The sequence below is a fragment of the Nonomuraea solani genome (assembly GCF_900108335.1).
Classification (GTDB): Bacteria; Actinomycetota; Actinomycetes; order Streptosporangiales; family Streptosporangiaceae; genus Nonomuraea; species Nonomuraea solani.
This window is the reverse complement of sequence record NZ_FNVT01000025.1, coordinates 57,672-147,128: the sequence shown is the minus strand read 5'-3', so window position 1 is coordinate 147,128 and position 89,457 is coordinate 57,672. Positions and strand designations below refer to the sequence as shown.

Annotated in this window: 74 protein-coding genes and 1 riboswitch (1 of these 75 cut by a window edge); of the genes, 35 read left to right on the top strand and 39 right to left on the bottom strand. The window is 71.3% G+C overall.

Going from position 1 to position 89,457, the window contains the following annotated elements; translation table 11 throughout:
- Window positions 1–130 precede the first annotated feature (130 nt).
- A complete protein-coding gene (locus C4V41_RS61290; protein ID WP_146104116.1) occupies window positions 131–328 on the bottom strand; it encodes a hypothetical protein in 198 nt (65 codons plus the stop codon).
- Window positions 329–474: 146 nt separating this feature from the next.
- On the opposite strand from C4V41_RS61290, the gene C4V41_RS51390 reads away from it, so the two are divergent.
- Entirely contained in the window at window positions 475–1,968 is a 1,494-nt protein-coding gene (locus tag C4V41_RS51390) for an MFS transporter (RefSeq protein WP_103963386.1), read from the top strand.
- A 236-nt stretch (window positions 1,969–2,204) separates the two neighbouring features.
- Here C4V41_RS51390 and C4V41_RS63585 read toward each other — a convergent pair whose 3' ends face one another.
- Entirely contained in the window at window positions 2,205–3,275 is a 1,071-nt protein-coding gene (locus C4V41_RS63585) for a TetR/AcrR family transcriptional regulator (RefSeq protein ID WP_235030904.1), read from the bottom strand.
- Window positions 3,276–3,349: 74 nt separating this feature from the next.
- Between C4V41_RS63585 and C4V41_RS51375 the strand changes: the two genes are divergently transcribed.
- Window positions 3,350–4,870, top strand: a complete 1,521-nt coding sequence (locus C4V41_RS51375) for an ATP-binding cassette domain-containing protein (protein WP_103963385.1) — start codon at window positions 3,350–3,352, stop codon at window positions 4,868–4,870.
- A gap of 279 nt (window positions 4,871–5,149) precedes the next feature.
- On the opposite strand, the gene C4V41_RS51370 is transcribed toward C4V41_RS51375, so the two are convergent.
- The gene (locus C4V41_RS51370) at window positions 5,150–6,358 is read right to left on the bottom strand and encodes an ROK family transcriptional regulator (protein WP_103963384.1); all 1,209 of its coding nucleotides are present in this window, start codon (window positions 6,356–6,358) and stop codon (window positions 5,150–5,152) included.
- A gap of 143 nt (window positions 6,359–6,501) precedes the next feature.
- Between C4V41_RS51370 and zwf the strand changes: the two genes are divergently transcribed.
- The 4 genes from zwf to eda all read left to right on the top strand — a co-directional run bounded on the left by zwf (window position 6,502) and on the right by eda (window position 11,728).
- Window positions 6,502–7,980, top strand: a complete 1,479-nt coding sequence (gene zwf, locus C4V41_RS51365; RefSeq protein ID WP_103963383.1) for a glucose-6-phosphate dehydrogenase — start codon at window positions 6,502–6,504, stop codon at window positions 7,978–7,980.
- A 67-nt stretch (window positions 7,981–8,047) separates the two neighbouring features.
- Entirely contained in the window at window positions 8,048–9,991 is a 1,944-nt protein-coding gene (edd, locus tag C4V41_RS51360; RefSeq protein ID WP_103963382.1) for a phosphogluconate dehydratase, read from the top strand.
- A gap of 118 nt (window positions 9,992–10,109) precedes the next feature.
- Window positions 10,110–11,066: a glucokinase gene (gene glk, locus C4V41_RS51355; RefSeq protein ID WP_103963381.1), complete on the top strand. Its 957-nt coding sequence runs from the start codon at window positions 10,110–10,112 to the stop codon at window positions 11,064–11,066.
- Window positions 11,063–11,728, top strand: coding sequence for a bifunctional 4-hydroxy-2-oxoglutarate aldolase/2-dehydro-3-deoxy-phosphogluconate aldolase (gene eda / locus C4V41_RS51350; RefSeq protein ID WP_268808884.1), 666 nt, complete (start codon window positions 11,063–11,065; stop codon window positions 11,726–11,728). The genes glk and eda overlap by 4 nt, the downstream gene beginning before the upstream one ends.
- Here eda and C4V41_RS51345 read toward each other — a convergent pair.
- Window positions 11,725–12,633 (bottom strand): LysR family transcriptional regulator, encoded by a 909-nt coding sequence (locus tag C4V41_RS51345; protein WP_103963379.1) that lies wholly within the window; start codon window positions 12,631–12,633, stop codon window positions 11,725–11,727. The genes eda and C4V41_RS51345 overlap by 4 nt on opposite strands.
- 85 nt (window positions 12,634–12,718) lie before the next feature.
- Between C4V41_RS51345 and C4V41_RS51340 the strand changes: the two genes are divergently transcribed.
- The 7 genes from C4V41_RS51340 (at window position 12,719) to C4V41_RS51310 (ending at window position 21,252) form a co-directional block, all read left to right on the top strand.
- Entirely contained in the window at window positions 12,719–13,582 is an 864-nt protein-coding gene (locus tag C4V41_RS51340) for an FAD binding domain-containing protein (RefSeq protein WP_103963378.1), read from the top strand.
- Window position 13,583: 1 nt separating this feature from the next.
- Entirely contained in the window at window positions 13,584–14,051 is a 468-nt protein-coding gene (locus C4V41_RS51335; protein ID WP_103963377.1) for a (2Fe-2S)-binding protein, read from the top strand.
- Window positions 14,048–16,396 carry an aerobic carbon-monoxide dehydrogenase large subunit gene (locus tag C4V41_RS51330; protein ID WP_103963376.1) on the top strand — a complete coding sequence of 783 codons (2,349 nt, stop codon included), beginning with the start codon at window positions 14,048–14,050 and terminating at the stop codon, window positions 16,394–16,396. Before C4V41_RS51335 ends, C4V41_RS51330 begins: the two co-directional genes overlap by 4 nt.
- Window positions 16,393–17,160: an XdhC family protein gene (locus C4V41_RS51325; protein WP_200824826.1), complete on the top strand. Its 768-nt coding sequence runs from the start codon at window positions 16,393–16,395 to the stop codon at window positions 17,158–17,160. The genes C4V41_RS51330 and C4V41_RS51325 overlap by 4 nt, the downstream gene beginning before the upstream one ends.
- A gap of 53 nt (window positions 17,161–17,213) precedes the next feature.
- Complete coding sequence (locus C4V41_RS51320; protein ID WP_103963375.1) at window positions 17,214–18,005, top strand: IclR family transcriptional regulator; 792 nt, start codon at window positions 17,214–17,216, stop codon at window positions 18,003–18,005.
- Between the two features lie 130 nt (window positions 18,006–18,135).
- Window positions 18,136–19,278 carry a cytochrome P450 gene (locus C4V41_RS51315; RefSeq protein ID WP_103963374.1) on the top strand — a complete coding sequence of 381 codons (1,143 nt, stop codon included), beginning with the start codon at window positions 18,136–18,138 and terminating at the stop codon, window positions 19,276–19,278.
- A gap of 150 nt (window positions 19,279–19,428) precedes the next feature.
- Window positions 19,429–21,252 (top strand): serine/threonine-protein kinase, encoded by a 1,824-nt coding sequence (locus tag C4V41_RS51310; protein ID WP_160150683.1) that lies wholly within the window; start codon window positions 19,429–19,431, stop codon window positions 21,250–21,252.
- Here the strand turns inward: C4V41_RS51310 and C4V41_RS51305 are convergent.
- The 3 genes from C4V41_RS51305 to C4V41_RS51295 are packed head-to-tail and all read right to left on the bottom strand — an operon-like array spanning window position 21,249 to window position 23,545.
- On the bottom strand, window positions 21,249–21,980 hold the full coding sequence (locus tag C4V41_RS51305) for a FadR/GntR family transcriptional regulator (RefSeq protein ID WP_200824825.1): 732 nt from the start codon (window positions 21,978–21,980) through the stop codon (window positions 21,249–21,251). The two genes, C4V41_RS51310 and C4V41_RS51305, sit on opposite strands and share 4 nt — an antisense overlap.
- 19 nt (window positions 21,981–21,999) lie before the next feature.
- Window positions 22,000–22,620: a bifunctional 4-hydroxy-2-oxoglutarate aldolase/2-dehydro-3-deoxy-phosphogluconate aldolase gene (locus tag C4V41_RS51300; protein WP_103963371.1), complete on the bottom strand. Its 621-nt coding sequence runs from the start codon at window positions 22,618–22,620 to the stop codon at window positions 22,000–22,002.
- A 10-nt stretch (window positions 22,621–22,630) separates the two neighbouring features.
- Window positions 22,631–23,545, bottom strand: a complete 915-nt coding sequence (locus C4V41_RS51295) for a sugar kinase (protein WP_200824824.1) — start codon at window positions 23,543–23,545, stop codon at window positions 22,631–22,633.
- A 154-nt stretch (window positions 23,546–23,699) separates the two neighbouring features.
- Here C4V41_RS51295 and C4V41_RS51290 point away from each other — a divergent pair, with 154 nt between their 5' ends.
- On the top strand, window positions 23,700–24,908 hold the full coding sequence (locus C4V41_RS51290) for an MFS transporter (RefSeq protein ID WP_160150682.1): 1,209 nt from the start codon (window positions 23,700–23,702) through the stop codon (window positions 24,906–24,908).
- Here the strand turns inward: C4V41_RS51290 and C4V41_RS51285 are convergent.
- From C4V41_RS51285 to C4V41_RS51275, 3 genes are read right to left on the bottom strand one after another with little or no spacing between them, the layout of a single operon-like run.
- Window positions 24,905–25,807, bottom strand: coding sequence for a carbohydrate kinase family protein (locus C4V41_RS51285; RefSeq protein ID WP_235030903.1), 903 nt, complete (start codon window positions 25,805–25,807; stop codon window positions 24,905–24,907). The genes C4V41_RS51290 and C4V41_RS51285 overlap by 4 nt on opposite strands.
- Complete coding sequence (locus C4V41_RS51280; RefSeq protein ID WP_103963368.1) at window positions 25,804–26,829, bottom strand: LacI family DNA-binding transcriptional regulator; 1,026 nt, start codon at window positions 26,827–26,829, stop codon at window positions 25,804–25,806. The genes C4V41_RS51285 and C4V41_RS51280 overlap by 4 nt, the downstream gene beginning before the upstream one ends.
- Window positions 26,826–28,331, bottom strand: a complete 1,506-nt coding sequence (locus C4V41_RS51275; protein WP_103963367.1) for a glycoside hydrolase family 13 protein — start codon at window positions 28,329–28,331, stop codon at window positions 26,826–26,828. The genes C4V41_RS51280 and C4V41_RS51275 overlap by 4 nt, the downstream gene beginning before the upstream one ends.
- A 201-nt stretch (window positions 28,332–28,532) precedes the next feature.
- Here C4V41_RS51275 and C4V41_RS65660 point away from each other — a divergent pair, with 201 nt between their 5' ends.
- Window positions 28,533–29,816, top strand: a complete 1,284-nt coding sequence (locus C4V41_RS65660) for an ABC transporter ATP-binding protein (RefSeq protein ID WP_103963366.1) — start codon at window positions 28,533–28,535, stop codon at window positions 29,814–29,816.
- A 155-nt stretch (window positions 29,817–29,971) separates the two neighbouring features.
- Here C4V41_RS65660 and C4V41_RS51265 read toward each other — a convergent pair whose 3' ends face one another.
- The 7 genes from C4V41_RS51265 to C4V41_RS51240 form a co-directional block, all read right to left on the bottom strand.
- Window positions 29,972–31,183 (bottom strand): hypothetical protein, encoded by a 1,212-nt coding sequence (locus C4V41_RS51265; protein WP_146104115.1) that lies wholly within the window; start codon window positions 31,181–31,183, stop codon window positions 29,972–29,974.
- A 426-nt stretch (window positions 31,184–31,609) separates the two neighbouring features.
- Complete coding sequence (locus C4V41_RS51260; RefSeq protein ID WP_200824823.1) at window positions 31,610–32,884, bottom strand: acyltransferase family protein; 1,275 nt, start codon at window positions 32,882–32,884, stop codon at window positions 31,610–31,612.
- 186 nt (window positions 32,885–33,070) lie between these two features.
- Window positions 33,071–34,057, bottom strand: coding sequence for a cation diffusion facilitator family transporter (locus tag C4V41_RS51255; RefSeq protein WP_200824822.1), 987 nt, complete (start codon window positions 34,055–34,057; stop codon window positions 33,071–33,073).
- The gene (locus tag C4V41_RS63580) at window positions 34,054–34,209 is read right to left on the bottom strand and encodes a hypothetical protein (RefSeq protein ID WP_200824821.1); all 156 of its coding nucleotides are present in this window, start codon (window positions 34,207–34,209) and stop codon (window positions 34,054–34,056) included. Before C4V41_RS63580 ends, C4V41_RS51255 begins: the two co-directional genes overlap by 4 nt.
- A 77-nt stretch (window positions 34,210–34,286) precedes the next feature.
- A complete protein-coding gene (locus C4V41_RS51250) occupies window positions 34,287–35,450 on the bottom strand; it encodes an acyl-CoA dehydrogenase family protein (protein WP_103963363.1) in 1,164 nt (387 codons plus the stop codon).
- A 142-nt stretch (window positions 35,451–35,592) separates the two neighbouring features.
- Window positions 35,593–36,201, bottom strand: coding sequence for an ACT domain-containing protein (locus C4V41_RS51245; RefSeq protein ID WP_103963362.1), 609 nt, complete (start codon window positions 36,199–36,201; stop codon window positions 35,593–35,595).
- A gap of 295 nt (window positions 36,202–36,496) precedes the next feature.
- Entirely contained in the window at window positions 36,497–39,610 is a 3,114-nt protein-coding gene (locus C4V41_RS51240; RefSeq protein ID WP_103963361.1) for a bifunctional cytochrome P450/NADPH--P450 reductase, read from the bottom strand.
- A 54-nt stretch (window positions 39,611–39,664) separates the two neighbouring features.
- Between C4V41_RS51240 and C4V41_RS51235 the strand changes: the two genes are divergently transcribed.
- Entirely contained in the window at window positions 39,665–40,228 is a 564-nt protein-coding gene (locus C4V41_RS51235) for a TetR/AcrR family transcriptional regulator (RefSeq protein WP_160150681.1), read from the top strand.
- On the opposite strand, the gene C4V41_RS51230 is transcribed toward C4V41_RS51235, so the two are convergent.
- From C4V41_RS51230 to C4V41_RS51200, 7 genes are all read right to left on the bottom strand, one after another.
- Complete coding sequence (locus tag C4V41_RS51230) at window positions 40,218–40,619, bottom strand: VOC family protein (RefSeq protein WP_103963359.1); 402 nt, start codon at window positions 40,617–40,619, stop codon at window positions 40,218–40,220. The genes C4V41_RS51235 and C4V41_RS51230 overlap by 11 nt on opposite strands.
- Before the next feature lie 88 nt (window positions 40,620–40,707).
- Window positions 40,708–41,007, bottom strand: coding sequence for a hypothetical protein (locus tag C4V41_RS51225; RefSeq protein ID WP_103963358.1), 300 nt, complete (start codon window positions 41,005–41,007; stop codon window positions 40,708–40,710).
- 27 nt (window positions 41,008–41,034) lie between these two features.
- A complete protein-coding gene (locus C4V41_RS51220) occupies window positions 41,035–42,288 on the bottom strand; it encodes a right-handed parallel beta-helix repeat-containing protein (protein WP_235030902.1) in 1,254 nt (417 codons plus the stop codon).
- Window positions 42,289–42,345: 57 nt separating this feature from the next.
- Complete coding sequence (locus C4V41_RS51215) at window positions 42,346–44,127, bottom strand: glycoside hydrolase family 13 protein (RefSeq protein ID WP_235030901.1); 1,782 nt, start codon at window positions 44,125–44,127, stop codon at window positions 42,346–42,348.
- A 5-nt stretch (window positions 44,128–44,132) separates the two neighbouring features.
- Complete coding sequence (locus C4V41_RS51210; RefSeq protein ID WP_103963396.1) at window positions 44,133–44,936, bottom strand: sugar ABC transporter permease; 804 nt, start codon at window positions 44,934–44,936, stop codon at window positions 44,133–44,135.
- A gap of 32 nt (window positions 44,937–44,968) precedes the next feature.
- On the bottom strand, window positions 44,969–46,537 hold the full coding sequence (locus tag C4V41_RS51205) for an ABC transporter permease subunit (protein WP_103963356.1): 1,569 nt from the start codon (window positions 46,535–46,537) through the stop codon (window positions 44,969–44,971).
- Window positions 46,538–46,541: 4 nt separating this feature from the next.
- Complete coding sequence (locus tag C4V41_RS51200) at window positions 46,542–47,804, bottom strand: sugar ABC transporter substrate-binding protein (RefSeq protein ID WP_103963355.1); 1,263 nt, start codon at window positions 47,802–47,804, stop codon at window positions 46,542–46,544.
- A gap of 262 nt (window positions 47,805–48,066) precedes the next feature.
- On the opposite strand from C4V41_RS51200, the gene C4V41_RS51195 reads away from it, so the two are divergent.
- The 3 genes from C4V41_RS51195 to C4V41_RS51185 all read left to right on the top strand — a co-directional run bounded on the left by C4V41_RS51195 (window position 48,067) and on the right by C4V41_RS51185 (window position 51,838).
- Window positions 48,067–49,560: a glycoside hydrolase family 13 protein gene (locus C4V41_RS51195; RefSeq protein ID WP_103963354.1), complete on the top strand. Its 1,494-nt coding sequence runs from the start codon at window positions 48,067–48,069 to the stop codon at window positions 49,558–49,560.
- Window positions 49,561–49,624: 64 nt separating this feature from the next.
- The gene (locus tag C4V41_RS51190; protein ID WP_103963353.1) at window positions 49,625–50,971 is read left to right on the top strand and encodes a HAMP domain-containing sensor histidine kinase; all 1,347 of its coding nucleotides are present in this window, start codon (window positions 49,625–49,627) and stop codon (window positions 50,969–50,971) included.
- A 48-nt stretch (window positions 50,972–51,019) separates the two neighbouring features.
- Window positions 51,020–51,838, top strand: a complete 819-nt coding sequence (locus C4V41_RS51185) for an SAM-dependent methyltransferase (protein WP_103963352.1) — start codon at window positions 51,020–51,022, stop codon at window positions 51,836–51,838.
- On the opposite strand, the gene C4V41_RS51180 is transcribed toward C4V41_RS51185, so the two are convergent.
- Window positions 51,835–53,160 (bottom strand): cation:dicarboxylate symporter family transporter, encoded by a 1,326-nt coding sequence (locus C4V41_RS51180; RefSeq protein WP_103963351.1) that lies wholly within the window; start codon window positions 53,158–53,160, stop codon window positions 51,835–51,837. The two genes, C4V41_RS51185 and C4V41_RS51180, sit on opposite strands and share 4 nt — an antisense overlap.
- 121 nt (window positions 53,161–53,281) lie before the next feature.
- Between C4V41_RS51180 and C4V41_RS51175 the strand changes: the two genes are divergently transcribed.
- The 5 genes from C4V41_RS51175 (at window position 53,282) to C4V41_RS51155 (ending at window position 59,792) form a co-directional block, all read left to right on the top strand.
- A complete protein-coding gene (locus tag C4V41_RS51175; RefSeq protein WP_103963350.1) occupies window positions 53,282–54,775 on the top strand; it encodes a sensor histidine kinase in 1,494 nt (497 codons plus the stop codon).
- Window positions 54,772–55,437 carry a response regulator gene (locus C4V41_RS51170; protein ID WP_103963349.1) on the top strand — a complete coding sequence of 222 codons (666 nt, stop codon included), beginning with the start codon at window positions 54,772–54,774 and terminating at the stop codon, window positions 55,435–55,437. The genes C4V41_RS51175 and C4V41_RS51170 overlap by 4 nt, the downstream gene beginning before the upstream one ends.
- A gap of 71 nt (window positions 55,438–55,508) precedes the next feature.
- Window positions 55,509–57,548, top strand: a complete 2,040-nt coding sequence (locus tag C4V41_RS51165; RefSeq protein ID WP_103963348.1) for an N-acetylneuraminate synthase family protein — start codon at window positions 55,509–55,511, stop codon at window positions 57,546–57,548.
- Between the two features lie 27 nt (window positions 57,549–57,575).
- Window positions 57,576–58,556 carry a glycosyltransferase family 2 protein gene (locus tag C4V41_RS51160; RefSeq protein WP_103963347.1) on the top strand — a complete coding sequence of 327 codons (981 nt, stop codon included), beginning with the start codon at window positions 57,576–57,578 and terminating at the stop codon, window positions 58,554–58,556.
- Window positions 58,557–59,792 (top strand): polysialyltransferase family glycosyltransferase, encoded by a 1,236-nt coding sequence (locus tag C4V41_RS51155; RefSeq protein ID WP_103963346.1) that lies wholly within the window; start codon window positions 58,557–58,559, stop codon window positions 59,790–59,792.
- Here C4V41_RS51155 and C4V41_RS51150 read toward each other — a convergent pair.
- Entirely contained in the window at window positions 59,776–60,930 is a 1,155-nt protein-coding gene (locus C4V41_RS51150) for a DUF6716 putative glycosyltransferase (protein WP_235030906.1), read from the bottom strand. The genes C4V41_RS51155 and C4V41_RS51150 overlap by 17 nt on opposite strands.
- Before the next feature lie 2 nt (window positions 60,931–60,932).
- Window positions 60,933–61,877: a hypothetical protein gene (locus tag C4V41_RS51145; RefSeq protein ID WP_103963344.1), complete on the bottom strand. Its 945-nt coding sequence runs from the start codon at window positions 61,875–61,877 to the stop codon at window positions 60,933–60,935.
- A 97-nt stretch (window positions 61,878–61,974) separates the two neighbouring features.
- Here C4V41_RS51145 and C4V41_RS51140 point away from each other — a divergent pair, with 97 nt between their 5' ends.
- Complete coding sequence (locus C4V41_RS51140; RefSeq protein ID WP_103963343.1) at window positions 61,975–62,796, top strand: aldo/keto reductase; 822 nt, start codon at window positions 61,975–61,977, stop codon at window positions 62,794–62,796.
- Window positions 62,797–63,185: 389 nt separating this feature from the next.
- Window positions 63,186–63,322, top strand: a riboswitch (cyclic di-AMP (ydaO/yuaA leader).
- Window positions 63,323–63,334: 12 nt separating this feature from the next.
- Window positions 63,335–64,051 carry a CHAP domain-containing protein gene (locus C4V41_RS51135; RefSeq protein ID WP_103963342.1) on the top strand — a complete coding sequence of 239 codons (717 nt, stop codon included), beginning with the start codon at window positions 63,335–63,337 and terminating at the stop codon, window positions 64,049–64,051.
- Between the two features lie 805 nt (window positions 64,052–64,856).
- Here C4V41_RS51135 and C4V41_RS51125 read toward each other — a convergent pair.
- Window positions 64,857–66,119 (bottom strand): FAD-dependent oxidoreductase, encoded by a 1,263-nt coding sequence (locus C4V41_RS51125; RefSeq protein ID WP_103963341.1) that lies wholly within the window; start codon window positions 66,117–66,119, stop codon window positions 64,857–64,859.
- 53 nt (window positions 66,120–66,172) lie between these two features.
- Here C4V41_RS51125 and C4V41_RS51120 point away from each other — a divergent pair, with 53 nt between their 5' ends.
- A complete protein-coding gene (locus C4V41_RS51120; protein ID WP_103963340.1) occupies window positions 66,173–66,865 on the top strand; it encodes a TetR/AcrR family transcriptional regulator in 693 nt (230 codons plus the stop codon).
- Between the two features lie 89 nt (window positions 66,866–66,954).
- On the opposite strand, the gene C4V41_RS51115 is transcribed toward C4V41_RS51120, so the two are convergent.
- Both C4V41_RS51115 and C4V41_RS51110 read right to left on the bottom strand, forming a co-directional pair.
- On the bottom strand, window positions 66,955–68,064 hold the full coding sequence (locus tag C4V41_RS51115) for an NAD(P)/FAD-dependent oxidoreductase (RefSeq protein WP_200824820.1): 1,110 nt from the start codon (window positions 68,062–68,064) through the stop codon (window positions 66,955–66,957).
- 175 nt (window positions 68,065–68,239) lie between these two features.
- Window positions 68,240–69,034 (bottom strand): ArsR/SmtB family transcription factor, encoded by a 795-nt coding sequence (locus C4V41_RS51110; protein WP_103963338.1) that lies wholly within the window; start codon window positions 69,032–69,034, stop codon window positions 68,240–68,242.
- A 176-nt stretch (window positions 69,035–69,210) separates the two neighbouring features.
- On the opposite strand from C4V41_RS51110, the gene C4V41_RS51105 reads away from it, so the two are divergent.
- Window positions 69,211–69,591, top strand: coding sequence for a VOC family protein (locus tag C4V41_RS51105; protein WP_103963337.1), 381 nt, complete (start codon window positions 69,211–69,213; stop codon window positions 69,589–69,591).
- A gap of 11 nt (window positions 69,592–69,602) precedes the next feature.
- Here C4V41_RS51105 and C4V41_RS51100 read toward each other — a convergent pair whose 3' ends face one another.
- Both C4V41_RS51100 and C4V41_RS61280 read right to left on the bottom strand, forming a co-directional pair.
- Window positions 69,603–71,399 (bottom strand): WD40 repeat domain-containing protein, encoded by a 1,797-nt coding sequence (locus C4V41_RS51100; RefSeq protein WP_160150680.1) that lies wholly within the window; start codon window positions 71,397–71,399, stop codon window positions 69,603–69,605.
- A gap of 33 nt (window positions 71,400–71,432) precedes the next feature.
- On the bottom strand, window positions 71,433–71,651 hold the full coding sequence (locus tag C4V41_RS61280; protein ID WP_146104112.1) for a hypothetical protein: 219 nt from the start codon (window positions 71,649–71,651) through the stop codon (window positions 71,433–71,435).
- A 31-nt stretch (window positions 71,652–71,682) separates the two neighbouring features.
- Here C4V41_RS61280 and C4V41_RS51095 point away from each other — a divergent pair, with 31 nt between their 5' ends.
- Entirely contained in the window at window positions 71,683–72,309 is a 627-nt protein-coding gene (locus tag C4V41_RS51095; protein ID WP_146104111.1) for a hypothetical protein, read from the top strand.
- A gap of 144 nt (window positions 72,310–72,453) precedes the next feature.
- Here the strand turns inward: C4V41_RS51095 and C4V41_RS51085 are convergent, their stop codons facing one another.
- On the bottom strand, window positions 72,454–74,682 hold the full coding sequence (locus tag C4V41_RS51085) for a penicillin acylase family protein (RefSeq protein ID WP_103963334.1): 2,229 nt from the start codon (window positions 74,680–74,682) through the stop codon (window positions 72,454–72,456).
- 167 nt (window positions 74,683–74,849) lie between these two features.
- Between C4V41_RS51085 and C4V41_RS51080 the strand changes: the two genes are divergently transcribed.
- Window positions 74,850–76,535 (top strand): OmpL47-type beta-barrel domain-containing protein, encoded by a 1,686-nt coding sequence (locus C4V41_RS51080; RefSeq protein ID WP_103963333.1) that lies wholly within the window; start codon window positions 74,850–74,852, stop codon window positions 76,533–76,535.
- Window positions 76,536–76,541: 6 nt separating this feature from the next.
- Here C4V41_RS51080 and C4V41_RS51075 read toward each other — a convergent pair whose 3' ends face one another.
- Window positions 76,542–77,756 carry a PucR family transcriptional regulator gene (locus C4V41_RS51075; RefSeq protein ID WP_103963332.1) on the bottom strand — a complete coding sequence of 405 codons (1,215 nt, stop codon included), beginning with the start codon at window positions 77,754–77,756 and terminating at the stop codon, window positions 76,542–76,544.
- A gap of 198 nt (window positions 77,757–77,954) precedes the next feature.
- On the opposite strand from C4V41_RS51075, the gene C4V41_RS51070 reads away from it, so the two are divergent.
- Complete coding sequence (locus tag C4V41_RS51070; RefSeq protein ID WP_146104110.1) at window positions 77,955–80,195, top strand: metallopeptidase domain-containing protein; 2,241 nt, start codon at window positions 77,955–77,957, stop codon at window positions 80,193–80,195.
- A 16-nt stretch (window positions 80,196–80,211) separates the two neighbouring features.
- On the opposite strand, the gene C4V41_RS51065 is transcribed toward C4V41_RS51070, so the two are convergent.
- Window positions 80,212–81,945 carry an ABC transporter ATP-binding protein gene (locus C4V41_RS51065; RefSeq protein WP_103963330.1) on the bottom strand — a complete coding sequence of 578 codons (1,734 nt, stop codon included), beginning with the start codon at window positions 81,943–81,945 and terminating at the stop codon, window positions 80,212–80,214.
- A complete protein-coding gene (locus tag C4V41_RS51060) occupies window positions 81,942–83,612 on the bottom strand; it encodes an ATP-binding cassette domain-containing protein (protein ID WP_103963329.1) in 1,671 nt (556 codons plus the stop codon). Before C4V41_RS51060 ends, C4V41_RS51065 begins: the two co-directional genes overlap by 4 nt.
- A gap of 101 nt (window positions 83,613–83,713) precedes the next feature.
- Here C4V41_RS51060 and C4V41_RS51055 point away from each other — a divergent pair, with 101 nt between their 5' ends.
- The 3 genes from C4V41_RS51055 to C4V41_RS51045 are packed head-to-tail and all read left to right on the top strand — an operon-like array spanning window position 83,714 to window position 86,000.
- Window positions 83,714–84,304, top strand: a complete 591-nt coding sequence (locus C4V41_RS51055) for a TetR/AcrR family transcriptional regulator (protein WP_103963328.1) — start codon at window positions 83,714–83,716, stop codon at window positions 84,302–84,304.
- Window positions 84,305–84,312: 8 nt separating this feature from the next.
- A complete protein-coding gene (cseB, locus tag C4V41_RS51050; protein WP_103963327.1) occupies window positions 84,313–84,981 on the top strand; it encodes a two-component system response regulator CseB in 669 nt (222 codons plus the stop codon).
- Window positions 84,982–85,025: 44 nt separating this feature from the next.
- Window positions 85,026–86,000, top strand: a complete 975-nt coding sequence (locus C4V41_RS51045; RefSeq protein WP_160150679.1) for a WD40 repeat domain-containing protein — start codon at window positions 85,026–85,028, stop codon at window positions 85,998–86,000.
- Between the two features lie 54 nt (window positions 86,001–86,054).
- On the opposite strand, the gene C4V41_RS51040 is transcribed toward C4V41_RS51045, so the two are convergent.
- On the bottom strand, window positions 86,055–86,867 hold the full coding sequence (locus C4V41_RS51040; protein WP_103963395.1) for an alpha/beta fold hydrolase: 813 nt from the start codon (window positions 86,865–86,867) through the stop codon (window positions 86,055–86,057).
- Window positions 86,868–86,926: 59 nt separating this feature from the next.
- On the opposite strand from C4V41_RS51040, the gene C4V41_RS51035 reads away from it, so the two are divergent.
- Window positions 86,927–87,793, top strand: coding sequence for a LysR family transcriptional regulator (locus C4V41_RS51035; protein WP_103963325.1), 867 nt, complete (start codon window positions 86,927–86,929; stop codon window positions 87,791–87,793).
- Between the two features lie 68 nt (window positions 87,794–87,861).
- On the opposite strand, the gene C4V41_RS51030 is transcribed toward C4V41_RS51035, so the two are convergent.
- Together C4V41_RS51030 and C4V41_RS51025 are read right to left on the bottom strand one after the other, a co-directional pair.
- Window positions 87,862–89,367, bottom strand: a complete 1,506-nt coding sequence (locus tag C4V41_RS51030) for an MDR family MFS transporter (RefSeq protein WP_200824818.1) — start codon at window positions 89,365–89,367, stop codon at window positions 87,862–87,864.
- Window positions 89,364–89,457 carry the 3' end of an NADPH-dependent FMN reductase gene (locus C4V41_RS51025; protein WP_103963324.1) on the bottom strand. 497 nt of this gene lie beyond the right edge of the window, so the window shows 94 of its 591 coding nt (coding positions 498–591); its start codon lies off the right edge, out of view; it ends in the stop codon at window positions 89,364–89,366. Before C4V41_RS51025 ends, C4V41_RS51030 begins: the two co-directional genes overlap by 4 nt.

Sequence of the window (89,457 nt, the reverse complement as noted above, 5' to 3'; positions counted from 1 at the left end):
GGAGCGGGCGGAGCGGGCGGAGCGGGCGGAGCGGGCGCGGTCGCTGTACCAGTCAGACAGGTGCACCGCAGTGGCCAGGCGAGCCCGCACCGCCCGCCCCATTGCCCGCACCGCCCTTCTTGCCACCGACTCACTTGCTTCCCACCTTGCCCCCCATCCGCTCGCGCCCCTGGCCCGGCCCGCGCACGCCCAGCCCGACCCGCCGCGCACGCCCAGCCCGACCCGCCGCGCACGCCCAGCCCGACCCGCCGCGCACGCCCAGCCTGACCCGCATGCCCGACCCGCCGCGCATCCCCGACCCGCCGCGCATGCCCGACCCGCCGGGCACGCGGATAGGGACCGCAGAGGCCGTCGCCGTGAGTCGTCGGAAATGAGCCGTCATCCCTCCGCGAAAATCTCACCCTCACAGTGGAATGAAGCGTTCCGTTCTGTTATTCTGGAACAGAACAAGCCGTTCCGATACAGGAGGCCGAGATGACCGCTCTCGACACCCGCCCGGTGCAACCGCCGGCAGAGCCCACCGCCATCGCCGAGACGGTGTCCGCGACGTCGACGCCCGTCGGCCCGGCCCCCGCGCCCTCGGCCATCGCCACATCCGCCGCCACCACAGAGGCCACGCCCTACCGGTGGCGCTGGCCGGCGCTCGCTGTGATTCTCGCCGGTTCGGTGATGGAGCTTCTCGACGCCACCGTCACCAACGTCGCGGGCCCCACCATGCGAGCCCACCTCGGCGGCGGTACCTCGCTGATCCAGTGGCTGGGCGCGGCCTACACCCTGGCCATGACCGCGGGCCTGCTGATCGGCGGACGGCTGGGCGACATCGTGGGCCGCAAGCGCATGTTCCTGATCGGTGTGGCCGGGTTCACGGTCGGGTCGCTGCTGTGCGCCCTGGCCTTCTCCCCTGAGACCATCATCGCGGCCCGGATCGTCCAGGGACTGTTCGGGGCGGCGATGATTCCCCAGGGCATGGGGCTGATGAAGGAGATGTTCCCGCCCAAGGAACTGGCGGCCGCGATGGGGCTGTTCGGTCCGGTCATGGGGCTGTCGGCGGTGGGCGGCCCGATTCTGGCAGGTGCGCTGACCAGCATCGACTGGCGCCTGATCTTCCTGATCAACCTGCCCATCGGCGCCGCCGCCGCACTGGCCGCCCTGCGCTTCCTGCCCGCCTCCCGACCGGTCAAGGGCACACGACTGGACCTGACGGGAGCTGTCCTGGCCTCCGCGGGTGTCGTCCTGCTGGTCTTCCCCCTGGTCCAGGGCCGTGAGTACGGCTGGCCGGTATGGTCGTTCGCGATGATGGCCGCGTCCGTCGTCGTGCTCGCGCTCTTCGCCGTACACCAGAGAAGGAAGGCCGCACGCGGCGGCGACCCGCTGGTGGCGCCGAGCCTGTTCGCGAAGCCCGCGTTCGTCTCGGGCATGGCGACCGGCGCGATCTACTTCGCGGCCTTCGCCGGATTCTTCCTGATCGTCGGCCTCTACACCCAGCTCGGCCTGGAGTACTCCCCGCTCAAGGCGGCGCTGACCGGCGTACCGTCCTCGATCGGCATGATCGCGGGCATGGGCCTCGCGCAGGCCGCCAGAAACCACGGACGTAAGGTGCTCCTGGCCGGGACGATCGTCATGATGCTCGGTGTCATGGCCCTGATCGCGGTCACCTCCCCCGAGGTCTCACCGTGGCAGCTCGCCCCCGCCCTCGCGCTCACCGGCCTGGGCAGCGGCCTGATCATGAGCCCGTACTTCGGCATCGTGATGTCCGCGGTCGACCCCGAAGAGACCGGCTCTGCCTCGGGCACCCTGTCAGCGCTCCAGCAGGTCGGCAGCGCCCTCGGACTGGCGCTCCTGGGCACGGTCTACTTCGGTACGGGCAGCGTCGACATCACCCTGTGGGCCGCGGCCGCCATGATCGCCGCGACCTTCCTGGTCGGCCTCCTCCTCCCCAAGCAGCCGACCGGCCACCCTCACCACTGACTCCGGTGACTCCGGACTTCGGTGACTTCGGAATTCGGTGACTTCGGGGCCGAGCTGCCGCAGGGCCGCTCGGTCACCGAGGACACCATCTACGGGCCGGCTCGCTCGAGCCGGCCCGTTCATCAGGTCGGCTCACCAAAGCCAGTCTTTTCACCAGGTCGGCTCACTCGAGCCGCCGTTCCGCCAGGCCGGCTCACGTGAGCCGGCCTTTCGCGTTCCCGGTGCTCTCTGCCGGGCTACTTCTTACGGGCGAGTTCCATGCCGTCCAGGAGGTAGCCGAGGCCGTCGTCGAACGTGGCGTCCCATTCGTGGTCCAGGCCGTGCTCGGCCAGGGCCGGATAGCGGTCCGCTCGGTCGCGCAGGAACGTGCCGGTGTCCGACTCCTCGCGGTCTTCCCACGTCACCTGCATGATGACCGAGCCCATGACGTAGTTGGAGAGGCTGAAGGCGGCGGCCTTCGGGGCGGTGAAACCGGCGGCGGTGAGCGTTTCGTACAGGAACTCGGTGCGTGCCAGTGCGTTCGGGCCCATGAGCGGGCGGTCGAGGATGGTGGCCGACCATGGGTGACGCAACAGGGCCGCCCGCCAGCCGCGCATCAGCCCACGCACCTGCGCCTGCCAGTCGCCGGCTCCCCCATGCACCTGTGCTTGCCGGCCATCGGCCCTCCCGTCAGCGTCTACCTGCCCGCCGCCGTTCACCCCATCAGCGTCTGCCTGCCAATCGGCGGTCGCCCCGTCCACGTGGGTTCGCCAGCCGTCTGTCGGCACGTGCACGTGTCCGCGACCGGCAGCCGCCGACGACGCCAGCGCCGGATAGGAACCGGACTGGGCGCCGAGATGGAGGTTGGGCTGGGAGCCGGGCTGAGAGCCGGGCTGAGGACCGGACGGGGAGCCGGGCTGGGAGCCGGGCTGAGGACCGGGCTGGGAGGGCGGTGTCCGGTGGGGGGCGGGTGCGAAGCGGTGTAGCGCTGTCCCTGCCGAGTCATTAGCTGGAGCCGCGGACCCGGCCGCGCCCTCAGTCTGGCTCATGGCCGACGCCGTCGTTTCGGTTGGCTGCGGGGGCTCGGGTGAGGTGGGGAGGCGGACTTCGCGGAAGACGGCGTCCAGGGCCAGGTCCAGGACGTCGTCTTTGGTTTTGACGTGCCAGTAGAGGGTGGTCGAGCCCGTGTTCAGGCGTTCCGCCAGGCGGCGCATGGTCAGGCGGGAGACGCCTTCCTCGTCCAGAAGGGCCAGGGCCTCTTGGACGATTCGGTCCAGGGTCAGGGTCTGCCTGGGGGCCTTCGGAGGGCGGGACCACACGTTGCTCATTGGGAAATAATACGTTGTACGGGTTACCGGATCGATGGTCTAGTGAATGGAACCTTGGTCCGGAGGAGGCGGTCGTGGGGCATATCGAGGTCAGTGATGTGACTTATCTGCTGCCTGATGGGCGGCCGTTGCTGGTGGAGGCTTCGTTCAAGGTCGGGGATGGGGTCAAGGCGGCGCTCGTCGGGCCCAACGGAGCCGGGAAGAGCACGTTGTTGCGGCTGATCGCCGGCGAGCTTCTTCCTGTTGAGGGGCGTGTCGTGGTCGCGGGTGGCGTGGGGGTGATGCGGCAGTTTCTCGGTGAAGGGAGCGTGCGGGATCTGCTGTTGCATGTGGCGCCCGTACGGGTCAGGGAGGCGGCTCTGGCTGTTGAGAGGGCGGAAGCGGCGATCTTGTTGCGGGATGATGAGCCGCGTCAGCTCGCCTACGCGCAGGCCATCGCCGACTATGCCGACGCCGGGGGTTACGAGCTCGAGGTCGTGTGGGACGTCTGTGCGACCGAGGCGCTGGGGCTGGCGTACGAGGAGGTCAAGGAGCGGAGCCTGGCGACCTTGTCGGGCGGGGAGCAGAAGCGGCTCATGCTGGAGGCGCTGCTGCGGGGGCCCGATGAGGTGTTGCTGCTGGACGAGCCGGACAACTACCTGGACGTACGAGGGAAGCAGTGGCTTGAGCGGGCCATCCGGGGGTCGGGTAAGACCGTGCTGCTCGTTTCGCACGATCGGCGGCTGCTGGCGGAGGCGGCCGATCGGATCGTCACCGTCGAAGGGCGGGGCGTGTGGGTGCACGGGGGTGGGTTCGCCGGGTATGCCGAGGCTCGCCGGAGACGTAAGGAGCGGCTGGAGGAGCTGCGGCAGCGGTCGGCCAACAATGACGCGCTGGCGGGGGCGTACCAGTCGGCGGTGACGCGGCTGGAGCGGTTCGAACGGGCGGGGCCGCCGCAGCGGGCGCCCAAGGAGCAGAACGTACGGATCAGACTGCGCGGAGGGCGTACCGGCAAACGGGCCGTCGTCTGTGAGGGGCTGGAGTTGAGCGGGCTGTTGCGGCCGTTCTCCACCGAGATCTGGTACGGCGAGCGCGTCGGCGTCCTCGGGCTGAACGGGACCGGGAAGTCCCACTTCCTACGGCTGCTGGCCGGTGAGCCGATCGCGCACACCGGGGTGGCCCGGCTGGGCGCCAGGGTCGCGCCCGGCTATTTCGCGCAGACGCATGTGCGGCCCGACCTACTCGGGCGGTCCGCCGCCGAGGTGGTGATGCGCGAGTACGCGATGACCCGCAACGACGCCATGGCGGCGCTGGCCCGGTACGAGCTGGCTCCGGCGGGCGGACAGCCGTTCGAGACCCTTTCGGGTGGGCAGCAGGCCCGGCTGCAGATCCTGTTGCTGGAGTTGTCCGGGGCGACGTTGCTGCTGCTCGATGAGCCGACCGACAACCTGGACCTGGCCAGTGCGGAGGCATTGCAGGTGGGGCTGGGCGAGTTCGAGGGCACGGTGGTGGCCGTCACGCACGATCGGTGGTTCGCCGATGATCTCGATCGGTATCTGGTGTTCGGGGCGGATGGGCGGGTGAGGGAGAGCGATGAGGCTCGCTGGGATGTCTGAACCCCCCGCCGAAGGCGGTGCCCCCGAGTGCACATGGCCAGTTGGGGCGGTGAAGGGGGCCATGCATGGGGGCGCTGGGTGGGCGCTAACCAGGCGCGCGCCGGGTGGGCCGATCAGGGCGGGCCTCGGGGGTAAGGCGGGAAGGGCAAGGCAGGAAGGGGGAGCCGGGAAGGGCGAGCCGGGAAGGGCAAGGCGGGAAGGTGGTGGGGAGTGTCGGGGCAGGTGGTGGGGTCGCCGATGGGGGTGCCTGTGCCGTGACGTGCCAGGTGCGCCGGTGGGTCAGCTTGAGGCGGCGGCGCGGTCACGGCGGAGGACCGAGACCGTCATCGTCTCGTCCACCGCGTCCGGCGACAGCACATGATCGAGCACCATCACCGCACACCCGCTGATCCCCGCCCCCGCCCCCAACCGGCTCGGCTCGATGCGCAGCCGCCGGGTGGCCAGAGCGGTGGAGCGGCGGTAGACGACCTCGCGGATGCTGGACACGAGCGGCCCGAACGCCTCCGCCATGTCCCCGCCGAGCACCACCATCGACGGGTTCAGGATGTTGACCGCCCCGGCCAGCACCTCGCCGATGTGGCGGCCGGCCTCGCGGACCGTGGCCATGGTCTCGGCGTCGCCCGCCCGGACGAGGGCCGTCACGTCGGCGATCGTCTTGACGTCCTTGCCCTTGGCCCGCAGGTCGCGCAGGAGCGCGGTGCCGCTGGCCACGGAGTCGACGCAGTCGTAGTTGCCGCAGCGGCACAGCACGCCACCACCGGCCGGCACCGGGATGTGCCCGATCTCCCCCGCCGCGCCCAGCGCGCCGCGCAGGATGCCGCCGCCGGCGATCACGCCCGCGCCGATCCGGGTGGAGATCTTCACGAACATCAGGTCGTCCAGTTCGGGGTACGCGCCCCGGTGCTCGCCGATGGCCAGCACGTTCACGTCGTTGTCCACGAGGACGGGCACGGGGAAACGCTCCCGGATGATCGGCGGGATCACCACGCCGGTCCACGAGGCCATCACGCGGGCGCTCTCCGTACGGCCCTGCGCGAACTCCACCGTCGCCGGCACGCCCATCCCGACGCCCCGGATCATGGAGGGCGGCCGGTCGGCGAGCAGTTCGTCCCAGGTGTCCATGATGACCGGCAGGACGATGTCGGGCCCCTGCTCCACGTCCATCGTGAACTCGCGCCCGGCCAGCTCCCCCCCGGCCAGGTCGCAGACGGCCACGCGGGTCCGTGAGGCGCCGAGCGCCGCGACCAGCACGACGCCGCCCGCGGCGTTGAACTCCAGCCGCACCGGCGGCCGCCCGCCCGTGGACGGGGCGTCGTCTCGCTCCACGACGAGGCCGCGTTCCAGCAGCTCACCGACGCGCAACTGCACCGCGGGACGCGACAGGCCGGTCACCCGGCCGAGGTCGGCCCGCGTCACGGCCTCACCGGTGCGGATGAGGCGGAGGACCTCGCCACTCGTGGCGAGGGTCGCGGCGGTACGTCGTGGCATCGGTTAAGTGAACCACATGGGGTTGTGTCATGAAAAGTCGCGACTTTTTCATCTCAAATGCCAAAACTCCGCTTGTGTACGAACCGAACTCTCGTTAGTGTCCGTTCTGTCCCTGCTTTGGTAGATCATCGGAGTGCTTCACCGTGTCGACCACCACCCCGGCCCCCAACACCACGTACGCCGCCGACCTCGTCGTCTTCGGCGGCACGGGCGACCTGTCCATGCGCAAGCTGCTCCCCGCGCTGTACCACAGCGACAGGGACGGCCGGCTTGCTCCGGAGACCCGTGTCATCGCCATGTCCAGGGGTGGACTGACCGACGACGACTTCCGCGGCAAGGTGGACGCCGAGGTACGCGACCAGGTCCCGGTGGACGACCCGGCCATGTGGCGGCGCTTCCTCGCCCGCCTGCACCACGTCTCCGTGGACGTCGGCGGCGCGGACAAGTCCGGCTGGAGCGCGCTGACCAGGCTGCTGGCCGGTCACGAGCAGCGCGACCGGGTGTTCTACCTGGCCAGCCCGCCCAGGACGTTCGGCCCCTTCTGCCGTGAGCTGGACGAGGCCGGCCTGGTGACGCCGCGCTCGCGCGTGGTGCTGGAGAAGCCGCTCGGCATCGACCTGCCGAGCGCGCAGCGGATCAACGACGAGGTCGGCGCCATCTTCGAGGAGCGCCAGATCTTCCGCATCGATCACTACCTGGGCAAGGAGACGGTGCAGAACCTGCTGGTCCTGCGCTTCGCCAACGCGTTCCTGGAGCCGATCTGGAACTCCCTGTGGATCGACCACGTCCAGATCACCGCCGCCGAGACCGTCGGCACGCCGGGCCGGCGCGGCTACTACGACGACGCGGGCGCGCTGCGTGACATGGTGCAGAACCACCTGCTCCAGCTCCTCACGCTGACCGCGATGGAGCCGCCGGCCCGCAACGACCGCGAGTCCATCCGCGACGAGAAGGTCAAGGTGCTGCAGGCGCTGCGGCCGATCGCGGGCGGCGAGGCGGCCCGTTTCACGGTGCGCGGCCAGTACACCGAGGCCGGCGACATGCCGGGCTACCTCGACGAGCCCGGCTCCACGCCGCCGACCGAGGCGTCGCGGCGGGTGGAGACGTTCACCGCGATCCGGGCCGAGGTCAAGAACTGGCGGTGGGCGGGGGTGCCGTTCTACCTGCGTACCGGCAAGCGGATGCCGTACCGGCGCTCGGAGATCGTGGTGCAGTTCAAGGACGTGCCGCATTCGATCTTCCCCGGCGGCACGCCGAACCGCCTGGTGCTGCGGCTGCAGCCCGAGGAGGGCATCGAGCTGCACATCATGGCCAAGGAGCCGGGGGCGGGCGAGGTGACGCTGAAGCCGGTGCCGCTGTCGCTGAGCTTCGGCAAGACGTTCACGGCGCGGGTGCCGGAGGCGTACGAGCGGCTGCTGACCGACGTGCTGGCCGGCAACCCGACGCTGTTCATGCGGCGCGACGAGGTGGAGGCGGCCTGGCGCTGGATCGACCCGATCCTGGACGCCTGGCAGGCCGGCGCCGCGCTGCCCGAGCCCTACCCCGCGGGAACCACCGGCCCCGCCGGAGCCCACGAACTGCTCGGCCGTAGCGGTCGCGCTTGGCACGAGGAGGAAGCGTGAACGAGCGCAGCGAGCGAACCATCAGACGCAGCAACCTCGGGTTCGCCGACCCGACGAAGGAGGGCCTGTGAACCCCGTCATCCAGGACGTCACCGATCGGATCGCCGAGCGGAGCCTGGCCAGCCGTACCGCGTACCTGGAGCGGATCCGGCGCGAAGCCGAGGCCGCGCGGGCGAAGGGCCCGGCGCGGGCGCACCTGGGGTGCGCCAACCTGGCGCACGGTTTCGCGGGCGCCTCGGCCGAGGACAAGCCCGCCCTGCGCGGTACGGCCAAGCCCGGCGTCGCCATCGTGACCAGCTACAACGACATGTTGTCCGCCCACCAGCCGTACGAGACGTACCCGCCGGAGCTGAAGGCGGCCGTGCGCGCGGCCGGCGGCGTGGCGCAGGTGGCCGGCGGCGTGCCCGCGATGTGCGACGGCATCACGCAGGGCCGGGCGGGCATGGAGCTGTCGCTGTACAGCCGTGACGTGATCGCCATGTCGGCCGCGATCGCGCTGTCGCACGACATGTTCGACGCCTCGCTGCTGCTGGGCGTGTGCGACAAGATCGTGCCGGGGCTGTTCATCGGGGCGCTGCACTTCGGGCACCTGCCCGCGATCTTCGTGCCGGCCGGGCCGATGACCTCCGGGCTGCCGAACAAGGTCAAGGCGCGTACCCGCCAGCTCTTCGCCGAGGGCAAGGTCGGCAGGGACGAGCTGCTGGACGCCGAGGCGAAGTCGTACCACTCCCCCGGCACCTGCACCTTCTACGGCACCGCGAACTCCAACCAGGCGCTGATGGAGGTCATGGGCCTGCACCTGCCGGGTTCGACGTTCGTCAACCCGCACACCGAGCTGCGGCACGCCCTGACCGCGGCGGCCGGGCGCCGGGCGGTGGAGATCACCGCGCACGGCGACGCGTACACGCCGATCGGCGAGCTGGTCGACGAGAAGTCCATCGTGAACGCCTGCGTCGCGCTGCTGGCGACCGGTGGCTCCACGAACCACACGCTGCACCTGGTGGCCATGGCGGCGGCCGCGGGCATCGTCCTGACCTGGGACGATCTGGCCCGGCTGTCGGAGGTCGTGCCGTCGCTCACCAAGATCTACCCCAACGGCCAGGCGGACGTGAACCACTTCCGCGACGCCGGCGGCATGCAGGTGCTCATCGGCGATCTGATCGACGAGGGGCTGCTGCACGCCGACGTCATGACGGTGGCCGGTCCCGGCCTCGACCGCTACCGCGAGGCCCCCGAGCTGGTGGACGGCGAGCTGGTCTGGTCGCCGGTCACCGGCGGCAGTGCCGACCTGGACGTGCTGCGGCCGGTCGCGAAGCCGTTCTCGGCCGACGGCGGCATCCACATGCTGGCGGGCAACCTGGGCCGCGCGGTCAGCAAGGTCTCGGCGGTCAAGCCGGAGCACCTGGTCATCGAGGCGCCTGCGAAGGTGTTCGACGACCAGCTCGACCTGCTGAAGGCGTTCGAGACGGGCGAGCTGGACGGGCAGGACTTCGTGGCCGTCATCCGCTACCAGGGGCCGAGCGCGAACGGCATGCCGGAGCTGCACAAGCTCACGCCGCCGCTGGCGGTGCTGCTCGACAGGGGGCAGCGGGTGGCGATCGTCACCGACGGCCGCATGTCGGGCGCGTCCGGCAAGGTGCCGGCGGCCATCCACCTGTCGCCCGAGGCGGCCGACGGCGGACCGATCGCGCTGGTGCGCGAGGGTGACGTGATCAGGCTGGACTCGGCGGCGGGCACGCTGGAGCTGCTGGTTCCCGCCGAGGAGCTGGCGCGGCGCACGCCCGAGGGCCGCCCGCTGAGCGACGCGCAGTGGGTCGGCACGGGCCGCGAGCTGTTCGCGGCGTTCCGCCGGATGGCCGGGCACGCCGAGCAGGGCGCGGGGATCTTCGGGGTGAGCGGCGCCGAGTCGCCGCACCACGGCCCCGGCCTGGGCTTCCCGGCCGAGGCGGGCTCCTCGCACCTGGAGACGGGCGCGCCGCTCGGCGCGCGGCCCGCCGGACTGGCGCGGTGACCGGTCATCTGCCTATAACGTGCTTTATGCCCGTTTGGCGTGCGGTACGCGCTCCCAACCTCCTATGGGACACCATGCTCCGGGATCTCGACGCCGCCCTGAATGCCGGAGGTATGCCGTGAGTGCCTTTGACCTTCCGTGGCTCGTCGCCGACATCGGGGGCACCAACGCCCGGTTCGGCCTGGTCACGTCGCTGGGGGCGCGGCCGTCGAACGTCGCGGTCCTGGCCGGGGCCGACTATCCCACCCTGCCGGAGGCCGTGACCGCCTACCTCGCGGAACACGCGGGCGGGGTACGTCCCGGCGCGGCCTGCCTGGCCGTGGCGGGGCCGATCGACGGGGACCACTACCGGCTGACGAACTCGTCGTGGGCGGGGTCCGTGCGGGATCTCGACGTGCCGTACACGATGCTGCTCAACGACTTCGAGGCGCTGGCCGTGTCGCTGCCGCACCTGGAGGGCGACGACCTGGTGTCCCTGGGCGGCCCGCCGCCCGGCCACGGGGTCAAGGCCGTGCTCGGTCCCGGGACGGGGCTGGGCGTGGGCGGGCTGGTGCCGACCGCGGACGGCTGGACCCCCGTCCCCGGCGAGGGCGGGCACGTCACGGTGCCGGTGGTGGAGCCGCGTGAGTTCGAGATCGTCCGGGCGATGGGGCTGCCGCACGTCGTGGCCGAGCACGTGCTGTCGGGGCCGGGCCTGGTCCGGCTGCACCGCGCGCTGGCCCGGGTGAACGGCGTCGCCGCGCCCGATCTGACCGCCTCGGACATCGTGGCCAGGATGGACGACTCGCTGTGCGCGGAGACGGTCGAGGTGTTCTGCGGGATGCTCGGCAACTTCGCCGGCAACGTGGCGCTGACGCTGGGCGCCCGGGGCGGGGTCTATCTGGGCGGCGGAGTGCTGCCCCGTATCGTGGAACGTGTGCGTACCAGTGCCTTCCGTACGCGGTTCGCCGCCAACCCCGACATGCCCGCCTATCTGGAGGCCATCGGGACGGCGCTCATCGTCGCGCCCCAGCCGGCACTGATGGGGGCGGCGGCCTGGCTGAGCCAGCGCGCCCGCAAGGAGCTGGTGGGCTGAACCCCCTTTATCCCGCACGTGTCCGGCACGCCTATTGGAGAAAGAAGCTCATGAGCCTGCTCGATCTCGCCCCTGTGATCCCCGTCGTGGTGATCGAGGACGCCGGGACCGCCGTCCCGCTGGCCCGGGCGCTGGTGGCCGGTGGCCTGCCGGTCATCGAGGTGACCCTGCGCACGCCCGCCGCCCGCGAGGCCATCGCCAGGATCGCCGAGGAGGTGCCCGAGGCGACGGTGGGCGCGGGGACGATCCGGACTTCTGACGATATTTCATCGTCTGTGGCGGCCGGGGCGAAGTTCCTGGTCTCGCCTGGTACGACCCTGTCCCTGGTCGAGGCGCTGGAGGCGAGCGGCGTCCCGTACCTGCCGGGCGCGGCGACCGTCAGCGAGGTGATGGCGCTGGCCGAGCGCGGGATCAAGGAGCTGAAGTTCTTCCCGGCGGAGGCGGCGGGCGGCGTACCGTACCTCAAGGCGATGGGCGGGCCGCTGCCGGACGTGCGCTTCTGCCCGACCGGCGGCATCCGGGTGGACACCGCCGCCTCCTATCTGGCGCTGCCGAACGTGGGCTGCGTCGGCGGCACCTGGCTGACCCCGGCCGACGCGCTCGCGGCCGGCGACTGGGGCCGCGTGGAGAAACTGGCCGCGGAGGCCGCCGCCCTGCGCTAACTCCAGATCGACACGTGCACCGGTGGGCGGAAGCGGCTGCGGGGGATGCCGTCGTCCGGGGTGCGCATGGTCTGGGTGGCCGCCGGGGTGGTGAGGAAGTCGAGGAACGTGCCCGCCGCGGCCGAGCGGGTGGCCGGGTCGAGGGTGGTGGCGTACCAGTAGGCGGCCAGCGGGGTGGCGGGCGTGTCGACGATGACCAGGTCGCCACGCCGGAGCTGGGAGGTCACCAGGTGGGCGGTGGCGGGGGCGACGCCGGCGCCTTCCGAGGCCGCCTTCCAGGCCGCCGTCTGGTTCGCGAACACGCGTACGTGGGACTCCGGCACGCGTAACAACCGTAACAACCGGCTGGTGTCGCTGGCCGGGTCGGTGCCCGAGGGGCCGACCAGCCAGTGGTCCCGGCGGCCGCGCGGCGAGCCGACCACGATGAGGCGGCAGCGCAGCACCGGGCGGCTCACCAGGCCCTCCCCCGCCGCCTGGGCGCCGATCGCGACGTCGGCCAGGCGGCTGGACAGCAGCAGCGGCACCTCGGCGGTGGCGGCCACGCCGGTGGTCGCGTCGACCGGCTTGCGCTGGGTGAACAGGCAGAGCAGGGGGCCGGCCACGTACTCGGCCAGGCCCGCGTCCATGACCACGTGCAGGCGGGCGGGGCGGCCGGGCTGGACGGCGGCGACGGCCTCCGCGCCGAGCGCGACGATTTGGGCGGCGATCCCGAGCAGCCGCCTGCCGCCCTCGGTGAGCACCATCCGGTCGCCCGAGCGGGTCACCAGCGGGTCGCCGAGGTGTTTGCGGAGCTGGGCCAGCGACTGGGAGACCGCGGGCTCGCTGACCCCGAGCGCCCGCGCGGCCGCCTTGACCGAGCCGAGGCGGGCGACGAAGACGAACGCGCCGAGCTGGCTGAGTGTCACCTCCCCTTCATAGTTCTCCGGCGCTCATTAAGGAAAGCCTTATTTGCGGATTGTCGCGACAAATCGGTAACAGCAGGGTGCTGTCATGCAGGTTCCCGCAACGTTCGAATACGAAAGAGCAGAGAGCGTTCCGCACGCGCTCGAACTGCTGGAGCGCTATGGTCCCGAGGCCAGGATCGTGGCGGGCGGCCACAGTCTCATCCCGATGATGAAGTTGCGGCTGGCCCAGCCCGAGGCGCTGATCGACATCAACGGACTGGCCTCTGAGCTGGGGCGGATCGCGGTCGACGGGCATGAGCTGGCCATCGGGGCGCTGGTGCGGCACACGGAGTTGCTGGAGAGCAGCACTGCCACCGACCTTTTCCCGATATTTCGGGATGCGGAGCGTGTTATCGCCGACCCAATTGTACGAAATCGGGGGACCGTAGGCGGATCGTTGTGCCAAGGGGATCCTTCTGAGGATTTGTCGGCGGTGTTCGCGGCATTGCGGGCGACCGCGGTCATCCAGGGCCCCGGCGGCACTCGTACCGTGCCGGTCAGGCAATTCCACGAGGGTCCTTACGAGACCGCCGTCGAACCGAACGAGCTGCTGATCCAGCTCCGCGTGCCCGTCGCGCCCGGCACCGGCAGCGCGTACGAGAAGGTCGAGCGGCGCGTCGGCGACTGGCCGGTGGCGGCGGCCGGGGCGGTCATCAGGATCGAGGACGGCGTGATCGTACAGGCGGGAATCGGCCTGACCGCGGTCGGCGCCGAGCACTTCTGTGCCCCGGAGGCCGAAACGTACCTGGAGGGCAGGCGGCCGGACGGCGAGGCGTTCGCCGAGGCGGGCCGGATCGCCGCCGAGCACTGCGCGCCGCACGCCGACCAGCGCGGGCCTGCCGACTACAAGCGCCACCTGGCCGCCGAGCTCACCCGGCGCGCGCTGGCCACGGCGGCGGGGAGGATCTGACATGCGGATCACGGTCTCCGTGAACGGGCAGCCGTACACCAGGGACGTCGAGCCGAGGCTGCTGCTCGTGCACTTCCTGCGCGACGAGCTGAACCTGACCGGCACCCACTGGGGCTGCGACACCTCCAACTGCGGCGTCTGCACCGTGCGGCTCGACGGCGTGCCGGTCAAGTCGTGCACGGTGCTGGCCGTCATGGCCGACGGGCACGAGGTGAGCACGGTGGAGGGCCTGGAGCGCGACGGCGAGCTGGACACCGTGCAGAAGGGCTTCGTCGAGTGCCACGGGCTGCAGTGCGGCTTCTGCACGCCGGGCATGCTGCTGACGGCCCGCGCGCTGCTGGACCGCCACCCCGACCCCGACGAGGGCCAGATCCGCGAGGCCATCTCGGGACAGCTCTGCCGGTGCACCGGCTACGAGAACATCGTCCGCTCCATCCGGTGGGCGGCCGAGGCGGAGGCGAAGTCATGAGCTTTGGGTCCATGCACCGCAAGGAGGACGCGCGCTTCATCAGGGGACGCGGCAACTACACCGACGATGTCCGGCTGCCCGGCATGCTGTACGGCGCCGTCCTGCGCAGCCCCCACGCCCACGCCCGGATCGTCTCCGTCGACACCAGCGCCGCCGAGGCGCACCCGAAGGTCAAGGCCGTCATCACCGGCCAGACCCTGGAGGGCCTGAACCTGGCCTGGATGCCCACGCTGTCGCAGGACACGCAGGCTGTGCTGGCCACGGACAAGGTGCGCTTCCAGGGTCAGGAGGTCGCGTTCGTGGTGGCCGAGGACCCGTACTCGGCGCGCGACGCGCTGGAGCTGATCGACGTCGACTACGACCCCATCGACGCGGTGATCGACGCCAGGCGGGCGCTGGCCCCGGGCGCCCCGGTCATCAGGGACGACCTCGAAGGGCGTACCGGCAACCACATCTTCGACTGGGAGGCCGGCGACCGGGAGCGCACCGACGCGCTGTTCGAGCAGGCGGAGGTGACGGTCGCGCAGGACATGCTCTATCCGCGCGTGCACCCGGCGCCGCTGGAGACGTGCGGCGCGGTCGCCGACTTCGACAAGGTCACCGGCAAGCTCACGGTGTGGTGCCCGACGCAGGCGCCGCACGCGCACCGCACGCTGTACGCGATGGTGGCGGGGCTGCCGGAGCACAAGATCCGGGTGATCTCGCCGGACATCGGCGGCGGCTTCGGCGGCAAGGTCGGGATTTATCCAGGATATGTCTGCGCGATCGTCGGCTCGATCGTCACCGGCAAGCCGGTCAAGTGGATGGAGGACCGCTCCGAGAATCTCATGAGCACCGCCTTCGCCCGCGACTACCACATGCACGGCGAGATCGCCGCGACCCGCGACGGCCGGATCCAGGCGATCCGGGTCAAGGTGCTGGCCGACCACGGCGCGTTCAACGGCACCGCGCAGCCGACCAAGTTCCCCGCCGGGTTCTTCCACGTCTTCTCCGGCTCGTACGACATCGAGGCCGCCCACTGCGAGGTCACCGGCGTCTACACCAACAAGGCCCCCGGCGGCGTCGCCTACGCCTGCTCCTTCCGCGTCACCGAGGCCGTCTACCTGGTCGAGCGCATGGTGGACGTGCTGGCCGCCGAGCTGAACCTGGACCCGGCCGAGCTGCGGATGCGCAACCTGCTCAAGCCGGAGCAGTTCCCGTACCACTCCCCCACCGGCTGGGAGTACGACTCCGGCGACTACCCCAAGGCCCTGCGCCTGGCCCTGGACATGGCCGGATACGACAAGCTCCGCGCCGAGCAGGCCGACAAGCGGGCCAGGGGCGAGCTGATGGGCATCGGCGTCAGCTTCTTCACCGAGGCCGTCGGCGCGGGCCCGCGCAAGCACATGGACATCCTGGGCCTCGGCATGGCCGACGGCGCCGAGCTGCGCGTGCACCCGACGGGCAAGGCGGTGCTGCGGGTGTCGTGCCAGTCGCAGGGCCAGGGCCACGAGACCACGTTCGCCCAGATCGTCGGGCAGGAGCTGGGCATCCCGGCCGACGACGTGGAGGTCGTGCACGGCGACACCGACCAGACGCCGTTCGGCCTGGGCACGTACGGCTCGCGCTCCACCCCCGTCTCCGGCGCCGCCACGGCCATCGTGGCCAGGAAGGTGCGCGACCGGGCCAAGATCGTGGCGGCGGCCATGCTGGAGGCCGCCCCGGAGGACCTGGAGTGGGCCGACGGCAAGTGGTCGGTCGTGGGCGACCCGGCCACCGGCAGGTCGATGGCGGAGATCGCGCTGGCCGCGCACTCCAACCTGGAGCTGCCCGAGGGCGTCGAGGGCCACCTGGACGCGGTCACCGTCTACAACCCGCCCAACCTGACCTATCCGTTCGGCGCCTACATCTGCGTGGTGGACGTCGACCCGGGCACCGGGCAGGTCAAGGTGCGCAGGTTCGTGGCGGTGGACGACTGCGGGGTGCGGATCAACCCCATGATCGTCGAGGGGCAGATCCACGGCGGGCTGGCCGACGGGGTCGGGATGGCGCTCATGCAGGTGATGGCGTTCGACGAGGACGGCAACCACCTGGGGGCCTCGTTCATGGACTATCTGCTGCCGACCGCGGTGGAGTGCCCGTCGTGGGAGCTGGGCGAGACCGTCACGCCGTCGCCGACGCATCCGATCGGGGCCAAGGGCGTCGGGGAGTCGGCCACCGTCGGCTCGCCGGTGGCCGTGGTCAACGCCGTGGTGGACGCTTTGTCGCCGTACGGGGTGCGGCACGCGGACATGCCGCTGACCCCGGCGAACGTGTGGCGGGTCATCAACGGCGACCCGTTCCGCACGGACCTGGCGATCCCGTGAGCGAATTCCTGGGCATGCCGGCGGCCCGTCCCCGTGGCGGGGCGCCGGACCTGGATGCCCGGGTGGCGTCGCTACGGTCGGGGCGGGAGCCGTACGTGCTGGCCACGGTCGTGCGGGCGCAGCGGCCGACCAGCGCGAAGGCCGGCGACCGCGCGCTGGTGCTGCCCGACGGGACCATCGAGGGGTTCGTCGGCGGGATCTGCGCCACCGACACCGTACGCGCGCAGGGCCTGCGGCTGCTGCGCACCGGCGACTCCACGCTGCTGCGGATCACCCCCGAGGCCGAGGCGCCGCACGAGGAGGAGGGCCTGGTCGCCGTGGGGCAGCCGTGCCTGTCCGGCGGGACGCTGGAGATCTTCCTGGAGGCCGTGCTGCCCCCGGTGCTCGTGCACGTGCACGGCGACGGCCCCATCGCGCGGGCGTTCGCCGAGGTCGGGCGGGCACTGGGCTATCGGATCGAGCCGGGGCCGATCGCCGACGGCACCTCGGTCGTGCTGGTCGCCTCGCACGGTGTGGGCGAGGAGCCGGTGCTGCGGGACGCGCTGGCGAGGGGCGTGCCGTACATCGCGCTGATCGCCAGCCGCAGGCGCGGCGCGGCGGTGCTCGCGGGGGTGGAGGGAGGCGAGCGGGTGCATGTGCCCGCGGGTCTGGACATAGGGGCGAGAACTCCTGGTGAAGTGGCGATTTCCGTGTATGCGGAGATCATCGCCGAGCGCCGATCGGGGGTATCAGCGAGCGGCAGCCGGGTACGCCAGGAAATATAAAACCGCGGCCCCGGGAAGCCCCTTCCGCTCCCAGGAGATCGAAAGGGACATTAATGCCGACGCAAACGGCCAGCCAGCTACAGATGGTGACCGACGACCGCCCCGCGTCACAGCCCGGCAGCCTGGAGCGGGGGATCGACATCCTGCTCGCGCTCGGCGCCGCCACCCGGCCGGTCACGCTGTCGCAGCTCTGCCGGAGCACGGGGCTGCCCAAGTCGACCGCGCACCGGATCCTCGGCGTGCTGTGCTCGCGGGAGCTGGCCAGGCGGGTGGGGAACGCGTACCTGCCGGGCGAGCTGCTGGAGTCGATGACGGGCGTCACCCGCGCGCGTGTCCCGGGCACGCGCAGGGTGGTGCTGCCCTACCTGCTCTATCTGCACGAGACCACCCGGCAGACGGTGAACCTGGCCGTGCCGTCGGGCCTGGAGGCCCGCTACGTCGAGCGCCTCTACGGCCACAACCGGGTCGGCTCGCGTTCCGACGGCATGGACCGGGCGCCGCTGCACTGCACGGCGACCGGAAAGGCGCTGCTGGCCTTCGATCCGCGGCTGCGCCAGGAGCTGCTGGCGCGCGGCACGTTCGAGCGCATGACGCGCCGGACGATCACCACCCTGGCCGGGCTGGAGCGCGAGCTGGCGCAGGTCAGGCGCTATGGCGTGGCCTACTCGCAGGAGGAGTACAACGACGGCGTGGCCTGCGTGGCCGCGCCGGTGTTCGGCCCCGGCGGCCGGATCTGCATGTCGCTGGGGGTGGCGGCGCCCGCCCACGCGGTGCCGCTGGCCAAGCTCGGCATCTCCGTGCGCGGCGCCGCCCAGGCCATCTCGGCCACGCTCCTCAGCGTCTGACCGTTCCGGTCACCGGAACACTCGCCGATCATGAGACCGAAAGTGTTCCATTGACCGAAACCCCGCATTGCGCGGCGATCTCCCCGGCGATCACATCGGGTTATGAACGCCGGAACGCGGCAGGCCCCGCGTGCCTAGGGGCCTGCCCAGGACCACCGCGCTGGAGAGCCTGCGCCTGGCGGCCGCGCTCGTCCCGCCGGGCGCGCCGCACATCACGCCCGGCCACGACCTGCTGCGCTCCCGCGCGCTGCTGGCCACGCTGGAGGCCCGGTACGGCGGCCGCCCCGTCCTGGTCGGCCGCCCCCGCGGCCCGGCTCTGCTCGTCATGTCCAAGCGCGACGCCGTACGCGTGCTGTCGGCGGAGGACGCCGCCTACGCCCCGGCCGTCGAGGAGCGGCCCTTCGCCCTGCCCACCGACGTCCTGCGCCCCGCCTTCATCGCCATCGCCAAGGAGGAGGCCAAGAACCTGACCTCCGGCGTGCTCGACCACGCCCGGCTGAACGCCCGCTGGCAGCGCGTGGCCAGGCGCTGCGTCTACGGCGAGGGCGCGGCCGGGGACGAGGAGCTCACCCGGCTGCTGGAGGGCCTCACGCGGGCCGGCCGGCGGCGGGCGCGGCGGCGCCAGGACCTCCTGTCCGGCCGCTACGACTCCAGGATCATCGACCACCTGCGCCGCGCCGAGCCCGGCAGCCTGGCCGGGCTGATCGCCGAGACGCCCGAGCCGGAGTCGCGCGGGCTCATGCAGGCGGCGTTCTGGCTGATGGGGCTCGGCGCGCTGGCGACCGGGCTGACGCAGACGCTGGCCCTGCTCGCCGCCCACCCCGCCCACCGCAAGTCGGCCCGCGCCGACTGCGAGTATCTGCGCGCGTGCCTCCGAGAGGGGCTGCGCCTGTGGCCGCCGGTGCCGGCCCTGTCGCGGGTCACCACCGCCGACACCGAGTGGTACGGCACCACCCTGCCCGCGGGCACCGCCGTCGTCATCCCGATCGCGGCCCACCAGCGCAGCCCGCGCCTGCCGTACGCGAACACGTTCGTGCCCGAGATCTGGCTGGACGGCACCGCCTCGGGCGAGTGGTGGGCCCGGCCCGGCTGCGCCGGAGTGCACCTCACGCTCGCGGTCGGGACGGCCTTCCTGGCGAGCATCCTGCGCACCGCCCGGCCCAAGCCGATCGGGCGGCTGCTGTCGCCGCACCGCCCGCTGCCGCACACCCTTGATCCGTGGCGCCTGCGCATGACGATGCGCCCGGTGCGTCGCAACCCTGCTCAGGGGTAGTTGGCCAACAGGCGGCCCCGTCCTCCGTTAGAGTCTGGGGTACAAAACGGGATGCCGGGCGGCGAACGGTTCGGGTTGCACACGATGACGAGCCGGCGGGAGGAACGGTTCGGATTGCGACGTGATGACGACGGCGAGAGGACGGCGACGTTGGGGCGCTCCGCGGGCACTCCGCTGAAGCCGGAAGATCCGCCGGCGATCGGCCCCTATGAGCTGATCAGCCGTCTCGGCTCGGGCGGCATGGGGGTCGTCTACTTCGCCAAGGCCGCCGACGGCTCGCGGGTGGCGCTGAAGGCGATCCGGCGCGACTACACCGCCGACCCCGTCTACCGGGCGCGCTTCAACGAAGAGGTGTCCAACGCGCGCAAGGTGGCCTCGTTCTGCACCGCGCGCGTGCTCGACCACGGCGAGGACCGGGGCGTCCTCTACCTCGTCACCGAATACATCGACGGCATCTCCCTGGAGGACCAGCTCATCGAGCACGGCGCGCTGTCGCCGTCGGTGCTGCACGCGGCCGCCGTGGGCGTGGCCGCCGCGCTGACCGCGATCCACGCGGCGGGGCTGGTGCACCGCGACCTCAAGCCGGCCAACGTGATGCTGACACTGGCCGGGCCGCGGGTGATCGACTTCGGGCTGGCGCGGTCGTCGCACGTGAACGCGCGGCACACGAACGCCGGCATGGTCATGGGCACTCCCGGCTGGATCGCTCCCGAGCAGGTCTTCGAGGGGCGCACCAGCCCGGCGGGCGACGTGTTCGCGTGGGGGTCGCTGATCGCGTACGCGGGGCTGGGCGGGCATCCGTTCGGCGAGGGGGACGCCTACGTGATGGCGGCCAGGGCCCGCAGCGCGCCGCCCGACCTGCGGGGGCTGCCCGCGCCGCTGGACCGGCTGGTCGCGGCGGCCATCCACCCCGACCCGGCGCGGCGGCCGGCGGCCAAGCAACTGCTGCTCGAACTCGTGGGCGCGGCCGACGAGCCGGCGGCGCAGCTCGCGGCCTCCAAGCACCTCACCAACTCGTGGAACCCGTCGGAGTTCGGCCCTCTGACGCCGCACCCGATGCCCCCTGACCACCGCCCCGGCCCGCACGGCTCCGCGCCGGTCCCGCCCGCCGAACGCACCGGCCCCCGTGGTCCCGCGCAGGTCCCGCCCGCCGAGCGCACCGGCCCTCGGGGTCCGGCACAGGCGCCGCCGAACGCCTCCCAGGTGCCGCCCGCCGAACGCACCGGGCCTCGGGGTGGTTCGCGCGTGCCGCACCAGCAGCCGCCCCCCGACCGCACCGGTCCCGTGCCGCCCGCCGAACGCACCGGCCCCCGGGGTGGTTCGCGGGTGCCGCACCAGCAGCCGCCGGTCGACCGCACCGGTCCCGTGCCGGGCACCGTGCGGGCGCCGCATCCGGACATGAGCGGGCACATCCCGCCGCCGCACCAGGCCCAGGGGCCGCTGCCCCATCACGCCACCACGGGTCAGGGGCCGCTGCCCGGCTACCAGCCTCCCCGGCCCAAGCGCAGCGTGCTGACAGGCTGCCTGACCGCCCTGGTGATCACGGTCGTGCTGCTGGTGGCGGTGCTGGCGGTGCTGGCCTGGGTGTTCCGCTCCACCGCGCGCAGCGCGGACGGCGGCCCCGTCCAGGACGGGAAGCTGCGTTTCGCCGTGACCAGCACGGAGTGCCCCAAGCCGCCCAAGTCCGCCGACAAGCGCACGTGCCGGATCGGCTTACGCGTCAGCAACGTCGGCCAGGAGGCCAGGGTGCTCTATCCGGGCCAGCAGAAGCTGGTGGCCGAGGACGACGCCCTGCACGGCGGCACCAAGCTGCTCGACAAGGCCGGCAAGGAGATCACGCCGATCCGCATCGAGGCGGGCCAGGAGTTCACCGGCGCGCTGGTCTTCGAGCTGCCGAAGGACGACACGCCGTCGGAGCTCGAGGTGCACGACTCGGGGCTGAGCGACGGAGCCCGGCTCACCCTCGACGGCTAACCGGGCAACCCCAGTAACGCGTTCGTGGCACACCCCTGGAGAAGGCGCTCGACCTCGTCGCGCGCCGCCGCCACGATAGAGCCGGCCGCCTGGGCCGCCTCGGCGCCGCGGCCGGCGGCGACCGCCTCGGCCACGTCGAGGTGGCGGCGCACCCCGTCCGTGTCGAGCCGTTCCGGCAGGAGCAGCAGGTCGTGCCTGGCCACCAGGAGTTCCTCGGTGGCCTCGGCGAGCTGGGCGAACATGCCGTTGCCCGACGCGCCCAGCAGCACCCGGTGGAAGGCGGCGTCGGCGGCCACGAAGCCCTTGACGTCGCCGGCCCGCGCCGCGCTCGTCAGGGCCCGCGCGTGGGCGGTCAGCTCCTGCCGTACGGCCGGAGCGGCGTGCACGGCGGCCAGCGCGGCGGCGGCGGGCTCGACGGCGGCCCGCAGTTCGGCCAGCTCACGCAGTTGCGTCTCGCGGCGGGGCGAGGCGAGCCGCCAGCGGATCACCTGCGGGTCGTAGAGGTTCCACGCGCTCATCGGGCGTACGGTGACGCCGACGCGGGGCCGGCTGCTGACCACCCGCTTGGACTCCAGCACGCGGACGACCTCGCGCGCCACCGTACGGGACACGCCGTAGCGCTCCTGGAGGTCCTCCAGCCGCAGCACCTGGCCGGAGCGGAGTTCCCCGGCCGCGAGCGAGCGGCCGATCGTGTCGACGACCTGCCCGTGCAGGCCTCGCGGTACCACCCCGTCCGCCTTCATGGGGCTACCGGGCCTCGGCGAGCCGGGCGAGCAGCGCGGTGACCCGCTCGCCCGCCGCCCGCGCCCCGCCCGAGGTCAGCGCCGAGCCCATGCCGCAGGCCACGGCGCCGGCCGCGATCCAGTCGGGCGCGTTGTCGATGGTCACGCCGCCGGTGGGGATGGCGGGGATCTGCGGCAGCGCGGCGCGTACGTCGCGCAGCCAGGACGGCGACACGGCCGACGCCGGGAAGAGCTTGACCGCGTCCGCGCCCTCCTCCAGGGCCCGGACGATCTCGGTCGGGGTCGCCACGCCGGGGAAGACCGGCACCCCGTAGCGGTGCCCGGTGCGGATCACCTCGGGGTGCAGATTCGGCGAGACGAGGAAGCGGGCGCCGTTCTCCACGGCGGCGCGGGCGGCGGCGGCGTCGAGCACGGTGCCGGCCCCGACCAGCGCCTCCGGCCGCTGCTCCGTGAGCCGCGCGACGGCGGTGAGGGCGCGCGGCGTGGTGAGCGCCACCTCCACGGCGCGCAGCCCGGCGTCCAGCACGGCCTCGGCCGCGGCCACCGCCTCCTCGGGCCCCGCGCTCCGCACGATCCCGAACACGCGCTGCTCCGTGACGGCCTGGACGATCTCCCAGCGGTACATGAAACCCCTTCTAACGGTGTACGGTCTCGCCGGCCTCGGTGAACGCGGCCAGCGCGCGATCCAGGCCGGCCCGGTCGGGCAGCCCGTCGGTGTCGTTGGGGCACTGCACCACGAGCGCCGCGACGGCCGCCGCCTCGCGCAGGCACACCTCGTACGGCTCACCACGCAGCAGCCCGGACAGGAACCCGGCCGCGAACGCGTCGCCCGCCCCCACCGGGTCCGTCACGGGCACCTGGAACGGCTCCTGCCGCAGCCCCGCGCAGCCGGCCGACTTGTCGCGGTGCTTGACCACGACGAGCCCGCCCAGCGTGGCCGGGTCCACCTGGAGCAGCTCCAGCTCGTCGGCGCCGGCCAGCACCACGTCGGCGCGGCCCAGCAGCGGCGCGACCCGTTCGCGCCACTGCTCGGGCGTGCCCAGCTTGAGCCGGATGTTCGGGTCGAACGAGACTCGCGCGCCCGCCTGCCGGGCCAGGTCGAACAGCCGCAGCGTGGCCTGGTGCGCCGAGTCGGACAACATCGGCGTGATGCCGGTGACGTGGACGAACTTCGCGCCGCCCACCATCTCGGGCACCAGTTCGCCGGGGGTCAGCCGGGAGGCGGCGGAGCCGGCGCGGTAGTACTGGACGTCGATCGCCCTGGACGGGTGGCTGTCGCGCAGCAGCAGCCCGGTCGGGGCGTGCGGGTCGGTGACGGTGTGGCGGGTGCCGATGCCCTCGGCGCGCAGCATGGACAGCACCGACCGGCCCGCCGGGTCGGCGCCGAGCCGGCCGAGCCAGCTCACCTCGTGGCCCAGCCTGGCCAGGCCGGTCGCCACGTTGGTCTCCGCGCCCGCGACGGAACGGCGGAACGCGGTGGCGCGTTCCAGCGGGATCCCGGGCTCGGCCAGCATCAGCAGCATCGCCTCACCGCACACCACGACGCTCACCGGCGCACTCCTTGGACACCCAATCCACACATGAGGCGAAATAGTACTATGAAATGATTTTTTTTCGCGACTTTAGGTCACAAACCGGCCCCCTTGACCACAAGCCGACCATAAGGGACTCTGAAGCCGAGATTCGTTGCCGGGGGCATTGCGCGTGAGGCGTCCATTCATCACCTTGCTGGCCGCCAACGCTCTATCCGTCACGGGCAACGTGCTGTCGATGCTCGCCGTGCCCTGGTTCGTCCTGGACACCACGGAGAGTGCCGTTCTGACGGGGCTGGCCGCGTTCGCCACCACGTTCCCCATCGTGATCTCCGCGGCCTTCGGCGGCACGCTCGTGGACTGGCTCGGCTTCCGCGCGTCCAGCGTGCTGTCCGACCTGGCCAGCGGCCTGATCGTGCTGGCCATGCCGGCGCTGTTCCTGACCACGGGGCTGTCCTACCCGCTTCTCCTGGTGCTGCTCTTCGTCCGCTGGCTGGCGGCCACCCCCGGCGAGACCGCGCGCAAGGCCATGCTGCCCGACCTCGCCGAGCTGGCCGGGGTACGCATCGAGCGGGCGACGGCGGCCTACGACGGCGTCTGTCGCGGGGCGGCGATGGTGGGCGCGCCGCTGGCCGGGGTGCTGCTGCTCTGGATCGGGCCGGGCACGCTGCTGTTCGTGGACGGGGTCACCTTCCTGCTGTCCGCCCTGCTGATCCGTTCCGGGGTGCCGTACCTCGACGGGGACGCGCGGGCCTCCGGCGGCTACCTGAGCGACCTGCGGGACGGGCTGACCTTCCTGTGGCGCGACCGGCTGCAGATGAGCGCCACCGCGATGATCGTGGTCGTCAACATGCTGGACACCGGGGTGACGCAGGTGCTGCTGGCGCTCTACGCCCGCGACGTGGCCGGCGATCCCCGCGCGTTCGGGCTGCTCAGCGGGGCGCTGGGGGCGGGGGCGGTGGCCGGGACGATCGTCTACGGCGCGGCCGGCGACCGATTACCGACGCGGCTCACGTACGGCCTGTGCTTCCTGCTCGCCGGGGTGCCGCGCGTGCTGGTGCTGGCGGCGGGCGCGCCGTTTCCGGTGGCGCTCGCGGTCACGGCGCTGTCCGGGTTCGCGGCGGGGGCGATCAATCCCATTCTCGGGGTGCTGCAGTTCGACCGGATTCCCGCTCCCCTGCGGGCCCGGGTGCTCAGCACCATCATGGCGGCGGCGTACACGGGCATGCCGATCGGCGGGCTGCTGGCCGGCTCGCTCACCGAGCTCACCGATCTGACCACCACCCTGTACGCGTTCACCAGCGTCTATCTGCTGGTCTCCGTGCCGCCGTTCGTCTACCGGCCCTGGCGGGAGCTGGACCGGCAGACGGCCCGGAACTAACCGGCCGCCCTCGCGAGCAGCAGGGACTCGGTGATCGGGGACTCGTGCGTGCCGGGGACCGAGCAGGCGTGCGCGCCGGCGACCGCGCCCAGCCGTACGCACTCCTCCAGCGGCCTGCCGCGCAACGTGCCGTACAGGAAGCCGGAGACGAACGCGTCGCCCGCGCCGTTGCTGTCTTCCACGGGGCCCGGCAGCGGCGCGGCAGGGAAGGCGCGCACGCCTTCATCGCGGGTCATGACGAGGCAGCCGTCGGCGCCGCGCGTGCACACGACCGTGTGGGCGCGGCCGCGCTCCAGGATGTCGCGCATCGTCGCCGCCGGGTCTCCCAGTGCGGCGGCCGACAGGAACACCAGGTCGGAGCGGTAGGCGAAGTCCTTCTGGTAGTCGCCGGCACCGTCCCAGTCGTGCAGGTCGGTGGAGATCGGCACGCCTTCGAGATCGGGGTAGACGTGGCGGCAGAAGTCCATGATCGACACGTGGACGTGGCGGGGGCGTACATCGGTGTAGAGCTCCGCCGGCAGCAGCTCGCCCGGCGTGACCTTCGCGTCGTAGAACGAGGTGCGGCGCCCGTCGGGACCGACGAGCAGGACGCTGCGCCGGGTGCCGGCCTCGGCCGGGCCCCAGCGGCAGTCGACCGCGCGCAGCGCCGAGCGGATCAGCGCCCCCTGCGGGTCGTCGCCGATGAGGTCGGCGAAGGTGACGCCGAGCCCGAGCGCGTGACAGCCGAGCGCCACGCCGGCGCCGGTGTTGCCGATCCGGTCGACGACCGGCGGGACCTGGTAGGTGTCCTTGTACGGCAGCGGCAGCTCGGGCACGTAGACCGTGGTGTCGACCCCGGCGCCACCCAGGACGAGAACGTCGCGCGTCACCGGTTGACCGGCGGGATCTTCGCGCGTCACCGGTTGACCAGGGGGCCGGAGCCGGTGGAGCCGCGGACGACGAGCTCCGGCTGGAAGATCAGCTCGACGTGCTTGGCGGGGGCGCCGTTGACCTCTTCGAGCAGCGTCTGCACGGCCGCCGACGCCATCGCGCCGATCGGCTTGCGCACGGTGGTCAGGGGCGGATCGGTGAACGCGATCAGCGGCGAGTCGTCGAACCCGACCACGGACACCTCTCCCGACACGGCCAGGCCCTTCTCCCTGCAGGCGCGGATCGCGCCCAGCGCCATCAGGTCGCTCGCGCACACGATGCCGGTGCAGCCGCGGGCGAGCAGTTGCGCGGCGGCGGCCTGGCCGCCCTCGACGGAGAACAGCGAGTGCGAGATCAGATCGTCGACGTCGGTCGCGCCGAGCAGTTGCGCCATGGCCTGCCGGTAGCCCTCGATCTTCCTGATCACCGGTACGAACCTGCGCGGCCCCAGCGCGATCCCGATCCGCTCGTGACCGAGGTCGACCAGGTGCTGCACGGCCAGCCGCGCGGCCAGGCGGTCGTCGGGCGAGATGAACGGCGCGTCGATGTGCTCGCTGTAGCCGTCGACCAGCACGATCGGCAGCCCGCGGTCGGTCAGGCGGGTGTAGCGGTCCATGCGCGCGGTCGTGTCGGCGTGCAGGCCGGAGACGAACACGATGCCGCTCACGCCGCGGTCCACCAGCAGTTCGGTGAACTCGTCCTCGGGCGCGCCGCCGGGCAACTGGGTGCACAGCACCGGCGTGTAGCCGTGCTGGGTCAGCGCCTTCTCGATGGCCTGCGCGAACGCGGGGAAGATCGGGTTGTCCAGCTCCGGCGTCACCAGGCCGACCAGCCCGTTGCTGCGCTGCCGCAGCCGGGGCGGGCGCTCGTAGCCCATGAGGTCGAGCGCGGTCATCACCGCTTGGCGGGTGGCGGCCGAGACACCCGGTTTGCCGTTGAGCACCCGGCTGACCGTGGCCTCACTCACCCCGGCCTGGGCGGCAATGTCGGCTAGGCGAGCGTGACCGTTCATGGCACACACTTTACTTTCCACCAGGCCGCCGAATCCGCTGCTCCAGGGACATCGGAGGCGATCAGCAGCTCTCCGTCGACGCCGAAGTCCACGGGGGTTCCGGTCAGGTTGACGGCGCAGACGATCTCGCCCCTGGAGAACATCAGCGTGCCCGCCGGCGAGTCGTGCCAGGTCAGTTCGCCGCGCAGGTCGCGCCGGAGCTTGAGCGCCGTACGGTACAGCTCCAGCGTCGAGTCCGCCACGCCCTGCTGGGCCTCCACGCTGAGCGCGGCCCACTCCGCCGGGATCGGCAGCCAGGGGTCGTCCCAGCCGGACTCGCGGGTCCAGGGCAGCGGGACGCGGCAGCCGTCGCGGCCGCTGTCGGGGTCGCGCAGCCGCTGCGGGTCCTGGCACAGCTCTTCCGGCAGGTCGAGCACCTCGGGCAGGCCCAGCTCCTCGCCCTGGTAGACGTAGGTCGAGCCGGGCAGCGCGAGCGTCAGCAGGGCGGCGGCGCGGGCCCTGGCCAGGCCGCCGTACCGGGTGACGTGCCGCTTGACGTCGTGGTTGGACAGCACCCAGGTGGTCGGCGCGCCGACGGAGCCGGCCGTGGCCAGCGAGGAGTCGATCACGGCGCGCAGCTCGGCGGCGTTCCAGGGGGTGAACAGGTAGTGGAAGTTGAAGGCCTGGTGGAGCTCGTCCGGGCGGACGTACATGGCCAGCCGCTCGGCCGTCGGCGCCCACGCCTCGGCCACGCCGATCCTTTCGCCCGGGTACGAGTCCAGCACGCGCCGCCAGGCCCGGTGGATCTCGTGCACGCCGTCGTTGTCGAAGAACGGCACCGGCTCCCTGCCCACCATCGTGGCCTGGTCGCCGCGGCCGATGTCGGGCAGGTCGCGCGGCTTGACCATGCCGTGCGCCACGTCCACGCGGAAGCCGTCCACGCCCAGGTCGAGCCAGAAGCGCAGGATCGACTCGAACTCCCCGCGCACCTCGTCGTTGTCCCAGTTGAGGTCGGGCTGGCTGGGGTCGAACAGGTGCAGGTACCACTGCCCGTCCTCGACCTGCGTCCACGCCGGGCCGCCGAAGATCGACTCCCAGTCGTTGGGCCGGTCGCGGAAGATGTAGCGGTCACGGTTCTCGCCGCGCAGCGCCTCCTGGAACCAGGCGTGGGCGGAGGAGGTGTGGTTCGGCACGATGTCGACGATCACGCGCAGCCCGTGACCGTGCGCCTCGTCGATGAGGGCCTTGGCGTCGGCCAGCGATCCGAACAGCGGGTCAACATCCCTGTAGTCCGCGACGTCGTACCCGAAGTCGGCCATCGGCGAGGTGTAGAACGGCGTCAGCCAGATGGCGTCCACGCCCAGCCCGGCCAGATACGGGAGGCGATCACGAACGCCGATCAGGTCGCCGACGCCGTCGCCGTTGCCGTCGGCGAAACTGCGCACGTAAACCTGGTAGATCGCAGCGTCGCGCCACCACGCGGTCATCGATACCCCCGACTTGCCCTGAATGTCCCGGACCATGAAAGCCCTTGCGGCAAGTTTACGCAAGCCCTTCCAGGCTTCATCGATCCGGAAATTTGGGGTACGGATGCCCAAAACCCCCGACCGAAACGCCCAAGAGCGAGATTCTTTATGTCAAAGGTGGACACGTGGCGTTAAGCGCGATGTACTACCTCTTCAATCAGCCTCGTCACAGGTGACACGCGTGCAAGGTGTGGGCCCATGAGCTCGGTCGTACTGGACAAAGTGACCAAGGTGTACCCGGGCGACTACCTGGCGGTCGACCGGCTGAGCCTGCGGGCCGACGACGGCGAGTTCCTCGTCCTCCTCGGCCCCTCGGGATGCGGCAAGTCCACGCTCCTCCGGATGATCGCGGGCCTGGAGGAGATCACCGAAGGGGACCTCTGGCTGGACGGGCAGATGGCCAACCACCTGGCCCCACGCGACCGCGACGTGGCCATGGTGTTCCAGAACGGCGCGCTCTACCCCCACCGGACCGTACGCGGCAACATCGCCTTCCCGTTGGAGATCGCCAGGTCGGACCCCTCGCTGGTGCGCGAGCGCGTCACCGAACTGTCCAAGGCGCTGCACATCGACGAGACGCTCGACCGCCGCCCGGGCACCCTTTCCGGCGGCCAGCGGCAGCGGGTGGCGATGGGCCGGGCGATCGTCCGGCAGCCCAAGCTGTTCCTCATGGACGAGCCGCTGTCGAACCTCGACGCGGGCATGCGCACCGAGCTGCGCATGGAGATCTCGGCGCTGGTCAGGTCGCTCGGGGTGACGACCATCTACGTGACGCACGACCAGGTCGAGGCCCTGACGCTGGCGGACCGGATCGCGATCCTGAATCGCGGGGTCCTGCAGGACGTGGGCACACCGGCCCAGATTTACAACGATCCAGCGACGGCGTTCGTGGCGGCCTTTCTCAACTCGCAGCAGTTGAACCTGCTGGCGGCCACGGTCAGGACACCGCAGAACCAGTATGTGATGCTCGACTTCGGCCCGCACCAGCTGACGATCGCCTGGAGCGATCCCAGGGCGTACGCCATTTCGCAGCACACGGGCGGACAGGTGCTGGTGGGGTTACGGCCGGACGGGCTGGCTCCGGTGCCGGAGACGTACGAGGGGCCGGCCTTTTATGGGCGGGTGCGGGCGCTGGAGTATCACGGGCACGAGTGGCTGGCGTACCTGGAGTGCGGGATGCCGGCCGTGCCGGTGCCCGAGCCGCCGGACCCGCGCGGGCGCGTCAACGGCGAGAAGAACGGCACGGGCAAGGTGGCGGGGCTGGTACGGCGGCTGTTCCCGCAGCGCAAGGAGGAGCGGCAGGAGCAGGAGCAGGTGGGCCAGCACCCGAACTCCGGCATCCACCGCCGCTCTGACCTGATCATCCGGCTCGGCAACCGGCCGGTGTGGCGCGCGGGCGACGCCGCCAAGGTGGGCGTGGACCTGTCCCGCATCATGATCTTCACCCTGGACGGCGCCCGCATCGACCCCCCGCGCCGCTGACCGTTTCCAGGCGCTCAGGCCGGCGAGCGTCGCGAGGTCGAACCGTCGGCGCGTCCCCCGCCTCGGCCACCAGCTCATAGCCATGGGCGCCCAGTCGAACACCTCGGCCCGCCGGTGTACGCGCGGGCTTCTCCCTCAGAGCACGATGAGCGACGTTATCCGGCCGGCGCCGCGCCTGTCTGGTGATCGGCGGACCAGCGGGGACCGGACGGCGTGTCCTCGATGGTGACGCCGCCGCGGAGCATCGCCGCGCGCAGGGCGTCCGCCACGTCGTAGCACCCCTTGCCCCGCAGCTCCGCCCGCAGCGCGAGCAGGGGCTCGACCAGGGACGGCAGGCTCTGGGAGCGCTGGCCGGCGGTGGCGGCCAGTTCGCCGAGGCGGGCGATCAGGAGCCGCATCAGCTCCCTGGCCTCCTCGATCCCGCCGGCGTCCTCCTCCGTGTCGGCCGCCCACTTGACGATCTCGGCCTCCAGGTCGAGGACGGCCTGCGCGGCCGCCACCATGTCGGGCCGGGCCGCCGCGGTCTTGAAGAGCTCCTCGCACGAATGGATCGACTCCTCCAGTGTCGCCTCCGCCTGGACCGGCTCGGGCTCGGCCGCGAGCGGCGCCGGGGTGCCCGTGACGCCTTCCGCCAGGCGGCGGAGCTCGCTGAGGTCCGTACGGGTGCCCGCCGGCAGCACCGTCAGCGACCCGGGCCTGCGCACGGTCAGGCCGCCGCGCCCCGCCACCCGTACCGACTCCGTCTCCAGATCGATCACCAGCGCGGTGTGCTCGTCGAGCCCGAGCACCGCCGTCCCGGGCGGCAGCTCGCGCTCCATCCGCGACAGCCGCCGCTCCCCCAGGTAGCAGAAGCGGGTGTCGTGGGTGCCGCCCTCGGCGTTGTCGAAGTGCGGGATCAGCACGACCCGCAGCCCGAGCGGCTCCAGCAGGTCGATGCCCTCGCGCCAGCCGGGCTCGGCCCCGACCTTGTAGATCTCGTACACCGGTACGGTCGCCAGCCCCGCCGTGCAGGCCGCCGCCGAGGCCAGCACCGTCACCCCCTCCCGTGCCCGCACCCTGGCCCGCAGGTCACCGGCCACGCCGGAGTCCGCCCACCGGTCCAGCGCGTAGGTGGGGCTGCCCGGACCCGAGAACACCCAGTCGGCGCCGGTGATCCCGGCCGCCACCTCGACATCCAGGCCGACGCTGTGCGCGAAATACCGGCATGCGCGGGCCGAGATGTCGGCGCGGTTCTCCTGGAAGGCGTAGGGGGTGTCCAGCAGCACGGCCCGCGCGCCGGGGCGCAGCGTCCGCGCCGCGGCACGGTGGATCTCGACCATGGTCGGGCTCGTCTCGCCCGACCCCATCAGCACCAGCAAACCCGGCATGGTCGTCGGCCTCTCTCTCGCACGCCATCGACTACAACCCGGTCCGCCGGTGTGGGACAAGAGGGGAAGACATATGCGTTGGGGACGCACTTGCATATGATTGGCAGTAAGTTGTTGACGGTGACGGGAAGACATGTGGTCTCGGTTGAGACGCTCATGCTACGGGTGGGCGATGACGATCGCTGGGCGTACCGCTATGCCATTACCCAGCCGGGACGTGGCGAAAGCCCGGACGCGGCCGCGCGCCGGCTCAGTGGCGTCGCCGCCGGCGACCAGGACACGGTCGTGCACTCCACGAGCTGGCGTCATGAGGCCGATGGGCGGATCGTCCTGACGTACGCCGTGTGCCCGGATCCCGAGCCGTGGCTGCCCGCCGTCGGGGTGCCCGTGCTGGAGATCGCCCGCGGCGAGGCTCCGGCGACGCCGTCACCGGACCGCGTCGCCCTGGCCAACGTGGTCGCGCACGCGGTCAGGCACCTGGCCTTCCTCATGGCCGAGGACCCGGTCGTCTCCCGCGTCCTGTCCGGCCACCCGCGCCTCGCCGCCGCCCTGGAGCCCGTGGCCGCTCCGGTGTGAGAGGCGGCGGCCCAGAGCTTGGGCGGGCCTTTCGACGTACCGGTAGGTGAGAGCGCTGACGGCCACCACGACGGTGAGGGCCAGGGCCGCCATGCCCAGTTGGTACGGCAGATCGGCCCGCCGCAGGTCGCCGGTGATCTCCACGAAGTATTTCAGCACCGGATGATGCACCAGGTAGAGCGAGTAGCTGATCAGCCCGAACCACACCAGCACCCGGGGCAGCCGTCTGCGGCGCAGCGCCATCCCGCCCGCGAACGTGGCCCCGGCCAGCGCTATCGTCGTCAGCCACACGTCGGCCCGCACCCACCACCAGCCGCTCTCGATGGCCCACAGGGGTGCGATCCCGACCAGCGCCGTGGTGACCGCCACCGGCCACAGCGAGCCGGTGCCGCGTTCCCACCGGTGGATCGCCGTGCCCGCGAACATCACGGCCAGCACCGCCGCCCCCAGCCACGGCACCCGGCTGCTCAGCAGCACCGCCGCCAGCCCCATCAGGCCGAGCGCGCACGCCGCGGCCGTACGGAACCTGCCCCGCACCACGCACGCGAGCCCGGCCACGAACCCCGCGCACGACACGTACGCCGTCCATCCGCCGACCAGCACCGCCCCGGACGCGACCAGCCCGACGACCACGGCCGCCGCGGCGAACAGCATGGACAGCAGCCCGCTGCGGTCGTGCCCGCGCGTCACGAACAGCGCCGTGACCAGCAGGTAGAACACCATCTCGTACGACAGCGTCCACATCGTGTCGGCCACCCCGCCGACGCTGACGACGTCGAGCAGCATGGTCGCGTGCGCCGCCACCGCGCTCCCGTCGCGCGGGACCGCCTCGCGCACCGGCACCCACCAGGCCAGCGCCAGCACGAGAACGATCACGGCCACGTAGAGGGGGTACAGGCGGAAGAACCGGCTGATCCAGAACGCGCGGACGTCGCCGTGGCGCTCCAGGGAGGTGGGGATGATGTAGCCGCTGACCAGGAAGAACACCAGAATGCCGTAGACACCCAGATTGAACCAGTATGGGCGCAGGGCGGGCAGGAACCAGGGCAGCAGATGCTCGGCCACCACGGCCATGGCGCCGATGCCCCGCAGGGCGTCCAGCCACGCGAGCCTGGGGACGGGCACGGCTGTCACGACAGCGGGCGGGGCGGCGGCTGACACCCGCCCCAACCTACCCGGTCGGGGGCAGGTGATGCAGCGGCTGACACAACCGGTGGTACGACCGGCGCTATGACCGGAGGGTACGGCCGGTGGTACGACCGGTGGCTCGTCTGGGTGTACGACTGGAGATGCGGCCCGGGGTGTGGTGGGTCAGTGGGTGCGGTGGGTGGCCAGGGTCGTGTGGTGGTCGGCGCCGGCCGGGCCGTGGGGGTCGGTGTGGACGGTGGCGGCGCGCAGGCGGGGTAGTTCGTGGATGAGCCGGTGCTCGGCCTCGACCGCTACCTTGTGCGCGGCCACCACTGACATGTCGTGATTTACCAGGATCTCCACCTCGGCGTGCAGCGCATGACCGATCCACCGCAGCCGTACGGAGCCCACCCGCCGCACCCCGTCGACCGCACTCAGGATGCGTTCCGCCTCGTCCACGAGGGCGGGGTCCACGGCGTCCATGAGCCGGTGGTAGATCTCGCGGGCCGCGTCCCGCAGCACGAAGCAGATCGCGACCGTGATGAGCAGCCCCACGATCGGGTCGGCCAGCGGGAACCCGAGCGCCGCGCCACCCGCGCCCAGGAGCACGGCCAGCGAGGTGAAGCCGTCGGTCCTGGCGTGCAACCCGTCGGCGACCAGCGCGGCCGAGCCGATCTCCCGGCCCACCTTGATCCGGTAACGGGCCACCCACTCGTTGCCCGCGAACCCGATCAGCGCCGCACCGGCCACCCACCCGACGGCCCGCATCTCCTGCGGATCCAGCAGGCGCACGACGGCCTCGTACCCGGCCAGGGCCGCCGAGACGGCGATGAGCAGGACGATGACGATGCCCGCGAGGTCCTCCGCGCGGCCGTAGCCGTAGGTGAAGCGGCGGGTGGCGGGCCGGCGGCCGACGGAGAACGCGATCGCCAGCGGTACGGCGGTCAGCGCGTCGGCCAGGTTGTGCAGCGTGTCGCCGAGCAGCGCGACCGAGCCCGAGGCCACGACGATCACCGCCTGGATCGCGGCGGTGGCCATCAGGACGGTGAACGAGATGGCCAGCACCCGCATACCCCGGCTGCTGGACTCCAGGGCGCTGTCGGTCTTGTCGTTGGTGTCGTGACTGTGCGGCGCGAGCGCATGCGTGATCCGCCCCAAAAGGGGCTTCACCCCACGACGATGCTCCCCATGCCCATGCCCATGCCCGTGGCCGTGGCCGTGGCCGTGGCCGTGGCCGTCGTGATGGCCGTCGCCGTGCCCATCGGCCTGCCCATGCTCGTCCCCGTCGCCATGCCCGTCCCCGTGACCGTGGCCACCTCCATGCCCGTCGCTGTGGCCGGGCTTTCGCTCGTCGGACATGGTGTTCCTCCGCTCCTCACGATCGCTGCCGCAGTACGCCCTACCAGCCGACCTTCCCCTTCCCCGAGATGAGCGCCCGGGCGATCACCATGCGCTGGACGTCGTTGGTGCCCTCCCCGATCGCCATCAGCGGCGCGTCCCGGTAGAGCCGTTCGACCACGAACTCCTGCGAGTACCCGTACCCGCCATGAATCCGCATCGACTCCAGCGACGCCTTCAGCGCCACCTCCGAGGCGAAGTACTTGGCCATGCCCGCCTCCATGTCCACCCGCGCGCCCCCGTCGGCCCGCGCCGCCGCCCAGTACGTGAGCAGCCGGGCGGCCTGGATCTCGGTGGCCAGGTCGGCGAGCTTGAGCTGGATGGCCTGGAACTCGGCGATCGGCTGCCCGAAGGCCGTACGCTCGCGCGAGTAGCTCAGCGCCGCGTCATAGGCGGCCTGGGCGACGCCGACCGCGCGGGCCGCGATGTTGATGCGGCCGATCTCCAGCCCGCCGAGCACCTGCTGCATCCCCCGTCCCTCGACGCCGCCGAGCAGGCAGGACACCGGCACGCGTACCTCGTCCAGCACCACCTCGCACGTCTCAGTGCCCTTGTAGCCGAGCTTGGGCAGGTCGCGGCTGACGCTGAAACCGGGCGAGGACGGGTCCACGAGCAGCACCGACATGCCCTTGTGCGCCGGCTCGGCCACGGACGTCTTGACGAGCACGGGCAGCGGGTCGGCGTGGCGGGCGTTGGTGATCCAGGTCTTGGTGCCGGTGACGACGTAGTGGTCGCCGTCGCGTACCGCGCGGGTCTGGATGCCCTGCAGGTCGGTGCCCGCGCCGGGCTCGGTCAACGCGATCGCGGTACGCCGTGCGCCCGTGGCCAGGTCCTTCAGGTAGAGGCGGCGCTGCTCCTCGGTGCCGTGGTGGGCGATCATCCAGCAGGCCAGCGAATGGGACCCGATCGTGCCCGCCACGCCCATCCAGCCCCGCGCGATCTCCTCGAAGACCAGCGCGAACGACACCATGTCGGCCCCCATGCCGCCGTACTCCTCCGGCACGGACAGCCCGAACAGCCCCATCTGCTTCATCTTGCCGATGATCTCGGCCGGGTATCTCCCCGAATGCTCCCACTCGGTGGCGACCGGCACGATCTCCTTGTCCACGAACGCGCGCAGAGCCTCGCGGAACGCCTTCTGCTCGTCGGTCAGCTCGAAGTCCATGTGCCTCCAGTCCTCAGAGCGAGCCGATCCTGGCCTGAGGGAGCGGGCGTCCTCGTGGTGGCGGGCTCGTGAACGGCCACGGGCTGCTCCTGTTCACACGATCAGACCGTTCACGTTAGTGACCAGATGATTGTTCGGTCAATCACACCACCGCGCGAGCGGCCAGTTTCGACACGACGTCCACGATGCGGGCGGCGCGCTCCACCTCGGCGCGGTGGAACACCGGCCCCTCCTGACGCGCGACCACCACGTGCAACCCGGCCGCGAGCACGGGCAGCAGCATCAGCCGCAACTCGTCGGCGTCCATCGTGATCGCCCGGGGCGGCGACTGGGGCAGCTCGAACTTCTCGGGGGCGGCCAGCGAGGCATGCCGTACGGCGCCGTCGGCCACAGCCAGGGACCACTCCGCACCGCACAATCCGGGCAGGGCGTCCACGAGCGTGGCGAAACCCCGCGCCGGTTCGGCGGCCACGTGCATGAGCAGGTCGTAGTCGAGCGCGGAGCCGGGCACCTCTTTCGTGGGCCAGACACCCTCAACGCGTACGCCGGGCATGGCGGACAACCGGTCACGCGCCTCTGCCGCGGTCACGGGTCCCGGCCAGGAGACGGTGAAGTCGTCGACGGCGCGCCCGGCCTCGCGTTCGAGCACGATGACCTGCAGGATGTCCGCGCCCAGCGCGCCCAGTGTTTTGGCCACCTGACCCAGGCCGCCCGGCCGGTCCGGCAGCGACACCCTCAGTCGCAGCAGCATAGCCGCCCCCTTTCCAGAGGCTCTCACAGTGCCGTGGAAAAGTTTCTAGCATGTTCCACGGATATGTCGCGCATGCTGCGGTTATATCCCAGAATGAAGGGTTAAGTCCGGAATGTCGATAACGGACTGTCGCGGTTTTCCCCAGGTCATCGTGCGGTCTCACCCAATATGCCGACATAGATCGATATTTCGGGCCTCGCCAAGCCCGAGGCTCAACGCTCAGGGCTGAGCGCCCCAAGCCTGAGCGCTCAGAGCGAGGCTCAGGGCTGGGCGCTCAGGCCTCCGGGATCCCGGGTCAGGCGAACACGTCCTGCTGGTAGCGCCCGTCCGCCTCCAGCCCCGCCAGCCACTCGCCCCCGTCCTCCCCCGTCCTGTCCCGGTACACATCCAGCAACGCCTGCCGCACCGCCGGCGCCATCCGCAGCCCATCGCCGCAGACGTACACATGAGCCCCCTGCGTGAGCAGCTCCCACACCTCATCGCCCCGAGCCGCCACAGCGTCCTGGACGAACCGGTACGGGTGCCCGGCCACAGCCGAGTACGCGTAGTGCACGTTCACCCCATCGGCCGCGCCCCACCCGGCCACCTCGGCGCCGTACAGCAGGTCGTGCTCAGGGTGGCGGCACCCGACGAACACCTCGGCGCGCCCGGTCGCGCCGGACAGCGCGCGCTCCTCCAGGAAGCCGCGCAGCGGCGCGAAGCCGGTGCCGGGGCCGACGAGGATCACCGGGGTGGAGGGGTCGGCCGGCAGCCGGAACGGCGGGGCGGGCACCCGGACGTACCCGTAGAACACCTCGCCCTCCCGCAGGCCGGCCAGGTACGCCGAGCACATGCCCTGGTAGGTGCCCGTGCCGGACCAGGCGGGGCCCTCGACGAGGCCGACGGTGAGCCGGACCAGGCCCGGATCGGCCAGCGGCGAGGAGGAGACGGAGTAGTAGCGCGGCTTGATCGGCCCGGCCATCTCCAGGAACACCGGCAGCGGCAGCTCGATCGCCGGGAAGCGTTCGAGCAGCGCCAGCGGGGAGACGCGCTTGGCGAGGATCTCGTCGGCGTAGTTCGCGGTCAGCTCGGCGAGCTGGCCCGTCGTCCACGGGCAGGCCGTGTGCGCGGCCAGCGCCTCCAGGTCGGACCTGGTGGCCACCTCCTGCAGCTCGGCGAAGTCGGTCAGCAGGAGACCGGCCGTAACCGGCGTGTCCATGGGCAGGTGGGTGGCGCCGGCGGCGCGCAGCCGTACGACCTGGTCGCGAGGGACGCGCAGGCAGCGCAGCGCCCACTCGACCAGCTCGGGGTCGTTCTTGGCGAAGACGGCCACGTGGTCGCCGGCCGTGTACGTGACGCCTTCGGGCAGCCTGGCCACGATCGAGCGCACGCCCGGCCGGGGCGCCTCCATCGAGAAGTCCCAGAGGCCCTCGGGGTCGCCGGTCAGCTCCTCGTTGGCGACGACGGTCAGCGGGACGGCCCGCTCGGAGACGACCGAGGGCCGCACCTCGGACTCGGTGAGCACCTCCATCTCGTAACGCGGCCCGACGCCGTCGGCCGTGGCGCTGTACTCCTCGGCCAGCGCCGCCCACAGGCGCGCCGTCCACGCGGTCACGTCGCCGTCGAAGTCGCCGTCCGTGTCGGCCTCGCCGCGCTCGACCAGCGGCACCGCTCCGGCGGCCGTGAGCTTCTCGTACGCGCGCCGCGGAAACTCCTGGTACGTCGGCCACTGCGTGTTCCCGCAGCCCAGCACGGCCAGCCGTACCCCTGACAGGTCGGGCAGGGCCTCCAGGGCGTCGAAGCGCTGGGCGTTGTCGGGGGCCTTGCCGTTGTAGGAGGAGGCGACCACGACGAGCAGGCCCTCGGCCGGCGGGGTCAGCTCGTCGAGCGTGGTCAGCGTGGTGGCGAAGCCCGACCGGCCGGCCCGCTCGGCCAGCCGCTCGGCGATGTCGGCGCTGGTGCCGAGGTTGGAGCCGTACGCGACCGTGAGCGGGACGCCGGTGACGGCGATCTCCTGCTGCGCGCTCTCCTCGGCCTGCTGCGGCACCACCGCGGCCCGCTCGTGCGCGCGCCGCTCGCGGACCCGGAGCGTGAAGCCGTCCGGCTTGATCGTCAGCATCTGCTTGATCTTCATCCGGTAGACGCTCGGGTCCGACAGCGCGAAGCGCCGCAGGATCATCGCGAGCGCGAGCCTGGCCTCGGTGAGCGCGAACTGGCGGCCGATGCAGGCCCGCTCGCCGTTGCCGAACGGCTTGTACGCGCCGGGGTGGTGGTCCTTCTTGTTCTCCGGCAGCCAGCGATCGATGTCGAACTCCTCCGGCCGCTCCCACGCCTTGGGGCTGAGGTGCAGCCTCGGCAGCAGCACCACAACGGGCTGGTCCTTCGGGATGAGGTATTCGCCGCCGAGCACGGTGTCCTCGATGGCGTTCACGGAGAAGGCCGGGATCGGCGACCAGAGCCGCAGCGTCTCCTCGAGGATGCGCGGGATGACGTCCAGCTTCATGATCTGCTCGTACGTGGGCGGCTCGTCGCCCGGCAGCAGCCGGTCCACCTCCTCGTACGCGCGTGCCAGGGTGTGCGGCTCGCGCAGCAGGTTGTACAGCGCGAAGGAGAGCAGGCCGCTGGTGGTCTCGTGGCCGGCGATGAGGAAGGTGAGGACCTGGTTGCGGATGTTCTCGTCGGACAGGCGGCCGCCGGTCTGCGGGTCGCTGGCCTCCAGCATCAGGCCGAGCAGGTCTTTCGTGCCGCCGCCGCCCTCGGCGCGGCGCCGTTTGATCACGTCGTCGACGAGGTCCTGCATGGTGGCGATGTCGCGCCGGTAGTCCTCCTCCTGCCGGCGCCGCAGCTTCGTGACGAGGGGAAGCTGCTGGTTGCGCAGCATGGCCTCGGTCAGCGCGCCGCCCATGGCCCGCAGGAACGGGTGCAGCTCGGGGTGGTCGAAGGAGTTGAACCGGTAGCCGAAGCCGGTCAGCGAGATCGTGTCCAGGGTCAGCCGGGTCATGTCGTCGGCGACGGGCAGGTCGTCCCCCTGGCGGCCCGCCCACGACTCGACGAGCTGGTCGGCGACCTCCAGGAACTGCGGATAGTACGCCTTCATCGAGCGCTGGCTGAAGGCCGGCATCAGGATGCGGTGCGCCTGGCCCCACACGGGCTCGTCCGGCCGGGCCGTGAACAGGCCGTCGCCGGCGAAGTCGCGCACGATCGCCAGCGGCGGGTTGATCCGCTTGACGAACCGGCTCTCGTCGCAGACCTCGGCGGCCATGTCGGGGTCGTACACCAGCACGACCCGGCGCCCGACGATCTCCAACTGGAAGATGCCGTCCGGGTAACGCGCGGCCACCTCCGCGAAGTGCTCGATCGGCGCGTGCGCCGGGATCTGCAGCGTGTTGCCGAGGATCGGCAGGCCCTGCGGGGCGGGGATCCGTTTCATGGGGTGCTCCCTTCCATAGCCATACACCGTATGGATGACGCTATCATACGGTGTATGGCAGTCAGTGCGCGAAGAGGCTCTCCCCTGAGCCTCGAAGAGATCAGCTCCACGGCGTTGCGCCTGGTGGACACAGGTGGCGTCGAGGCGCTGTCCATGCGCAAGCTGGCGGCGGAGCTCGACGTCAACCCGATGTCGCTCTATCACCACGTGAAGAACAAAGACGCGCTGATCGGGATCATCTGCTCCACGGCGGCCCAGCGCATGACCCTGCCGCCGGACGACGGCGCGCCCTGGCCGGAGCAGGTCAGGGCCTTGGCGCTGGCCTACCACCGGCACGCCGTGGAGCATCCGGCCCTGTGGAGCTACCTCCTCAACCATCCGGAGAGCACGGCGGACCGGAATCTGGTGATCTGGCAGACCCTCTACCGCATCCTGCGCCTGGCGGGGGTGCCGGAGCCGGAGCTGCGGCGGACGAGTGACGTGCTGCACGCGTTCGTCCTGGGCTTCATCATCGCCGAGACGCAGGGGCACCTGCCGAGCGACCCCGAGGAGATCGCCCGGAACTTCGACACGGCCATCCGCCTGATCACCCACGGCCTGGCGGGCCTCACCGGCTAGGGCCCTCCTGCAGGATCCAGCCGTTGCCGTCGAGATCGTTGAAGAAGACGAACGCGTTCCACTCGCCGCCCTTGCCCTCGGCCAGGGTGCCGTCCTTCGCGTAGTGCTTGACGTCGCTCACCTCGACGCCGCGCCCGGCCAGCTCGTCCCGGGCGGCGTCGATGTCGGTCACCACGAGCTGCAGCCCCTGGACGGCGCCGGGGGCGGTGCCGGTGGCCGCGCCGATGACGACCGAGCAGGCGGATCCGCGCGGGGTGAGCTGCACGACGCGTACGCCGGGGCTGATCCGGGTGTCATGGTCCACGACGAAACCGAGCCTCTCGCTGTAGAACTCCTTCGCCTTCTCCACGTCGGCCACCGGTATCGGGACCACTTCGAGCTTCCAGTCCACGATCTGCTCCTCTCACGAGCTCCTGTCACCTACGCGTCGATCGGCCCTCCCCGATGTCGACATGACCGAGCCGTACGGAGCCCGCGGCTCAGTCGGCCGCCTCCCAGACGGCCTCGAACGCCACCTGCGTGATCTCGGTCAGCTCCCAGATCTCCAGCGCCTGGTCGGACAGGAACCCGCGCTCGTCCTGCAGATGCCGCCACCAGTAGCGCCGCGCGGCCCGGTCGGCGCCCACCTCGACCTGCCGGACCGCCCAGTGCTCGCCGTCACCCTCGACACTCTCGAACAACCAGGCCCGGCCGTCCTCGTCACCCATGTGCCAGTAGTGCCGGGGGGCGTCGGACTCGGCGAGCTGCCGCACCAGCGGCTTGCGGAGATCTTCAAGCACGCCGTTCACTCTAACGGCGCGGCGGGGTCAGTGCTGGTAAGCGCCCGCGTCAGGGGCGGAGGCGGGCAGGGGCTTGCCGGTGATGTCCTTGCCGAACGCCTTGCCGCCGTACCAGTGGGGTGCCAGGCCCACGCCGCGCCCGAGGGCCGGGGAGCCGGGGCGCAGGCGCAGGTCCGTACGGGAGACGAACTTCGGGTCGGCCATGACGGACTTCGGCCCCAGCTTGAACCTGGCCTTGCGGCCCAAGTAGACGCTGCCGGCCTCGTCGGCGCCCTTGCCGTCCTCCCAGCCGGACTCCCCGCCCACCAGGATCACGTTGTTGCGCAGCTTCAGGATCGACGGCGAGCAGCCGTCATGGCAGGACCAGCCGATGGTGTCGCGGGCCGGCAGGTAGACCGAGTTGTGCACCGCGATCGTGCCCTTGACCGGGCCGACGATGTGGCGGGAGCCGCGGGTGATGAGGAAGGAGCCGCGGCTGCGCGAGGAGGTGACGACGTTGAAGGCGAAGACGTTGCCGGTGGCGGTGGTGCCCTTCTTGGCACCGAGCTCGCTGAACGTCTCGTTGTTCCTGGAGGTGTTGTGGGTGACGCGGTTGCGGTCGCCGCCGAAGATCTCGACGGCGGCCCCGTCGGTGCCGTAGTCCTCGCTCCTGGCGAAGCTGCCGCTGATGGTGTTGCCGGTCACCACGTTGTCGTCGCCGTTGAGGAGCACGCCGAAGGCGCCGGAGTCGTTGTCGCCGCCGTCGTCGTTGACGCTCATCCGGGCGTTGTCGGTCAGGACGCTGTCGCGGATGGTGTTGCGCGAGCCGGACGGCGTGACGTGGACGCCCGCGATGTTGCGGTCGGCCTCCACGCCGATCAGCTCGTTGGAGTCGCCGCCGACCTCGAACCCGGACCAGCGGCAGCCGGAGGCGCGCAGGCCGCCGATGCGCCAGTGGTCGCCGTTGACGACCACGCAGTCGTTCTCGCCGCCGCTGATCTTGGCGAGCGGGCCGGTGCCGTACGCCTGGACGACGATGGGCCGGGCGGCGGTGCCCTTGGCCGCCAGCGTGAGCGGGCCGGTGAAGCCGCTGCCGCGTTTGAAGCTGATGGTGTCGCCCGGCTTGAACTCGGCGGCGTTGACGTTGTCGAGCGACTTCCAGGCGGTGGCGGCGCTGGTGCCGGCCTTGGCGTCGTCACCCGCCTTCGAGTCGACGTAATAGGTGGTGCCCGCCTGAGCGAAGGCGGCGGACGGCATGACGGGCAGGAGCGAGGCCACGACGGCCACGGACAGCAACCTCATACGGGCACACCACTATCAAGTTGAAATCTGAATAAGGGCAGGGCCACGGTAGCGTGATCAGCGTGTGAGGCGCCAGACACGGAACGAAGGTCCGTCACTCGGGATGACGTCGCCATCCTCGGCGTGGTATACGCCGGTGGCGTGCGTGCCGATGGCCAGCGGGGTGCCGGGCGCGCGGCGTGCGCACACGAGGATCGTCTCCTCGTACGTCTCGCGCGCGAACACCAGGCAGTCGGCGTCGGCGTGCAGCCAGCGCAGCCCGCCGTGGCGCAGCGCGGGCTCGGCCCGGCGCAGCCCGAGCAGTTCCCGGTAGCCGGCCAGCGTTTCGAGGTCCTGGTCGTGCGGCCGGTTCCAGGGCATGGGGGTGCGCGAGTGCTCGCCGTTCACGCCGGTCAGGCCGTACTCGCTGCCGGCGAAGACCATGGGCGTGCCCGGCAGCGTGGCCTGCAGGCCCAGGGCGAGCAGGTGGCGCTCGCGCGAGCCGGTGACGGTGCGCACGCGCGGCGAGTCGTGCGAGTCGAGCAACTGCCAGGAGTGTACGAGCGAGCGCCACGACATCCGCGACCCGAACGCCCTGAACGTGGCGAGCGTGGCCAGGCCGTCACGCTCGGGCACGCCCCCCGGAACGCCGAGAAAGTGCTCCAGCTCCAGGTCAGGCCCGCGCAGCCAGGCCCAGACGGGCCGGGTGAAGCCGCCGTAGTTCATGGTGCCGTGCCAGCCGTCGCGGTCGAGGTCGAGCGAGGCGTCGTGGTTGTGCTCGGCGATGAAGGCGGCGTCGGGGCCGAGCGCGCTCCGCAGCAGGGCGGCGACCTCGTGGTTGTGGTCGTCGCCCGCGCGCCTGGCGGTCATGTTGGCCACGTCCACGCGCCAGCCGTCGAGCGGGCCGAGCCACTTCTTCAGCACCGCCCGCATGCTGGAGCGCACGAGGTCGCTGCGCCAGTTGAGCTTGGGCAGCGTCTTGACGCCCCACCAGGACTCGTAGTCGCCGGTCTCGGGGTCGAAGTGGAACATTTCGCGTTCGACGGCGTTCACGTCGGAGACGGCGGCGGTGAACCATTCGTGCGTGTCGCCGCAGTGGTTGGTGGTGATGTCGCCGAGCAGCCGCATGCCGCGCCCGTGCAGCGCGTCCGACAGGCGGTGCAGGGCCGCGTCGCCGCCGAGCAGCGGGTCCACGTGCTCGAACGTCGAGGCGTTGTAGCGGTGGTTGGAGCGGGCGGGGAAGATCGGCGTCAGGTAGACGGTGTCGGCGCCGAGGCTCTGGATGTGGTCGAGCCGCCGCACGATGCCGTCGAGGTCGCCGCCGTAGAACTGGCGGGAGGTGCCGGGGCCGCCGGGGATGACCGGGTCGCGGTCCCAGTCGCGGGGCATGGCCCAGTCGGGCAGGTCGGGCATGGGCCCGGAGCGGTCGAAGCGGTCGGGGAAGATCTGGTAGACGATCGCGTCCGGCATCCACGACGGCGGCGCCTGGTGGCAGACCAGGCGGAAGTCGCTCGCGTCGGTGAGGTCGTGCGCGACGAGCCCGGCCGCGGTCAGCCACGCCTGGCCGCCGCCGGTGCGCAGCAGGAAGCGGTACGGGGTGACGGGGTTGACCGTGGTGATCTCGGCCCGCCACCAGGTGTCGGTGCCGCCGTACCCGCCCGCGTCCCGGCGCCCGGCGTCCACGGCCGCCTCGAAGTAGCGCGGCTCGCCGTCGTGCACGGCGCGCACGTGCACGCCCGTGACGCCGGCGGCCAGCGGCGCGCGCAGCCAGAGCGTCACCCGTGAGCCGAGCTCGGGCCGCTGGTCGGAGACGTACAGTGCCGAGCCGTCATGGTGCGGCTCCCCCAGGAAACGCGGCAATGCCCTCATCCCTTGACAGCTCCGGCGGTGAGGCCGGAGACGATGTACTTCTGCAACCAGAGGAACACACCCACCGTGGGAATGGCGGTGAGCAGCGTGGCCGCGGCGAACATGCCGAAGTTCGTGTTGCGGTTGTCGCCGGCGATCATGCCGTACATGCCGACGGCCAGGGTCTTGCTCTCGGGGTCGCGCAGGAACACGTTCGCCATGAGGAACTCGCTCATCGTGCCGATGAAGGCCAGCAGCGCGGTGACCGCGAGGATGGGTGTGACCAGCGGCATGATGACCCGCCAGAAGATCTGCGCGTGCGTGGCGCCGTCCATGGTGGCGGCCTCGTCCAGCTCCTTCGGCACGGTGTCGAGGAAGCCCTTCATCAGCCAGGTGTTCACGCCCAGCGCGCCGCCGAGGTAGAGCAGCAGCAGGCCCCACACGGTGTTGAACCCGAAGGCCGGGTAGAGCTCGGTCACCTCGGTGAAGATCATGAAGATCGTCACGATGGCCAGGAACTGCGGGAACATCTGGATGAGCAACAGCGCCAGCAGCCCGACGCGGCGGCCGGCGAAGCGCATGCGGCTGAAGGCGTACGCGGCGAACATCGACAGCAGCAGGCTCGCGAACGAGGCCGCCAGCGCGATGAACACCGAGTTGAAGAACCAGCGGCCGAACGGGTAGGTGTCGGAGGTCAGCAGGTTGACGAGGTTGCCCGCGCTCGCGCCCGACGGCAGCAGGTCCGTGGAGGCCAGCGTGCCCATCGGGTTGATCGCGGCGGAGACCACGAACAGGATCGGGAACAGCGCGAACGCGCACATGACGAGCACGAACGCGTGCCTGAGGGCGAGTTTCACGCGTAGACCTCCTCCTGCTTGCGGGTACGCCGGAACGCCACGGCCGAGATGAGCGCCACGATCGCGAAGATGAACACCGAGATGGCGGCCGCGAACCCGTACTGCGCGCCGCCCGCCCCGAAGGCCAGCCGGAACGTGTACGTGATGAGCAGGTCGGTGGCCCCCACCTGCGGGCTGTCCGCGGGGAACGGCCCGCCCTCGCTGGTGAGCGCGATGGCGTTGTAGTTGTTGAAGTTGAACGCGAACGACGAGATCAGCAGCGGCGTGAGCGCGACCAGCAGCAGCGGCAGCGTGACCCCGCGGAACGCCCGCCACGGCGTGGCCCCGTCGATGGCGGCGGCCTCGGTCAGCTCGCGCGGGATGGCCTGCAGCGCGCCGGTGGTGACGAGGAACATGTACGGGAAGCCCAGCCACAGGTTGACCAGGATGACGCCGAGCCGGGCGGTCGTGGGCTCGCCCATCCAGTCGATGTTGGCCCCGAGCAACTGGTTGATCAGGCCGAAGTCGCGGTTGAACATGTCGCGCCAGACCAGCAGCATGGCGAAGGACGGCATGGCGTACGGCAGGATCAGCGCGATCCGGTAGAACCGGGTGCCGCGCATGCGCGGATGGTGCAGCGCGAGCGCCACGCCCATGCCGAGGGCGAACGTGCCGAGCGCGGAGACCAGCGCGAAGACGAGGTTCCAGCCAAGCACTCCCACGAAATAACCCGAAATAGTGGGATTTGTCAGAACGCGGGTGAAGTTGTCGAACCCGACCGTCACCTGCCAGCCCTGCGCCAGGTGCTCGCCCTTGGTGTTGACGAAGTAGCCCTGGCCCTCGTCGGCCCGCCAGGTGCCGCCGTCGCCGCGCACGCAGTCGCACCCGGCGTCGTAGACCAGCGCCGCCTTGCCCTCGACCGCCCTGCTGAGCCCGTTCGCCTTGATCACGCCGTCGCCGGTGGGCACGGCCAGCGCGGCGATGGCCTGGCCGCGGGCGGCGGCCTCGGGGGCCTTGAGCACGGTCAGGCCGGGCGCCTGGAGCACCTTGCCGGTGACGCCGACCTGGGCGCCCGCCAGCGGTGACAGGCCGTCGGCGGTGCCCAGGCGTACCTGCTTGGTGGCCGGGTCGACCAGCAGGAACACCAGCTCGTCGCCGCGCAGCGCCACGGTCATGGCGTACTCGGGCGAGCCGGGCGCCTGCCGTACCGAGCCGGTCTCGATGGCGGTGATCGCGGCGGCCTTGTCACCGCGGTGCCCGTCGCCGAAGTTCGTGAACGCCGTGGTGACCGTGTAGACGACGGGGAACGCCTGGAAGGCGATCAGGAAGACGGTGCCGGGAACCAGATACTTGGCCGGGATGTAGCGCCGGGTCAGGTAGAGGCCGGCGACGGCCGCGCCGGCCGCGCACAGCAGGCCGAGCGCCACCCACGAGCCGGTGGCGACCAGCGGCGGCACGGCGTAGAGCAGGATCGCGGCCGTCACGGCGAGCACCGCGATCCTGCTCACCACGAACGCCGTGGTGACCTGCCGGCGGGGCCGCGCGGGCGTCTCGGCCCGCACGGCCTCTCGCACGTCGAGAGCCATGTCGTCAGTTCTTGAGCGAGCCGTCGATGGCCTTCTGCGCCGCCGCGGCGGCCTTGGCCGCGTCGCCACCCTTGACCACGGCGGTCTCCGCGATGCCGAACGGCTCCCAGATCGCGGCCATCTCGGGGATGGCGGGCATGGGCAGGCCGTCCTTGCCGGCGTCCATGAACTTGACCGCGTCGGGGTCGGCGGCCTGGACCTCCTGGAGCGCGGCGGTCAGCGCCGGGGGCCGGGGGTCGGCGTCGTACAGGGCCTTCGCGACGTCCTTGTTGGTCACGTAGTTGGCCACGAACTCCTGGGCCAGGGTCTTGCTCTTGCCCTTGGAGGCCACGAAGAAGGCCTGCACGCCGACGAACGGGGTGGCGGGCTTGCCGTCCTCGAACGCCGGGACGGCGGTGATGTCGTACGAGATGCCGCCCTTCTTGACCTCGCTGATGGCCCACGGGCCCGAGACGAGGTAGGCGCACTTGCCGCCGGCGAAGTTGACGATGTAGTTCTCGTTGGTCAGCGACGTCCGCAGGCCGCCATCGCCCTTCTCGCCCAGGTCCTTCAGCTTCTCGAACGCCTTGACCGACTCCGGCGAGCCGAGCAGCACCTGCTTGGGGTCGGGGTCGCCGCCGGCGGTGGTGCCGAACAGCGCGCCGCCGCCCGAGGCGAAGATCGGGTAGACGTGGAAGGCGTCGCCCTTCTGACCGACCGGCAGGCAGAGCACCTCCTTGACCTTGCCGTCCGCCTTGAGCTTCTTGCCCTTGGCGATCAGGTCCTCGATGCTGGCGGGCGCGTCGGGGGCGAGCTTGGTGTTGCGGATCAGCGCGATGTTCTCCATCGCGTACGGGGCCCCGTAGATCTGGCCGTTGAACGTCACGGCCTGGATCGCCTTCTCGGAGAAGGCCGCCTTCTGCGCGTCGGTCAGCGTGACCGGGTCGATGGCGCCGTTCTGCACCAGGTTGCCGATCCAGTCGTGGGCGCCGACCATGATGTCCGGGCCGCTGCCCTGCTGGGAGGCGGTGAGGAAGGTCTGCTGGTTGTCCTTGCTGATCTCCTTCACCTCGACCGTCACGCCGTTCTCCTTGCCGAACTCGTCGGCGAAGGGCTTGAGCGGCTTGACCCGGCTGGGGTCGGCCCAGATGACGAGGCTGCCACCTGCGGCGGAGGCGGCGGCTGACGCGCTGGGCGCCGCCGGAGCGGCCGACGGGGATTGCCCGCAGGCCGTCGCGGCGAACGACAGGGACGCGAGAGCGGCCACACCGAGAGCCCGCATGCGCATGGGAACTCCTGAGGTCAGGGAGGAACAGGGGGAACGTTTCCGGGACGTTAGCGGCTCTTTGCAAGAATTGGAAGAACTTGCGAAAGAGCGTTACCCGATTCTCATTCCGTCCCGCCCTGTCTGACCTCGCCACTAGCACTGCACAGCAGCCAGAGGGCGGGATTGCAACTTTCCGCAACTTGCGCTTGACCATGGTCGGCGATCGCGACATCCTTCACCAGGACCACACCCGACATCTCGGGGCATCCGGGGAAGGACAACCATGCTCGGCAACGACGACTGGTGGCGTGACGCCGTCGTGTACCAGGTTTACCCGCGCAGCTTCGCCGACGCGAACGGCGACGGCATGGGAGACCTCGAAGGTGTGCGCGGCCGCCTCGACTACCTGGCCGGCCTGGGCGTGGACGCCATCTGGCTGAGCCCGTTCTACACCTCCCCCATGGCCGACGGCGGCTACGACGTGGCCGACTACCGGGACGTCGACCCCATGTTCGGCACCCTGGCCGACTTCGACGCGCTGATCGCCGACGCCCACGCCAAGGGCATCAGGGTCATCGTGGACGTGGTGCCGAACCACTCCTCCGACGAGCACCCCTGGTTCAAGGCCGGGCTGCGCGACCGCTACATCTTCCGCGACCGGCCGAACGACTGGGAGTCGATCTTCGGCGGCCCGGCGTGGACGCAGGTCGAGGACGGGCAGTGGTACCTGCACCTGTTCGCGCCCGAGCAGCCGGACCTCAACTGGGACAACCCGGACGTGCGCGCCGAGTTCCGCGACATCCTGCGCTTCTGGCTCGACCGGGGCGTGGACGGCTTCCGCATCGACGTGGCGCACGGCATGATCAAGGCCGACGGCCTGCCCGACGTGGGGCAGAAGGACGGCCCGCAGGCCGAGATGCTCGGCGACGAGCAGGTCCCGTACTTCGACCAGGACGGCGTGCACGACATCTACCGCGAGTGGCGGCCGATCCTCGACTCCTACCCGGGCGGGCGGATGGCGGTGGCCGAGGCGTGGGTGTCCTCGCCGGAGCGGCTGGCCCGCTACGTCGGCCCGGACGAGCTGCACCAGGCGTTCAACTTCGACTTCATGCTGGCCGACTTCCACGCCAAGTCCTTCCGTACCGTCATCGAGAAGGCGCTGAAGGAGGCCGAGCTGGTGGGCGCGCCCACCACGTGGGTGCTGTCCAACCACGACAAACCCCGCCACGTCACCCGGCACGGCGGCCTGGCCCGCGCCCGCGCGGCCACGCTGCTCATGCTGGCCCTGCCCGGCTCCGCCTACCTCTACAACGGCGAGGAGCTGGGCCTGCCCGAGGTGCTCGACCTGCCCGACGAGCTGCGCCAGGACCCGGCGTTCCTGCGCAGGGGCGACAGCCGCGACGGCTGCCGGGTGCCGATCCCGTGGACCTCGGACGAGGACATGGGCTGGCGCGACCCGTGGCTGCCGATCCCGGCCGGGTGGGCGGCGCTGTCGGCCGAGGCCCAGGAGGACGACCCCGCGTCCACGCTGAACCTCTACCGGGCCGCGCTGCGGCTGCGCAAGGAGCACCCCGCGCTCGGCGGCGGCACGCTGACCTGGCTGGACTCCCCCAAGGACGTGCTGGTCATCGAGCGCGACCCCGGGCTGGTCGTCGTGCTCAACACGGGCGAGGAGCCGGTACGGCTGGAGGGAGCGGGCGAGGTGCTGCTGTCCAGCGGCCCGGTGCCCGGCGACGGCACGATCCCGCCGGACACCACGGTCTGGCTGCGCCGCTGACGATTGGGGGAATCTTTCCCTTAACCCGATAAATCAAGGCGATCACGCTCGGTAACCTCAGGGGGTGGCACCCTGGTGGGCCAGATCCCTGCGCGGACGCGTCACCTTCATCGCGACGGCCGTAGCCGCCCTCGTGCTCATTCCCGTGGGCATCGCCGGGGTCACCACGTCGCGGGCCCTGATCACCGCCAGCGTGTTCGCCGCCACCAGGAACACGGCCGAGCGGATCGCGTACGAGATGCGCGGTGGCACCCTGCCCACGGGTGCCACCCTCCCGGTGCCGGACCCGTCGGTGGACCTGATCCAGATCGTCGGCCCCGACGGCCGGATCCTGGCCGCCAGCGACGCCGCCAGGAACCTGCCACCGCTGTCCGAGGTGCGCCCCACGACCGGCAACCAGGTCGTCAGCACCATGAACTGCCTGCCGACCGAGTGCGTGTACCTGTCGGCGGTCAAGGTCAGCATGGGCGCCGACTCCCCCATCGTCTACGCGGGCAGCGGCGCGCCCAGTGTGCTGGCCACCAGGACCCTGGACATCGTGGTGTTCGCGGAGGTCGCCCTGCTCATCGCGCTGGCCGCGTGGGCGACGTGGTGGATCACCGGCCGGGCGCTGCGGCCGGTGGCGACCATGCGGACGGAGCTGGACGCCGTGCACGCCGGCGACCTGAGCCACCGGGTGACGCAACCACCGGGCGACGACGAGGTGGTCCACCTCGCCCAGTCGATCAACAGCACGCTGGCCCGCCTGGAGCGCTCCGCCGAGCAGCAGCGCCAGTTCGCCTCCGACGCCTCGCACGAGCTGCGCACCCCGATCGCCGGGCTGCGCGCCCAGCTCGAAAGCGCCCAGCTCTACCCGGACGACACCGACGTACGGGCGCTGGTGGACAGCGCGCTGCGCGACACCGACCGGCTGGAGGCCATCATCACGGACCTGCTGCTGCTGGCCAGGATCGGCTCCCGGGTGGACGTGGTCAGGGAGCGGATCGACCTGGCCGGGCTCGTCCGCCAGGAGCTGGCCGTGCGCAACGACAAGCTGCCCGTACGGGTCGATCTGACCACGGGGGTGACGGTCGAGGGCGTACGACTGCAACTGGCCAGGGTGCTGACGAACCTGCTGGACAACGCCCAGCGGCACGCCGAGAGCCGCGTCCGCGTCACCGTGGACCTGGAGGACGACGGCGGCACGGCCGTGCTGGCGGTCGAGAACGACGGCATGGAGATCGCCGAGGCCGACCGCGAGCGCATCTTCGAGCGCTTCACCCGCCTGGACGCCGCCCGCAGCCGCGACGCCGGCGGCACGGGGCTGGGCCTGGCCATCGCGCGGGACGTGGCGATGGCGCACCGCGGCCAGATCTGCGTGGAGGACTACGAGGGCGGCGCGCGGTTCGTTCTGCGACTTCCAGCCGTTTAATCCCGTTTTTATGGATTTCAGACGCGGCCGTCGTGGATCATGGTCTCTATGACGGAATATGTGCCGCAGGGCGTTGATCCCCACATTCCCAACGCGGCGCGAATGTACGACTACTTCCTCGGCGGCAAGGACAACTTCAAGTCCGACCGGGATCTGGGTGACATGGTGCTGAGCGTGATGCCCGAAGTCCGGGAGGGCACGAGGGAGAACCGGGCACTGATCGGCCGCGTGGTGCGCTACCTGTGCGAACAGGGCGTCACGCAGTTCCTGGACCTGGGCTCGGGCCTGCCGGCCCAGGAGAACGTGCACGAGGTGGCGCTGCGCCAGGCCCCTGAGGCCCGTGTGGTCTATGTGGACAACGACCCGGTGGTGGCCACGCACGGCCGGGCGCTGCTGGCCGACCCGGACCGGGTGGCCATGGTGCTGGGGGACGCCCGCCGGCCGGCGGAGATCTTGGCGAATCCGGAGGTGCGCGGGCTGCTGGACTTCGACCGGCCGATCGCGGTGCTGATGATGTTCACCCTGCACCTCATCTCCGACAACGACGATCCGCAGGGTTTCGTGGCCGCCTACCGCGACGCGCTCGCGCCGGGCAGCTACCTGGCGATCTCGCACGTGACCAACGACGTGGCCACCGAGCGGGCGGCCCAGGTCAGTGAGTTCTACAAGAAGGCCAACGCGGCGTTCACACCGCGGCCCGGCAAGGAGATCGCCGCCTTCTTCGGCGACTTCGAGCTCATCCCGCCGGGCCTGGCCACCGGCCTGCCACCGCACCAGGTCTGGCCGTTCGCCGACCCCGTCAACCCGGTCTTCGTGCACGAAGAGCTCGCCAACATGGCGTACGCGGGCATCGGCCGCAAACCCTAGGCGGGCGACATCTCCTTCGCCGGCTCGCGTGGCTCCTCGTCCTCGTCGTCGAGCAGCGTCGCCTCGTCGAACGGCGCCTGCCCGGCCAGCACCAGGTTGGCGCGGTCGCGGTCGAACTCGCCGGTCCAGGTGCCGACGAGGACGGTGGCCACGGCGTTGCCGGCGAAGTTGGTCAGCGCGCGAGCCTCGGACATGAAGCGGTCGATGCCCACGATGAGGCCGACGCCGTCGACCAGCTCGGGCCGGTGCGCCTGCAGGCCACCGGCCAGCGTGGCCAGACCGGCTCCGGTCACGCCCGCCGCGCCCTTGGACGCGATCATCATGAACAGCAGCAGCGAGAGCTGCTCGCCGAACTCCAGCGGCGACCCGGTGGCCGTGGCGATGAACAGCGTGGCCATGGTCAGGTAGATCGCGGTGCCGTCGAGGTTGAAGGAGTAGCCGGTCGGCACCGTGATGCCGGCGACGGTCTTGCTCACGCCCAGGTGCTCCATCTTGGCGATGAGCCGGGGCAGGGCCGTCTCGGAGGACGAGGTGGACAGGATGAGCAGGAACTCGCGGCCCAGGTAGCGCAGCAGGGACCACAGGTTGATCCGGGTGACCAGCCACAGGATGGTGCCCAGCACCACACCGACGAACAGCACGCAGGTGGTGTAGAAGGCGATCATGATGATGGCCAGGCTCTTGAGCGCCTCCAGGCCGGTCGCGCCGACGACGGCGGCGATCGCCCCGAACGCGCCCACCGGCGCGGCCCACATGATCATGGCGAGGATGCGGAACACGAGCCGCTGCAGGTGCTCCACGCCGCGCAGGATCGGCGCGCCCTTGGCGCCCATGGCCTGCAGCGCGAAGCCGACCAGCAGCGCCACGAGCAGCGCCTGCAGGACCGAACCCTCGGTGAGCGCGGAGAGCAGCGTCTCGGGGATGATGCCGAGCAGGAAGTCGACCGTGCTGGCCGACTCGCCCTTGGCCGCCTCGGCCACCGCGGTCTGCCGGGCGGCGTCGGTGAGCTGCAGGCCCGAGCCCGGGTCGATGAAGTTGCCCACGATCAGGCCGATGATCAGGGCGACCGTGGACATGGCGATGAAGTATCCAAGCGCCAGGCCGCCCACCTTGCCGACCTTGGCGGCCTGCCGGACCGAGCCGACGCCGAGCACGATCGTACAGAAGATGATCGGGCCGATCACCATGCCGATCAGCGACACGAAGCCGGTGCCGAGGGGCTTGAGCCCCTTGCCGACCTCCGGCCAGATGAATCCGACCAGAATGCCGAGCAGGACGGCCGCGATGACGGCCAGGTACAGATAACGAGTTCGATCGCGCATAGGGGGGTTCTCCGGCGGTTTTGGAGGGACCTTTGGTTGTGCGACTATGCGCCTCACCAGTGATGCAGGTCACTATTGAGTAAGTTTCGTTCACGAGAAATGTCGTTCGGGAGGTGATCGCATGCGGCGCTGGAGCCTGGCCGGGCAGATGCTGGTCCTGCAGTTGCTCGTGGTCGCCGTCACGGTCTCCGGCGGGGCGGCGCTCGCGCTGGTGCAGGCCCGTGAGCTGCTCACCGAGGAGGCGCGCCGCACGGCCACGGCCGTCGCGGTGAGCGTGGCGGTCTCCCCCGACGTGCTCGACGCGCTCGACGACGCGAACCCGAGCGCGCGGCTGCAGCCGTACGCCGAACGGGTGCGCCTGGCGACGGGAGTCGACTTCATCACCATCATGAAGCCGGACGGCACCCGCTACACCCACCCCAACCCGGCCGAGATCGGCAAGCCGTTCCGCGGGCACACCGAGCGGGCGCTGCGGGGTGAGACGTTCACCGAGACCTACACCGGCACGCTGGGCCCGTCCGAGCGGGCGGTGACGCCGGTCATGGCGGGCGGCCGGGTGCGGGCGCTGGTCAGCTCCGGCATCACCATCGACAGGATCAGCGCCCGGCTGCGCGACCAGTACACCTGGGGCGCCCTGCTCGTGGCGGTCGCGCTCGCGCTGGGCGCGGCCGGGACGTGGCTGGTGACCGCGCGGCTGCGCCGCCAGACGCACGGGCTCGGGCCGGTCGAGCTGGGCCGCATCCACGAGCACCACGACGCCGTCCTGCACGCGGTCAGGGAGGGCCTGCTGCTGGTCGGCAGGGACGGCACGCTGACGCTGTGCAACGACGCGGCCCGGCTGCTGCTCGGCCTGCCCGCCGACGCCGAGGGCCGGCACGTGGGCGAGCTGGGGCTGGCCGACGTGCTGGCGGACGACGACGAGCGGATCCACCTGGTCGGCGACCGGGTGCTCGCGGTCAACAGCGCGGCCAGCAGGCTCGGCACGGTCGTCACCGTACGCGACCACACCGAGTTGCAGGCGCTGACCGGCCAGCTCGACGCCGAGCGCGGCTTCGCCGACTCGCTGCGCTCGGCCGCGCACGAGGCCGCCAACCGGCTGCACACGGTCATCACGCTGGTGGAGCTGGGCCGTACCGAACAGGCGGTGGCCCTGGGCACGGCGGAGCTGCGGGCCGCGCAGGAGCTGACCGACCGGGTGATGGGCGCGGTGCGCGAGCCGGTGCTGGCGGCGCTGCTGCTGGGCAAGAGCGCCGAGGCGGCCGAGCGCGGCGGCGAGCTGGTGATCAGCCAGGACAGCGAGCTGGACGACCTGGGCCTCGACCCGCGCGAGCTGGTCACGATCGTGGGCAACCTGATCGACAACGCGATCGACGCGGCGACGCGGGTGGAGGTGCATCTCAGCAATGACGAGGGCGGCGTGCTGATCAGGGTCGCAGACGACGGGCCAGGGCTGACCGACCCGGCGGCGTTCGGGAAGGGCTGGACGACCAAGGGCGACGGGCACGGGCTGGGGCTGGCGCTGGTGGGGCAGGCGGTGCGGCGGCTGGGCGGCAGCATCGAGGTGAGCGGCTCCACGTTCACGGTCCGGCTGCCGGTTCCGGAGCGCGCCCGATGATCTCCGTACTGGTGGTCGAGGACGAGGAGATCACCGCCGAGGCCAACCGCATCTACGTCGAGCGGGTGCCGGGTTTCGAGGTGGCCGGGGTGGTCAGGTCCGGCGGGGACGCGCTGCGGTTCCTGCGCCGGCGGCCCGTGGACCTCATCCTGCTCGACCTCTACCTGCCCGACATGCACGGCCTTGAGGTGTGCCGGGCGGTGCGCGCGGGCGGCCTGATGTGCGACATCATCGCCGTCACCTCCGCGCGTGACCTGGCCATGGTGCGGTCGGCGGTCTCGCTCGGGATCTCCCAATACCTGCTCAAACCGTTCACGTACGCGACACTCGCCGAAAAGCTCACGCGTTACGCCCGGTTCAAGGAGGAGGCGGGACTGGCGGTCGGCCAGGGCGACGTGGACCGCGTGCTCGGCACCCTGCGGGGCAGCTCGGACCTGCCCAAAGGCATGGCCAAGGACACCCTCGACAGCGTGGCCGCGCAGTTGCGCGCGCACCCGGAGGGGATGGCCGCGCAGGGTGTGGCCGACGAGATCGGAGTGTCCAGGGTGACGGCGCGCCGCTACCTGGAATACCTGGTCGAACGGGGTACGGCGGTGCGCATCCCGCAGTACGGCGGAGTGGGCCGGCCAGAGTTGCTCTACCGGATCCCCATGGAAAGTTAATAAGGGTGACGCTGGCCGTTCAATCCGGCCCTTTAGCTTCTGGGTGCAATCCGATGCACTGAGGAGAAACCTTGCGAGTCCTGGCCGTAGTTCCCGCCCGCGGAGGTTCGGCGGGCGTACCCCTGAAGAACCTGGCCCCGGTCGGGGGCGTCCCGCTGGTCACCAGGGCGGTGCGCGCGTGCCTGCGCGCCGAGCTCGTGGACCAGGTCGTGGTCAGCACCGACCACGACGGGATCGCCGAGACCGCCAGGCAGGCGGGCGCGACCGTGGTGGAGCGTCCCGCGGAGCTGAGCGGCGCCACCGCCTCCAGCGAGTCCGCCGTCCTGCACGCGCTGGACACGCTCGACGAGGACCCCGAGGTCGTCGTGCTCGTGCAGTGCACCAGCGCGTTCATCGACCCCGAGAACCTGTCGGCGGCGGTGCGCAAGGTGCTCGACGGCGAGGCCGACTCGGTCGTGTCCGGCCTGCTGACGCACGAGTTCCTCTGGACCGCCGCGGGCACCGGCGTCAACCACGACCCGGCCGTCCGCCAGCGCCGGCAGGACCGCGAGCCGGAGTTCCGCGAGAACGGCGCCTTCTACGTCATGCGCACCGCCGGCCTGCGCGAGCACGGTCACCGCTTCTTCGGCGAGGTCGCCGTGCAGCCGGTGCCGCCGCAGCACGCCATTGAGATCGACAACCCGGAGGACCTGGAGCTCGTGCGAGCGCTCGCCCCGTTCATCGACACGCCTGAGCCGATCGACGTGGACTGCGTCATCACCGACTTCGACGGCGTGCACACCGACGACCGCGCCTACGTCGACTCCGACGGCCGCGAGATGGTGCTGGTCAGCCGCTCCGACGGGATGGGCGTCGCGCTGCTGAAGCGCTCCGGGGTGAAGGTGCTGGTCATGTCCACCGAGCACAACCCGGTGGTGGCCGCCCGCGCCCGCAAGCTCGGCGTGCCCGTGCTGCAGGGCCTGGCCGAGAAGCGCACCGTGCTGCGCGACTGGCTGACCATCGAGGGCCTCGACCCCGCCCGCGTCGCCTACGTCGGCAACGACGTCAACGACCTGGGCCCGATGGCCGAGGTCGGCTGGCCCATCGCCACGCCCGACGCGCACCCGCGCGTGCGCGCCGCCGCCCGCGTGGTGCTGACCAAGGCCGGCGGGTCCGGCGCGGTCCGTGAGCTGTGCGACCGCGTCGTCGCCGCCCGGCCCGAGCCGGTGGCGGTCGCCGAGGTGCGCGAGCAGCCCCGTCTCGGCCCCGTGGCCATCGGCGACGTGCTGGTCGGCGACGGCGAGCCCGTCTACGTCATCGGCGAGATCGGCATCAACCACAACGGCGACCTCGACCTGGCCAGGCAGCTCATCGACGTGGCGGCCGAGGCCGGCTGCCAGGCGGTCAAGTTCCAGAAGCGCACTCCCGCGATCTGCGTGCCCGAGGAGCAGAAGAGCCAGATCAGGCAGACGCCGTGGGGCGAGATGACGTACCTGGAGTACAAGGAGCGGACCGAGTTCGGCCGGGACGAGTACCGCCAGATCGCGAAATATTGCGATGAGCGCGGACTGCACTGGTTCGCCTCGCCGTGGGACGTGCCCTCCGTGGACTTCCTCGAGGAGATGGAGGTCCTGGTGCACAAGGTGGCCTCCGCCAGCGTCGCCGACCACGAGCTGCTGCGCGCCCTGGCCGCCACCCGCAAGCCGATCATCCTGTCGACCGGGATGTCCACGCTGTCGGAGATCGACCGGGCCGTCGAGATCCTCGGCACCGACCGGCTGATCATGATGCACGCGACGTCGACGTACCCGCTGCCTCCCGAGGAGGCGAACCTGCGCACGATCACCACGCTCAAGGAGCGCTACGGCGTCCCCGTCGGCTACTCCGGCCACGAGCGCGGCCTGCAGATCTCGCTGGCCGCCGTCACGCTCGGCGCGGTCTGCGTGGAGCGGCACATCACCCTCGACCGGACCATGTGGGGCTCCGACCACGCCGCCTCGCTGGAGCCGTCCGGCCTCGAGCACCTCGTCCGTGACATCCGCATCATCGAGCAGGCCATGGGCGACGGCGTCAAGCGCGTCTTCCCCGGCGAGGAGGCCCCCAAGGCCCGCCTGCGCCGGGCGACCGTCTGACCGACCGTTACCCAGGAGAAACTCACATTGATCACTCTCTCGGTCGTCGTGCCGATCCGCGATGGCGAGCGCTTCATCGCCGACGCGCTCACCTCGCTCGGCCGCAACGCGCGGCACGACTTCGAGTTCATCGTCGTGAACGACGGGTCCGTGGACGCCACGGGGGACATCATCGAGGACTTCGTCCACGATCTCCCCGGGCTGACCGTGCTCCGCAACCCCACTCCGGTGGGGCTCGCGGACGCGCGCAACACGGGCCTGTCGGCCGCGACCGGCCGGTACGTCACCTTCATGGACGGTGACGACTGGCTCGCCCCCGGTTACCTGGCACGGCTCGTCGACGCGATCGACGGGCTCGGCTGCGACTTCGTGCGCGCCGACCACGTCCAGGTCGAGGGCCGCAAGCGGGTCGTGCACCGCGCCCCGTCGGCGCGGCGTGGCGCGGTGCTCGACCCCCGCGACGCCATCCTGCCCGCGGGCATGCGGACCATGGTCGACTATCCGTACGCCTGGGCCGGCATCTACCGGCGCTCCCTGCGCGACCTGCTGCACTTCCCCGGCTCCCTGCACACCGCGGAGGACCGGCCGTGGATCTGGCGGCTGCACCGGGAGGCCGCCACGTTCGCGGTGGTGTCGCTGGCCGGGGTGTTCTACCGGCGGATGGTGTCCGGGTCGCTGACGCAGGTGGGCGACGAGCGTCAGTTGCACTTCTTCGACGCGTTCGACCTGGTCTTCAAGGATCTCGAACCGGAGTTCCTGCCGAAGGCCGTGCGCAACTTCTGCGCGCTGCTGGCCCACCACCTGGAGATCGGCGAGCGCTTCACGCCGGAGCTGCGCGCCCGCTTCCGTGAGCGGGGCGCGCAGATGGTGCGCGCGCTGCCGCCGGAGCTGGTGGCCGAGTCGGTGGCGCGCATGTCCGTCGAACGCGAGGCCACGCTGCGGGCCCTGGTGCCCGACCTGCCCCCCAGTCCGCACGTCCGGGTCCGCCGTGACCGTGAGGAGACATAGATGAAGGTCTTCTACGCCTCGACGCTGTTCGGCGCGATGTCCCTGGCGGCCGCCATCGACGACGGCCGCTTCGGTGACGGCCGCCGGGTCCTCATCGTGTCGAACAACGCGGCCATCCCCGAGGTGGCGATGCCGCTGGACAAGACGCCCGGCTTCGCGGTGCTGCGCTCCCGTTTCGACGAGGTGCACTCCTGGAACGACCTCGTCGCGCCGCTGCACCCGTCGGACTGGCGGGCGCGGGTCATCGAGGTGCCGATGATGGAGCGCCTCATCCGCTCCCACTGGGGGCTGGACGGCGTCGACGAGCTGGTGCTGGAGTCGATCGCGGTGCCGCCCGCGCGGACGATCGCCGGGCTCGTGCGCGACTGCCCGATCACGGTCTATTCCGACGGGCTGATGAGCTACGGCCCGACCCGAGACCCGCTGCCCGCCGAGATCTTCCGCCGCATCACCCGGCTGATCCACCTGGACCTGGTGCCGGGCCTGACGCCACTGCTGCTCAGCGAGTACGGCGTCCCGCCCGAGATCCTGCCGGACGAGCGGTTCCTGTCGATCGTGCACGAGGTCACCGCCACCGCCCCCGACACGCTGCCCGGGCAGGCGATCATCCTCGGCCAGTACCTGTCGGCGCTGGAGATCGTCACGCCTGAGGAGGAGGCCGGGCTGCACGAGAGCATGCTGAAGGCCCTGGTCGCGCGCGGGCACACCAGCGTCGTCTTCAAGCCGCACCCGGCGGCCGGGCGGCGGCACGCGCAGCTCCTGCGGGCCGCGGCCGGGCCGTTAGGGGTGAAGCTGGCGGTGGCCGGGGAGAGCGTGCCGGCCGAGGTGTGCTTCGCTGCGCTGCGGCCCGAGCTGGTCGTGGGGTGCTTCTCGACGGGGCTGGTGACGGCGCGGCGCTATTTCGGGCTGCCGGTGGCCTCGTACGGCACGGATCTCGTGCTCGAACGGCTGGCCCCGTACGAGAACAGCAACCGGATCCCGGTCACCATCGTGGACGCCCTGCTGCCCCGGATCTCGTCCGACGGCCGGATCGGCGAGCCGCCGGAGGCGGATCTGCCCGAGCTGGTGCGGGAGGTGGGCTACTGCATGCAGCCGGACACCTACCCGGACCTGCGGCCGGCGAGCATCGAGTTCGACCCGCGCTACTTCAAGCGCAAGCGCCTGGAGACGCTGGGCTTCGCCGACAAGCCCAGCGCGTTCACCAGGATCCGCAGGAAGATCAGGTCAGCGATCTGAGGTAGCGGCGCATGCGGCGCTTGGCCCGGTAGCCCACCCGCAACATCTTGGGCGGCACCTCGACCCTGAGCCGGGCCCTGCGCCGCCCCGCCGCGTGCTCCGGCCCGTCCAGCAACGACTGGGCGGGCTTTCGCGTCCCGTCGTTCACCAGCCCGGCCAGCAGCCCAGCCCAGTCGTCGCGCTCGGCCGGGTGGAAGTAGTTGGCCGCGCACCACGCCTTCGACGCGGTGCGGAACTCGCCGTCCGCCAGCTCCTCCAGCGTGCCGAGCAGGTCGCTGCCCTCGAACACCAGGTTGATCATCTCGGCGCTGACGCCGAAGTCGCGCAGCACCAGTGAGGGCACGTCCATGGCGATCGCCTCCAGCGCCGCCGTCGAGCTCACCGTGACGAACCCGGCCGCCCGCGTGAGCTGGTCGTGCATCGAACCGGCCGCGAACGCCAGCCGGCCCGGCTCGCCCATCTCCCGCCACAGCCGCTGGTAGTGGTGACGCTCGTTGTGCGTCTGCCGCTCGTCCTCCAGCGCCCGCAGCTTGACGACCACGTCGAGGTCGGGACGGCGGGCGGCCAGCTCGGCCAGCGACAGCAGGACGCGCTCGCGCTCCTCCCGCTCGCGCGGCACCTTGGCCTGCGTGGCGAACACCACCCGGTTGCCGCCCTGGGCGAGGCTCTCGGGCCGCAGGAACGGCAGCCTGGCCAGGCCCACCGCCCCTCCCCCGCCGAGCCGGCCGGCGATCTGGGCGAACTCGGCCGCCTCGCGCTCGCTGTGCACGACGAACAGGTCGCAGCCGCTGCGGAAGATCCACGCCTTCTCGGTGGCCGGCACCGAGATGCCCGGCAGCCCGCTGACGAACACCGGCCGCGGCTGCAGCCCGTCGAGCACCTCGGCCACCAGGACATCCACCACGGGGCCCGTACAGGCGACGAGGATCACGTCGGGCCGCGTCCGCTCGGCGAGCCGCCGCAACGAGCGCGCGGACAGCACCGGCGGCGCCTCCCGTTCGCCCACCGCGGCGGCGATCTGCTCGGGTGAGGGCGCGATCGGCGTGCGCACCACGACGAGCTCCGCCCCTCCGGGCAGATCGCCGAGCAGGCATGCCGCCCATTTCAGATACGAGTCGGAGTCGGCGATCGCCAACACTTTCAACTGGACACTCCGGTCAAATGCGATCGCAGGGCGGGGGCCGCCCTGCTGGTCCACCAGTCATCGGGTACGTTCACGGGCTCGACGGCGACACCGCGCGGGCTGAGCAGCACCCGCAGCGAGGTGATCGCGGTGGAGGGCAGGCTGAGCACGCGCTGGCCGGGATCCAGGCCGCGCAGCGTCAGCTCGGCGGGCGCGCCGGCGTCGTGGACGGTGATCCCGGGGCTCTCCCGGATCAGCGCGACGTCCACGGGGTCCTCGCGGCGGTGCGGATAGTAGGCCAGCGGCTCGCGCGTGGCCAGGTCGGTCAGCCAGTTCAGGTACTGCTCGCGGTGCACCAGGCCGTTGCGCACGAGCGAGGTGCCGAGCACGACCGTGCGCTCGGCCGGGCCCTCGGCGCTCGGCGGCTGGGCGCGCAGCCAGGCGAAGTCGTGGCGGACGAGGTCGACCCCGGCGCGGCGGACGCCCTCGGCCAGCTCGTCGTCCACGGGCAGGGCGGTGAACACCGACACCTTGCTCAGGCGCAGCCGCAGCGCGGCGGCCAGGCCCAGCGCGGAACGCAGCCGGGTCGGCCGGGCGCGGGCGCGCAGCAGCGGTTTGTACGGGCCCGCCGCCAGCAGCTCCAGCAGCCGGAGCGTGGCCAGCCCGTCGTCCACGATGACGATGTGGCCGGGCCTCGAGGTGAGCCAGCGCAACTGGACCTTGCCGGAGAAGGCGTCGCCCACGGCCTGTACCGGCCTGGGCATGCTCTCACGCGGCTCGGCCAGCTCCAGCCCGCCGGGCAGCCCGAGTGAGCGCAGCTCCCGGCGAGTGGCCTTCAGCGGCCGCAGGCCCGCCCGGGGCACGACGACGGTCGCCGGGCCGAGAAGCCCGGCGTGGTGGGCTTCGACGGCGCACAGCATCTGGAGCGGCGACTCCACCCAGGCCGACGCCTGTTCGACCACTCATGCCCTCCCAGCCGGGTGATGGCCCGTTCACGACCGCTTCAAGCTAGCCCCGCCGCCTTAAGCCGCCAGAAACGCGACGTGAACAATGGAGGGTATGAATTCGCTCATGCTCAACACCGATGGCGTGCAGATCCCGCAGCTCGGGTACGGCGTCTGGCAGGTGGCCGCCGACGAGGCCGAACAGGCCGTACGGACCGCCCTGGAGATCGGCTACCGGCACGTCGACACCGCCGCCGCGTACGGCAACGAGGAAGGGGTCGGGCGGGCCGTGCTCGGGAGCGGGCTGCCGCGCGAGCGGGTGTTCGTGACCACGAAGCTGTGGAACTCCGACCACGGCCGCGCCGAGGAGGCCTTCGACGAGAGCCTGTCCCGGCTCGGCCTCGACCACATCGACCTGTTCCTCATGCACTGGCCGGTGCCGGAGCAGGACAAGTACGTGCAGGCGTGGAAGGCCATGGAGAAGATCTACCGTGACGGGCGGGCCAGGGCCATCGGCGTCTCCAACTTCACCGTCGGCGCGCTCACGCGGCTGATGAACGAGGCCGGCATCACGCCGTCCATCAACCAGATCGAGCTGCACCCGTACTTCCAGCAGCGGGAGATGCGGGAGTTCCACGAGGCCAACGGCATTCTCACGGAGGCGTGGAGCCCGCTGGGGCAGGGCAAGGGGCTGCTGGACGATCCGGCGCTGACGGTGCTGTCCGAGAAGCACGGCAGGACTCCGGCGCAGATCGTGCTGCGGTGGCATCTGCAGCTCGGCCACGTCGTCATCCCCAAGTCCGTGACGCCGTCGCGGATGGGCGAGAACTTCGACGTGTTCGGGTTCATCCTCGATACGGAGGACATGGCGGCGATCGGCGCGATGAACAGGAACCGGCGCATCGGGCCGGACCCCGACACGTTCAACATGAGGTGATGCCTTTAGCTTTATGGGGCTCATGTGACTCAGGAGGTTTACGGCCGATAGTGGCGGACCCGCGTGGTCCGCCACTTTGCCGTGCTGGGCGGGGTTTTCATGGCGTTGTCATGACCGGGGAATTACCTGGGGAAGGCCCCTGTTGTACCTGGTCAGACGCGGACGGAGGCCCCTGCGGGGGTGGTTCGCGATCGGAGGGCCCAGGCGAATTCTCGATCATGTGCCTTGACGAATCCCTTGCCATTACGGGGGTTCCGGTCAACGCTCACATGCTGGGTCTTTATGGATTTGTAATCCTCTTGCCCCATGTATTACCTTATGGGGCATCGCAAGGCATAGATCCGGTTTGTCCGACTATGTCTGACCATCGCACGACACATCACAGGATCGTCCTGTGACCGCTGAATCCGCCTCCGGGCGGAACCGGGGACCCAGTCCTTTGGGGTGAATCGGCACTTCGGTGCCGTAGGGCAGCTTCCACGCCCGAACCCGTCAGCTAACCCGGTAAGCGGCATGGAAGCAAGGAGCAACCCCCTCGATGGCCAAGCACCGTACTTTCACCGCGCCCAAGACCAACATCGCCCGCGCCCTGCTCGGCGCCACCATCGTGGCCTCGGCCTTCGCCGGCCCCGCCAACACCGCCAGCGCCGACACCGCGACCGGCGTCGCGGCGGCCACCGCCGCCAAGCACCCGGCCACCGCCATCGCCGCCCACAAGGCCGGCGGCGCCAGCACCGACCACTCCGAAGAGACCAAGGTCAACGTCACCGCCGACCAGGTCCTCGCCCTGGCCAAGGCCCAGGTGGGCACCTCGGAGAACGCCAGCGGCGGCGGCACCAAGTTCCAGCAGTGGTACGCCGCCTCGCAGCGCGCCGCCGAGACCGTCGCCCGTGACGGCGGCAACCGCGCCGCGTACCTGAACGCCGCATGGTGCTCGATGTTCGTCTCTTGGGTCGGCGAGCAGACCGGCGCCCGCCCGCAGGTGGGCTGGGACGCCTACACCGTCGCCCACGCCAAGTGGTTCGCCGCCAACCACCGCTTCGGCACCCTCGCCAAGCCGGGCGCCGTCGTCTTCTTCTCGTGGAGCGGCAGCAAGAGCATCAGCGACATCCAGCACGTCGGCTTCGTCGTGAAGGACAACCAGAACGGCACCATCTCGACCGTCGAGGGCAACACCGGCAACGGCAAGGTCGAGGAGCGGATCCGTCCGAAGTCGCAGGTGGTCGGGTACGGCTACCCTGAGTACGCCGGCTGACGAACTCGGCTTTCCCTGCTTCCAGAACAAGCGCGCGTCCCACCGTGGGGCGCGCGCTTGTCGCGTTTCCCCAAGGGCCGACCACACGGTGGGCCCACGCCACCCACGCGTGGGCCGGCTACCCGGTGGGCCCCGTATGCCCGCCCCGAAACGCCTTCGCGCAGGAGCGCTACGCGCACAAAGCTCAGACCCCCTGACCAGGCGCCCTCCCGGGCGCAACCCCCGCGCCTCCGGCGCCATCCCCGCCCGTGGGCCGACTACACGGTCATCGCTGTCACCGATGAATGCCTATCACCGGCGTCGTCGAGAGCGATCCAGTAACGGCGCTTGACCCCTATTTCGGTGTTGCGCACATCTTCCAGGACACCGCCGTTCCTTCCACGAGGTACGTCTCGCCGTCGGCGATCCACCAGTGGGTGGCGTGCACGCTTCCTTCCCCGACGGGCAGCGAACGGTCCGACTGCCGGCGCAGTCGCTCGACCCATGAGGCGAAGCCTTCCGGAGTGTTGAGGTCGTCGTCAGCGACCAGACGTAGGCCGGCCCCGTCCTGGTGAGCTCCAGGCCACTCGTCACGCGCTGTGAGCCATGAGGAATGGAGCCGTTCCGTGGGGGGCGATCAGTTCGGTCATGCGATGGACGATAACACCAGCCTGATCAGGCGCTTTGCCCTGCATGGAGCCCTTGGCTCGCCGGCTGGGGCGTGGAACCGGCGGGCGGCGTCGAGGAGCTTGAGGGCGCCGAGCGAGGCTGCTCTAGGTCGTGAGGCAGGGTCGAAGCGAGCCGCAGGTGCCCTCGCGCTCGGCGGTCAGGATGCCTGAACTTCGTCGAAGAGGGCGAGGGCTTCGGTGGGGTCCGGGCTGACGAGGCGTTCCAGGCCGGCCGCCGTGAACTTCGCCCACTTTACGGCCCGTGCCCACATCTGTTCCTCGAAGGTCTGGACGATCTTGTCCAGATCGCCCGGGGCGGCGGCGATGGACTCGGCGAGTTCGGCGCCTTCCAGCATCGCGAGGTTCGCGCCCACCCCCAGGGGAGGCATCAGGTGGGCGGCGTCGCCCAGGAGCGTCACCCCGGGGACGTGGGTCCAGGTGTGGAACACGGGCAGGACGTAAAGGGGGCGGTGGGCGAAGGCGGTGCCGTGGCGGAGGAGGTCGAGGACGGGAGCGGCCCAGCCGTCGAACAGGGCCAGCAGGCTTGATCGCACCGCCTCGACGTCGGCCAGGTCCAGGCCCGCGTCCAGACCCGCGTCCAGGCCCGCGTCCAGGCCCGGGTCGCGGCTCGGGTCCAGGCCCGGGTCCAGACTCAGGTCCAGGCCCGGGTCGCGGTCTGCGTCCCTGTCCGTGCGCCGGTTCAGGCCCAGATGCCGGTCCGGGTTCGTGTGCCAGTCCAGCGGCGCGCGGAACTGGGCGTACACCTTGACGTGGCCGCCGCTGTTGCGCTGGGCGACGACAGCGCGGTTCACGCCGTACACGGCCACGGAACCGTCGCCGATCAGCCGGGCGAGGCCGGGGTGGCGGGTGTCGACGTCGTCCAGGGAGGTCTCGACCACGGAGATGCCGGTGTAGTGCGGCGTCGCGGACGAGACCGCCGGGCGTACCCGGGACCAGGCGCCGTCCGCGCCGACCACGAGGTCGAACGTCTCCTGTCGCCCGTCCGCGAAACGGACCAGCACCCCGTCCGGGGCGCCCGGCACCACCTCCGTCACGCCTCGCCCCCACTGGACGTCGAGGGGGCCGAGCAGCAGGTCGCGGAGTTGTCCCCGGTCTATCTCGGGATTGGCCCGTTCATCCGGACGGGGTTGCCAGTCGCGGAGGACGGTCCCGTCCACGTCCAGGATGCGCATGGCCTGCCCCTCCGGACGGGACAGCGCCTGGAAGTCCGCCAGCAGCCCCGCCTTGCTCAGCGCGAGCTGACCCATCCCTTCGTGCAGGTCGAGCGTGCCGCCCAGGGGACGGGCGTCGGGGGCGGGATCGCGTTCGAGGACGGTGACGGGGTGACCGTGGCGGTGCAGGACACGGGCGAAGGTGAGGCCGGCGGGGCCGCCTCCCACTACGGCTATACGATGTCTCATAGCGATTCACTGTATTTGTCCAATACACTGTATCGCAACAGTACGATGTAACCATGACTGTGTGGGACCGGCCGGAGCCGCCGACTCGCCCTGTGCCGCTCGACCGGGAGCGCATCGTCGCCGCCGCCATCGCGCTGGCCGACGAGGGCGGCCTGGAGGCGGTGTCGTTGCGCAAGGTCGCCGCCCGGCTGGACGCCGGCCCGATGCGGCTGTACGGGTACATCTCCACCAAGGAGGAGCTGTTCGACCTCATGGTGGACGAGGTCCACGCCGAGATCCTCCCTGAGGAGCGGCCCGGCGACTGGCGGGAGGTGCTGCGCATCCACGCCCACCGCACCAGGCAGGCCACCCTCCGTCACGAATGGCTGGCCGACCTGCTCGGCGGCCGTCCGGCCCTGGGCCCGAACGCCCTCGCCGTGACCGAGGCCAAGCTGGCCGCCCTCGACGGCCTCGCCGATCTCGACACCGTCATGCGCGCCGTGGAGACCGTCAGCGCCTACCTCACCGGCGCGATCAGGCGTGAGATCGCGAACCTGCGGGCCGAGCGCGCCACGGGCCTGTCCAAGCGCGACTGGCAGCGCGCCTCCGGCCCGCACGTGACGAGGATGCTGGCCACGGGCCGCTTCCCGGCGCTGGCCAAGGCCGTGCACGACGGCACGGAGGTGGACGCCGAAACGTCCTTCGCGACCGGGCTGGACTGGGTCCTCGACGCCGTGGCCGCCAAACTCACCCGGCCGCCGGTGTGACGCTCAGGATCTCCAGGTGACATCCGTGACGCCGGACGGCCGGGCGCGCTGGAAGGGCCACGGTACGCACACCTCCTGGTCTTGGGCTGTCACGGACGGAACCGCTCCGGGCGGAAGTCCGCGAGCATCTCGTCTCTCTTCCCGCTGAGGATCTCCGAGGCCAGCAACCGGCCGATCACCGGCCCGAGCGTGATGCCGCTGTGGGAAACGGCCTCGTAGTAGCCCGGCACGGACGGCACCGCTCCCACCGAGGGGAACCCATCGGCCGGGATGGGCCGGTTGGCCACCCGTGCCTCCACCACGCGGGAGTCGCCGAGCTCCGGAACGACGTGCCGCACGGATTCGTGCAGCAGCCGCGCGAGTTCCGCTGAATCTTCGACCGTGTCGATGAGCGCGTCGATCTCGCGGCTGTGAAGAAGCATCGAAGCGTCTCCGTCAGGCCGGATCTCGATGTGAGGCGCATGCATGGCCCGGCTGATCGGGACGCGGTCACAGCTGATCCGGGTGACGACACCGGGTTCCCGGCGCATCGGCAGGTGCCGTGCGACGAGCTCGGCGACCTGGGACGCGCCGGGGCCCGCCGCGTTCACGACGAAGTCGACGTCGAGGCCGCTCCCATCGGACAGAGCGACCGTCCGGACACTCCCGTCGGCGCCGGTGCCGATCTCACGGACCGCGACGCCGGAGCGGAGCTCGGCGCCGGACGCGATGGCCTCACCGACCAGGCGGCCGACGAGATGACGTCCGTGCACCCAGGCTTCGTCGGGGTAGAACATGACGGGAACCCCGTCGGGCACCGTGAGAGCGGGTTCGAGACGGCGGCGCACCTCGGCGCCCGTGTACACCTCGACCCGGTAGTCCCAACTGGCCAGCAGGTCGGCTGTTTTCAGGAACTTCGCCTCCGCCACGGGATCATCCGCCCAGCGCAGGTGGCCGCCGGGATACCACCATGAGTCCGGCCCGATGGCCTCGGCAAGCTCCCGGTACGCCGCCATGCCCGCGACGTTCAGGTCGAAGTAGGACTTGCGCACGGTCTTGTTGCTGGCATTGACCCACGAAAAGGACCAGTTGGTGACGCCTTCACCCGGCCGGCCCGCGTCGATGAACACCACCTCGGCACCTTGCCGGGCCAGGTTCCAGCCCACACTGGCTCCGATGATGCCCGCTCCGATGACCGCGACACGTTCAGGTGGCTTCACAGACCCGATCCCCTTTTCCAGATCACCGGCGAACTCCCGTTCCCAGTATGCAAACATGCGGAACGGTGAGCACACCCGGCGAGGAGGGCGTCGCGGCCGCGCTGCGACCACGCTGGGTGAACTTCCCGAGGCCCCCGACGGCTCCTGCGGCCTGATCAGGTCCTGATCGGGGAGGTCACGCGTCTTCCGGCAGTGGTTCGCCGGTCTCCAGCAGCGACTTCAGGCTCGCCACCACGTTCGGCCAGCCGTGGCTGACCATCTCGGCCAGGCTCGATCCGGGCTCGAAGCCGTCGTGCACGACGGTGAGTTTGACGACCTGCGCGGCGGACTCCTCGATCGTGAAGGTGACCTTCGAGCGGGCCTCGCCGGACAGCCGGGCGAGCATCTCCTCGTCCCAGCCGAAGCGCTTGGCGAGCTCCGGGGTGATGGCGTGCCAGGTGTAGGAGAGCCGGTTGTAGGGGTCGGCCTCCAGCACGACCTGCTCCGGGTCGCTGATCAGCACGCCGTGGTTGTCCCAGGTCATCCGCGAGCCGGCGGACCAGTCCGTGGTGAACTCCGTGGCCCAGTAGCGCGAGGTGAAGGCGGGCTCGGTCAGCGCCTGCCAGAGCTTCTGCGGGGTGGTGCGGATGTAGGTGGTGTAGACGAAGGTCGGCGCGTCCATCGGGGTCTCCTCCAGAGCATGTTTCAGGTCCGCCAGGGCTTGGACCCTGGCCTGGTCGTAGCGGCTGATCCATCGGTGGGCGATCTCGTGCACGGGCGCGGCGTTGAGGTAGTGCAGCTTCTCCCGGCCCCGCCGCACGGTGGCGACGAGCCCGGCCTCCTCCAGCACCGCGAGGTGCTTGCTGACGGACTGCCTGGCCATGTCGAGCCCGGCGCACAGCTCGCGCAGCGTCTGCCCGTTGCGGGCGTTGAGCGAGTCGAGCAGCGCGCGCCGGCTCGGATCGGCCAGTGCCTTGAACACCTCGTCCATGCCCGCCCTCGTATCCGGGTTGCCGCGTCCTAATATGCAGCCGTTTGGCTGCCTTTAATTTAGGCAGCCGGATGGCTGCATGTCAAGACGCGCGGCCACGCGGGTCGCTCGCCGGTGCCAGGCCGCGTTTGGTACGGTCGCGGGGTTGTTCAAGCCGGTGAGAGTGGGTTGCGTTCATGGCATGTCGTATCAGTGAGCTCGTGCTCAGTTGCCGCGAGCCCGAGGTGCTGGCGCGGTTCTGGTGCGAGGTCCTGGACTTCGTCGTACTCGATCGCGAGGACGACGGCACGCTGGAGATCGGGCCGCGCGAAGGGTTCGGCGGTCCGCAGCCGACGATCATCCTCAGTCGCAGTGATGAGCCGGAGAAGGGGAAATCCCGGCTGCACATCGACGTCAACGCCACCGACCGCGATCAGGACGCCGAGCTCGAACGCCTCCTGAAGCTCGGTGCGCGCCGGGCCGACATCGGTCAGACGGGCCAGGAGCAGTGGCATGTCCTGGCCGACCCGGAAGGCAACGAGTTCTGCCTGCTCAAGGCCCGCCTCAACCCACTCTGACGCTGGTCACCTCACCGCTCGAACACGGCGATGTCGCGGTCGAAGCAGACGATGACGTGTCCGTCCGCGCTGATCGCCACGTCTAGGACAGGTTTGGGAAAGTGCAGGTCGGATCCGATTCGCCGGCGGGTGGTGACGTCCCACACGCGTACCGTCTGATGGTCAGTGGTCGCGGCGATGGGCCGGCCGTTCACTGTGGCGATGGCGACCGCTCCGGCGTCGCCGGTGGGAAGTTCGCCGAGGGCGTTGCCCGTGGCCAGGTCCCACAGCTTCACCTGGTCTGAGCCGTCGCCGGCGGTGATCGCGGTCGGCTGATCGCCGATGGCGAGGTTTCGTACGGCTTCGTGGTGTTCAGAGATTCCGGCCGACCGGCCGGTGGTGAGGTCGAGGAGCCCGAGAGTGCCGTCTTGGGTGACGGTCAGGGCGACCGGCCGGCCGTCGCATTCCAGTACGGCGGCCATGCTGACGGTTTCGGTGTGACCGGTGAACGGGCCGCCCGTCTGCGTCCCCGAGCTGAGATCCCATACGCGGACGGCCTTGTCGGAGGCGCCGGTGACCGCCGTCGGCCGGCCGTCGACCAGCGCGGTGGCGACCGCGGTGACCGTGTCGGTGTGACCGGTGAGCGGATCACCGACCGGTTCGCCGGTGGGCAGGTCCCATACGCGGACGGTCTCGTCGTAGCCGCCGGTCACGGCGACGGAGCGTCCGTCGAGCACCGTGGTGGCGACGGAGGAGACATAGCCGGTGTGGCGCCCGGGGGACTCGTCGGCCTGCCGTCCTGACGACAGGTCCCACATCCGTACCGTGTAGTCGTCGCTGCCGGTGACGGCCACCGGCCGCCCGTCCACCACCGTCGTCGCGACCGCCCGGACGTGATCGGTGTGCCCCGTGAGCGGCTTGCCGATCTGCCGGCGTGACTCCAGATCCCAGATCCGGATTTTTCCGTCGATGCCGCCTGAAACGGCCACCGGCCGCCCGTCGAGAACCGTGGTCGCGACCGCCCGCACGAAGCCGGTGTCACCGCTGAACGGCTCGCCGATCTGCTCGCGTGACCGCAGATCCCACAAGCGCACGGTTCCGTCGTCCCTGCCGGTGGAAATCGCCACCGGCAGGCCGTCCAGCACCGTGGTCACGATCAATTCCACGACGTACGTGTGGCCCCTCAGCGGTTTGCCGATCCGCCGGCCCGACCGCAGGTCCCACATGCGCAAGGTACGGTCGTGGCCGCCGGAGATGGCCACCGGCCGGCCGTCCACCTCCGTGGTCGCGATCGCCGTGACCCACTTGGTGTGGCCCTTGAACGGCTCACCGATCTGCTCGCCTGACCTCAGATCCCACATGCGCACGGTTTTGTCGTTGCCGCCGGAAACTCCCACCGGCCGCCCGTCCACCACCGTGGTCGCGACCGCCGTGACCCAATCGGTGTGGCCCTTGAACGGCTCGCCGACCTGCCGGCCGGAGGTCAGGTCGCACACTCGTACGATTCCGTTGTTGCCACCGGCGAAGACCGCCACCGGCCGCCCGTCCAGGACCGTGGTCGCGAGCGACTCCACATGGTCGTAGTCGCCGGAACCGGTGAACGGCCGGCCGATCTGCCGGCCTGACGGCAGGTCCCACAGGCGCAGGGTCCTGTCGTTGCCGCCGGAGACCGCCACCGGCCGCCCGTCCACGACCGCGGTCGCGATCGCCCACACCCGGCCGGTGTGGCCGGTCCGTGGCACCCCGACCGGCTCGCCGAACGCCAGGTCGCTCGCCGGCCTGCTGGTCCACGCCAAGGTCCACTGGGCACTGTCGGGAGAAGAAGGCATGGCGGGCATGCTAGCCGCCACCCCTGACAAAGATCAGAAGGATGAGCCGATCGGCCGGATGGCGGCGGACGCGACACTGCCGTACCGGCCGAAGTACGTCGCGCCAGGCGTCTCCACCGGGTGGAAATGGCCGCCGCCGATGCGGCGAGAACGACCGGCAAGCCGATCCTGTCCGCCCCGCCGATCCGGGAGAAAAGGTGAGATCTTCTTGCGGTAGGAATGGGGAGTGAACGCCGAACTGGTCACCCGCATCCGCCACAGATCCTCTTTCGTTTTCCGGCTGGTGCTGTTAGTTCCTCTGTTCGCGGGCCTTGTGGTCGCCGGTGCCGCCCATTGGCCTTCTTCGGGCACGCTGGCGGAGTTCCGCGAGGCGGTGGCGGCCGGGGAGGTCGACCGGGTGAATTACCGGGCGGCCAACGGCGAACTGATGTCGTTGACATGGTCGGAATCGCCCCTGGGCTGGCACGAGGTGGAGAGTGAGTTCGCCGACCAGGGGAAGCCGTACACGACCCAGCGCCTCATGGACGACGTGCACCGTCCGGCCGTCCAGCCGTCCGTGACGCAGGAGTCGAATTCCGGGAGCAACAGTTTCCCCGACTGGCCTTTCGAGGCCACCGCCGGCTGGTGGATCACCGGCCTCTGGTGGCTCGCCTTTCTCGCCATGTTCTTTTCCACGCCTCGGCTCGCCAACCGGTGGGCCTGGTTCTGGCTGTTCACCGTCGGGCAGATAGGGGTGTTCTTCTACCTGCTGCTGGAGCCGAGGCCATTGTGGCGCGGGCTCGGCGAAGGGGTCCCCCGGGCCAAGCGGATGGACGGGACCGCCGGCTGCGGGTTCTCGCTCCTGCTGGCGATCGCCTGGGCGCTCGTGTCGTTCGGGATCGGGTGGCTCGTCAAGCTGGTTCTGGGCTGAGCCATGCTGCGATGATCGATCGGGTGGACGACTGCGCCTTCTGCGAGATCGCCGCCGGCCAGGACGTGTTCCACTTCCACACGCACGTCATCCCGCGCCGGCCAGGTGACGGGCTGGGCCACCGGGGGGGCTTCCCGGCGGTCGTCACCCTGCTGACGGCCGGCCGGGGTGGTAGGTCCGTTCGATGTGGCCCTTGAGGTCGTCGGGGTAGAAGTAGACGGGCCGCAGATCGCCGTTCGCGTAGCGTTCGGCCTGGTCGTTGAAGTGGGGTGAGCCGGGGTGCCCACTCGCGCCCCCCGCCGTGATCGCCCAGGCGCGCAACCTCGGCCCGAACTCCACGACCGCCACGAAGCTGTTGCCGCTGGTGCCGTAATAGCGTTTCGTCCCTGGGTGGCGGCGTGCGCCGAACGAGGCGAGGGAGCCCCATTGCGCGGAGGTGAAGGGCACCGACCGGGAAGGCTTGGCGTCGTCGAACTTCTGCACGATCTCGCCGTCGTTGCGCTGGAAGCGGTTGATCTCGCCCCAGGGCACCCGCCAGCCGCCGAAGTCCTGGGTCAGCCGGTCCACCGCCTCCGTGAGCGACTCCAGGCGCTGCGCGTCGGTGGCGCGGTCGGCCATGTAGTCCCAGACCGACATGCCCGCGTCTCTCGCCGCCTGGAGCGTACGGGCCCAGAGCGCCTCGCCCCAGAACACGGCCAGCGACGTCGGCGCCGAGTCCGCGGCCCAGCGGTGGTTCCAGCCGCGCAGCAGCGCGACCGGGCCGGACAGCGCGGCCTTGCGGGGGTCGTCATCGGGCAGCTTGTCCCAGGCGGTGGCCAGGCCGGGCAGGAGGCGGGCGAAGGCGGTGAGGTAGGGGTCGAAGGCGGCCTCGATCAGCGTGCGCGGGGTGAAGTCGCGTCGTGCGGTCAGCACCCGGATGGCCTGCGGGCCGCGCGGGTTCTCGCCGGCCTGGTCGAAGTAGCGCGGGTGGTCGGCGGCACGCGGGCTGTCGGCGCCGGCGGCCGTCCACGGCCAGTTGTTGGTGTTGAAGACCCAGCCGTTCTCCGGGTTCACCGCCTGCGGCAGGCTCGCGAGGCTGTGCAGGCCGCGCCAGCCGGTCGCCGGATCGCTGCCGTCGACGGGCCGGCGGTAGTCGAAGCGGTCATCGCGTACCGGCATGAACTGCGGCACCAGGAACGCGATCTCGCCCTTGGAGTCGGCGAACAGGGTGTTGTTCGAGCTGTTGGCCTTGAAGGCCGCCACGTCGAGGAAGCCCGCGTAGTCGCGCACTTTGGTGCGCAGGAAGCTCTGCTGCAGCGCTTCGACGGGCTTGTTCATCAGCGCGAACGCGATCCACCTGCCGTCCGCCTCGCGCACGATCGGGCCGTGGTGGGTGGCGTAGGTGGTGAAGGCGCGCCGCGCCCGTCCGCCGTCGGCGGTGCGGTACGACAGCGTGATCTTCTTCGTCGTCACCGGCCGCAGCGTGCCGCCGTGGCGGTAGGAGCGGCGGCCGTCGGGCCCGGTCACGATCGTCTCGGCGAACTCGTCGACGTTGTCGACGCCGCTGGAGGTGTGCATCCAGCCCGCGTTCGCGTTGAAACCCTGGTAGATGAAGAACTGGCCCCAGGTGGCCGCCCCGTAGGCGTTGAGCCCTTCGCCGCTGGTCACGTGCTGCTCGGAGCGGAAGAAGAAGCTGGTGTGCGGGTTGATGAGCAGCAGCGCGTGGCCGTTCCTGGTGTGGTTGGGCGCGATGGCGAAGCCGTTGGAGCCCCGGGGTTCGCGGAAGAGCAGGCCGAGCTCCTCGTCGGTCATCTCCATCGGGTGACCGCCGTAGAAGGCTTCGAGCTGGGAGAGCGGCACGCGTTCGATGTCGCCGCCGATGCTGCCCTCGGAGAAGCTCAGCGGCATCCACGGCTCGAAGCGGGTCAGCACGCGCGGCCGCACGCCGGGATGGGTCGCGAGGAAGTAGTTCAGGCCGTCCGCCCAGGCGCGCATCAGCCCGCGTAACCAGGCGGGGCTCTTCGCGTAGTCTCGCTTGAGGGTTTCGGGGTCGACGAACAGCCGCTGGCGCAGGTCCTGCCAGATGGCGCTCTCGCCCTCGGCCTCGGCGAGGCGGCCCAGGCTGACGAGGTAGTTGCGTTCGATGCGGTTGAAGTCGTCCTCGGCCTGCGCGTAGATCATCCCGAACACCGCGTCGGCGTCGGTCCTGCCCGCAATGTGCGGGATGCCCCAGTCGTCGCGGGTGATCGTCACGCGGGCCGCCTGGGCGCGCCAGGCGGCGAGTTCGGGCGTGACCAGCGCCTGGGCCTCGGCCGGCAGCGCCACCGCCACGGCGGCCAGTCCGGCCGCTCCGCCCAGGACCCGCCGCCGGGTAAGCCCTTCGGCCCGCCTCATGAGAACGATTCGTACCACCGCTCCGGGCGGGCGGCAAGAGAGATCGCGAGCTCTTCGACAACGGTAGGTCCGCGACGTCAATTCTTCCGTCAGATGTGCCGGTACGTGACGCGCCCGCGCGCGGTTAGATCCTTTCAGCCGCCCCTCCCCCATGGAACGGATTCCTCATGGCCAAGCGTCGAGCTTTACTGGCTGCCCTCGTGGCCCTGGCCGCGATCGGGGCTCCTCCCGCATTCGCCGAGACGCCCCCGGCGTCCGAGATCGCCCTGGAGGTCAAGTTCCGGGAGACGCTCCGGGTGCGCGGGAGCGACCAGACCCTGCGCAGCGCCCGTGGTGAGAACCTGGACCCCGTACGGACCGTGCTCGGCCGCCATGGCGCCCGCTCGGTCACGCCGCTGCTGCCGAGCGCCACGGTGGGCGAACTGGACGCCCTGAGCGCCAGGGCCACCGCGCGCACCGGCGAGACCGCCCCCGACCTGGGCTCCTGGTACAGCGTCGTGCTGCCCGCCGGCGCGAACGCGGACCAGGTGGCCGAGGAGCTGCGCGCGCTTCCCGAGGTGGCGTTCGCCTATCGGGCCCCCGAGCTTCCCCCGCCGCCCAGCGCGGCGACCCCGGACTTCACCGGGACGCAGGGGTACCTGCGGCCCGCGCCGCAGGGCATCGACGCCGACTTCTCCCGCAAGGACCCGCGTACGCGCGGCGCCGGGATCAAGATCGTCGACCTGGAGTACGACTGGAACATGTCCCACGAGGACCTCCCGGTCGACGCGTCGAGCGACCTCGGCGGCTCGGTGTTCCCGAGGTACACGGGCTTCGCCGACGAGCACGGCACGGCGGTGTTCGGCGAGCTGGTCGCCAAGGACAACGGGTACGGCGTGACCGGCAGCGTGCCGGAGGCGACGATGTACGGCATCTCCCCGGTCCAGGCGCTGGCCGGCGGGGGCACGCGCTGGAGCCCGGGCGCGGCGCTGGCGTACCTGGCGGGTCTGGGTGTTCTGGCGCCCGGCGACGCGGTGCTGCTCGAACAGCAGACGGAGGGCCCGCAGGGCGGCTCCGCGTACGCGCCGCTGGAGTGGCTCCCGTCGGTCTTCGACTCGATCAAGCTGCTCGACGGGCTCGGCATCACGGTGGTGGAGACCGGCGGCAACGGCAACCAGAACGTCGACTCCGAGCTGTACGTCCGGGACGGGATCAAGTGGTTCGACCGGAGCGTCCAGGACTCCGGCGCGATCCTGGTCGGAGCGGGCGGTGACACCGACCACGAGCGGCTGGGCTTCTCCAACCACGGCGCCCGCTTCGACCTGCAGGGCTGGGGCCGCAACATCGTGACCACGGGCGGCAACGGCAACCTGCAGGGCGGCACCGACCCGGCGAACCGGAACGTCCGCTACACCAGGACGTTCGGCGGCACGTCGGGCGCCGGGCCGATCGTCACCGGCGCGGTCGTGGCCGTCCAGTCGTATTTGAAGGCCACCGGCCAGGCTCCGTGGAGCGCCGCGCGGATCGCCGAGCTGCTGAAGCGCACGGGCACCCCGCAGGGCCCCAACACGTCCGGGCAGCGCATCGGCCCGCTGCCCGACCTCGCGGCGGCCCTGAAGGCGATCGAGGTCGACCCGCCGGCCACGACCGGGCGTACGTTCGAGCGCGGCGGCATGTACGTCTCGTTCACGGCGACCGACAGCTGGGGCTCCGGCGTGACCAAGACGCGGTACCGGCTGGACGGCGGCACGTGGCGGACCTACGACCAGCAACTCCGGATCGTCGACGAGGGCAGGCACACGATCGACTTCCGCTCCACCGACGCCAACGGGAACGAGGAGCAGACCCGGTCGTTGTCCTTCACGGTCCGATAGGAGGGATCAGGCTCCGGTCAGGCGGGCCAGTTTCAGCGCCATGTGCAGGGACAGCCGCTCGTTCCCGTTCCTCAGGTCGGTGCCGGCGAGCTGTTCGACGCGCTGGAGCCGGTAGTAGACCGAGGTGCGGTGCAGGTTGAGCTGGACCGCGGTGGCGTGGGCGTTGCCCGCCAGGTCCAGATAGGTCTCCAGGGTCTCCAGCAGCGGCCGGTTCGCCGGGTCCTCGATCAGCTTCTCCAGGCCGGGGTGCACGCCCGCGTCGCCCAGCACCTCGCTGGAGAGCTGTGACAGGACCCGGTAGATGCCGAGCTGCGACCAGTTCGCCACCGGCCCGACCGCCGGGAGCCGCACGGCGACCTGGGCCGCCGTCGCCGCCTCGTCGTACGACAGGCGAACCTCGGACAGGTCGGCGCGCGGGCGGCCCACGCCGACGACCGCGCCGGCCACCGAGGACAGCCCGCGGATGGTCGTCTCCAGGACGTCGTTCAGGTGCTCGGCGGCGGCGCGTGAGGCGGTGGTGCCCTGCCGGTCCTGCACCAGCAGCACGCCGTGGTCGTAACGCACCAGGTGCACGGCCTCCCGTGGCCCGGTGCGGCGGCGGCTGGCGATGAGGGCCTGTTCCAGGGCGATGCGGGCGAGGTCGTCAAGTTGCGCGTCGGGGTGCGGGATCAGCCGGGCGACGACCGCGGTCGTGGGAACGTCGTCGCCGGCGAGCAGGCCGCCCTCGCGTAACGTCATCGCGCCGTGCCGCCGGGCGTCCCGCTCGTCGGCGAGCAGCAGCCGGATCGCCTCGGTCTCCCGCTGTGAGGCCAGTTCGCCGGCCAGGTTCTCGCGGTAGAGGGCCAGCGCCAGGTCGAAGGTGACCGTGGACACCGCGGCGATCTCCTCGTCGGTCATCGACTCGTCGGCGTCGATGGCCCAGACGAACCCGAGCAGCAGGTCGCCGTGCCGGATCGGTACGCAGATCCGGGGCAGCATCCGCAGCTCCGCGCAGGCCGGGGTGCGGATCGGCTCCCTGGCCTGCATGATGCCGACCTTCCTGAAGAACGCGATCACCTCCGGCGTGGTCTGCCGGCGCAGGATCGACAGCCGGCGCACCTCGTCCATCGGCTCGACCTGCTCGCTGTACGCGACCACCCGCTGCCGGTGATCCTCGATCAACGCGGGACGGCCGACGCGGCTGGCCACGGAGTCCACGATGGTTTGCAGCTCGGAGAGCATCGCGCCACTTTCGACTTTCGACGGGAGGAGGAAAATCTTTCCCCGGACCGTACCTCTTTCCAAACGGCATGATCGGCGAATCCCGACAGACGTCGCAATCGACGGCGGGGCGCTTCGTCATCTGCACAGTGACGGGAACGCCTCCGCGCCGTAACGTCACGCCATTGACACCCGTCGAGGAAGGTGTTCTTTGTGCTCGTGAACCGCGGACGCCTGGCGGTCTTCTGTGCCCTCGTGCTCGGCTTGTCGCTGACCATGACACAGACCGGCCAGGCCGCCACCACGGCGTGGAAGCCTCCCGCCCCGCAGCCGATCGACCCGCAGCGGGTGCAGGACCAGCAGGACATGACCTGGCGGGACTACAAGCCGATCCCGGGGGTGAACTGGGCGACCAACGGCGCGGTCCCGACCGGCCGCGCGCTGCGGGTGGCTCTCGTCGCGGTCGACTTCCCCGACCAGCCGTTCGTGATCACCAAGCCGAAGGGGTCGGACCCGTTCGGCAACCCGCAGATCGATCCCGTCGCCCGGGATGACGTCGCGCGGTTCTACGCCGACTTCTTCAACAAGCCGAGCGCGGTCAACAACCACCAGACCATCAACGGCTACTGGATGGAGCAGAGCGGCGGCCGGGTCGGCATCTCGTCGGTGACGGCGTTCGGGCCGTACCGGATGCCCAAGAACTCCTCCCAGTACGGCCTCAACGACATCGGCCAGCCCCAGCAGCAGGGCTGCCCCGGCCAGGCCACGGTGCGCGGGAACCAGGCCGACGTGTCCACGATCGCGGTGGAGTCGGCCGCGTTCCTCAAGGTCGGCGACCTGATCACGATCGCGGGCGTCTCCCCCGCCGGGCAGCGGGTCGTCACCGCCATCCCCGACGACACGCACCTGACCCTGGACGCGACGGTGACGGTCACCGACCAGGCCGGCATCAACAACTGCGCGGGGACCCGCCTGGAGACCGACGCCGACAAGCTGTGGCACGACGACCAGGGCTGCACCCGCAACTGCGGCTTCGACGTGGTCCTGCGGATCTACGCGGGCTACGACGAGACCTCGGTGTGGCAGGAGTTCGGCGAGATGAAGTTCAACTCGCCGGAGGACGTGCCGCGCGAGGTGTGGGGCAACCCGAACCCGAAGCTGCCCAACGCGGTCGTCAGCCGGTATGTCCCCTGGACCTCCTGGCTGGCCGGCTCGCAGCTCTGGGGCCAGTCGACGGTGCGGCAGGGTGAGAGCTCGGGCACGATCACGCACGAGCTGAGCCACTTCTTCTTCAGCATCGGCGACAACAACAACAATCCGTACATCCGGCCGTACCACCGGGCGGGATCCGGGCCGTGGGACATGATGGACCGGGGCTCGTTCAACGGGCCGGGCGGCCCGCACAACCGCTGGCGGGTGCCCGCGCAGCAGGGCGCCTCGATGGGCGCCGAGCAGACATTGCGCAACAAGATCGGCATGGGTTTCGTCCCCTACTCCTCGGTACTGCGCCTCAACCGTGACGGGCTGGCCAAATCGGGCCTCGCGGTCGTGGACGTGATCGCCAGGGCGGTGAACGCGAGCCCGCTGCCGAAGGGCAGCCGGGCCGGCGTCCAGGTGCTGCTCGACGGCGCCGCGCCGGTCGACCGTTCGCCGGCCTGCGACGTCGCCACCGACCCGCTGTGCGACGGCGGCGGCCCTGCGGGCGGGTGGAGCAACTACACGCTGGAGACGGTCCAGCGGATCGGGTACGGCTCCTTCCAGCCGGACAACGGCGTGCTGATCGCCAAGAACAAGGCCTTCGAGCCCGGCGGCGACGGCAAGGAGGGATCGACCTGCGGCTACAACTGCTTCACGTGGGTGGTGGACTCCCATCCCGAGGACATCGGCATGCTGGACTACAAGCGGCCCGACGGCACCGAGGTGATGCGCACGATCGGCGACTACCGGCAGCTCAACGACGCCCTGTTCCACGCCGGGACGAACTCGGGCTCCAAGAACGAGTACGCCGACACCGCGAACGGCCTACGCTTCTACATCCTGAACACCTACAAGGACGCCAAGGGCCTGCTGCACTACGTCATCGGCGTACAGAACCCGGCGGGCGCGGGACCGCAGCGGCGCGGCGTGGCGGTCCAGGCCCGCGCGCAGGGCACGACCTGCGCGTTCAAGGTGACCAACACCGGCAGGGACGCGGCCACCGACCCGGCGCTGCACCCGCAGGACGAACGCGCCCACCTGGGCAACGACATCTACCGGCTGTCGGCCTCGGCGGCGGGCGCGGGCTGGTCGGCGCACCTGCCGAACGACCTGGCCACGGCCGCGTTCGGCCGGTCGGCGGACGTCCCGGTCCAGGTGACCCGGGCACCGGGCGGCGCCCGGTCCGCGACGATCAGGCTGACCGCGACCTCGGTGAGCGACCCGGGCAAGACGGCCACCTCGACCTGCAAGGTGCGGGGCTGACCTCTCACAAGGCGTCTCACAAGGCGTCGCGCTGGATCGCGTACAGGTCGGCGTAGAGGCCGGGCCGGGTGACGAGGTCGTCGTGAGAGCCGTGCTGGACGACGCGTCCGTCGTCCAGCACGACGATCAGGTCCGCCATCCGTACCGTGGGAAAGCGGTGGGTGATCAGCAGGGTGACGGCGCCGGGGTGGCGGCGGGCGGCCTCGGCGTAACGGGCGAAGACGGCGCTCTCGGCCGGGGCGTCGAGGGAGGCGGTGGGCTCGTCCAGGACCAGGAGCAGCGGTGACGTCCGCATCGAGGCTCTGGCCAGGGCCAGCCGCTGCCACTGGCCGCCCGAGAGGCGGACGCCGTGCTCGAAGGTGTCGCCCAGTTCGGTGGCCAGGCCGTGCGGGAGGCCGGCGATCAGGTCGAGGCCGCCGGCCTGGGCCAGTGCCGTCGTGACGGCGGCGCGGTCGTGGAGGCGGGGCAGGTCGCCGACGCCCACCGCTTCGGCGGCCGGCAGTTCGAAGCGGGCCAGGTCCTGGAACACCGCGCTGACGCGGGCGCGCCAGTCGGCGGGCGACAGGCCGCTGAGAGGGACGTCGTCCAGGACGATCTCGCCACGGGTCGGCCGGTAGAGGCCGCAGAGGAGCTTGGCCAGGGTGGTCTTGCCCGAGCCGTGCGTGCCGACCAGGGCGACGGTGGCGCCGGCGGGCAGGTGGAGGTCGAGGTCGCGCAGGACCTCGCGTTCGGTGCCGGGGTAGGTGAAGGAAACCTGGCGCAGCGTGATGCCGTGGGTGAGACGCCGGGGCGGCCGTGCGGTGGCGGGCGGGGCCGGGCGGGCGTAGCGGCGCAGCCAGGCGAGGCGGGCGGTGGCGCGCAGGCCGGCCGAGACCGAGCCGAGGTGGAAGGCCAGGCGGGCGGCCTGGGTGACGAACTGCACGCCGACCGTCGCCACCAGGACGATGTCGCCGGTCGTGGCCTGCTGCCGGTGGGCCAGCCAGGCGGTGCAGCCGAGCGCGGCCACGTATCCGGCCAGGAACGTGGCGGAGCCGGCGAAGGTGAGCAGGGCGGCGCGGACTCCGGCCCTGGACAGGGTGGCCGACGCCTCCTGCCAGTGGTGGGCCGCCTTCGCCTCCAGGTAGGGGGTGGCGGCGTTGAGGCGGAGTTCCCTGGCCGGGTCAGGGGCGGTGATGGTGTCGGTGAGGTGCTGTTCCAGGCGGGTGGTCTCGGCCGTGCGTTCGGTGGCGGTGTCGAGGTGGCGGGTGGCGCGGCCGCGTACCAGGAGGGAGGGCAGCACGGCGCCACCCATAAGGAGGGGCAGGACCGGGTGTACGGCGGCCATGAGCGCCACGCCGAGGCCGATCTGCGCGGCGTGCTCGACGACCAGGGCGAGCGCCCACACCGCGAAGTAGAGGTGCCGGCTCTCCTCGCGCAACATCTGGAGCCTGTCCAGGTACGCGGGCCGCTCCAGGTGCTCGATCGTGGGGACACCGGAGGTGAGGGTGAGGATCTCCTCCTGGACCGCCAGGCCCATGCGTTCGGCCAGGTCCTGCATGAGGGCCAGTTCGGCGCGGCCGAGCGCCACGCCCGTGGCCAGCGCGGCACCGGCGGCGACGGCCCAGAGGATTCCGGCGCCGTCGGTCAGCTCGCGCAGGAAGACCCCGACCAGGCCGTGGCTGACGGCGCCCGAGAGGAGGAACGCGGTCAGGATCACGACGGCCCGGCGGTCGGTGCGCCAGGCCAGGGCCGGCAGCGTGGCCCAGGTCATGTGATCAGGCTCGCTTGGAGGCGGTACCAGTGCGCGTACCGGCCGCCCGCGGCCATCAGCTCGGCGTGGGTGCCCTGTTCGGCGATGGCGCCGCCGTCGAGGACGGCGATGCGGTCGGCCCGGCGCACGGTGGCGAAGCGGTGGGAGACGAGGATCACGGTACGGCCCCGGGCGTGGTCGAGGAGGCGATCGAAGACCTCGCGTTCGGCCCGGGCGTCCAGGTGGGCGGTGGGCTCGTCCACGATGAGGACCTGGCGACCGGCGCGCAGGGCGTACACGGCCCGGGCCAGCGCGACCTTCTGCCACTGGCCGCCGGACAAGTCGCGGCCGCCGGTGAAGGCGCGCGACAGCGGGGTGTCCAGACCGCCGGGGAGGACGTCGAGCAGGTCGAGGGCGTCCACGGCGTCGAGGGCGGCCAGGACGTCCGCGTCCGTGCCGTCGTGGGCCGGGGCGCCCAGGCGGACGTTGTCGCGCAGCGGTAGCGGGTGGCGGGTGAAGTCCTGGAACACGACGGCGGTGTCCAGGGCGGGGGCGACCGTACCGCTCCGCGGGGTGTAGAGGCCGGTGAGCAACTTGACCAGGGTGGTCTTGCCGGCGCCGTTCAGGCCGACGACGGCCAGCCGTTCGCCGGGGCGGATCCGGAGGGACAGGTGCCGGAGCAGCGGGCGTTCGGTGTCCGGGTAGGTGAAGGTGACGTCGTCGAGCGCGATGCCCTCGCCGGTGGTGGCGGGGACGGGGGCTGGAGGGGTCAGCAGGCGCAGGGTGGCCCGGTAGGGGCCCGTCCCGTACGCGATCTCGAACATCTGGTGCCCGCCCGCGCCGTAGGCGAAGACCAGCAGGGCGGCCAGCAGGCACTGGGCCAGGGCGCCCGCGTCCAGCCGGCCCGTGGCGGCGTACCAGGCCAGGATCGCGAACGTGCCAGCGGCGGTGATCAGTTGCAGGGCCAGCACGCCCGCGTAGCCGCGGACCACGGCGCGGCGGGCATGGGTCTGCGGGGTCAGGTAGGCGCGCATCGCGGCGACGTACCGGCCGGTGAAGAAGCCTCCGAGGTCGAAGACGCGGATCTCCTTGGCCGCGCCGGGGCCGCCGGCGACGTCGGCCAGGTAGTCGGCACGGCGCCGGCGGCGGGTCTGCCCGGGCGTGTCGGCCAGCGCGTCGATGCCGGTCAACATGGTGACGATGCGGTGGTTCTGGGCCAGCGCGAGCGCCAGGGCGGCGGCGGCCGGCCATCCCACGTGCACGGCCAGGACCGCCGCGCCCAGCGACGCCGAGGCCAGCCTGCCAGCCTCGCCCGCCGCGGCCACCGCCGCCGTTCCCGGGGTCCTGCCGCGGTGCCCGTGCACGGCGAGGCGCATGTCGGCCCGCACCCGCGGGTCCTCCAGGCGCGGCAGCGGCATGGCGGCGGCGGTGGCGCGGATCCGGGCGCGCAGCACGCCGTCGATCCGGCGGGCCGCGGCCGTGCCGGCGGGCTCGCGCAGGGCCGTGCAGAGCTCCTGGGCCAGCAGGGTGAGCAGCAGCGCGACGAGTGAGGCGAGGCCGCCGCCGGAGACCAGGTGGCCGAGCGGGATCGTGCCGAGTGGCCCCAGCACGGCCGCGCCCGCGCTCAGCACGATCAGGGGCAGCAGGAGCCGGAGCCCCGCCAGCGGCAGCAGTCTGAGGGACGTCACGTCAATCCAATGCGATCACATCGGTTTGCCATGCGTCCGACGGTAACCTCGCTAGACTGGCTCCGTCAAACCGATGTGATCACCTCGGAAAGGTGGGGTCCGTGGCGCGGGGGCTCGGAGTGCGGCACGAGGAGCGGCGGCACCAGATCGCCGACGCCGTGCTGGCGATCGTCGCCGAGCGCGGCCTGGGCGCCGTCTCACTCACGGAGGTGGCGGCGCTGGCCGGGATCTCGCCGGGGCGCGTCCAGCACTACTTCCCCGCCAAACGGCAACTGGTCGAGGCCGCCTTCGAGCGCGGCAACGAGCTGAGCGCCGCCCGCATCAAGGGGCTGGCCGGTGACGCAGGGCCTCGCGTGACGCTCACCACCGTGCTCACCGAGCTGATCCCGTACGACGCCACCACGCGCGCCCATATCCGCGTACGCCAGTCCTTCCACGCCCAGGGCTTCGCGGACGAGGGCATCGCGGCCCGGCTGCGCGGCCTCTACGAGGGCTTCCACCGCGAGCTGGCCGGCCTCATCGGCGCCGAGCAGCGGGCCGGGCGGATCGCCGCCGGGCTGGACGCCGGGCAGGCGGCACTCGACCTGGTGGCGCTGGCCGAAGGGCTCGCCGCGTACGTCCTCCTCGGCGTCACCCCCGCCGCCGTGGCCCGGGAACGGATTCTGGCGGCCATCGGCGGCCTCTACCCGTAAGGTGCAGCGTGACCTCCATCCTGCTCGTCGAGGACGACGACGTCATCCGCAAGACCGTCTCGATGGCCCTCGAGCGCTACGGCTACCGCCTCGCCACCGCCGCCGACGGGCTCGGCGGCCTGGAGTCCTTCCAGGCGGGCGGCCACGACCTGCTGCTGCTCGACGTGATGCTGCCCGGCCTGGACGGCATCGGCCTGTGCCGCAGGATCAGGGAGTTCAGCCAGGTGCCGATCCTGATGATGTCGGCCCGTGGCGACTCGCTCGACGTGGTGTCGGGGCTGGAGGCGGGGGCCGACGACTACGTGGTCAAACCGGTCGACGTCCCGGTGCTGGTGGCCCGGATCAGGTCGCTGCTGCGCCGGGCCGCCGCTCCGGAGCCGTCCTCCCCCGGGCCGCTGACGTTCGGCGAGCTGAGCGTGGACCCGGCCGCGCTGGAGGTGCGGCTCGCCGGGCGGATCGTGGAGCTGGCGCCGACCGAGTTGCGGCTGCTGCTGGAGTTCGCCGCCCATCCCGGGATCGTGCTGGAGCGGGCCACGCTGCTGCGCGACGTGTGGGACTACGGGTGGGACGGTGACAGCCGCGTCGTCGACCTGTGCGTGCAGCGGCTGCGCAAGAAGATCGGCGCCGACCTGATCGAGACCGTGCGCGGGTTCGGCTACAAACTGCGCAAGTCCTGAGATCTCGACGATCTTTGTCGGTGGAGGTGCCTATGTTGTGCGCCATGACATCAGAGCCGTTATCCGTGGCGGAGTTCACGAGCAGGGTTTCTCATTGGGGTCATGGGGCCGGCATCGCCGCGGTGACCAGTGGTGTCCTCGAAGGACGCTGGGTGGTGGTGACCGGCGGCCAGGATGCGACGGTGCGCGTGTGGGATCTGCGGTCGGGTGAGCCGGTGGGCGGCCCGCTGACGGGTCATACCGGCCCGGTGCGATGCGTCACGGCCACGGTGGCCGACGGCCGGTTGATCGTGCTCAGCGGCGGCGCGGACGGCACCATACGGGTCTGGGACCCCGTGAGCGGCGAGCAGGTGGGCAAGCCGTTCACCGGCCACACCGGTGCCGTCTGCGCGGTGGAGTCCGCCGTGGTGGACGGCCGGCTCCTGGCCGTGAGCGCCGGGATCGACAGGAGCATCCGCGTCTGGGACATGAGCACAGGTGAGCAGACCGTGCGGCCTCGCTCAGATCAGCGCGCCTGGGTTCGCGATGTGGCCGTCACCACCATCGACGGCCGGCCATGTGCGGTGGCCGGCACCCGCCAGGGCCACCTGCGGATCCGGGACCTGGCCACCAACCGCGACGCCGGCCCGGACCTCGGCGGCCCGGACCGTGTCGTCCGGTACTTCGGGGATCCTGTCGACAAGATCGTTGCCACCACGGCCGCCGATGGCCGGCCCATCGCCGTGGCCGGCCGGATCCACGACAGGATCACGGTGTGGGACGCCACCACCGGCCATCCTGTGGCCGACCTGCCTGCCGGCGGCCAGGCTCTGGCCGCCGGGATCGTGGACGGCCGGCCGATCGCGGTCACCGGCCTCGCCCGCACGGCCAAGGTGTGGAATCTGGTCACGCACCAGCAGATCGGCTCCGACCTGTCCTTCCCCCACCCCGTCACCGCCGCCGCCATCACGCCCGCCGGACACCTCGTCGTCTGCTCTGACCAGCACATCACCGTCCTGGCCGCCGCCCCCGCGCCGTAACGACGCGTCGCCGAGAACAGCATGCGGCCGGGCCGGCGGGCCGAAACCCACCGCTCAGGACAGGAAGAAGTCCGCCAGCGCCTTCGCGACGGCGGCCGGGTCGTTCTCCATCGGGATGTGGCCGGCCCCGGGAATGCGGACGAGGGTGGTGTTCGGCATCTCGGCGGCGAACCGCTCGGCGTGCCGTACCTCCTGGAAGGTGTCGTCCTCGCCCCAGACCAGCAGCTTCGGCGTCTCGTCGGCCCGCAGCGCCGGCACGAGGTCGAGGGTGTAGCGGCCGTCGGCCGCGCCGGCCAGCGCCATCCAGGAGCGGCCGACCCGCAGGTCGTGCCACGGGCTGAGATAGTCGGCCAGCTCGGCCTCGGTGGCCGGGCGGCCCAGTGCCGTCGTGACGGCGGTGCGGCGGGCGGTCAGCAGGTCCTCGACGGTGGCCGCCGCCACCACGGCCGGGTCGCGGAAGCGGGCCACGCCGGGCACCGGCCAGGAGTCGTACGTGACCGAGTTGACCAGCGCCAGCCTGCGCACCTTCACCGTCCCGGCGGCCAGCAGGTGCTGCGCGACCGCGCCGCCGATGTCGTGCCCGGCCACGGCCAGCGGCTCGTCCGCGCCCAGCGCGGCGGCGAACCGGGTCACCCACGCGGCCAGCGCGGGCACCGCGGCGGTCGCCATGGTCAGCTCGCCCTCGGAACGCCCCAGGCCGGGCAGGTCCACCGCCACCGGCCGCAGCCCGGCCGCGGCCAGGTCGCCGAGCACCGGCTGCCAGACCCGGCTCCAGTAGGTGCCGTGCAGCAGCAGCACCATCGGGCCTTGCTCGCCCGCCGTCAGATAACTGGCCCGCAGGCCGTCCACTTCGATCGTCTTCCTCATGCCCATAACCATCGTGTTCTGATGGGGGCCCGGTCAAATATCAACTAGGGTATGCCGCTATGACGTTGGCGCAGCTCAGGATCCTCGTCGCGGTCGCCGAGCAGGGCGGCTTCACCGCCGCGGCCGAGGTGACCGGCATGTCCCAGCCGGCCGTCAGCCGGGCCGTCGCCACGCTGGAGCGCGAGCTGGGCGCGGCCCTGTTCGTCCGCCATCGCGACGGCATCGCCCTCACCGAGGCGGGTCGCCGGGCGCTGGACCGGGCGCGCGAGACGCTGCGGCACTTCGACCTCATCCGCGCCGACGTGGCCGCCGCCAGCGGGCAGATCACCGGTGAGCTGCGCCTGGCCAGCCTCCCCAGCGCCACGGGCACGCTCGTCGCGAGACTGCTGCGCGCGTTCACCGACCGCTACCCCCAGGTCCGGGTACGCCTGTTCGAAGGCGTCGACGACGACATCCGCGAATGGCTGCGGCGCGGCGCCGCCGAAGTGGGCGTGGTCACCCTGCCCGCCCCCGGCCTGCACACCGCCCACCTGAGCACCCACGACATGGTGGCCGTCATGCCGGCCGGCCATCCGCTGGCCGGCCGCGCGGCGGTGCGCCTGCCGGACCTGGCCGGGCAGCCGTTCATCCTGACCACCGCCGGCTGCCGGCCGCTGATCATGGGCGCGGCCCTGACGGCGGGGGTGCCGCTGGACATCGCGTTCGAGGCCAGTGGCCCGTCGGCCATTCTGGAGATGGTGGCGGCCGGGCTGGGGATCAGCATCGTTCCCACGCTGGGCCTGCCCGCCGACCTGGGCGCGGTCGTCACCCGGCCGCTCCACCCCGGCATGACCCGCTCCCTGGCCCTGGCCGTCCCGTCGCTGACCGACTGCGCCCCGACGGCCCGCGCCTTCCTGGACGAGCTGGCCGCCCTCACGAAGCCGTAGGGAACCCGCTTCCGGCACGGGCCGTTCATGAGCGTGCTCTTCCTTTCTCTGCTGGAGCCGGTGCCGGATCAGCGGTGGGCGTGGCCGCGGGCGGTGGCGGGCTCCGTGGGCAGCGGGGTCTCCCGTACGAACCAGGCGGCGGCGAAGGCGAGTGCCGCCAGGACCGCCGACCCGATCAGCACCCCCTGCAGGCCCGCGCTGACCGCGTCCCGCACGGCGTCGCGGACGGGAGCGCTCAGTGCGGGCATCAGTTCAGGGGTGAGCCCGCCGCCCGCCGTCAGCCGTGCGGCCTCCCCCGGCCCGAGGGCGTCGGCCAGCCCCGCCTCCATGCGGCCGCCGTAGACGGCGCCCAGGAGGGCGATGCCCAGGGAGCCGCCGATGGTGCGCAGCAGCGTGACGGTGCCGCTGGCCGCGCCCATGTCGCGGGGGCCGGCGCTGTTCAGCGTGAGCAGCACGGTGCTCTGCGTCAGCAGTCCGACGCCCACCCCGGCGATCACCGTGAGCGCGGAGGCCAGGCCCGCGCCGGTGCCCACGCCCAGCACGGTCAGGGCGAGCACCCCGGCCACCAGGACGCCGCCGCCGAGGATCGGATAGACGCGGTGGCGGCCGGTGCGGCTGATCAGGTGGCCGGTGACGAGCTGGGCCGCGAGCATGCCGAACATCAGCGGAAGCAGCAGCATCCCGCCGGCCGTCGGCGAGGCGCCCTGGACGAACTGCAGATACTGCGGCAGGTACGCCGTCACGGCCATCATGACGGCCCCGGCCAGGAAGCTGAGCACCTGGGCGAGCGTGAAGTTCCGGTCGTGGAAGAGGCGCGGCGGGATGACCGGCTCCCCGGCCCGCCGCTCGGTCCTGACGAAGGCGGCCAGGCAGGCGACCGCGACCGCGCCCAGGGCCAGGATCTGCGGGGACGTCCACGCGTACGTGATGCCGCCCCAGCTCGCCAGCAGCGTCAGCGCCAGGATCGCCGCGGTCAGCAGCACCGCCCCGAGGTAGTCGATCCCGGCCTTGACCCGCTCCCCCACCGGCCGGATCCAGAGCCCGACCACGAGCAGCGCCACGGCCCCGACGGGGACGTTCACGTAGAACGTCCACCGCCAGCTCAGGTGGTCGGTCAGCAGGCCGCCGAGCAGCGGCCCGCCGATGAAGGCGACCGGCATCATGGCGCCGACCATCGACTGCACCTTGCCGCTCTCGCGGGGCGGCACCAGCACGCCGATGATCGACAGCGCGCCCACCATCAGCCCGCCCGCGCCGAGCCCCTGCACCGCCCTGAAGGCGATGAGCTGGCCGATGTCCTGGGACAGCCCGGCCAGCACGGAGCCGGCAAGGAAGATCACGATCGCGGTCATGAACGTGCCCTTGCGGCCGTACAGGTCGCCCAGTTTGCCCCAGATGGGGGTGGTGGCGGCCGTGGCCAGCAGGTACGCGGTCACGACCCAGGACAACCGGTTCAGCCCGCCGAGCTCACCGGTGATCGTGGGCAGGGCGGTGCCGACGATCAGGCCGTCCAGCATCGCCAGGAACATGCCGAGCATCAGCCCGAACACGCCCGCGTACAGGGAACGGCTCATGCGCCGTAAGGACGTGTGGTCCTGGCCTCGCGCAGGGTGTGCCCCCACCAGGCGAGCTGGTCGAGCATGGCCTTGGCGGCCGCGTCGCCG

Coding starts and splice junctions, on each gene's coding strand:
- C4V41_RS51390 (WP_103963386.1), top strand. CDS start 475: ATGACCGCTCTCGACACCCGCCCGGTGCAACCGCCGGCAGAGCCCACC.
- C4V41_RS63585 (WP_235030904.1), bottom strand. CDS start 3,275: ATGAGCAACGTGTGGTCCCGCCCTCCGAAGGCCCCCAGGCAGACCCTG.
- C4V41_RS51370 (WP_103963384.1), bottom strand. CDS start 6,358: ATGCCACGACGTACCGCCGCGACCCTCGCCACGAGTGGCGAGGTCCTC.
- C4V41_RS51340 (WP_103963378.1), top strand. CDS start 12,719: ATGCAGGTTCCCGCAACGTTCGAATACGAAAGAGCAGAGAGCGTTCCG.
- C4V41_RS51335 (WP_103963377.1), top strand. CDS start 13,584: ATGCGGATCACGGTCTCCGTGAACGGGCAGCCGTACACCAGGGACGTC.
- C4V41_RS51330 (WP_103963376.1), top strand. CDS start 14,048: ATGAGCTTTGGGTCCATGCACCGCAAGGAGGACGCGCGCTTCATCAGG.
- C4V41_RS51320 (WP_103963375.1), top strand. CDS start 17,214: ATGCCGACGCAAACGGCCAGCCAGCTACAGATGGTGACCGACGACCGC.
- C4V41_RS51300 (WP_103963371.1), bottom strand. CDS start 22,620: ATGTACCGCTGGGAGATCGTCCAGGCCGTCACGGAGCAGCGCGTGTTC.
- C4V41_RS51280 (WP_103963368.1), bottom strand. CDS start 26,829: ATGAACGGTCACGCTCGCCTAGCCGACATTGCCGCCCAGGCCGGGGTG.
- C4V41_RS51275 (WP_103963367.1), bottom strand. CDS start 28,331: ATGGTCCGGGACATTCAGGGCAAGTCGGGGGTATCGATGACCGCGTGG.
- C4V41_RS65660 (WP_103963366.1), top strand. CDS start 28,533: ATGAGCTCGGTCGTACTGGACAAAGTGACCAAGGTGTACCCGGGCGAC.
- C4V41_RS51265 (WP_146104115.1), bottom strand. CDS start 31,183: ATGCCGGGTTTGCTGGTGCTGATGGGGTCGGGCGAGACGAGCCCGACC.
- C4V41_RS63580 (WP_200824821.1), bottom strand. CDS start 34,209: ATGGAGGTGGCCACGGTCACGGGGACGGGCATGGCGACGGGGACGAGC.
- C4V41_RS51250 (WP_103963363.1), bottom strand. CDS start 35,450: ATGGACTTCGAGCTGACCGACGAGCAGAAGGCGTTCCGCGAGGCTCTG.
- C4V41_RS51245 (WP_103963362.1), bottom strand. CDS start 36,201: ATGCTGCTGCGACTGAGGGTGTCGCTGCCGGACCGGCCGGGCGGCCTG.
- C4V41_RS51240 (WP_103963361.1), bottom strand. CDS start 39,610: ATGAAACGGATCCCCGCCCCGCAGGGCCTGCCGATCCTCGGCAACACG.
- C4V41_RS51235 (WP_160150681.1), top strand. CDS start 39,665: ATGGCAGTCAGTGCGCGAAGAGGCTCTCCCCTGAGCCTCGAAGAGATC.
- C4V41_RS51220 (WP_235030902.1), bottom strand. CDS start 42,288: ATGAGGTTGCTGTCCGTGGCCGTCGTGGCCTCGCTCCTGCCCGTCATG.
- C4V41_RS51210 (WP_103963396.1), bottom strand. CDS start 44,936: ATGTGCGCGTTCGCGCTGTTCCCGATCCTGTTCGTGGTCTCCGCCGCG.
- C4V41_RS51205 (WP_103963356.1), bottom strand. CDS start 46,537: ATGGCTCTCGACGTGCGAGAGGCCGTGCGGGCCGAGACGCCCGCGCGG.
- C4V41_RS51200 (WP_103963355.1), bottom strand. CDS start 47,804: ATGCGCATGCGGGCTCTCGGTGTGGCCGCTCTCGCGTCCCTGTCGTTC.
- C4V41_RS51195 (WP_103963354.1), top strand. CDS start 48,067: ATGCTCGGCAACGACGACTGGTGGCGTGACGCCGTCGTGTACCAGGTT.
- C4V41_RS51185 (WP_103963352.1), top strand. CDS start 51,020: ATGACGGAATATGTGCCGCAGGGCGTTGATCCCCACATTCCCAACGCG.
- C4V41_RS51180 (WP_103963351.1), bottom strand. CDS start 53,160: ATGCGCGATCGAACTCGTTATCTGTACCTGGCCGTCATCGCGGCCGTC.
- C4V41_RS51175 (WP_103963350.1), top strand. CDS start 53,282: ATGCGGCGCTGGAGCCTGGCCGGGCAGATGCTGGTCCTGCAGTTGCTC.
- C4V41_RS51170 (WP_103963349.1), top strand. CDS start 54,772: ATGATCTCCGTACTGGTGGTCGAGGACGAGGAGATCACCGCCGAGGCC.
- C4V41_RS51155 (WP_103963346.1), top strand. CDS start 58,557: ATGAAGGTCTTCTACGCCTCGACGCTGTTCGGCGCGATGTCCCTGGCG.
- C4V41_RS51140 (WP_103963343.1), top strand. CDS start 61,975: ATGAATTCGCTCATGCTCAACACCGATGGCGTGCAGATCCCGCAGCTC.
- C4V41_RS51135 (WP_103963342.1), top strand. CDS start 63,335: ATGGCCAAGCACCGTACTTTCACCGCGCCCAAGACCAACATCGCCCGC.
- C4V41_RS51125 (WP_103963341.1), bottom strand. CDS start 66,119: ATGAGACATCGTATAGCCGTAGTGGGAGGCGGCCCCGCCGGCCTCACC.
- C4V41_RS51120 (WP_103963340.1), top strand. CDS start 66,173: ATGACTGTGTGGGACCGGCCGGAGCCGCCGACTCGCCCTGTGCCGCTC.
- C4V41_RS51110 (WP_103963338.1), bottom strand. CDS start 69,034: ATGGACGAGGTGTTCAAGGCACTGGCCGATCCGAGCCGGCGCGCGCTG.
- C4V41_RS51105 (WP_103963337.1), top strand. CDS start 69,211: ATGGCATGTCGTATCAGTGAGCTCGTGCTCAGTTGCCGCGAGCCCGAG.
- C4V41_RS51100 (WP_160150680.1), bottom strand. CDS start 71,399: ATGCCTTCTTCTCCCGACAGTGCCCAGTGGACCTTGGCGTGGACCAGC.
- C4V41_RS61280 (WP_146104112.1), bottom strand. CDS start 71,651: ATGCGGGTGACCAGTTCGGCGTTCACTCCCCATTCCTACCGCAAGAAG.
- C4V41_RS51085 (WP_103963334.1), bottom strand. CDS start 74,682: ATGAGGCGGGCCGAAGGGCTTACCCGGCGGCGGGTCCTGGGCGGAGCG.
- C4V41_RS51080 (WP_103963333.1), top strand. CDS start 74,850: ATGGCCAAGCGTCGAGCTTTACTGGCTGCCCTCGTGGCCCTGGCCGCG.
- C4V41_RS51075 (WP_103963332.1), bottom strand. CDS start 77,756: ATGCTCTCCGAGCTGCAAACCATCGTGGACTCCGTGGCCAGCCGCGTC.
- C4V41_RS51065 (WP_103963330.1), bottom strand. CDS start 81,945: ATGACCTGGGCCACGCTGCCGGCCCTGGCCTGGCGCACCGACCGCCGG.
- C4V41_RS51045 (WP_160150679.1), top strand. CDS start 85,026: ATGACATCAGAGCCGTTATCCGTGGCGGAGTTCACGAGCAGGGTTTCT.
- C4V41_RS51040 (WP_103963395.1), bottom strand. CDS start 86,867: ATGAGGAAGACGATCGAAGTGGACGGCCTGCGGGCCAGTTATCTGACG.
- C4V41_RS51035 (WP_103963325.1), top strand. CDS start 86,927: ATGACGTTGGCGCAGCTCAGGATCCTCGTCGCGGTCGCCGAGCAGGGC.
- C4V41_RS51030 (WP_200824818.1), bottom strand. CDS start 89,367: ATGAGCCGTTCCCTGTACGCGGGCGTGTTCGGGCTGATGCTCGGCATG.